Genomic DNA, 88,242 nt, shown 5'->3' on the forward strand with positions numbered 1-88,242 from the left:
AGGACGTCGGTGTATAGAATTTCACCCCGGCCTCGACCATCAGGTTGGCCAGACGGCGGTAGAATTCACGCTGGACTTTCCACTTCATCATCGGAGCGGTTTTGATCGCTCCTACCAGTACAGCGCCGTTGCTGTCCGTCTTATCCACGCCAAGGTCTGCATAATCCGAGAAGATCATGTGGCTGAAGGCGTCTTCCGTGCGCATCTGGGCGACAACGCTGGCCATCAGCTTGGCGACTTTGACGGAGTCTTCGCTCAGATCCAGCACCTGTTTGACGATAATCTGGTTGAAGCCACGGCCTGTGTTGGCAATGGATGTCACGGAAGAAAACGGGATGATGTGCAGGTCACCATCAATGGAGCGCACACGCAGGGTACGGATGGACAGATGTTCCACCGTGCCGGAAACGCCCCCGGTGGTCACCCAGTCACCTACCTGAATGGCATCTTCCGCCAGCATGAAGAAGCCGGTGATCACGTCCTTCACCAGACTCTGGGAACCGAAGGACAGACCCACACCCATGATTCCCGCACCCGTCAGCAACGGCGTAACGTTAATGCCAATCTGCGAGAGGGTGGTGACCGAAACCACGATGATGATGATGGCCAGCAGCACGGTACGGATAATAGGCAGCACCGTGCGCAGACGTGTGGCGCGGGATGCCTGAGAGGACGATGTGTAGCGGTCGATCTGCTTGTTCAGCAGGCCATTGATGACTTCCCACGCCAGAGCAGCAATGGTTGCTCCGATGGCCAGACTGAGAGCCGCCCCGACCAGACGTGAGCCCAGAGGGGAATGGAAGAAGAACTGGAAGCTCGGCAGCCCCCAGCTCTGCGCGATGATCACGCAGGTCATGAACACAATGACAATGGTCAGCACACGGCGCACGAACGGGTAGTAATAGTCCGCCCGTTTCTGCAGGCCGGGATATTCTGCCTCAACCGTATCACTAATCCGGAACAGACGGTCCTGCATGCCATAGGCCAGCACAGCCACCAGACGGGACAGCACCAGAAAGGCAAAGGTCAGGCCCGTGCCGCGCAGAATCCATTGATACCCACCCTTGAGGTGCGCTGCCCAGACGAACCACAGTGCAATATCCAGAAACAGGACCGGAATCCACCAGAAGCGCGCGATGGTGCCAACAAAGGCCCAGAAGGCTTTCTTGCGCATGTTGTCGGAGGGTTGCAGCGCATTGGCAACAATATGGCGAACCCGCCAGATGAACGCGGCAATAATCAGATGCTGGATCAGTACCACTGCACGGAGCATCGCTTCCGTGCCACGAGGGGCCAGATTGAACTCGCTTCCCAGTGTGGACAGACAGATGACCAGCGAGGGTGCTGCCACCAGTACGTTCCACCAGCGGGTGAGCATCCGCGCCGTATCATCTTTGGCCGGAGCCAGACGAATAGCCGGGGAACGGGGAGCCAGAGCTGTTTCAACCAGCAGATACAGGCAGCGGGCTACCACATAGGCGTTGGTCAGCGTGATGGTGACGGTGCTGGCCTGCTGGGTGGTGGTCAGGAATTCCGCTCCAAGATAGCCCAGACCAAGGAAAACCGCGACGGGCAGCAGCTTGAGCAGGAAATGCAGCACATTGTACGGAACACGGATGAGGTAACGCATCACCTCATTACGGCGGCGCTGGTCATCGGCGCGGGTTTTGGTGTTGTCACCATCCGGGGTGGAGGTGGCAGCCTGCACATTTTCCACCGCAACGGCGGCTTCCTGCTTCCGCTCACGCGTTTCGGCATGCTCAGTCACAGAGTTCAGTGGCTTTTTGAGAAGCAGGCTTGTTGCCCGTTCCAGAGCAAGAGCCACCAGCATGATGATCAGGGCGCGGCTGAACGCATCAATCAGGGTCTGACGAGACTGCGGATTGCTGATTTGCTGATGGAACCACGTGCCGACTGACCGCAGATCCTTGAACAGTGCCGTAAAGTTCTGCGTGTAACCCCGCATGGCAGCCGTCAGACCGTCCAGTTCGGAGTTGACGTCACTGTCAATCACAGCGGTGGGATTGTCTTTTTTGGCGGCAGGCGCTGCGGCGGGCTGGGCAACAGGCAGGCCTTTGGCCATGAGCGTCAGGGTATTGGTGAAATCCTGCCGCTTTTTGGGATCATTCAGAACGCTGAGAAGCTGTTCTGCATCCTGACGGCTGAGGTTCCCTGTGGAGGCTGTTGCTGCCGGAGCTGCGGCAGGAGCCGTATCAGCTGCCAGAGCCTGGCTGCTCAGCCGGGGCGCAATTCCGAAAACCAGAAGGCAGACAAAGCAGAGCCCGAGGGCAAATCTGGCTAGAGAAAAAGGTGGAGAAGCCGTGAGGGCTCGGGTCGTGCTCTGGTGCAGGCTCTCTGCCGCCATAACGTGCCGTATCCTTGTTTGAAACTATCGATCAGGAAAGGGGCACATTACGGCCCCGTGCGTAAAGAGAGGGTAAGGGGCAAATCTGGCGGTAACAAGGTGCTCAGCTGAAGGCCTGATGTGCCGCCAGATGGAGGAATTACATCCGGCGGTCGAATGTGACGATCTGGCTGTTTTCAGCCCGGAGGACCAGTGTCCCGGCAATCAGATCATGCAGCCCCTGCTTCTGGCGCGTGAAGGCGACCATCAGCACCCCAATGTGGAAGAAGGGGAAGGAGATAAACGCTTTGATCAGGAACCGCACTGTGGCCCGGGCAATGGAAATGCGCTCGCCCTGCAGGGTCGTCACTTCCAGCTGACACAGGCGCTTGCCCGGTGTGGCGCGGAAGCGGGAGGATTCAAACAGAATGAAATACAGGGCAGGCAGAAGAGCCATAAAGAGCCATGCCAGATGCCAGCTGCCGATCTGAACGTGCGGGATGAACACGGAAATGGTGTCGGGCTGCACCCGCTGCGCAATATCCACCACATCGACGGTCTGGCCGGAACTGTCGGGGATGGGCAATTCTTCCCACTGAACCTTGAAGTCCGGTAGGATGAAGTATCCCAGCACGGCATCAAGCGTGGTGAGAATGATGCTGTCGATGAGAAATGCCCAGACACGCCACCAGAACCCGGCATAAATCCAGACAGGCTGGCGACCGTTCCCTTGAGGGAAGCCAGCCCCGTTTTGTGCGCCAGACGGTTGCCCCCAGCCGGGAGGAAAAGCGGAAGAAGACATCAGGCCTGTTCCTTAAAGCGCGATAAAGCGCGGTCAGCTCCGGTAGGATCCGTTGATATCAATATAGCCGTGGGTCAGGTCACAGCTCCAGGCGCGGGCTTTGCCATCGCCAAGGCCGAGATCCACGTCAATGTCGATTTCATGGCCCTTCATATGGGCCACAACGGGCGTCTCATCATAACCGGGCACAACCGTGCCTTCACGCGCGATGCAGACACCGCCGATGGAGACGGACAGCGTATCGCGGTCTGCGGGTTCCCCACATTTACCAACGGCCATCACAACGCGGCCCCAGTTGGCGTCTTCCCCGGCGACGGCGGTTTTCACCAGCGGAGAATTGCCAATGGCCATAGCGACGCGCCAGGCGGAGTCATCAGAAACGGCACCGGTTACGGTGATAGTCATGAGCTTGGTCGCTCCCTCGCCATCACGAATGACGAGCTGGGCCAGATCATGCAGCACAGCCTGCAGGGCTTCCCGGAAGTCCGTCAGGGCAGCAGCGTTGGCTTGTGTGCTGGCGGAAAGCTCATCATTGCCAGCAGCACCCGTGGCAAACAGCAGCACCATGTCGGAGGTGGAAGTATCCGAATCAACCGTGATGCAGTTGAAGGTCGTTTTGACACCTTCGGACAGCAGGGCCTGCAGAACAGGGGCAGGGAGAGCGGCATCAGTAGCGACAAAGGCCAGCATGGTGGCCATATCGGGCGCAACCATGCCGCTGCCTTTGGCGATGCCCTGAATAATGACGTCTGTGCCGTTCAGTTTTGCTGTGCGCACAGCAGCCTTGGGGAAGGTATCCGTGGTCATGATGCCACGGGCGGCGGCTTCCCATCCTGTTTCAGCAAGCGCGTCATGCAGAGCCGGGAGGGCGGCTGTCATGCGGTCGTGCGGCAGAATTTCGCCAATAACGCCGGTGGAGGCCAGATACACAGCCTGCGGCGTGCAGCCGGCAAGCTGGGCGGCGGCCTCAGCCGTGGCCTTACAGGTTTCACGGCCAGCGCGGCCGGTAAAGACATTGGCGTTCCCCGCATTGACCACGAGGGCGCGGGCTTCCCCTGTGGGGAGGATGTCGCGGCACCAGTCAACCGGTGCGCCGGGGCATTTGGAACGGGTAAAGACACCGGCCACCGTAGTGCCCGGTGCAAATTCGGCCAGAACAAGATCTGTCCGGCCTTTGTAACGAATGCCAGCTTCAGCTGCGCCAAGGCGCACCCCGCGCACCTCCTTCAGTTCCGGGAGAGGCCGAGCGAGGGGGGAGACGGGGAGAGCGTGCGCCATAACGCGAAGTCCTTGGAAGCGGCAAACCCCGCCAGCAGGCTGGCGGGGCAGGTCAGTCTGGAGTGAAAATTATTTTTTTGCAGGAGCGGCGGCAGGAGCCGGAGCATCCGGCAGCGGCTTGCCTGTGGTGGGGTCAAAACGCACGATCTTGACGCCTGCTGTTGCTTTGGCGACGGCTTCACGCACGTATTTCTGAATCAGAGCCTGACGGATCTTGCCCTTGACGGAATCCAGAGACGGGATCGGGTCCGTACGGGTGTCGAGCACCTGAATGACGTGGAAGCCATACTGGCTCTTGACCGGGGTGCTGCTGATCTCGCCCTTCTTCATGGCGAAAGCGGCATCGGAGAACGCCGGGATCATGTCTTCTTTCTTGAACCAGCCGAGGTCGCCGCCATTCTGCTTGGCGCTGCCCGTATCGGTGGATACCTGAGCTGCCAGCTTGGCGAAGTCTTCGCCCGCCTTCAGCTTCTTGATGACGTCCTGCGCTTCGGCTTCCGTCTTCACCAGAATATGGCGGGCATGCACTTCCTGCTCCGGCGGCTTGCCAGCGTAGTTCTGCTGGTAGTTGGCCTGAATTTCAGCATCGGTCAGGTGCGGCATGACTTCGCGGGAGAGCCAGGCGTTCTGCAGTGCGTTGGCGGCAGCGGCATCCATCATCTTTTTGACTTCAGCAGATTTGTCCAGGCCATCCTTGTGGGCAGCAATCTGAATGGCTTTCTGGTCTGCCAGCTGGTTGATCAGCATCGGGTAGATCACATTGGGGGGCAGCTGGCGCATCTGGTCGGGCATGTTGCCCACGGCGTCCTGCACGTCCGCAATCGTAATTTTCTCACCGTTGACTGTCGCGACAACCGCTTTGGGATCTGCCGGGGGTGCTGCGGGAGCTGATGCCTGCGGAGCAGGCGCTGCTGCCGGAGCCGGAGCAGCAAAGGAGGGTGCAGAAAGAACGGCTGAGGCAATCAGGGCCGTGGCTGCAAGAGCTGAGGCCTTGGTGGAAAAACGCATGAGGACAAACCTTAAACAAAGGAAAATTGCTCAATCATCTATGAAGGAGGCTATTCTGCCCTGCAAGCCCTCAGACCCTCCCCGAGGGAAGAAACAAGGCTGATTGGTTGACCGGAGCGGGTCCGGGTCCTATTTTGCAGCCGAGCCACTCCATGCTGATGTTCTCCTCATGTTTTCGCCGGTCTGGTTCCGGATGGAAAACAGGAGAAATCGCGCATTGTCCCGGAAAGGTTTTCATGCTCGCAAGCTTCGTCCGCGCCCTGTTCGGCACTGCCAATGACCGGACGCTCAAGATGTTCCAGCGCCGCGTGCCGGAAATCAACGCCCTGGAACCCCAAATGCAGGCGCTGGACGACGCTGCTTTGGCCGCCAAAACCGGAGAATTCCGGGAGCGGCTGGCCAAAGGGGCGACTCTGGATAACCTTCTGCCAGAAGCCTTTGCTGTCACGCGGGAGGCGTCCCGCCGTGTGCTGGGCATGCGCCACTTTGATGTGCAGCTGATTGGCGGCATGGTGATGCATGCTGGCAAGATTGCCGAAATGCGTACCGGTGAGGGCAAGACCCTTGTCGCCACGCTGGCCGTTTACCTCAGCGCACTGGCCGGTAAAGGCGTGCATGTGGTGACGGTGAACGACTATCTTGCCGCGCGTGACGCCGCCGAGATGGGGCGGCTGTATAATTTTCTTGGCCTGACCACGGGCACCATTGTGCCCAACATGCCGGATGAAGCGCGTCGGGAAGCCTACGCTGCTGATATTACCTACGGCACCAACAACGAATTCGGCTTCGACTACCTGCGCGATAACATGAAATATCGCCTGGAAGAGATGGTCCAGCGCCCCTTCTACCACGCCATTGTGGATGAGGTGGACTCCATCCTGATTGACGAAGCGCGGACCCCGCTGATCATCTCCGGCCCGGCTGAAGACAGTTCCGACCTCTACCGGTCTGTGGATGAAGTGGTCGCGCAGCTGGTGCAGGACCCTGAGACCTTTGATAAGGACGAGAAATTCCGCAGTGTTGTGCTGACGGATGCCGGGTCCGACAAGGTTGAAGAACTGCTCCGTAACGCCGGCGTGCTGGATGAAGGCGGGTTGTATGACCTGCATCATGTGGCTGTGGTGCACCACGTGCAGCAGTCTCTGCGGGCCCATACGCTGTTCTCACGGGATGTGGACTATATCGTGCGGGGCGGGAAAGTCGTCATTATTGACGAATTCACCGGCCGTATGATGGAAGGCCGCCGCTATTCCGATGGCCTGCATCAGGCGCTGGAAGCCAAGGAGCATGTGGAGGTTCAGCAGGAGAACCAGACGCTCGCTTCCATCACCTTCCAGAACTTCTTCCGCCTTTACCCCAAGCTCTCCGGCATGACCGGCACGGCCATGACCGAGGCCGACGAGTTTGCAGAAATCTACAAGCTGGATGTGGTGGAAATTCCCACCAACCGTCCGGTGGCCCGTAAGGATGAAGACGACGAGATCTATCTGACGGAAGCCGAAAAATTCGGGGCTGTCGTCAAGCTGATCAACACGGTGCATGAGCGTGGCCAGCCTATTCTGGTCGGCACCACGTCCATTGAGAAAAGTGAGGCGCTGTCTGAACTGCTGAAGCAGGAAGGCATTCCCCACAACGTGCTGAATGCCCGTTTCCATGAAATGGAAGCGAAGATTGTCGCACAGGCCGGTGCCCCCGGCGCCATTACCATTGCCACCAATATGGCGGGTCGTGGGACGGACATCAAACTGGGTGGCAACGTGGAAATGCTGATCGGCCAGGAGCTGGACGGCATGGAAGAGGGGCCGGAGCGCGACGCCGCAGCACAGGCAATCCGGGAGCGCGTTGCGCGTGACCATGATATTGTCAAAGCAGCGGGCGGTCTGTTTGTGATCGGCACCGAGCGACATGAAAGCCGCCGGATTGATAACCAGCTGCGTGGCCGTGCCGGTCGTCAGGGTGATCCGGGCAACTCACACTTCTTCATCTCCCTGCAAGATGACCTGATGCGGATTTTCGGGTCTGACCGTATGGGCGGCATGTTCCAGAAAATGGGCATGAAGGAAGGGGAAGCCATTGTTCACCCCTGGCTGAGCAAGGCGCTGGAACGGGCGCAGAAAAAGGTCGAAGCCCGCAACTTCGACATGCGCAAAAACACGCTCAAATATGATGACGTGATGAACGACCAGCGTAAGGAAGTTTACGCGCAGCGCCGGGAATACATGGCGACGGAAGATGTCTCTGGTATTGTCAACGAAGCGCGGGAAGATGTGGTGGATGCTATGGTCGCCCGCCACATCCCCGAGAAATCCTTTGCTGAGCAGTGGGATGTGGCTGGCCTGACCAAGGCCGCGCAGGAAACTCTGGCGCTGGACCTGCCGATTGCGGAGTGGGCGAAAGAAGACGGGATGGACGCTGAGGAAGTGGCCAACCGGATCAGCCAGGCCGCGACGCAGGCGCAGGCTGCCCGTGCCGCCAACCTTGGCCCGGATCTGATGCGCTTTATTGAAAAGCAGGTGCTGATGACCACCTATGACGGGGTGTGGAAAGAGCATCTGCATGCGCTTGATCAGCTGCGTCAGGGGATTGGTCTGCGGGCCTATGGCCAGAAAGATCCGCTGAACGAGTACAAGCACGAAGCCTTCCAGCTCTTCACCATCATGCTGGAAGAAATGCGCGAGCGTGTCGTCTCTCTGATGGCGCGGGTCGAAGTGGCGCCGCAGGAAACTGCGGACCCGTTTGCCAATACGGCTGAAATTCACGCCAGCCCGGAAATTCCGGGATTTGCGTCTGAACCCGGCCCCGGTCTTTCCCCCGGAGCCTCACCGGAAATGGCAACGCCCATCGGTGGAAGTGCAATCATGCCGGATGATCCCTCAAGCTGGGGGGAAACACCGCGCAACGCACCGTGCCCGTGCGGGTCAGGGAAGAAATATAAGCATTGCCACGGTCGTCTGGTTTAAGACGCGCCGGGGCCGACGGACAGGGTAAGAGAACATGGCGGGTCATTCCCAATTTAAGAACATTATGCATCGCAAAGGCGCGCAGGACGCCAAGCGGTCCAAGCAGTTTGCCAAGATCATCCGCGAACTGACTGTGGCGACACGCTCCGGCCTGCCTGACCCGGCATCCAACCCGCGCCTGCGGTCCGCTATTACGGCGGCTCGGGATGTCAACATGCCCAAGGACACCATTGACCGCGCCATTAAAAAGGCGTCCGGCGCTGCTGCGGGCGAAGACTATATTGAAGTGCGTTACGAGGGTTACGGCCCGGCTGGCGTCGCTGTGATTGTTGAAGGTCTGACCGACAACCGCAACCGCACAGCGTCTGACGTGCGCGCAGCCTTCTCCAAATACGGCGGCTCTCTGGGGGAAACCAACTCCGTTTCCTTCATGTTCCGTCGTCTGGGTGTGATTACCTATCCGTTGTCCGTCGCGTCTGAAGATGAGATGCTGGAAGCCGCGATTGAAGCGGGTGCGGAAAACGTCGTCTCTTCCGACACGACGCATGAAATCACCTGTGAAGTCGAGGCGTTCTTCACGGTCCGGGATTCTCTGGAAACCCGCTTTGGCGAGCCGGAAAGCGCCAAGCTCGACTGGCGTCCGGAAAACACGGTCAGTCTGGATGAAGAAAAGGCCCGCACGCTGTTCAAGCTGCTGGACGTGCTGGAAGATCATGACGACGTGCAGAACGTCTATGCCAACTTTGATCTGTCCGACGAGCTCGCCGAAAAGCTGTCAGCCTGACGGTGGTACGCCTGCTCGGCATTGACCCCGGCCTGCGCTTTACAGGCTGGGGGGTGATTGATGTCGAGGGTAATCGGTTGCGGCACGTCGAAAATGGCGTGATTGCAACCAACAGTGCGGACAGTGTGCCAGACCGGCTGAAAGTCCTGCACGAAAACCTGACAATCCTGATTGACCGCCTCAACCCGGCAGAAGCCGCGGTGGAAGAGACGTATGTCAACCGCAACGGCACGGCCACGCTTAAGCTGGGCTATGCCCGTGGCGTAGCACTGCTGGCTCCGGCGCTGGCCGGCTTGCATGTAGCGGAATATGGCGCGCTGGCCGTCAAGAAGGCCGTGGTCGGCACGGGCTCTGCGGATAAAGATCAGGTTGAAATGATGGTGCGCCGCCTCCTGCCGGGGGTTAAGGTAGCGCGGGCCGATGCGTCGGATGCACTGGCAATCGCCATTTGCCACGCGCACCATCGGGCCAGCGCCCGCCATATTGCAGCCGGGGTAAGAATGGCATGATTGCATTTCTGAGCGGACTGGTCATTCAGGTGGAACTGGGCAGTTGCGTGATCGACGTGAACGGCGTCGGGTATCTGGTCGCGGCCTCCACCCGTACTCTTGCTGCGTTGCCGAACCCTCCTGAAAAAGCCCGCGTGCTGATTGAAACCGTCGTGCGGGAAGATGCGATTCTGCTCTACGGCTTTGTGGAAAGCGCGGAGCGCGAGTGGTTTCGGCTGCTGACGAGTGTGCAGGGCGTGGGTGCCAAAGTCGCACTGGGTATGCTCTCCACTCTGTCTCCGGGTGAGCTGGTGGCGGCCCTTACAACATCGGACAAAGCCTCTCTGACCCGCGCCCCCGGCGTGGGTGGTCGTCTGGCTGAACGGATTCTGACGGAACTGCGGGATCGTGCGGCAAAAATGCCCGGTGGAGGCGGGGGCATTGTAGTGCCTGCCAGCGCCACGCCCGGTGGCGGAATTGAGGCTGATGCGTTGCTGGCACTGGCCGGGCTTGGGTTCCGTCGGTCGGAAGCCGCTCCGGTTATTAAGCGACTGATGGAGGAACAGGGGGCTGCGGCCTCTCTGGACACCGTGCTGCGGGATAGCCTGAAAGCTCTGGCCCGATGAGCGGCACGGAGTTCACCCCTGAGCGGGAGATTGATCCCTCCCGCCGGGATGAGGATGTGGGTGAGGCCTCTCTTCGCCCGCAAACGCTGGCCGATTTTACCGGCCAGAAAGCCAGCCGCGAAAATCTGTCCATTTTTATTGCCGCCGCCCGCCAGCGTGGCGAGGCGCTGGACCATGTGTTGCTGCACGGGCCGCCGGGGCTGGGTAAAACCACACTGGCGCAGATTGTCTCACGGGAACTCGGGGTGGGCTTTCGAGCCACATCCGGGCCGGTGATCCAGCGGGCGGGAGATCTGGCGGCTATTCTCACCAATCTTCAGCCGCGTGACGTGCTGTTTATTGACGAAATCCACCGCCTTCAGCCAGCCATTGAGGAAATTCTTTATCCCGCGATGGAGGATTTCCAGCTCGATCTGATTATCGGGGAAGGCCCGGCAGCCCGCTCTGTGCGGATTGATCTGCCGCCTTTCACGCTTGTTGCGGCCACCACCCGCGCAGGATTGCTGGCAACGCCGCTGCGGGATCGGTTTGGCATCCCGCTGCGACTGGTCTTCTACACCCCGGACGAACTGCGGGCCATTGTGGCGCGGGGTGCGGAAAAGCTCGGCTTTAATCTGACAGAGGCCGGGGCGGAAGAAATTGCCCGACGCTCTCGTGGCACACCGCGTATCGCGGGGCGTCTGCTGCGCCGCGTGCGCGATTTTGCTGCCGTGATCGCCCCCGGCGGTGCGCCAGTCAGCCGGGAGGTGGCGGATGCCGCGCTCAGTCGGCTGGAAGTGGATGCGCTGGGGCTGGACGCCATGGACAGGCGTTACCTGCGCCGCATAGCAGAGTATCACCACGGTGGGCCGGTTGGGGTGGAAACACTCGCAGCAGCTCTGGCGGAAGCACGGGATACGCTGGAAGATGTCATTGAACCGTATCTGATTCAGGAAGGGCTGGTTCTGCGCACCAGCCGGGGGCGTGTGCTGGGGGAGCGTGGCTGGCGTCACCTTGGCCTGACACCGCCTGCGCAACCGGATGAACCGCGTTCTGCCCAGATGGATCTTTTGCCTGACGAAGAGGACGGCGCATGACCACACATGCAATCGATTTCCGCATTTATTATGAGGACACGGATGCCGGGGGCATCGTCTATCACGCCCGCTATCTGGCGTTTGCCGAACGAGCGCGGACGGAAGCCATCCGCAGCCTCGGGATGCCTGCCGCCTCCCTGCTGAGTGACTACGGGCTGGTGTTTGTGGTGCATGATGCCACCATCAACTACCGCGTGCCGCTCAAGCTGGATGATGTGGCAACCATCACCACACGCCTGCTGGAAGAAGGGGCGGCAAGCTGCCGGCTGGAGCAGGTCTTTACCCGTGACGGCGTTTTTTGCGCCCGCGTGGATGTAAGGCTGGCCTGCGTGCGTGCAGAAGATGGTCGTCCTGCCCGATTCCCGCCATTATGGCGTGATCTTTTGCGAGGACTTGCGGCTGAGGTCTAGTCGGCCTCTTCTGCTTTTGCGCGGAAGACAGTAAAAACAGCACGACCGGGACGCGTGGAGCCAAGCCCGAGTCGCAGACAGGTTGCCCGGGACGGGCGCTAGAGGCAGGAGGCGTTTTTGGATCGTGCGGTTGACGCGGCAAATCTCGGCGTAGCAGCGGCGGGAGACCTGTCGGTGTGGGGGCTGTTTATGAATGCCTCCCTGATGGTCAAACTGGTCATGCTGGGACTGGTGTTCTGTAGCGTGATGGTCTGGGCCATTATTTTCGATAAAATTGTAACGCTGCGGCGGATCAACAAACAGGCAACCGCCTTTGAGGACCGCTTCTGGTCCGGTGGCAGCCTGGATGATCTGTATGAAAGCGATGGCGCCAAGCCCGTGCATCCGCTGGCTGCCGTTTTTGGTGCTGCAATGGGTGAATGGCGGCGTTCTGCGCGCATCCCCGGTGTGGACCTTGTGCGTGGTGGCGTGAAGGAACGTGTGGACCGTGCCATTGGCATTACGGTCACGCGGGAAATGGATCGTCTGCGTCGCTGGGTTGTTTTTCTGGCAACGGTTGGCCCGGTGGCCCCGTTTGTCGGGCTGTTTGGCACCGTGTGGGGGATCATGCATTCCTTCAGCGCCATTGCCGCCATGCACAACACCAATCTGAGCGTTGTGGCCCCCGGTATTTCTGAAGCCCTGTTTGCGACGGCCATTGGCCTGCTGACTGCCGTGCCGTCCTACGTGGCGTATAACGTCATCAGCAACAGTCTGGACCTGTTCCAGGACCGGCTGGAGGGCTTTGGCACCGAGTTTGCGGCCATTCTGTCCCGCCAGTCCGAAGAAAGGGCCTGAGCCATGGGCATGCCGTCAGGAGGGAGCGGGCGCCGTCGCAGGCGTCCGATGGCTGAAATCAACGTGACGCCGATGGTCGACGTCATGCTGGTCCTGCTGATTATCTTCATGGTCACATCCCCCATGCTGACCAGCGGCGTGAATGTGGATCTGCCCAAGACAGACGCAAAGCCCGTCAATTCCGATACCAAGCCCATTACCGTGTCCATTCGCGCGGATGGCAGCCTGTATCTGGGGGATTCCGAAGTGTCGCCCGAGCAGCTGGTTGCCCAGCTGAAGGCTGCTTCCAACAATGACCCGTCACACCGCATCTTTGTGCGCGGTGATGCCCATATTGATTATGGCCGTGTGATGCAGGTTATGGGGCAGGTGACAGAAGGCGGCTTTACTCATGTGGCTCTGCTGGCGCAACAACCCGCCAGCAGCGGCCACTAACTCACTCTCCTGCGCAGAGAGGCGGAGAAATTTCATGGTGCGGCCACGCCGTTCCGAACAGACTGTGCTGAGGCGCTGTCTCTATCTGTCCGGCGGAGCGCATATTGCGTTCCTGCTGGCCCTGCTGGTTTCTCTGCCGCCCCCTAAGCCAGAGGAAGAACCTCCTCCGGTCGTGGAAATGCAGTTTGAGGCCCCGACGGATGACGGCGGCTCTCCTGCCAAGGCCAGCCAGCCGTCTTCCAAGCCCACACCGCCAGCCCCTGTGCCGAATGATGCGCCGCCCACGCCGGAGCCCCCGAAGGAAGCTCCGAACGAGGAAGCGCCGCCTCCGCCACCACCGCCGCAGCCGGTGCCCCCTCCGCCTGTGCCGGAGTCAGAAAAGCTGCCGGACACGCCCGTGCCGCCCAAAGCGGACGAGCCGTCTCCTGATGTGGTGAAAACGCCGCCGTCTCCGCCGTCTCCGCCCAAGACGACGCCGAGTGTCGCACCCCCGTCTCCGGTTACGGAGCCGACGGATACGCTGCCGGATACGCCCACGCCGTCTCACATCACACAGCCCAACAAGGCGAAGAAAACGCAGGAAGACTCGCATTCTCTGCTGGAAACGCTGGATTCTTTCCGGTCCGATACCAAGCAGACGCATGCGCCCAAGGCAAAAGCTAACCCTGCGCAGGGTGGTGCGCCTGATGGGGGCGGTTCGCCCAACGGGGATATTACCCGCAGCCTGTCTGCCGGTGAGCAGAAGGCGATCGGCGGTGCCGTACGTCGTTGCTATACAGAAGATACGGCTGCCAAAAATTATGCCACTTTTGTCGCGCACCTGATTGTGACGGTGGATGCCACGGGTGAGGCTCGTATTGTGCAGTTTGCTCCGCAGACGCAGGCGCAGATGAATGCTGACTCCTCATACCGGGCGCTGGCGGAACGGGCGCGGGCGGCTGTGCTGAGCCCCACCTGTTCCAAGCTGCCTATCCCCAAAAACCTTCTGGGCCAGACCCGGCAGTTGAAATTTGTGTTCAGGCCTTGATCAGGCCACCTGGAGGAAAACAGATGCTTACGAGTACACGACCGCTTATTTCTGATCAGGAAGCCGACACACTGGTTTCGGCCCTGGGCCGCCGTACGCTGATGGGAGCCAGTGTGGCGGCTGGTGGTCTGCTGATGACCCCGCTGCCCGGTATGGCCGCCACGGCTGCCCCTGAGGCAGAAATTACGGTTGATCAGGCGCGCACGGCCCCGATCCCCATTATCCTCCCCAACTTTGGCGGAGGCCTTGGCGCGCAGATTGCGGAAGTGCTGACAAACGATCTGACCAACACCGGGCTGTTCAAGGTCATTCCCGGTGGGGCTGGTTCTGGCACGCCGGATTTTGCCAGTGCGAAGTCCATGGGCGCGCGCGCACTGGTGACGGGCAGCGTAACCGGTAGCGGCTCCGTACGCGTGGAAATGCGCCTGTGGGATGTGCTGACCCATCAGCAGATTCAGGGCACGGCCTATACCACCACCTCAGCCAACTGGCGGCGCATTGCGCATATTGTGGGTGACGTCATTTACGAGCGCATGCTGGGCGAAAAAGGCTACTTTGATACCCGGATTGCCTTCATTTCCCGCTCCGGTGCGCGTGCGCATCAGGCCACGCGTCTGGCGATCATGGATCAGGACGGGGCCAACAGCCGTATGCTGACGGCTGGCAAGTGGCTGACCCTTACACCGCGTTTCAGCCCGGTGAAGGATCAGGTGGCGTTTATGTCCTACGCCAACAACCGTCCGCGCGTGTATCTGTTTGATCTGGGCAGTGGCCGCCAGCAGATTCTGGGTGAGTTTGCAGGCATTTCCTTCGCACCGCGGTTCTCTCCGGACGGGCGTTCTGTTGTGCTGTCCGTCACGCGCAATGGTGGGTCTGACCTGTTTGTGGTGGATCTGGCGTCCGGCTCTCGCCGTCAGATTACGTCTTCCGGCGCGATTGATACCAGCCCGTGTTACAGCCCGGATGGTTCACAGATTGTGTTCAACTCCGACCGTGGGGGCAGCCCGCAGCTCTATATCATGAGTGCCTCAGGTGGTGGTGCGAAGCGCATCTCCTATGGCCATGGCACATATGGTTCTCCGGTCTGGTCTCCGCGCGGGGATCTGATCGCCTTTACCCGTATTGCCAATGGCAGCTTCTCGCTGGGGGTTATGAATCCTGATGGCACGGGTGAACGCATCATGACCGAAGGCTTCACGGTAGAAAGCCCGAGCTTCTGCCCTAATGGTCGCGTGCTGGCCTATTGCCGTCAGAGCCGCGCTGGCGCAGGCGGCGCAGGCTTCAGTTCCTCCATCGGTATGGTGGACATCACCGGGTTTAATGACCGCGTTCTGCCCACGCCGGGGCAGGCCTCTGACCCGGCCTGGTCTCCGCTGAACGGATAAGTCTGTTTTGTCATAAAACAGCGCAAAGCCCCGGGTGAAAGTCCGGGGCTTTTTTTGTGGTTTCAGGAATACTTACGTTTGATTTTTTGAGGGAAGCTTAAGGGCATCGCGCTGGTCAGATGTTGTTCTGCGTTAAAAGCGGCCTCAGTTTTTTTCTTTGAGGCCGTCCCCTCATGGCATGTGGAGCATGTGTGCAACCATTGGGAATTCTTCGCCCGAAAGGGAATGAGAAAAAGAGCGTTTTGCCGAGTCGGTCAGCCTGACAGGCTGGGAAAGAAGAATTTCAGTCTTCGTCTTTATGGTTTTTTGAGGGACATTCTTTCTGCCTGATAACAAAAAAGGGTGATTGAAGTTCTCTGCATATAAGTGTGTCTGGTCGTTTTTCTTAGTAAACAAGAAGTATCCCGAAAGAATAAAAACGAGCGCAAATGCGTCGCAGAAGCATTGGAAGCTGGTTTCCGTTAATTTTTCGATAAAGTCTGATCTGTTGTAAAAATCCGGGTGCGGGCAAGGTCCTGTGTCTATTCAGCATCGGTTTCGCAAGGTCAGCTATGCCAAAAACAGATCCCGCTTGACCGCAGGAATGAGCTATGGCTTAGGGCAAGGTGGTCTCCACAGTTCGTCGGCTCTTCGATGGTTTTCGGAGGGGAGCAGAGGAATGCGCGGGGATACAGGCATTAAGCTGTTTTTTCTCTCCGAATAGTTCCTGTTGGGAACTAATTCTCAGGATCCGACACATGAGACTGAAATATATTGCTGCGCTTAGCATGGTTGCCCTTCTCTCTGCCTGTGCGCACGAGAAGGCAAACACCGGTGACTCCAATGGCGCAGCGACCACCGCTGTCCAGCCGAGCGGCCCTGTCCCCGGCAGCGAAGAAGATCTGGTTGCCACCGCGGGTGACCGCGTGCTGTTCGCTCTGAACAAAAGCGGCCTGACCTCCGATGCGCAGGCAACACTGGACAAGCAGGCTTCCTGGCTGGCTCAGTATCCGCAGGTCAACGTTGAAATCGCCGGTAACTGCGATGACCGTGGCACGGAAGAATACAACATTGCTCTGGGCCAGCGCCGCGCCAATGCAGCCCGTGATTATCTGGTTGCCAAAGGCGTTGCGTCTTCCCGCATCTCCACCATCTCCTACGGTAAGGATCGTCCGACCCAGGAAGGTGATGATGAAAGCGCATGGGCCCAGAACCGTAACGCCATTACCGCCGTTCACTAAGGTCTGGCGTTTTTCGCGTTTGAGTCGACAGGGCAGGTCGGGTGAGTTTCACCCGGCCTGTTTTCGTATTTCCTGTCTTGTTTTCCGGGGAGGAATGATGAAATCCTTGCCCGCTTTTAAGGAAAGGGTGAGGTCTTGATGAAAAACGGGTTGATGACGTCCGTTGCTGCGCCGTGGCGTGTTCTGGCCTTGTGTCTGCCTGTTGCTGCTGTGCTGGTGGCTTCTGCCCCGGCAGGCTATGCGCAGGAGGTGACCAGCCGTGAAGGGCTCGCGCTGCAAAATCAGATTATGGCGCTCAGGCAGTCCATGAGCCAGATGCAGTCCTCAGGCAGCACGCTGGCGCCGCCGTCTGCCACACCGGCTCCTGCTTCTTCCGGCAATGGGGATCTGACAGCCCAGCTGCTGGACCGCGTCAACACGCTGGAACAGCAGCAGCGCGATATGCGCGGTGAGATTGACCAGCTGACCAACGAGTTGCAGCAGAAGTCCGCCGCGCTCTCCAAACAGATTGCCGATAACCAGTTTGCGGCCCAGAACGGCGGAGGCGGTGCTGCCGCACCTGCTGCTGCCGCTGCGGCAGGGGCTACTGGTGCAGCCGCAGCTTCCTCAGCATCGCATCCCGCAGCCACGACGCCGGATGCGCTGCTGGCCAGTGGTAAGGCCGCGTTGCAGAAGCGCGATTACGCGACGGCACATGAGAATGCGGAAGAGGCCCTCAAGAACGCCAAAGGGAGCTTCAAGGTTGATGCGCAGTTCCTGCTGGCTCAGTCTCTGGCGGGTGAAAAGCAGTATCGTCAGTCTGCCGTGGCCTATTACGACGCCTACCGGCAGTCCCCCAAAAGCACCCGCGCGCCGGATGCTCTGCTGGGGGTGAGTGCTTCCCTGCTGGCTCTGGGTGACAAAAAGGCGGCCTGTCAGGCGCTTGGTAAGCTGAAGACCGAGTTCCCATCTCCTACGCAGCGCGTGTCTCATGCGGCGGAAATTTACTCAGGGCGGGGCGGCTGTCAGTAATCTTGACGCAGTTTTCCGGCAGGGCGATCGGGGCTGAGGTAAAGCCTTGCTCTGCTCTGCCGGATGATCCCTTTTCTGAAGCCCCGCTTTCTCCCGGCGCGTTTGTTGCGCGCATAGAACAGCTGGGGCCCTGGCTGCCGGATGATCCGGCTTTGCCACCCGTGGGGCTGGCCGTTTCCGGTGGAGGCGATAGTCTGTGTCTGGCCTGGCTGGCCCGGCACTGGCGGAAAAATCTTCTCGCTTTTGTGGTGGATCACGGATTGCGGTCCGAGTCCGCAGAGGAAGCGCGGCTGACTGTGCAGCGGCTGACCGCCATAGGTGTGCCTGCCCGCCTTTTAACCCTTACAACACTGACCAAAGGGCCCGGTATTGCGGAACGTGCCCGGCAGGCGCGTTATGCCGCGCTGGCGCAGGCCTGCCGGGAAGCGGGTTGCCTTGACCTTTTGCTTGGCCATCAGGCGGACGATCAGGTGGAAACCATATGCATGCGTCAGGAGGCAGGCAGCGGCCCGGATGGTCTGGCCGGAATGGGCTGGGTGACGGCACTGCCTGATGTGCGGCTTGTGCGGCCTCTTCTGGGTGTCTCACGGCAGGCTTTACGCAACACTTTGCGGCAGACCGGTCTGGCGTGGGTGGATGATCCGTCTAATCAGGACATGCGGGCCGAGCGGGTGCGGGTAAGGCACAGCTTGCAGACGCAGGATACGCGCCACACGTTATGGCAGCAGGGGGTCGAAGCGGGTGCCGCGCGCATGCAGCGGGAAGCGGAGCGGGCGGCCTCTCTGGCCAGACAGGTTACGCTCAGGCCGGAAGGCTGGGCTTGTCTGGGGGCAGATCTGCCGGAACCGGAAATCCTGTCTGGCCTTATTCGCTGTGTCGGCGGGATGATGTATCCCCCCCCTCCTGCTGCCCTGGCTCGGTTACAGGCCGCAGGGCAGGAGGCCACGCTGGCTGGCGTGCAACTGGTGCGAGGGCAAAACGGGTGGTTTCTGGTGCGGGAAGCTGCCGCCATGGCGGGTTCTGTTCCGGCAATGGCCGGGGCGCGGTGGGATAACCGGTTTGAACTCTGGTTTCCTCCCGCCGTTGATAGTGAGGGACTAAGGATTGGTCCGGCAGGACTGGGGCTTGAGCGAAAGGACCGGAGCGGCTGGCCTGCACGTTTCTGCGCCACGCTGCCCGCTTTGTGGCGAGGGGACCATCGGGTAGCCGTGCCGCATCTTGGCTGGTGGGCGGAAGAGGCGCTCAAACAGGCCCGCTTTCTGTTCCAGCCGCCGGTTTCCGTAACGGGCAGCGGCGTGTATGGCTGGCCAGAGGCGAGAGCAGAACAGCATCACACCTGATAATAAATGTCATGTGTGGGGTGGGAATATCGGCTCAGCATCCCATTTGTAATGGGAGAGGTTGCATTTTCCGGCGTCTGCCGCTCAGATTGGGGCACTCCGGCGCTCCCGCACGATAAGTATGGAAACACAGGCAAGATGAACAATTTAGGCCGCAACTTGGCGCTTTGGGTCAGCATCATCGTGATGCTGCTGTTGCTTGTAGATGTTTTCCAGCCGGGGAACACGCAGCACGCAGCACAACAGCTGGCTTATTCTGACTTCATTACCGATGTTGATACCGGACGTGTCCGGTCCGTGGTGATGCAGAACCAGAATGTCTCCGGCACGCTGACGGATGGCACGGCTTTTGAAACTTTTGCGCCGCAGGATCCCTCCCTTGTCTCCCGTCTGACGGGCAAGGGCGTTGAGGTTGTGGCCAAACCGCTCGATCAGGAAGGTAGCCCGCTGCTGCGCTACTTCCTGAATGCGCTGCCGATCATCCTGATGGTGGGCATCTGGCTGTTCATGATGCGCCAGATGCAGGGCGGCGGTGGCCGGGGTGCCATGGGCTTTGGTAAGTCCCGCGCCAAGATGCTGACGGAAAAGCAGGGCCGTGTAACCTTTGAAGACGTTGCGGGCATTGATGAAGCCAAGAGCGAGCTTCAGGAAATTGTCGACTTCCTGAAAGACCCGCAGAAATTCACCCGTCTGGGCGGCAAGATCCCCAAGGGCGTGCTGCTGGTTGGGCCTCCCGGCACGGGTAAGACTCTGCTGGCGCGTGCCATTGCCGGTGAGGCCAATGTGCCGTTCTTCACCATTTCCGGTTCTGACTTTGTGGAAATGTTCGTGGGTGTCGGTGCGTCCCGCGTGCGTGACATGTTCGAGCAGGGCAAGAAAGCTGCACCGTGCATCATCTTCATTGATGAAATCGACGCCGTCGGTCGCCATCGTGGCGCTGGCCTTGGCGGCGGGAATGATGAGCGTGAGCAGACCCTGAACCAGATGCTGGTCGAGATGGACGGGTTTGAAAGCAATGAGGGCGTGATCCTGATTGCTGCCACCAACCGTCCCGACGTGCTGGACCCGGCTCTGCTGCGCCCCGGTCGTTTTGACCGTCAGGTTGTGGTGCCGAACCCGGATGTGGCTGGTCGTGAGAAAATCCTGCGTGTGCACATGCGCAAGGTGCCGCTGGCGTCTGACGTGGACCCGCGCATTATTGCCCGTGGCACGCCCGGCTTCTCAGGCGCTGACCTCGCCAATCTGGTGAACGAGGCCGCTCTGGCCGCTGCCCGTCTGGGCAAGCGCACTGTGTCGATGCGTGATTTTGAAGACGCCAAGGATAAGGTGCTGATGGGCGCTGAGCGTCGCTCTCTCGTCATGAGTGACGAAGAGAAGAAGCGCACCGCGTATCATGAGGCCGGCCATGCCATTACGGCGGTGCTGGTGCCGGAAAGTGAGCCGATCCATAAGGCCACCATCATTCCGCGTGGTCGCGCTCTGGGGATGGTCATGCGTCTGCCCGAAGGTGACCGCCTGTCCATGAGCAAGAAGAACTGCATTGCGCATCTTGTTGTCGCCATGGGTGGTCGCGTTGCGGAGGAAGTCATCTACGGGAAAGATAATATCTGCAATGGCGCCATGGGTGACATTCAGATGGCAACCCGTGTGGCCCGCAGCATGGTGACCGAATGGGGCATGAGTGACCGGGTTGGTATGATTGCCTACGCCAATGATGATCAGGGCGGTGGCGGCATGTTCTTTGGTGGTGCGGCCAAGAACTTCTCTGAGCACACAGCCAAGGAAATCGATTCCGAAATCAAGCGTCTGATTGATGAGGCGTATGATCAGGCTCGCAACTACATGCACGACCATGTGGATGAACTGCACCGTCTGGCCGAAGCGCTGCTGGAATATGAAACTCTGAGTGGGGAAGATATCCGTCAGATCATGCGTGGCCAGCCGATCGAACGGGTGGAAACGGATGACACCACGCCGGTCAATCGTCGCTCTTCCGTGCCGCAGGTCTCTGGTCCGGAAATCGTCGAGCCGACTGATAAACCGGATGGTGGTGAAGGTGGTGGGGTGAACCCGGTGCCGCAGCCGAGCTAACGGGTCACACCGCAGAAATATAAAGAGATCAGGAGAGGCGGCAGTTATGCCGCCTCTTTTGCGTTTGATGGGAGGAAGGCTGAGGATGGATTTTCGGCGTCTGGCAGAGCCTGCGGGCTTACTCTACGGCACAGCGGCACAAGATGCCGTAAAACGCGGCTTTGCTCTTCCTCTGGCAGGTGGTCCGGCGGCTTTTAGCTGTGTGGATCTGATAGAAGACCGGACCCATAGCGGCTTTATGCCGGTGGGGAATGTACCTGCAGGCTGGCAGGATGTGCTGGCCCGGCTTGTTGCCAAACCTCCTGCTGCCGGAATGCCGGAGGGGCCGCAGGTGATGGGGATTCTGAACATCACGCCTGATAGCTTCAGTGATGGTGGGCGACATCACGAGGCCCTGCGTGCTGTGCAGGCAGGGCAGGCGCAGGTCTTCGCCGGGGCCAGTGTGCTGGATATTGGGGGGGAAAGCACGCGGCCCGGTGCGGCGGTTGTTACCCCTGAGCAGGAATGGGAGCGCATAGGCCCGGTGGTGCAGGGGCTGAAACAGCAGGTGCCGGAGGCGGTGTTGTCCATTGATACGCGCAATAGCGCCGTGATGGCGCAGGCGCTGGCAGCGGGCGCAGATGTGATTAACGATGTTTCGGCCCTCACGCATGATCCGGAAGCTCTACCGCTTCTGGCCGGAAAACAATGCGGTGTGGTGCTGATGCACATGCGCGGCACTCCGGCCACCATGACGCAGCATGCGGTGTATGAGGATGTTGCCTGTGATGTGGTGCGGGAACTGGGCGCACGGCTGACTACGGCGATAGAGGGCGGCATTGCGCCGGAGCGGCTGAGTGTGGACCCGGGTTTAGGCTTTGCAAAAAATACCGCGCAGGGTGTCACCTTACTCTGTCGCCTGCCGCTTCTGGCCAATCTGGGGTGTCGGGTGGTGCTGGGCATATCTCGTAAACGGATGATTGGTGAACTGACAGGTGTGCAGGACCCGGCAGGGCGGGATGCGGGCACGCAGGCAGCGTCGCTGGAAGGGGTGCCGCTGGGCCAGACTGTGCTGCGTGTGCATGCGGTGGAAGGCATGGTGCAGGCACTCCGTGTCTGGCAGCGCGTCCATACAGTCTGAAAAAAGACGTTTGTTTTCCAGCCTTACGGTTCCTTCTCGTCAAAAAGCGTTTTAGGGAAGAGGAAACAAAGATGCGTCCGCACGGTCATGACGGAAGAGTCAGGCCACCTGTCTGGGCGCAGACGCCACAAAACGAGATTGGACGAGGCAGATGAGACGTCTTTTTGGGACAGATGGCATTCGCGGGACCGCAAACATCGCGCCTATGACAGTCGATATTGCTCAGAAACTGGGGCAGGCGGCGGGCCTGCATTTTACTCGCGGAGAACACCGGCACAGTGTTCTGCTGGGCAAGGATACCCGGCTTTCCGGCTATATGATTGAAAGCGCTCTTGTGGCTGGCTTTCTCTCCGCGGGGATGGATGTCACGCTGGTTGGTCCGCTGCCGACTCCCGCTATTGCCATGCTGACGCGCTCTCTGCGCGCTGATCTGGGCGTCATGATTTCCGCTTCGCATAACCCGTTTGGCGATAATGGTATCAAACTGTTTGGCCCGGATGGGTTCAAGCTGTCTGACCAGAACGAAATCGACATTGAAAATCTGATGATGGCGGACCTTACGGGCCGCCTTGCCACCCCGCGTGAAATTGGCCGGGCCTCCCGCCTGAACGATGCCGCGGGCCGGTATGTGGAAAGTGCCAAAGCCTCCTTCCCGCGCAAGTTGCGGCTGGATGGCATGAAAATTGTGATCGACTGCGCCAATGGCTCCGCCTATCGCGTGGCTCCTACGGCTCTGTGGGAACTGGGTGCGGAGGTGATCCGCATTGGCTGCACGCCGGATGGTGTCAATATTAATGAGAAATGTGGGTCCACCCACCCCGAGGCCTTGTGTCAGGCCGTTGTGCAGCACGGTGCCCACCTTGGGATTGCGCTGGATGGTGATGCAGACCGCGTTCTAATTGCAGATGAAACCGGACGCCTGATTGACGGAGACCAGATTCTGGCCCTCATCGCGCAGTCCTGGGCGCGGGAAGGGCGGCTGGTCGGCCAGTCTGTGGTGGCGACCGTGATGTCCAACATGGGTCTGGAACGCTTCCTGAACACACTGGATGTCGGGCTGGAGCGCACGGCTGTGGGTGACCGCTACGTGGTGGAACGGATGCGGGAGCTTGGCAGTAATGTCGGCGGTGAGCAGTCTGGCCATATGGTGCTGACAGATTTTGCCACGACGGGAGATGGCCTGATTGCAGCCCTGCAGATTCTGGCGGTGCTGGTTGAAGATGGTCGTCCGGCCAGTGAAGTGTGTCGCCTTTTCAAACCCTTCCCGCAAAAGCTGAAAAACGTGCGCTTTAGCGGCACATGTCCGCTGGATGCGGATGTAGTGCAGGCAAGGCAGAAAGATGTGGAGACGATGCTTGCTGGTCGTGGTCGCCTTGTGTTGCGCAAAAGCGGTACGGAGCCGCTGGTGCGTGTGATGGCAGAAGCTGAAGATGCGGCTCTGGTTGATGATGTTGTTAACCAGATGTGCGAAGCCCTTGAGGCCGTAAACGTCCCTGCGTAACGCGTTGGAGCGTCTGATGAAACCTGACCAGAAAAACCCTGCGCGTATTCTTGCGATTGCCGGAAGTGATTCTGGTGGCGGTGCTGGAATTCAGGCCGATATCAAGACGATAACGGCGCTGGGTGGATACGCCATGACAGCCCTGACGGCTCTGACGGCACAAAATACGGAGGGGGTGCAGGCTATTTTGCCAGTGCCCCCGGAATTTTTGCGGCAGCAGATTCGCAGTGTGCTGGATGATCTGGGTGCTGATGCCATCAAGACCGGTATGCTGGGAGGCGCTGCGGAAATTCAGTGTGTCTGTAAAGAAATTTCCCTCTATCGCAACACGGTTTCTAATCTGCCTGTGGTGGTAGATCCTGTGATGGTTGCAAAAGGGGGTGCCAGTCTTCTGGCTGATGAGGCTTTGTCCTGCCTGAAAACACAGCTTTTCCCGCTGGCAACGGTTCTGACGCCAAATTTGCCGGAGGCCGAGAAGCTGACGGGCATGGAGCTTTCGTCGGTAGAAGACATGCGCCGAGCTGCGCAGATTTTGCGGGAGATGAATGGGGCTGCCGTGCTGGTTAAAGGCGGCCATCTGGCAGGCGATCTGCTGATTGATGTTTTGCTTGATGAGTGTGGGTTCACAGAATTTAGCGATACACGTATCGACACGCGGCACACGCATGGTACGGGGTGCACGCTGGCCAGCGCACTGGCCACCGGGCTGGCGCAAAAACTCCCGCTGCGCCGGGCGGTTGAGCTGGCCCGTCTTTATGTGCGGCAAGCGATCCTGACAGCACCGGGGTTCGGAGCTGGGGCGGGGCCACTTTGGCATGCGCACAGATGGTATAAAACAACCTGATATTTTAGAGTGATTTAAAAAAATTAGTCCCCGGCAGCCTGAAACTGTTGCTCTGGGATGGGGGCACGCATTGGGATTTCTGGCCTGGCAGGAAGGGAAAGAATTTTAGCCTCAGGGTCATTAAGGATATATCCTTTTCCCCAAACAGTAGAGATCAGGTGATCTGATGCCCCGGCAGCCTGAAGTTTTTTGCGAAGTTTACAGACAAAAACATCAATAATCTTCATATCTGGTTCATCACGACCTCCGTACAGGTGGTTCAGGAACGTTTCCTTGGTCTGAGCCACGCCTTTGCGCAGGACAAGAAGTTCAAGGATGGAAAATTCTTTGCATGTCAGATGTACTGGCTGGTCGTGAACCATCACAGTATGGCTGTTCAGATCCAGTTTGAGTTCAGCGACCTGAATGACTGGATGGGCAAACCCGCTGGAGCGGCGGAGGATGGCCTGAATCCGTGCGACAAGCTCTGCCGGGTCAAATGGTTTGGTCAGGTAATCATCTGCGCCCATGGAAAAAGCCCGGATTTTTGCTTCGGGCTGATCGAGTGACGAAAGAATGATGACGGGTGTTGAAATTTTCAATAACCGCAGAGAATTAACAACATTATAGCCATCCATGTCCGGCAGATGCAGATCAATTACCGCGATGCCGTAATCATAGTTTCGCAGCATCTCAATCGTATTCCGGCCAGAACGAGCCAGGTCTACTGAAAGACCTGCTTTCTTGAGGGTTGGTAAGAGCAGACGGGCTGACGTGGCTTTGTCTTCAGCAAACAGGATACGCATTGGGTTCCCCTCACACAGAGCGCGGTACACCTTAAGGTTGTATTAATTATCAATGAATCTATTTTTACGTGTTTTTTTTAGAAAGATAAACAGAGATTCATCTTATTTTGACTGGTTAGAGGTAAGGTATGCAACTGGAGCATGTTTTAGACACCATCCCATAAAAACAATCATAGGTTGAGGTGACTAAGATGATTTCCTATTTTCTTACTCTGAAAGGGTAAATTTTTTATGAACATAAAACAAAAAGTGATTTACTCAGAGAATTAACATAATTATTTCGTGTTTATTAAATAAATATTATAAACAAAAATAAGAAAATAAACGGGTTGTTTAAAGTGATGGAATAAATCAATTTTATTAAATTTGGTGAAAGATATGTATTTTATAAGTATAATATGAATTAAAAAATGCATCCCTGACGTATAGAGTATACGTCTGCTCACGTTCCCCTGTTAGCGGCCTTTTCGCGTTCGTCGTAATATGTGAGGAGGAGAAAAGCAGTTCGTGCTGGGGGCGGGATGACAGACACACAGATGGTTCTGAAAAATGAGCAGGCAACAGAGCAACTGGCCCGTGCGCTGGCCGCTTTGGCGCAACCGGGGGACGCGCTTTTGCTGACAGGCCCACTAGGCGCCGGAAAAAGCGTTTTTGCCCGCGCTTTCCTGCGCTGTTTTTGTGGGGATGACGCTCTGGAAGTGCCAAGTCCTACTTATACACTTGTACAAACCTATCAGGCGCCGGCCTGTGCCGTCTCGCATTTTGACCTCTGGCGTCTGGGAGGCCCGGATGAGTTGGAAGAGCTGGGCTGGGAGGATGCGCGGGAAGGCGTGGTTCTGGTGGAATGGCCTGAGCGTCTGGAAGATTTAACGCCGACAGAGGCCCTGCATGTTGGGTTTACAGTTGGGCCTGATGGGGTGCGCACGGTACACCTGCATGGTTGGAGCGACAGGGTGAATGGCGTCGCTCTCTCTGCCAGCCTTCCGGCCTGAAGGGTTTGACCATGAGTCTTGCGACAATCCCGGCGCATCTGCCGTTTCTCGATCAACTTGCTGCGCGCTGGCTTCAGGCTGCGGGGCATGACCCGGAGGCCGTGGGAGAAGGGACGATTATTCTGCCCGGTCGACGTGCGGCTCGTGGTCTGACAGAAGCATTCCTGCGGCAGATGGATGGCCGCGCCATGTTGCTGCCGCGTATTTTGCCCATCAGCGCGCTGGATGAAGCTGAACTGGGTCTGTCTTCCGGCCTGGGAGGAACCGCCGGGTTTGACCTGCCTCCTGCCGTGGCTGGTATGACGCGCCTTGCGGTACTGACGCGCCTAGTGTTGCAGGCGGAAGGGGCATTTGGCACCCGGCCAACGCTGGATCAGGCCTGGCCTTTGGCCAAAGCGCTGGCTGATCTGATGGATGAGGCAGAATGGGCGGATGTCGATCTGGCTACACGTTTGCCGGAAGCCGTTCAGGAAAATTTTGCGGAACACTGGCAGGTTATCCTGAAGTTTCTGGAAATCGTGACGCGCGCCTGGCCAGAATGGCTGGCGAGTCAGCAAGTGATGAATCCGGTCGCTCGTCAGGTCACGCTGCTCCGTGCGCAGGCGGGACTTTGGCAGGAACAGGCGACGCAGGGAGATAAAACACCAGTCTGGGCAGCTGGGTTTACAAATATCATGCCAGCAACGGCGGAAGCTTTGTGGGCAGTGATGGCCTGTCCGGGTGGTCGTGTGATTCTGCCCGGTCTGGATCTGGAGATGCCGGAAGAGACGTTTGTGCAGTTGCCGGATAGTCATCCGCAGGCAGGGTTAAGTCATCTTCTGGCCGCGCTGGATGTCGTGCGGGCCGATGTTGCACTCTGGGATGCTGAAGGAGGCTTCCCGGAACGGGCGCAGGTGCTCTCCCGTGCATTGCTGCCGGCATCGGCTTTGGAGGACTGGGCGAAGTCTGGCCCGGTCAATCTGGCGCATGTTACCCGGCTTGACGCAGCGGACCAGCAGGAAGAAGCTGTGGCTATTGCCATGATTTTGCGCAATGTGGTGGAAACACCCGGTAAGCGGGTAGCGCTTGTCACGCCGGATCGCGCCCTTGCTGCTCGCGTTGCGACGGAACTGTCCCGCTGGGGCGTGCTGGCGGATGATAGTGCTGGTGCTTCTTTAATTGAAACACCCGGTGCGGTGCTGCTGCGGCTTGTGGCGCAGATGATCGAGAACCGGTTTTCTCCGGTTTCTGTTTTATCTGTTTTGAAACATCCTTTGGTGGCGTGTGGTCTTTCCATGGGGGTGTGCCGTGCTTCAGCGCGTCTGTTGGAACGGATCGTGTTGCGCGGGCCGGCTCCTCCGCCCGGGTTTGCAGCTTTGCGGGCCGCAGTGACGGCTGTTTTGAAAGAGCACGAAAAGGATGAGCGCGCCTCAGCGCGCGCAGAGGGCGGGGCAGAAGCAGACCGGCCTTACGGGCCGGAGCCTCTGGAAACCTTTATGGACCGTCTGGCTTTTTGTCTGGAGCCAATTTTACCGTGGGATGGCTGGACTGCTAGTGTAAGCGACGGAGTGCCGGCGGATGATCCGGGGCTGGAAGCGTATGCAGACCCGGAAGAGAGGACGACTGAGGCGCAGACAGGGCCAGAGGGCGAGACGCCAGATTTCAGCCACCGGGGACCCGTGCCAGATTTATTGGCCTCCCTGATTGAGGCTGTTGAGCGGCTTGTCAAAACTGAAGAGGAGGACGCGGCAAAACGGCTATGGAGCGGGGAAGAAGGGAACGCGCTGGCGGGGCGTCTGACTGAATTGATGATGGCGTCTGATGTTCTTCCCCCTCAGCCGCCTGCAGTGTTGGACGGACTGTTAAGCGCTGTGCTGGCGGAAGACCGTGTGGCCGTGCGGCGTGGCGTGGAGCATGCCGCCTTGCATCCGCGTGTGTTAATCTGGGGTTTGTTCGAGGCTCGCTTGCAGACGGCGGATGTGGTTGTGCTGGGTGGACTTGCCGAAAATATCTGGCCCCCGGCGGCAGATGCCGGACCGTGGATGAGCCGCCCGATGCGCCAGCGTGTTGGTCTGCCCTCGCCAGAACAGGGAGTAGGGCAGGCTGCGCATGACTTTTTTGCCAGCGCGGCTGCGGCAGGGGAGGTAGTGTTGTCCTGCCCGCGTCGGCGGGACGGCGCACCCGTGGTGCCTGCCCGCTGGATTTCCCGGCTGGATGCGTTTTTATCCGGGCGTGGCCTGACGGTTCCGCCTCATTCGGCGCTGGAATGGTTGCAGGTGTTGGATCGGCCAGATGGCCCCGCGCAGCCTGTTGCTCCGCCTCGTCCTACGCCGCCTGTTGCTTTGCGTCCTCGCCGCTTAAGTGTGACTGAAATCGAAACATGGATGCGTGATCCATACGCCATTTATGCGCGCCATGTTTTGAAGCTTCAGCCGTTACCGGAACTGGAAGAAGCAGCTGATGCCTCGGATTATGGGATGATTGTGCATGAGGCGCTGGAGGACTGGTTCCGCACGCATGGCACAACATGGCCCCCGCAGGCGGAAGCTGGGTTGCAGGAGGCTTTCCGGAAAGCCTTAATCAAACACACGTTGCGTCCGGCGTTGCAGGCATGGTGGGAGCCACGGCTGATGCGCATTGCCTCATGGGTCGCGCATGCTGAATCCGCTTTGCGGGAGGAGACGGGAACGCCTGCGGTCATACGCACGGAGTCTCGTGGGCAAGTGGATATTCTGGATGCGCCGCAGGGCGCGTTCCGGCTGGTCGGGCGGGCCGACCGGATTGATTATGATGCGGAAGGCCGCGTAATTGTGCGGGATTACAAAACCGGTACGCTGCCGTCTGTGCGGGATGTCCGGTCCGGCTGGAGTCCTCAATTGCCCCTGGAAGCGGCAATGATTTTGCGAGGTGGCTTTTCCGGTTTGCCCGGGACAGCGGATATTGCCGGGCTGGTGTACTGGCGACTGACCGGGGGCGCTGACCCTGGCGAGGAAGTCGCGATCAAGCCGGAAGGGGACGTGTCTCTCACCGCCCTGGCGGAGCAGACATGGCAAAGCCTGCGGGAGCGCATCTGTGCGTATGACACCCCGGACCAGCCCTATCTCTCGCATCCGCATCCTGGTCGGGAACCGCGTTTTGCGGATTATGCGCGTCTGGCCCGTGTGCCGGAATGGAACACGGCACGGGTGGAGGATGAGGCATGAGTAGTATTAAAACCATGATAAAAAATCCTGCGTTTTCTGAAGCGATTGATCAGGCCAACCGCCAGCAGGCTCTGGCGTCTGACCCGACAGCGTCTGTATTTGTCTCGGCTTCTGCAGGGAGTGGTAAAACCAAACTGCTGATTGACCGCCTGCTGCGGCTGATGCTTCCTCGTCTTAATCCCGCAGGCGGAGATGTGCTTCCGGGCAGTCCTCCGGCCCGGATTTTGTGTCTGACCTTTACCAAGGCGGCTGCGGCGGAAATGGCAATCCGGCTCCAGACGCGCCTTGGCCGCTGGGTGACGTTGCCGGATGACGCACTGAACAAGGAATTGCAGGGGTTATCTGTTCCTTGCACTGTAGAAACCCGCAAGCGGGCTCGGGCTTTGTTTGCAGAAGTGCTGGATCTGCCGGGAGGGATGCGCATCGGCACTATTCACGCCTTTTGTCAGTCACTGCTGCGGCGCTTCCCGCTGGAAGCGGCCATGAACCCGCATTTTACCGTGATGGAAGAAACCGATGCCACACTGGCCTTGCAGGGCTGTGTGGAAACGGTGTTGGGCAATAGCCCGACAGAGAGTATCGCGCCTCTGGCCGGACAGATCAGCCTTGGGGATTTTGTTAATCTGGTCGGCGCCCTCCGGCATGATTCACGGGCGGAAGCTATTCGGGAGCGCGTGCTTAAACTGCCAGCTTTGCTGCCAACTCTTCTCTGCCGCGTGCTAGGGCTGCCGCAAGGGGCGTTAAAGGGGAGTGATGCCGCGCAAATTCGTGACGCCTGCACGGATTTTCCGGGTGAGGAGCGTTTGCGTGCGCATATTCCCACATTGGTGGAAAAAGGCACAGAGGCCGTTAAAGCAACGGCCTATCGTCTTTTGGACTGGCTGGCGTTACCGCCGCCAGAACGGGCTGCGCAATGGGATGAGTGGCGGAACGCTCTGCTCACAAAGGATGGAAAACCGCGCAAACGGGGTTTGATTACCACAAAACTTGCGAATGATTATGCCGATCTGGCGACGGCTCTTGAGCGCGAAGCCGCACGGATTCTGGAGGTGGAAGAAGCCTTACGGGCCAGACGGCTGGCACGGCTTGGTCTGGCGCTGCTGAAAACGGCGGCTCCGGTTGCGGCTTTGTATGACATCCGCAAAAGTCAGCGTGGCCTTGTGGAGTATGATGATCTTATCCGCCGGACACTCGGCCTTTTGCAACAACCGGGTGCGGCTTGGGTGCTGTATAAACTGGATGGCGGGATTGACCACCTGCTGCTGGATGAGGTGCAGGATACGTCACGCGAACAATGGCGCATTGCGGGTGACCTGACGGCAGAGTTTTTTGCTGGAGAAGGTACGCATACGCAGGAGCAAGGCCCACGTACCGTCTTTGCTGTGGGCGATTATAAACAGTCTATCTACGGTTTTCAGGGGGCTGATCCGGAATCTTTTCGTCTGTGGCGTCGGGAATTCAAAAACCGCGCGGCTTTTGCCTCTCTGCCGTGGCAGGAACCGGACCTGACCGTGTCTTTCCGCTCTACTGCTCCCGTTCTGGCGCTGGTCGATGCGGTATTTTCCGTGCCGGATGCCGCGCGAGGTGTGGCGGAAGAAGATGGCCGGGCTATGCGACACCTTACGGCCCGTCCGGGTGAAGGGGGGCGCGTGGAACTGTGGCCTCTGGCGGAGGCGCAAACGAATGAGGAAGACGCCCTCAGCCCGTGGGAGCCTCCCACGGCCAACACCACGCGCCAGAACCCGCAGCAGAAATTAGCTGATACACTCGCACGTTTTATCGCGCGGCAAATCAGCACACCGCCGGAAGAGGGCGTAGCGCCGTTAACGCCGGGAGATGTGCTGGTGCTGGTGCCGCGTCGGTCCTCGTTTGTCACGGCGCTAATTCGCGCTCTGAAAACAGAAAATGTGCCGGTGGCGACTCTGGTGCGTACAGGGCTGGCCGATCAGCTTGCTGTGCAGGACCTCATGGCGTTGTGCGGCGCGCTGCTGCTGCCGCAGGATGATCTGACATTGGCCTGTGTGCTGACGTCGCCTCTGGGTGGTCTCTCGGATGAGAGCCTGATGGTGCTGGCGACCGGGCGTGGCAAGGCAGAGCCGCTCTGGTCCGCCTTGCGGGAGCATCATGCGGAGCGTCCAGACTGGACGGTGGCCTGGCAGATGCTGGATGGCCTGTTCCGGCGGGTCGACTACCTGACGCCGCATGAGCTGTTGTCCGAGGCTCTGGGCCGGTCTGGTGGTCGCGCGCGGCTGCGGGCGCGTCTGGGGCCGGAGGCTGCCGAGTCGATTGATGAACTGCTTTCAGCGGCTTTGCGCTATCAGGATATGCATCCGCCCTCTCTGCAGGGCTTTCTGCACTGGTTGCGTAATTCCGAAGAAACAGTGAAGCGCGAGGCCGAAGCCGGAGGCGATGCGGTGCGCGTCATGACCGCGCATGGGGCCAAGGGGTTGCAGGCCCGTCTGGTCATTCTGCCCGACACGGTGGGGACACCCCGGTTCGAGGATCGTCTTTTCTGGGTGAAGGACGAGCCAACCGGGCTGGACGTGCCGCTTTATGTGCCACGCGGTGCGCTGGCCGTGAGTGTGACGCAAAAACTGCGGGCGGCCATGCAGGCCAGCGCGATCGAGGAATATAATCGTCTGCTCTATGTGGCGCTGACCCGGGCTGCGGAGCGTCTGGTCGTCTGCGGCTGGAAGCCGGGGCGCGTGGTGCCACCGGAAAGCTGGTATGAGCGGTGCCGGAAGGGGTTTGAAGTCGTTGGCGCAGTCCCGCAGGAGTGGGATGCTGGTGGCTGGACGGGCGAAATGCTGGTGCTGGAGGAAAAGCGCCAGCGGCATGGTCCGCAAGAAGGCCAGAAAGATCAGTCGGCCAGTTCGCGACCTGTTGCAGTCGCTCCACCTGCTCTGCCCGCATGGCTGGGGCATGCCCCGACATGGCAGGGCAGGCCGCCGGTGCCGGATGCGCCGCTGGCCCGGCCTCTCGCGCCCAGCCGCCCGGATGATGCCATGCTGGGGCCGCTGCCCCCGGTGCGTTCCCCGCTGGATGTGGCCACGGTCACGCCCGCTGCGGCGCGTGAGGCGGCCTTCCGGCGCGGCACACTGGTCCATGCGCTCTTGCAATATCTGCCAGCCTACCCGCAGGCCCAGCAGGCCGGGATGGCTCATGCCTGGCTGAGTCGGCCAGCCAGCGGACTGAAGCCTGAGGAGGCCGCAGCCTTGGCGGAACAGGTGCTGGGTGTGCTGGCCTTGCCGGATCTGGCGCCTTTGTTCTCCCCACAAGCGCGGGCCGAGCAGCGTCTGGCCGGTGTGGCTGGTGGCCAGGTGATTGTGGGGCAGGTGGACCGCATGATGCTGCTGCCGGACAAGGTGCTGGTGTGTGACTTCAAAACCGGGCGGCATACGCCGCGCACGGTGCAGGCTACGCCGGTGCTCTATCTGCGCCAGATGTCGGCCTACCGCGCTTTGTTGCAGGGGCTGTACCCCGATAAACCCGTGCGGTGCGTGCTGGTCTGGACGGAAGGGCCACGCGCGGATGTGCTGCCGGATGCCTTGCTGGACCTGCATGCGCCGGGGGGGGGCTCATACAGCGCATCTTGACCGGATGCGCTGGCCCCTTAAGTGTAGAGGGATACAGAAGTGGATGGGGAACCGTTTGCACGCAGCTGGGTTTGGCCCTGCACGACGCACCTGCGTGATCCGTCCCTTAAACCAAGGAAGAGACAATCCATGAGTGAACATACACGTGCTGTTACAGATTCCAGCTTTGATGCCGATGTGCTCAAGGCCTCTGGTCTGGTGCTGGTTGATTTCTGGGCAGAATGGTGCGGCCCGTGCAAGATGATCGGCCCGGCGCTGGAAGAACTCGGCAAGGACTTTGCTGGCAAGCTGACGGTCGCCAAGATCAATATCGATGATAACCCGGTCTCTCCCAACACGTACGGCGTGCGCAGCATCCCGACCCTGATGCTGGTGCGTGATGGTCAGGTGCTGGACACCAAGGTGGGTGCGCTGCCCAAAAGCCAGCTGAAAGCCTGGGTTGAAGGCGCTCTGTAAGGCGCGTCTCCCAGTCTGACGCTTCGTCCTGCCGGGCCATAATGCTTGGCAGGACGGCGCAAGCAGCGTAAGGCACGCTGCAACAGGGCTATGTTCCCATTTTTTGATTTATCGCAGTTGCAGGGTTCAAAATGAGCTGGATCACCGAATACGTCCGTCCCAAAATTCGCGGCCTGCTGCGTCGTGACGTGCCGGATAATCTGTGGACCAACTGCGAGTCCTGTAGTCAGATGGTTCTGACCAAGGAACTGCACCGCAACCTGAATGTGTGCCCCCATTGTGGACACCACATGAAAGCGCCGGTAGCCGACCGTCTGGCGTGGACGTTTGATAACGGGGAATGCACCCGGATCGAACTGCCCCCCGCCCCGGTGGACCCGCTGGGCTTCCGTGATCAGAAAAAATATACCGACCGCCTGAAAGACGCTCGCGCCAAGAGCCATCTGGATGAATCCCTGATTGTCGCGCACGGCACCATAGGTGGCCACCCGAGCGTTGTAGGTGTCATGGCGTTTGAGTTCATGGCAGGCACCATGGGCGCGGCGTTTGGCGAGCGCTTTGTGGCTGCTGCCCGTCTGGCGGTTCTGCAAAAATCTCCGCTGGTCATTTTCACGGCGTCGGGCGGCGCGCGTATGCAGGAAGGTGCGATCAGCCTGATGCAGATGCCTCGCACCACCATTGGTGTGCAGATGCTCAAAGAAGCGGGTCTGCCTTATATTGTGGTGTTTACGAACCCGACCACGGGCGGCGTAACGGCTTCCTTCGCCATGCTGGGTGATGTGCAGATTGCTGAGCCCAACGCCCTGATTGGCTTTGCGGGTCCGCGTGTGATTGAAGATACCGTGCGTGAAAAGCTGCCTGAAGGCTTCCAGCGGTCTGAATATCTGCTGGACCACGGCATGCTGGACATGGTGGTCAAACGCAAGGATATGCGGGAAACGCTGGCCCGTCTTATTGGCCTGCTGATGCGCGCGCCCGTGACGCCGGAAGGCGATAAGGTTGCGCCCACACCTGCCGCTACGGTTATACCGGATGCCGCTCCTGCGGCCCCCGCTGCCTGAGCGTCTGACGCGTGACATCCTCTTCTGGCGGCTCTGCGCTGACAACTGAGTTTTCTGGCCGCACCGGAGAAGTGCTGGAACGGCTGAACAGCCTTTACCCGGCGTTGATCGATCTCTCGCTGGGGCGGCTGGAAACCCTGCTGGGCAAGCTGGGCCACCCGGAAGACAAATTGCCGCCCGTTATCCATGTGGCGGGTACCAACGGCAAAGGCAGCACCTGTGCCACGCTGCGCGCCATTGGCGAGGCAGCAGGCTGGCGCGTGCATGTGATGACCTCACCGCATCTGGTGGATGTGACGGAGCGTTTCCGCATTGCTGGCAAGCTGGTGAGCGAGGCAGAACTGGTCGCGACACTGGAAGAGATTGAGACGGTGAATGCAGGCGCGCCTATCACCGTGTTTGAGGTGCTGACGGCAGCTGGCTTCCTGCTGTTCTCGCGCCACCCGGCGGAACTGGCCATTATCGAGGTTGGTCTGGGTGGCCGGTGTGATGCCACCAATGTGCTGAAGCACCCGGCAGCCTGCATCGTCACCTCTGTTTCTATGGATCATGAAGCGTTTCTGGGGAACACGCTGGAAGCGATTGCTGCGGAAAAAGCCGGTATTTTCAAACCCGGTGTGCCTGCTGTAACCGGCGCGCAGCCGGATGCCGTGCGGCGTGTGCTGGAAGCGGAGGCCCGCAAGGTGGGCGCGCCGCTCGCCTGCCGTGGTGAGGCCTGGCAGATTGCCCCGGCATCTTCTGCTGGTGTGTCTGCGCCGGATGGCAGCCTGATTTTTACCGATTCACGGGGCACACTGACGCTGCCAGCCCCCGCTCTGACGGGCCCATGGCAGATGGAAAATGCCGGTCTGGCTGTGGAGGCTCTGCGTGTTTCTGGTCTGAGCGTGCCGGACGCTGGCTGGCAGGGCGTGGGTAAAGTCTCATGGCCTGCACGCATGCAGCGCCTGCACGGCAAACTGGCGGAAAGCCTGCCCGCAGGTTGGGAACTATGGCTGGACGGTGGGCACAATCCCGGCGCGGGCCATGCGCTTGCGCAGGAATTGCAGAAGTGGGGCGATGAACCCCTGCACCTGCTCGTGGGCATGAAACAGACTAAGGATGCCACGGGCTTTCTGAACCCGGTTTTGCCTTATGCCACTACCCTGTGGGCCATTAGTGAGCCCACGCAGCATCTGGCTCTGCCGGTAGAAGCGATTGTCGAGGCTTCCGCAGGCAAGGCGCAGGTTGGCCCCACGCTGGTCAAAGCTTTGGAGGGTCTCAAGGCCCAGTCAGACGGTAAACCCGCCCGCGTGCTGATTTGCGGCAGCCTGTATCTGGCTGGTGTAGCGCTGACGCAGGATGGCTGGACGCCGGGCGTTTAAGCACTGGCCTATCGGCTGATAGATATTGTGATGGATATTTTTTAGTCTGATCTTATTTTCCCTGCCAGATCTCTGACTGATATTATGGTATCCTTGTTGCACACAAATGTATTTAAGGATCCATCGTTGCTTGTGGAAAATTATGTTATAAATCTGAAGTCCAGACCAGACCGGCTGGAAGTTTTCAAACAAAAAAATTTCAAGAACTTTGATAGAATAAAAATATTTGAAGCTTATGACGGAAAAGAAGTTTCTCGCACAGCATTGGTTGAAGAGAATTTTATTTTAGAAGAAAATACCTATCAAGAAACGGCATTAGCTGTGGCTTTATCGCATGTGCATTTATGGAAAATGTGCGTTGAAACTAATCAAATAATAACAGTAATTGAAGATGATGTGGTTTTAGAAGATGATTTTTTTAAGATACAGGAGGATTTAATAAGAATAAATTCTGATTTTGATATTATGCTTTTTGGCTTTAATGCTGATTGGCCTCTGGAAGTTTCTTTCGGAAATGGTCTCCCAAAATCAACAATATTGTTTGAAGCACAGCCAGAGGAGTTTTTTAAAACTAAAACGTACTCTACACCAAAGTTGGAGGCGTTTGCTGGTTGCTGTTGTTATGCGATTACGCCAAGGGGCGCAAAAATATTTTTAGAGACCATACTGCCGCTCGGAGGGGGCTATTATCCGTTACGAGTGTTTAAAGCACCTTATGGAGGCGATTTTACGAAGGCAGAATGGTGCAACTCAGGCGTCGATGTTGCCATGAGTATGTGTCTGCAAAATATGATAGCTAAGGTCTGCTTGCCGCCCATCGCAATTCCGGCAAATAACTGGGCCGATTCCTCCTTTGAGAGAAAAGGGCATTCAGTGTACTGATCGGATGAAAATTCCTATCAGAATGCGCACGGGAGTATCGCGTAAAGCATCCGGAAGGATGGCTGAAGAGCCTGCTAAATTATGGGAAAAAATGGTGCCCCCATTCAGATTTGAACTGAAGACCTACCGCTTACAAGGCGGTTGCTCTACCACTGAGCTATAAGGGCACAGCACGTTACGTGCAGGGGAGGATTAAAACTGTAAAACATGCGGCGCGTCAAGATCCGGTTTTCGATCTTCCGGCAGTTTTTTGGTTGTGCGGATATTGCATCGAACCACACGCTGGCGCATCTAGTCGCTTATGTCGCACTCTGCCTCAGCATCTTTGCCAGCACTCTCTCTGCACGATAGTCAGCGCCGCGCGACCGTGCCGTTCACGCCGCTCGATCCGCAGCACGTGAAAGTCTATTATTGTGGGCCTACGGTCTATGATCTGGCCCATATCGGTAACCTGCGCGCCATGCTGACGGCAGACGTGCTGGTGCGGTTCCTGCGCCATGCCTATCCGCGTGTGACCTTTGTGCGCAACATCACGGATGTGGATGACAAGATCACCGCCCGCGCCCGCGCCAACGGGGAAGATATTGGCTCCCTGACGCAGCGCACCACGGAAGAATTTCATCAGGATCTGGCCGCCATGAACGTGCTGCCGCCGGATATTGAACCGCGCGCTACGCATAATATTGGCGAGATGCAGGCCCTGATTGCCCGCTTGATTGAAAATGGCCACGCCTATGAGGCTGATGGCCACGTGCTGTTCTCGGTCGCGTCTTTTCCGTCCTACGGTGCGCTGTCTGGCCGGGACCCGGAAGATCTGGTGGCCGGTGCCCGTGTGGAAGTGGCGGGTTACAAGAAGGACCCGGGTGACTTCGTGCTCTGGAAACCCTCCGATGCCGACCAGCCGGGCTGGGAAAGCCCGTGGGGCCGGGGGCGTCCGGGCTGGCATATTGAATGCTCGGCCATGTCGCACCGTTATCTGGGGGAAAGCTTTGACATTCACGGTGGTGGGTCGGATCTGCTCTTTCCCCACCATGAGAATGAGCGCGCCCAGAGCCTGTGCTGCTTCCCGCAGGGCAAGTTCGCCAATTACTGGGTGCATAATGCCATGCTTCTCGTTGAAGGCGAGAAGATGTCCAAATCACTCGGCAACTTCCTGACGATTCGGGATGTGTTGAAACAGGCTTCGGCGGAGGCCCTGCGTCTGCTGCTGCTGGGGGCGCACTATCGCTCTACATTGAATTATACGCAGGCTGGCTTGCAGGAATCCCGTAAGGTGCTGGACCGCTTCTACCGTGCTTTAGCCGCAGGCCCTGTGCCGGAGGTTGCTCCGTCAGAAGCGGTCATGAAGGCGCTGGCGGAAGATCTGAATACGCCGATGGCGATTGCTGAACTGCATGCTCTGGCCGGTCAGGCCCTGGCGGGTGACAGACAGGCCGCCGGGGCTCTGAAGGCTGGTGCTGGCATGCTGGGGCTTTTGCAGGAAGACCCGGAAAAATGGTTCAAGGGCGACAGTTCTGATGAGGACGCCGAAATTGACGCCCTGATTGCCGAGCGCGCAGCCGCCAAGAAGGCCCGTGATTTTGCAAAGGCAGATGCCTTGCGTGACCAGCTACAGGGGCAGGGCATTGTGCTTGAAGATACGAAAGACGGCACCATTTGGAGGCGCGCATGACCGGGCGTGACGGCGGGGCACCGCTGGAGCCTGTTGGCAACACGCCGGTTGTGATTCTGGTCCGTCCGCAGCTTGCGGAAAATATTGGCACCACGGCCCGCGCCATGGCCAATGGCGGACTGTTTCATCTCCGGCTTGTCAGCCCGCGCGATGGCTGGCCGCAAGACCGGGCCTGGCGCACAGCTTCTGGCGCGGACCGGATTCTGGAAGCCGCCACAGTTCATGAGACCGTGGATGACGCCATTGCTGACCTGCACCACGTTTTCGCCACCTGTCCGCGTCCGCGCCATATCGTCAAAACAGTGATGACGGCGCGGGGTGGGGCAGCGGAATTACGCGCTGCCACCAATCGGGGGCTGAAAGTCGGTCTGCTGTTCGGGCCGGAACGCGCCGGGCTGGATAATGAGGACATGGCGCGGGCCGATGCGCTTATTCGCTATCCGCTAAACCCGGCCTTCATGTCGCTCAATCTGGCACAAGCCGTCATGATCATGGCGTATGAATGGTGGATGGCGGAAGATCAGACCGCGCCGCGCGAACTGATGACCAACGAGACCCACGTCGCCACCAAAGGCGAATTGGAAAACTTCATGGGGCATCTGATCCGCGAGCTGGATGAGTGCGGTTTTCTGCATAACGAGCAGAAACGCCCCGGCATGGTTCGCAATCTGCGGCACTTTTTTACACGTGGGGAAGTGACGGAGCAGGAGCTGCGCACACTGCATGGCGTGGTGCGGGAACTAGCGCACCCGCGCAGAAAATAACGCACGGCGGGAAAGCTCTTTAATCCTTCAGACCGCTATATACCCGTCTTAGTGCGGTCTGGCAGGTGCGGGGCAGACCTGCGGTCAATCTGCCCCGGCACAAGGAAATCAGTCAGCAGCCAGCGGCATGTTGCGGTGCGCCATGGCTGTCGTCACGTGGTCTTCCAGAGCAGCCGTCACTTTGTCCGCCTGTTTGGCAAAGATATGGTCTGCATCGGGGAACACGCGGTAATCCACCGTTACACCCTTCTGGGTGTTTAGCTTGTCCACCAGTTTATGGATGGCGGGTTCCGGAGCCATGTCATCCTTGCCGCCTGCAATCATCAGGCCGCCACAGGGGCACGGTGCCAGAAAGCCAAAATCATAATAGGTGGCCGGGGGTGCAACGCTGATCCAGCCGGTAATTTCCGGGCGGCGCATCAGCAACTGCATGCCCACAAAAGCCCCGAAGGAGTAGCCGGCAATCCACAGACCGCTGGCATTCGGGTTGACCATCTGCATCCAGTCCAGAGCGGCGGCGGCATCGGAAATTTCACCAATCCCGCCGTCATACCGGCCCTGAGACCGCCCGACACCACGGGAATTGTAACGCATGACCGAAAAGCCCATTTTTTCAAAGGACCGGTACATAGCGTAGGTAATGCGGTTGTTCATTGTGCCGCCGTGCAGCGGGTGCGGGTGCAGCACCAGCGCCAGGGGAGCATTGGGCTGGTTGGAATGGTGGTAACGCCCTTCAAGACGCCCGTCCGGGCCGGCAAACATAACCTCAGGCATTCGGGTTCCGCATGGTTTTGAAATGCGTCCGTGGGCATGACGCATCCCGGTTTGGCAGATGCTCCGGCAAGCGGCGATGCCACGCTACAAGCCGGTGCGGGCGGGGCAGAGGGCCCGCAAAACTTTTAAAAACAGGCCACCCACCGCCGCAGGCTGGAAAGATGCGGCTGAGAAAGGTCTGTTATGGACATGGTATCATGCAGGAGGCAGGAAAAGGGGTGAGACGCAAAATCCAGGATTGACCTTGCTGCTGGCAGGGGCATACTGCTCCTGTGTTGTCTTGTGGCCACCAAAGACACCGGAAAACAGACGCTCCATGCTGGCCCCACCTTGCTGCACTGTATGGTATTAACCATGTGCCCTTCTATAAGGGGTGTGCAGTCATAATTTCCACATAAATCGTTCTAATGGCTGTTTTGTGCCCCTTGCAGGGGAAAGCACGGACAATTGAAAAGAAATGGGCAGCAGGAAAAACGTGGTGGGACGGTCGCAGGGGCTGGCCGGAAAGAGGAGCTGGGTATGAGTCTCTGGGCGCGCAGCGCGGGTGAGACGCCGCGCATAATTTATCTGGACGCAAACGCCACGGAACCGCTGCGGCCAGAAGCGCGGGAGGCCATGCTTGCAGCGGCTGATCTGACGGGCAATCCGTCCTCCGTGCATCGGGCCGGGCGTATGGCGCGGGCTATGCTGGAAGAGGTGCGGGATCAGGTTGCAAAAACCCTCGGTGTTGCGCCGCTAAATTGTATTTTTACGTCCGGCGGCACGGAGGCCAATGTGCTGGCCATGCACGGGCTGGGGCAGGGCAGGCGTTTTCTGGTGGGGCAGACGGAGCATGATGCTGTGCGCAAGGGCGTACCAGCAGGCGCACCGCTGACGTGGTTGCCGGTTGAGGGTAGCGGTCAGGTGCGGCTGGATGTGCTGGAAGCCGAACTAGCGCAGGATGGTCCACCCGCTTTTGTCTGCCTGATGCTGGCGAATAACGAGACCGGTGTTCTGCACCCCATGGCGGAGGTTGTGCGCCTTTGTCAGGCGTATGGCGCGCATTTGCATGTGGATGCCGTGCAGGCGGCAGGGCGTATGGCGCTGTGTGTTGAAGAGATGGGCATGGATAGCCTCGCCTTGTCTGGCCACAAAATGGGTGGGCCGAAAGGGGCAGGGGCACTGCTGCTACGTGGTCCGGCTCCCGCGCGTCTGGAGCCGTTGTTTGAGGGCGGCGGCCAGGAACAGGGCCGCCGGGGCGGTACACCACCTTTGCCGGCACTCGCCGGTCTTGCGGCTGCTTTGCAGGCGTCTCTGGCCCAGCCAGCTCAGCCGCTGGCGGTGTTGCGGGACAAGCTGGAACAGGCGGCGGTTGCCGCAGGTGCAGTGGTGAGTGGTGGCACGGCACCCCGGCTGGCAAACACCACCAATCTGTCTTTGCCGGGGCGCAGAGCGCAGGGGCAGCTGATGCGGCTGGATCTGGATGGCGTGTGTGTGTCCGCCGGGTCGGCCTGCTCATCGGGTAAGGTTGCGGTCTCTCATGTGCTGGACGCTATGGGGCTGGGGGATCTGGCAGGGCAGGCTATTCGTGTGTCGCTGCCCTGGAATGTGACGGAAAGCGATATAGATCAGTTTATCCGGACTTACAGGGCCATGGCGCAAAGTGCTGTGCCCACTATTGCGGGCTAACCAAAAAGGGGAGGACATGGACGAGCTTTATTTCGATCATGCGGCGACCACCCCGTGTGACCCGCGCGTGCGGGCTGTGATGCTGACCGCTCTTGAAGAAGAGAACGGGAATCCGCACAGCAGCACCCATGAGTCGGGCCGTAAAGCTGCGGCGCTGGTGGAAACGGCGCGGGCAGAAGTTGCAGCGCTCATTGGGGCCGACCCACGTGAGGTTATTTTCACGTCCGGCGCGACTGAAGCCAATAATCTGGCCATCAAGGGGGCAGCCCGCCATCTGGCCGCACTGGGCAGCCCGCGCCGTCGGGTGATTACCGTTGCGACCGAACATAAATGCGTTCTGGAAAGCGTGCGGGATCTGGCTCAGGAAGGATTCGAGCCGGTTATTCTGCCAGTAGACGCCAATGGGCTGCTGGACCCGGCTGTTTTGCACAAGGCGCTGGAGGTGCCGACCGCGCTGGTCTCCATTATGGCAGCCAATAACGAGACAGGCGTGTTGCAGGATTTTGCAACGCTTGCCCCGCTGGTGGAGCAGGCTGGGGCTTTCCTGCATTCTGACCTTGCGCAGGCTGCGGGGAAAATTCCCGTGGATGTGCGGCGCATGGGTCTGGCTCTGGGGTCCATTTCCTCACACAAGCTCTATGGACCCAAAGGGGCCGGGGCGTTGTTTGTCCGCCGTCGCCCACGGGTGCGGCTGCAACCCCTGTTTTCTGGTGGTGGGCAGGAACGTGGGCTGCGGTCTGGCACATTGCCGGGCTTTCTGCTGGCCGGATTCGGGGAGGCGTGCCGGATTGCGCAGGCAGAACAGGAGATAGACGCTGAACATCTCGCGCATCTGCGGAACGTGTTTCTGGCGTGCGTGAAACAGAGGCTGCCGGGGGTTGTGGTCAATGCCGCAAGCGCGCCACGTCTGCCGGGTTTGTTTAGTCTGCGTCTGCCGGAAGGCCTGAAGGCGCTGGACGTGATTGCCGCCATGCCGGGGCTCGCGGTGTCTCTGGGCTCGGCCTGTTCTTCAGCGGAAATCGCCCCATCTTATGTGCTGGAGGCGATGGGGCTAGGGCGTGATGAGGCCGGAAGAAGCTTGCGTCTGTCCCCCGGACGTTTTACCTCAGCCGCCGAGGCGGAGCGCGCGGCGGAGAGGCTGGTGCAGGCCGCCATGACAAAGACAGCCTTGGCAGGATAAAAAACGAATGCCCCAGATGACGTTTGTTGAACAGGACGGAACCGAACGCACGGTTGATGCACCGCTCGGCCTTTCTGTGCTTGAAATTGCCCACAAGCATGGCATTGATCTTGAGGGAGCCTGTGAAGGTTCTCTGGCCTGCGCGACCTGCCATGTGGTTGTAGACCCGTCCTGGGCACCTAAGCTGGCTGCCGCCACGGATGATGAAGAAGATATGCTGGATCTGGCCTTTGGTCTGGAAAAGACCTCCCGCCTTGGGTGCCAGATTGTCATGACCGAAGCACTGGATGGTCTGGTTGTGCGCCTGCCGCGCACGGCCTGAACACTATTTACAGAGAATAAAGGGGACGCGCCGATGCGCATTCTTGTGGCCATGTCCGGGGGGGTGGACAGTTCCGTGGTTGCCGCCCGCCTTCAGGCAGAAGGGCACGAGGTAATCGGGGCGACCCTTCAGCTTTATGATTCCCGCGGTGCGGCCAAAAAAGGCGCCTGCTGTGCCGGGCAGGACATCCGTGATGCCCGTGCCGTGGCCGACCGTCTGGGTTTCCCGCATTACGTGATTGATGCGGAACGCCGATTTAAGGACAGTGTGATCGAGCGGTTTGCCGATGCTTATGCGGCAGGCGAGACGCCGGTGCCCTGTGTGGCCTGCAATCAGGGCGTGAAATTTACTGACCTCTTGGGGCTGGCGAAGGAAATCGGGGCTGATGCCATGGCCACCGGGCACTATGTGCGCCGTGTGGAAGGCCCGAACGGACCTGAGCTGCATCGCCCGGTTGATGAGGCGCGGGACCAGTCATGGTTCCTGTTCGCCACCACGCGGGAGCAGCTGGACTTTTTGCGCTTCCCGCTGGGCGATATGCCGGACAAGGCCGCCGTGCGTGAGGAAGCTGAACGGTTTGGGCTGGTTGTGGCGGGTAAGCCCGACAGTCAGGATCTCTGCTTTGTCAGCGATGGGTCCTACGTGGATCTCGTGGAAAAAATGCACCCCGAGATGGCTGGTCCTGGCGAGATTGTGGATGGTTCCGGTCGCGTTGTCGGCCAGCATGAAGGCGTGATGCGCTTTACCGTCGGGCAGAGCAAACGGCTGGGCAACGCGGCCCGGCTGGATGGTGAGCGCCAGATGGTGGTGGGCGTGGAACCGGGTCGCAAGCGTGTGGTGATTGGCCCGCGTGAGGGCTCTTATGTCAGCACCCTTTCCGTGCGGGATGTGAACTGGCTGGTGGATGCCCCGCCGGAAGGTCTGGTCTGCCGTGTGCAGATGCGTGCGCGGGAAGAACCTCGCCCGGCTCGTGTTGTGCCGACTGCGGAGGGCGCGACTGTTCTGCTGGAAGAACCGGCCATGCCTGCCCCCGGTCAGGCCTGTGTGTTTTATGATGGCAGCCGCATTCTGGGCGGCGGCTTTATCCGCCGGGCGGAGGCAACGTCGGCGGCCTGAAGGAGAGAAAAGATGGCAGACGGACGGCTCGTTATTGGAACGCAGCGCTATTCTTCATGGTCTCTGCGGGGCTGGCTCTCGGTCCGGCTGGCCGGGCTGAATGTCGATATTGATGTCATCCCTCTGGCCGGTGGCGGCAAGACGACAGCACTCAAAACCCTCTCCCCCAACGGCTGTGTGCCGTATCTGGAACATCATGGCGCTGTGATATGGGACTCGCTCTCTATTGCAGAATATTGTGCGGAACAGGACCCCGACCTGTGGCCTGCTGACCGCTGCGCCCGTGCTGTGGCCCGCTCCATTTCTGCGGAAATGCATTCCGGTTTCCGCGCTGTGCGCGCCGCTCTCTCCATGAATCTGGGCCGCGATAAACGTCCGCCTGCGGCCGGGTTTGATGAAGACGTGTTGAAAGATATTGCCCGCATTGATGCCCTCTGGACCGATGCGCGTACCCGTTTTGGGCAGGACGGCGCGTTTCTCTTTGGGGCGGACTTTGGCAATGCTGATGCCATGTATGCTCCTATCGTGGCACGCTTCCTGTCCTACGATGTGTCCGGCCTTTCTGACGTTTCCCGCGACTATATGGAGGCTGTGCGCCAGCATCCGCTGATGCAGGAATGGTATGATCAGGCCGCGCAGGAACCCAAAGACTGGTATCTGGACGTTTATGAATCTCTGGCCTGATCGGGGTCGTTTTTCCGTGCAGTGCTTCCAGATATGATGGCGCTTCCCGGCGAAGGCCAGCCTGCGGCTCCCACACCGAAGGAAGCCGCCGGGGGAAGAGGCGCGCAAGGCCCACAGTCAGCGTTACGCGTTCTGACGGTGCTGACCCCCAGAGAACGCTTTGCCCCCGGTGAGGCCGGAGCCATTGCGCTGCTAGTGCGGCGCATGGCGAGCAGTGCGGAAACCGTCGTGGGCCTTGCACCCACCGGCCAGCCATTCGCTGGCGTGCGGTTTGTGCCTGTGGTGCCAGTCTTTCGCCCTTTCAGCCGTATTCAGCGTTATGCCGCAGGCGTTGCGCGCGTAGCCCGGTCTGTCCGGCCTGATCTGATTGAAGTTCATAACCGGCCCGATGTTGCGTTGGCCTTGCGCAAAGCCTGCCCCGGCCTGCCAATTGTGCTGGTGTTGCATAATGACCCCTGCGGCATGCGGCGTGCCCGCACGGCAGCGGAGCGTGAGCATCTGGGGCAGGCTGTGGCCGTAGTCGCTGTGTCAGAATGGGTGCGCGGCCGTTTTATCAGTCAGGGCGTGACGTCCTGCGTGCGGGTGCTGCCCAATAGTCTGGATCTTTCTGCTTTGCCGCCACCTGCGGAGCAGCGTGACCCGGTGCTGCTGTTTGCCGGACGCATTGTGGCGGATAAAGGGGCGGATGCCTTTGTGGCGGCCTGTGCGCGTGTGTTGCCTCGCCATACAGGCTGGCGTGCCGAGATGATTGGCGCAGATCGCTTCGGTCCCGACTCGCCTGACACACCATTTCTCAACGCTTTACGTCCGCAAGCGGAACAGGCCGGTGTGGTGCTGCGCGGCTATCAGCCGCATGAGGCCGTGATACAGACCATGAGTCGGGCCGCAGTCGTGGCGGTACCCAGCCGCTGGCCGGAACCGTTTGGGATGGCCGCTCTGGAAGCCATGGGATGTGGTGCGGCCGTTGTGGCCTCACATCGGGGGGGCTTGCCGGATGTGGTGGGAGAGGCCGGGTTATATGCTGATCCGGATGAGCCAGACGATCTGGCCAATATTCTGGAACGCCTCATGACCTCGCCTGCTTTGCGAGCGGAAGCCGGACAGGCAGGCCGCGCCCGCGCCAGACTGTTTGATGCCGTCCCGATGCGGGAAAAACGCCGCCTCCTGCATGAAGACATTGTGCGGGAATGGCGTTGGAAAGGCTTGTTCCGGGCCTGATGGCCACCCTTTCAGAAACATTCTTCGCTTAGAAGACTGTTTTTTCAGACCTTAGATGCCCTGCCAGCCGCAACTCTGGAGTGCTGCCCTCATGCCTTCGCGGGGAGGCGCTGTGGCGGAAACCGGCGGCGTAAGTGGCAGCGTCAGGCTACGGGCCAGCAGATGCAGCCCTTCCGGGTGAGGGTGCCCGTAGAGCGTATCCCCCAGAATCGGCCAGCCCATAGCGGCGCAATGCACACGGGCCTGATGCGTGCGCCCGGTGTGCAAAGAGAGTTCCAGCCAGCACAACCCTTCGCCACGCCCCAGCACACGCCAGTCGGTGCGGGAGGGAGCGCCGTCCGGCGCAGTGACCATACGCCAGCCAGACGGAGCTGTTTTTTTGGCCAGAGGCAGGGAGATTTCACCCCGGTCTGCGTCCGGCCCCCCTTCCACAACGGCCCAGTAGGTTTTGCGGGCAGTCTTATCGGCAAAGGCTTTTTGCATGGCCAGAAGCGGCTGCTTGCGCAGGGCAATGGCCAGACAGCCGGAGGTTTCCGCATCCAGCCGATGCGCCAGCCAGGGGCCGTCTTTGCGCCGGGAGAGGAGGGGAAAGCAGTCTTCCACACATGGGCCACCCTTCGGCCCGGCATGCACAGGCACACCGGCTGGCTTATCCAGAATCACCACATGCTGGTCCTGATACAGCATGGTGAGCGGGAAAGGGCAGGGGAGGGGTTTGCTCATTCCTCGCGGTTGGGGCCAGCCAGCACTTTACGGCGGCCCACATGGTCGGCGCGGCTGATAATGCCTTCGCGTTCCATCTGCTCAATCAGCTTGGCGGCCCGGTTGTAACCAATGGACAGGTGTCGCTGCACGAAGGAGGTGGAAGCCTTGCCTTCCCGCGTCACAATGGCCACGGCTTCATCATACATGTCGGATTCGCCGTTATCGCCACCGCCGCCAGATTTGCCGCTGCTGGCCGGGGCTTCTTCCACCGGTTCGGACAGAACGTCATCATCATAAATCGGCTCGCCCTGTTCCTTCAGGAAGTTGACGACCTGCTCCACCTCATTATCCGCCACAAACGGACCATGCACGCGGGTAATGCGGCCGCCACCCTGCATGAACAGCATATCACCCTGTCCCAGCAGCTGTTCAGCGCCCTGTTCACCCAGAATGGTGCGGCTGTCGAACTTGCTGATCACCTGGAAGGAAATACGGGTCGGGAAGTTGGCTTTAATGGTGCCGGTAATCACGTCCACGGAGGGGCGCTGCGTGGCCATGACCACATGAATGCCCGCTGCACGAGCCTTCTGGGCCAGACGCTGCACACAGGCGTCGATTTCTTTACCGGCGGTCATCATCAGGTCGGCCACCTCGTCGATAATCACGACGATATAGGGCATCGGGTCCAGAGTGACGGACTGTTCCTCAAACACCGGGTTACCGGTTTCCGGGTCAAACCCTGTCTGCACACGGCGGACAACCACCTCCCCATCCGCGCGGGCTTCTGCCGCACGGGCGTTGTAGCCTGCAATGTTACGCACCTGCAGATGCGCCATGGTGCGGTAGCGGCGGTCCATTTCCCGCACCACCCATTTCAGGGCGTTCACGGCCTTGGGCGGTTCTGTCACAACCGGGGTCAGCAGATGCGGAATACCATCGTAAATGGAGAGTTCCAGCACCTTGGGGTCGATCATGATCAGGCGGCACTCATCCGGGGAAAGCCGGTAGAGCAACGAGAGAATCATGGCGTTCACGCCAACCGATTTACCAGACCCGGTGGTGCCGGCCACCAGCAGATGCGGCATGCGGGCCAGATCACTAAAGACGGGTTCGCCCTCAATATCCTTGCCAAGCGCCAGAGAGAGATGGGCCGGGTCTTCGCGCCAGTCCGGCTGGTTGAGCAGCTCGGACAGATAAACCGTTTCCCGCTTTTTGTTCGGCACTTCAATACCGATCACATTGCGGCCGGGAACGGTGGCAATACGGACACTCAGCACGGAAAGAGAGCGCGCGACGTCATCCGCCAGACCAATCACGCGGGCAGACCGGATACCTGCGGCCGGTTCCAGCTCATACAGCGTGACGACCGGACCGGCACTCATACCAACAATCGTGCCCTGCACGCCGTAATCACACAGCACTTGTTCCAGCTGGCGGGCTGTTTTGGTCAGATCTTCTTCCGAGGGGCCATGTTGTGTGCGGGCCGGAGCGGGTTTTAGCAGATCCAGAGGCGGCAGTTCCCATCCACCTTTCCGGGTTGGGGAAGAGGACGCTTTTGCTGCTTTGGCAGGGCTGCCGGAGGTTGCGGCATCTTTGCCGGTAAACAACCGGCCCAGAAGACCATTCCGGCCCTGTGCAGGGGCGGGAGAGGGGGCAGGCTCCAGCGTCAGGCCAGAGGCACCAGCAGGTTCTTCCCGCACTGGGGTGGTGGTCTGAGCAGGAGCATGTTCCTCCGGTTCTGGGGCATAGGCGGCAGAGGTTGCACTTCCTGCTCGGGTTGAGACCGGGAGATCTTCCTCCTCTTCATCATCCTGAAACAGGCTGTGTGCGGACCCGCTGCTGCTCCTGGCGTAGGATGTTTCTTCGCTGGTCGCATAGCCTCCCTGCGGACCAGCGACTTCGGCTGTCTGGGGTTTGCGGCTGGCGTAATAGCGCACAAAGCGCATGCCAAGCTGACCGGGCAGGCGAACAAGCACCAGCATACCGCGCCAGAGTGTCAGCCATTCTTCACGCCGCAGACCTGTGCAGAGGGCTGTTAGCAGAATGGCGAGCAGTCCTCCGAGAATCCAGATCACCATGCCGCCAGCCGGGCCGATGGCCGCCGTGCCCGCGGAGAGGGATGTCTGGGCAATGGAAAATCCAATGCCCCCGCCAATGCCAGCCTGTGTCGGCCAGTGGATGGGGGGTAGGGCGGTAAACAGGAGCGGGATAGCCGCAAGCAACGCCCCGGCAACCGGCAGCAGGCAGATCAGCGCCACAACCCGCAGGGCAAACACCATTGGTGCTTCATGCCCTAACAGACGATGGCTCAGAAAACGCCAGCCCCACGCCATCAGAATCAACGATGGCAGAACAGCAGCCAGTCCGATTCCCTGTAGCAGCGTGTCAGACAGCACTGCCCCGGTCATGCCCAGCAGATTGGTGGGCGGCTGGCCGGTTGCGGTGTTGAAGGAGGGATCGTTCGGGTTGTACGTAACCAGTGCGACCAGCAAGACGCAGGCGAGCAAGCACAGCAGAATTCCTCCCCCTTCTTCAAGACGCAGACGAAACGCGCTTTTGTAAGGGGAGGGGACGTAATCGGAAGATCTTGAGTGGCTCACGCGCGCCAAGGGCCTGGATCCTGACTCCAAAGGGCCGCCCGCACCCTCCTCTTGTTGGAAAAGGGAAACTGGCGACGGATAGTTGATGATGCTGTTTCGGGCTGAAACAGTCCGTAACCTAGCCTGAACTGGTGGCGTAAAGAAGGTTGGGAAGCGAGTCTTTGCGCAAAACGCGGGAACAAAAGCTTATCCCAGCAAAAACCACACCCGGAAAACCAGTTGTTCGAGCTTTTTATGCCGCCTGAGCTGCTTTAGCTGGTGCATGAGGGAGACTCGGGAAAGAGCTCCCCGCAGGCCGGGTTTCTGCGTTTTGCGGAGCAGACGCAAAGCGTTAACCGCGTCCGGCGTAAGCAGGCTTTGCCGGTTGAGCAGATAGAGCGTATTGGCCCTAAAAATATTCATAAATGCCGTCGGCCCACGTTTGAGGGCCGCCAGTGCGCGGTGCAGGAACTGGCTGCGCGCGCCTACGGCGTTTTTTCCGTGCTGACGATAGAACAGAGACGGCTGATTATCCGTAAGAATGCGTCCGCCTGCGCCACTTACCATCAGGTAAGCCCACCAGTCATGCAGCAGAAATGTGGGGGCGGGCATGGCTTTGCGGAGCAAAGCACAGGCGGCAGGAGACAGCATCAGAGTACAGCCTGTCGCAATATTCTGCGTCATGGCGGGCAAAAAGCTGGTTGTGTCCGGCAGCTCGGGAGACAAGCCGGTAGGGCGCAGGTTTTTGTCCGTCAGGGTCTGGCGTGTGCAGTAGAGTGCCGGGGTATGCTCTGCCACCGTCGCCAGAGCGCGCAGACCGCGTTCCAGCTTATCAGAGAACCAGACGTCATCCTGATCACAAAACGCGACAGAAAGATTGGGGGGTGTGTGGTCCAGGAGGGTGGCGTAAGAGCCGGTGACGCCCAGATGCTCACCATTGCGCGGCATCACTTCTACGCAGCGCTCTTTGCCAACCTGCTGGGTAAATTTGTGCATGACGGCGAGGCTGGCATCTGTAGAGCCGTCATCCCGCCAATATAAAGTCCAGTCAGGGCGGCTTTGATGCAGGAGCGAGTTCAGCTGCTGCTGTAAATAGGGGACACCGTTATAAAGAGACAGCAGAATGGCAACAGAAGAGCCACCGTCCAAAGAAGTAGTCTGGCGGTTTATAAGAGTGTGCTGGCTGGTCTCCTGCACCTGTGATGCTCTTCCTTCAGATCCTGCGGAATACGAAACGCCTCCCGCTTAAGCGTGCCGCAAAGCTGGCCGAAAAATCTGTCAAATTTCAGACCTTTCCGAACAGCTTTGCAGGGTCTTTTACGCAGTCTGTGCAAAAATCTGATCAACCGTTTTCCGCACACTGTCCTGCCATGCAGGCATTGTAACGCCGAAAACGCGCGTCAGTTTGGTGTTATCCATGCGAGAATCAGCCGGGCGCTTTGCCGGTGTCGGCCAGTCTTCCGTGCGAATGGCCGTGACTTCTGGCATTTTCTGGCCGTGGGTTGCTGCATCCTGTAACGCAGCGACCGCCAGACCGTGCCAGGTTGTCTCTCCCGTGCCGCAGGCGTGGTAAATGCCAGCGAACTCATCTTTCCAGCCGTCTTTTTCCAGAACCGCAAGAATGGAGAGGATTGCCTCCGCCAGATCATCCGAGCTGGTCGGGTTACCTTTCTGGTCTCCAACCACTTTCAGAGCCGGGTTTTTAGCGCCGGCATTAAGCATGGTGCGCACAAAGTTTTTCCCGTGTGCGGAATAAACCCATGATGTGCGCAGCACGATGGTTTTGGGGTTAGCTGTCAGCGTCTTGCTCTCGCCCTCAGCCTTGGTGCGGCCATAGACAGTCTCGGGAGAAACCGGGTCTGTCTCCACATACGGTGCACCCTTGTCCCCGGAGAACACATAGTCCGTGGAAACCTGGATCAGCGGAATGCCGCGCAGGGCACACAGGCGGGCCAGCTCTTCCGGGCCCGTGGCATTGGCGCGGGCGGCACCTTCGGGCTCACTTTCTGCAAGGTCGACAGCGGTCCATGCCGCAGCATTTACCACGGCAACCGGCTTGATGGCGTCCAGGGTGGCGGCAAGGGTTTCCGGCTTGTCGAAGTCGAAGTCCGGACGGCCCACGCAGCGGATGCGCGGGCCGCCGAGATTGACCAGAGAGGTCGCCAGCTGGCCTTTGCCACCCGTAACCAGAATGGGACCACCGTTCTGTGCAAGACTAGTCATAGGTCTGCTCCTGATTACAGATGAAACCAGCCTTTGGCGGCAGAAAATTCCGGGGCTTCCAGATCTTTTTCAGAAAGAACGGCCTCTTCTGCCTTGATGGGCCAGTCAATGGCCAGCTCTTTGCTGTTCCAGATCACCGCGCGTTCAGAGGCCTTGTTATACAGGCCCGTGCATTTGTACTGCACTTCCGCATCTTCGGTCAGAGTGCAGAAGCCATGCAGGAAACCCGGCGGAATCCAAAGCTGTGACCAGTTTTCTTCAGACAGTTCGGCCGCAACCCATTTGCCGTAAGTCGGGGAGCCGGTCCGGGCATCTACAGCCACATCCCAGATCGCACCTTTGGTGCAGCGCACCAGCTTGCCCTGAGCGTAGGGTGCCAGCTGGCAGTGCAGGCCGCGGATCACGCCTTTCTGGCGGGAAAGGCTCTGGTTATCCTGCACGAAGGGTTCGGTAATGCCTGCGTCCCGCATCCGGTCGATATTGTAGGTTTCAGAGAAAAACCCACGATTGTCCTGAAAACGCGGCGGCGTGACCAGAATCACGTCCTCAATGGCAAGGCGTTCGACTTTCATGAAAGGAAAGCTCCTGTCTGCAAATGGTAAGAAAGAGAAAAGGGAGGTTCAGCCTGCGGGCTGAACCGTATTGGCAACCTGCATCAGGAGCCGTCCCAGTTCTGTTTTTCCCATGCGGGAGGCATGTGCGCGGAGCTGGTCCGCATCAATAAAGCCGAGCCGGAAGGCGACTTCCGCGGGAGAGCCAACCAGCATGCCCTGACGCGCCTGAATGGTGTGCACAAACTGACCAGCTTCCATCAGGCTGTCGGGAATACCGGCATCCAGCCAGGCACAGCCACGGCCCAGACGGTCCACATGCAGGCTGCCTTCTTCCAGATAGAAGCGGTTGAGATCTGTAATTTCCAGCTCGCCGCGTGCGGAGGGCTTGACGCGCTTGGCAAAGTCTAGGACGCGGTTGTCATAGAAATACAGACCGGTCACCGCCCAGTTGGAAACAGGTTCTTTCGGTTTTTCGACAATGCTCAGGGCACGGCCGGTTTCATCAAAGGACACCACGCCATAGCGTTCCGGGTCACGCACCTGATACGCAAACACGGTAGCGCCTGTGGGGCGCACGGCAGCGGACTGCAGGGCGGCACTCAGATGATCGGCAAAAATCAGGTTGTCACCCAGTGCGAGCGCACAGGGGGAGTTGTCTAGCCAGTCTTCTGCAATCAGGAAGGCCTGCGGAATGCCATCCGGGGAAGGCTGGGCGCGATATTCGAACGTGACGCCAAACTGAGAGCCATCGCCCAGCAGACGTTTGAACTGCGGGAGATCGGCTGGGGTGGAGATGATCATGATATCCCGAATGCCCGCCAGCATCAGCGTGGAGAGGGGATAATAGACCATCGGTTTATCATAGACCGGCAGCAGCTGTTTGCTGGCGGCCAGCGTCATGGGGTACAGGCGCGTGCCGGAGCCACCGGCCAGCAGAATACCCTTCATTTTTGTCTGAATTGCAGGCTTCTGTGTCATTCTACGGTGCTTCCCAGTCGGTTGCCTGTGTAACGGCGGGCGCGGATGCCTTCCCACCAGTCGCGGTTGTCCAGATACCACTGAACAGTGCGGCGAATGCCGGTCTCAAATGTATGTTTGGCTTTCCAGTCCAGCGCCTTTTCAGCGTGGGACGGGTCAATTTCATAGCGGAAATCGTGGCCGGGGCGGTCTGTCACAAAACGGATCAGGCGGCTGCGCGGGCCTGCCGGGTCGGGCACCAGTTCGTCCAGCACATTACAGATGGTTTCCACCACCTGCAGGTTGGTGCGCGGCTGGCGGGCACCGATCGCGTAAGTCTCCCCCGGCACACCGGTTTCAACAGCCTTGACCAGAGCTTCGGCGTGGTCTTCCACAAACAGCCAGTCACGCACGTTCTTGCCATCGCCATATACGGGCAGATCCTTGCCTTCGATGGCGTTGATGGTGATGAGTGGGATCAGCTTTTCCGGGAAATGCCAGATGCCGTAATTGTTGGTCGTGTTGGTGACAAACGTGGGCAGACCATAAGTATGATACCAGGCGCGGACCAGATGGTCGGACGAAGCCTTGCTGGCAGAATACGGGCTGCGCGGGTCATAGGGTGTTGTTTCGGTAAAGGGCGGGTCGTTTGGCTCCAGCGCTCCGAAGACTTCATCCGTAGAAATATGATGGAAGCGGAAGGCAGCGCGTTCGGCCTTGTCCAGCGTCAGCCAGTATTTACGAGCGGCTTCCAGCAGGGAATAGGTGCCGACCACGTTGGTCTGGATGAACACACCCGGGCCATCAATGGAGCGGTCCACATGGCTTTCTGCAGCCAGATGCATGACGGCCTGCGGGCGGAATGTTTCAAACAGACGGCTGAGTTCGCTGCCATTGACGATATTGGCACGAGCAAATTCATAGCGCCCGCTGGCAGCAGCATCTTCCACGGTTTCTTCAGACGCCGCATACGTCATGCAATCAACATTCAGGACAGAATGATTTGTGTCCCGAATAATATGGCGGATCACTGCAGATCCGATAAACCCGCACCCGCCTGTCAATAAGATACGCATTGGTATTCCGTTTTTGTGGACCGAAACAAACGATTAAAATCACTAGTCTTTGGGCATAGCTCAGAAGTACAGTCTTCGCCAGCAATCTTGGCAGATTTGCGATTTTCTTACGCTTGGCTGTATGAAAAACAAGCATATAGGCAGCCAGAGAGCATGGTTCGTCAGGGAGTTGAAAGCGGAAAAATGTTTGCCAGAAACCTGACGGAAACCTTGCTGCATGTGCTGGATCGCCCGGAGCTGCGCCTGCTGGCAACACAATGCCGGATCATGCTGGACCCGGCAGTGGCCCATCCTTTTCATGTTCGTCCTGCGGGGCAGATTGTGCTGGGAGCACCCTGCCTTGGGGAGCGTCGGGTGGTGGCGTTCCATTTGCGCCATGCGCTGGAACTGGCCGTTTTGTCCGATGCGCAGGAGCCGGATCGGCTTCAGGCGCTTAAGATTTCCTTCTCTGCTGCCAGAACAGCAGCCCGGTTCTGGATGCTGGATGCGCCGGCTGATCTGCCTGCCCCGGAGGCATGGGTCCGGGCGTTTGCCAGCCCCCGGCTTCCCGGCAGAGAAGATCTGCCTCAGCTTTTTGCGGCCCTGCGTCCCCTTGTCAGTCTTCCGGGTAAGGAAGCAAACTATAGTGCTGTGCTTTGGGATAAGCTTCACGCATGGCTTGTGCTGGCCTGGCCGCTGATTGGCCCGGTTGAAGCCCTGATGGCGGAAGGGGGCGATGCCCGCCTCAATATTGATGTGCGGACCGGCCTCAATCATTACGGCTGTTCGCACCGTCCGCGCCCATGGGCTGTGACCTTTGCCTCCTCCACCGCGTCGTCCCTCTCGGAGCGAGGCTTTACAGGGGGAGAACTGGCGCGGGTGAAGCTGGCCCGCGCTGTTCTTGAAGGTGCTGCGGCGGAGGCGTTGCATGCCCTGGCTCTGGGTGTCCGGCATTTTCTGGCAGGCTGGTTCGGCTTGCCGGGGCAGGACCACGTCGTGCTGGCTTCTTCCGGGACGGATGCGGCGCTGGCTGTGCTGGCGCTGTCCACTTTGCCCGGGCAGCCGGTTACAACCGTTCTGACCGCGCCGGAAGAGACGGGCAGCGGGGTGCCGCTGGCGTCCCACGGGCGGCATTTTGCGCAGGAAACAGCGCTCGGCGCATCCGTCTGCAAAGGGGATCTGGTGGCCGGATTCCCGGATGATACGATCTGTGTGGATCTGCCTTTACGGGATGCCGAAGGTCAGTTGCGACCCGAGGCCGAAGTGACGGCTGCATGCCAGAAAGATATTACAGACCAACTGGCTCAGGGGCGGCGTGTGCTGCTGCATGTGCTGGATCTGTCCAAAACCGGTCTGCTGGCGCCTGATCTGAAAGCTCTGGAAGCGCTGTGTGACCAGTATCCGGGCCAGTTGGATGTGGTGGTGGATGCCTGTCAGGCCCGGTTGATGCCTGAGCGTGTTCAGGCCTATCTGGCCCGCGGTTGGGCCGTGATGGTGACGGGGTCCAAATTTTTTACCGGACCGCCATTCTGCGGGGCCCTTCTGCTGCCGGATTGCTGGAAAGCCCGGCTCGATCAGGGGCTCTTGCCTGAAGGTCTCTCGGCTTACGCTAACCGGTGTGAGTGGCCCGCCAGCCCGGCCTGCCGTGGTCTGGCGTCTGGCTTTAATCATGGATTGCTGCTGCGCTGGCGAGCGGCACAGGCTGAAATGGCAGCTCTCGGGGCGATTCCCTCATCAGTGGTGGCGGAACGATTGCAAGGTTTTCTTGGGGCCGTCACGCAAGGAATTGAAGCAAACGCTGACCTGGAGTTTCTGCCACAGCCAGCACCGCGGCGGGAGGCGCTGCCTCATGACTGGGACCGTCAGCAGACAATTCTGTCCTTTCTGGTGCGTGCGCCTGAGGGGGTAAAAGGGGCGATACCGTTAGATCTGTCGCGATGTCGGAAGCTCTATCAGTGGCTGAACGCGGATCTTTCGTCTTATGTCCCGGAAAAGCAGAAGGCGCTTGCCGCGCTGCTGTGCCATATCGGTCAGCCTGTCCCCATTCCGCACGCGCAGGCCGCTGGCGGGCTGGTCGGGGCGTTGAGACTCTCAGCCGGGGCACGCCTTGTGTCCGGGGAGCCTTCTCATGAAGGTCTGGATGCGACCGCGCGTATGACGCGGGAAATTCAGGATGCGCTCCGGGTTCTGGAAAAAATCAGTCTGATTCTGACGCATTGGGACGCCATTGCGCAGGCGGACCCGCTGCCGTCCTATGCTCCGCACTGGGAGCCGGAAGGCTCAACGGACGAGTCTCACTGGTCAGAACGCTCCGTGAAAGAGAGCGTGACTGACAAGCAGAAAGCAGACGCAATGCGGCGTTCCATTTCTGCTCTTGCCTTGGGCGGTTCCTGACAGCACAACAGTCCCATGACTGTCAGCCTCACTCGCCCCGCCACCCAGCAGACCAATCAGGGTAATTTTCTCGATACGCCGCAGCTTGCACCCGGCATTACGCGGTTCTGGCTGATCCGCCATGCGCTGGTGGAGCAAAACGCGCGCCTTCGGCTTTACGGGGCGCTCGATGTTCCGCTCTGTCCGGATAGCCTGATTGCACAACGCCCGATGTATGAGGCTCTGGCCGCACGCCTGCCGCGTGAGGCGCACTGGCTTGTCAGCCCCCTTTCCCGCACACGGCGCACGGCTGAGGCGATTCAGGAGGCCGGTTATGACCCGGTGCCGATGGATGTGGAACCCGCTCTGATCGAGCAGAATCTCGGCGAGTGGCACAACATGCCGCATCAGGAACTGCCGCAGCATCTGCGTCTGGCCCCGCATCCCTTCTGGTCGATTTCGGCCACAGAATGCCCGCCGGGTGGTGAGAGTATGCTGGATGTCTGCGGGCGCGTGGGTGTGACGCTGGACCGGCTGGCCGAAGCCTATGAAGGGCAGGATATCGTCGCTGTCAGCCACGGCGGGGCTATTCGCGCAGCTCTGGCTCATGCGCTGCGGATTCACCCCGAGACCGCGCTGCACTTCTCCATTCAGAACCTTTCCCTGACTATTCTGGAAAGGCTGAATGAGGGCTGGCGTGTTGTCACCGTGAACGAACTGCCCGGTATCTGAGGATTTAGGCAGTTTCGTCCCACCAGAAGGTCATCTCTGGCCTTCAGGTGATGTTTTCAACAAGACGTGCTTTACGGCCCCGGCGCAGGCGTTTTTGAGTCTGGTGCTGGTGCTGGTGCTGGCGGACTGGTCGGTTGCGGGCTTTGGGTTGGACTGAGTTGCGGAACAACCGGAGCCGGTTCCTCCTTCCCTGCCGGTTTGTTGTCCTGCGTCTGGCCCGGTGTGGGCGGCTCTGCGTGATCATCCGGTTTTCCAGGAACCTGCCCGGATGACGACTGCCCAGAGGGTGGCGCAGCAGGCTGGGTTTGCGGTGATGCAGGCGCAGGCGTGCCGGATGGTGAGTCATTTTCCTGTGCCGGATGCTCGGCTTTCAGGGTGGACACCGGTACACCTTTCAGCGGTGAGCGTTCCGTAACCGGGATTTCCGGCCCTTTGGCATCCCATGCATCGACGGGCGGCAGAGGCAGCTGAGAGGGCTGGTCAGCCAGCGGGTTATTATCCAGCACTTTGCGGGTGTTCTGCGGGTAGCGGTTCATCAGCCCCAGCAGGGTACCGTTGGTCCAGCCAAAGCCGATCTGCATGGGGTATTCGCCGCCGCCCTTGCCGCCTGTGGCGCTGATCTCGGGCGAGACGACATCATATTTTTCCAGCAGAACGCCGCTTTTTTCATAAGTGCCAATGACGCGGGCCATCCATCGCCGCCCAATGTCGGCCGCCAGATCATCATGCCCGTACTGTTCCAGCCCTTTGATGGCCATCCATTCTTCCGGTGCCCAGCCGTTGGGATAATCCCACTGCTGCCCGGTCTCACGGTCGGTTACGGTCAGGCCACCCACATGCAGAAGGCGCGCCTTGACGGTGCGGGCGACTGTATCGGCTTTATCCTGCGGGGCAACGTGCAGGAAGAGTGGCACAACGGTCGCGGTGGAGAGCACGTCTCTAAGCTGCCCGGTCCGCCAGTTATAATCGAAATATGCGCCCTCTTTTTCACTCCACAGATAGTGGTTGATGGCGTTTTTCAACTGCGTGGCCTGCTGCGCATAAAATGCAGCTTTCTCTTTCTCCCCGTTCAGGGCGTAGGCGTGGGAGAGCGTTTGCTCCAGATGCACCATCAGACAGTTATATTCGACGGTAATCAGGGAGGTTGTGTTGATGGTGTCCAGCGTCTTGTCATCCGCCAGCCAGCGGGAGGAGTAATCCCACCCGGTTTCTGCCCCGGCCCGGAGGTCACGCCAGAGTTCGGGGGAAGGGCGATGGGAGCGTTTTGCTGTTGCCAGATCCTGCGGAAAACTCTCATCGCGCGGGGAATCCATGTCATCCCACGGGCGGAACATCAGGGTGCCATCAGGCAGGCGGACGACATGCTGCCAGGCCGCATCCGGTTTGAGGGCGTCGGCTCCATGCGTCCAGTAGTCATACTCACGCTGCAATTCCGGCAGGAAGGACGTGTAGACCACCTGACCGTCATGGCTGGCGAGCAGGTCCAGCATCACGGAGAAAAACGGGGGTTGTGAGCGGCTGAGGTAATAGGTGCGGTTGCCGTTGGGCATATGGCCGTACCGGTCCATCAGCGAGGCAATGTTGCGCACCACGTTGCGTAGCAGGTCAATGCGCCCGTCTTCATACAGACCGATCATGGTGAAGTAGCTGTCCCAGTAATAAAACTCTGAGAACCGGCCTCCGGGCACAATATAAGTCTCAGGCAACGGTAACAGGGAAGACCAGGGCACCGCCATATCGGCTTCACGCGTCAGCACATCCCACATGCCGGAAATGTAATCACGCACATTCTCGCCCGGCTTGCGGTTATAGGCCGCTGAGCGCAGTACCGGGATGGTGAAGTGCTCGGAGACGAAACGCTTAAGATTGAAATCAGGCAGGTCTTTTTCCTGGCGCCATTCCGCGACCAGATCCGTTGGAGCCTGATCCGGGATGGCATCTGCCACGGCCTTGGCATCGGTAAAGATACGTGCCGCATGAATGGCGGAAAACAGCTCCCCCAGAGCAATAGAGGGCGGGCGAAGGTCCTGCGGTACAAAATCTGGCGCGGCATGTTCGCCCGCATGGGTTGCAGGCTGCACATCGAACAGTTTGACCTGCACAGGTGGCGCGGAATTTTCCTCATCCAGCGTTGACTGAGCCGGTTCCGTGCTTGCTGAAGGCCAGGGTTCCAGCACCTTTTCAGGAGCAGGAGCAGGAGCAGGAGCAGGAGCAGGAGCAGGAGCAGGAGCAGGAGCAGGAGCAGGAGCAGCGCTCGGTGGTGTGCTGGTGTGCTGGTGTGCCGGGCTGGTTACAGGTCGCTGTGCATCTGGCGTGGTGAGGGTATCAGCGTGCGGTGCCTGGGGTGTGTCAGGTTGGGGCGTCGTGCCGTGCGTCATCACAGGAACGGACACGCTTGGGAGATGCTGTGCCGGGGCGGCTGTTTGCGCCAGTGCCGCAGCGGGATTGGCTGCCAGAAAACAGATCAGAGCAAGGTGCAGCATGGAACAGGAGGAGACGTGCTTGCCAGAAGCGGGCAGTATGGGCGTGGGAAGGCCGGAACGTGTCCTGTCCTGATGTGCACTCATAAGTGTCTTTCCTCTGGCTGCGGCGGAACGCCGGGGCACCGAGAGGAGGGCCGCAGCGGTCAGTCTGGCAAGGGTCCTGAAAAAGCGTCAGGACTCGTATCTGGTCATCAAACAGAAACGATGAAACCCCTTGCGGGTTTTGCGGCAGCACTTAACTGTTTATGCTTGCGCCGCTCTGCCGGGAGAACCCGCTACCCGGAGCCTTAGTCCTGTCAGGAGTTTCGTCCATGTCATCCATTCCTTCAAGCCCTGGCGCTCTGGCGGTTACAGACCAGATGTTTTTTGACAGACCCGGAGCCTTGCTGGACCGTGCCGATGCGGAAGCCATGACCCGCAAGGCGCTGGAGGGGATGGATGATGGAGAACTGTTTCTGGAATATCGGGAAAGCGAGGGCATAGCGCTGGATGATGGCGTTATCCGCTCAGCGTCTTTTGATACCAGCAGCGGTTTTGGCCTGCGGGCGGTACTGGGGGAAGAAACAGGCTTTGCCCATTCTGATGACCTGAGTCGTTCCGCTCTGGCGCGCGCCGGAGAGGCGGTTAGCGCTGTGCGGGGCGGTCGTTCCGGCACTATGTCGGACGCGCCTCGCTCCACCAATCGTCGCCTTTACACGGATGCCAATCCGCTGGGCGAGACGGATTTTGCGGCCCGTTCCGGCCTTCTGACCCAGATTGATGCCTATGCTCGCGGCAAAGATAGTCGCGTGGTGCAGGTTATGGCCTCTCTCTCTGGCGAATGGCAGGCTGTGCAGATTATCCGGGCCGATGGCGCACGGGTGGCGGATCTGCGCCCACTGGTGCGGCTGAACGTCTCTGTGGTGGTGGAGCAGGACGGCAAGCGTGAAAGCGGCAGCCACGGTCTGGGTGGCCGGTATGAAATTAACCGCCTGCTGGAAGCCGAAACATGGCAGGGCGCTGTGCATGAAGCACTGCGGCAGGCGCTGATCGCCCTTGAGGCCCGGCCGGCTCCGGCAGGTGAGATGGAAGTTGTGCTCGGCGCAGGCTGGCCCGGTATTTTGCTGCATGAAGCCGTCGGGCACGGGCTGGAGGGTGACTTCAACCGCAAGGGCACATCCGTGTTTGCCGGGCGTATGGGGACGCGCGTTGCGGCTCCCGGTGTCACGGTCATTGATGACGGCTCTCTGCCCGACCGTCGCGGAAGCCTGACTATTGATGATGAAGGTACCCCGACAGGCCGGACGACGCTGATTGAGGATGGGATCCTCAAAGGCTATCTGCAGGACCGTCTGAACGCCCGTCTGATGGGGGTGGCCCCGACGGGCAATGGCCGCCGCCAGTCCTACGCGCATATGCCCCTGCCGCGCATGACCAATACGCTGATGCTGCCCGGTCAGGCTTCCACGGAAGACATGATCAGCTCCATGAAGCGCGGCCTGTATGCCGTGCATTTTGGCGGTGGTCAGGTGGATATTACATCCGGCAAATTCGTGTTCTCGGCCTCCGAGGCTTATCTGGTGGAAGACGGCAAGATCACGGCCCCCGTTAAAGGGGCGACGCTGATCGGGAATGGCGCTGACGCCATGACGCATGTTTCCATGATCGGCAAAGACATGGAACTGGACCCCGGTATTGGCACCTGCGGCAAAGCCGGGCAGGGCGTGCCGGTTGGGGTCGGGCAGCCGACCCTGAAAATGACGGGCCTGACGGTTGGCGGCACGGCCTGACGGCCGCCGCACTGAGAGAATAAGCATACAGAAAGTTCACTCCGGCTGTCGGCAGGAGAGGCGGTGGCCGGAGATCTGAAGCGGGAAGAGGTTCTGCCGGACTGGCGCTCATGCTAGAGCGTGGGCCGGATGACCCTGCCCCGACGGCAGGCTGAGGCGTAAACAGGAATTAAAGAGAATGGTCGAAAACGGGTTTCAGAGTTCCTTCATGCAGGAGGCCGCTGCGCGTGGCTTCATTTTTCAGTGCACGGACCCCGCTGCGCTGGATGAGGCAATGGCGAAGGGCTCTGTTGCGGCCTATATCGGCTTTGACCCGACGGCGGACAGCCTGCATGTGGGCAGCCTGATCCAGATCATGATGCTGCGTTTGCTGCAAAAGCACGGGCATCGTCCTGTGGCTCTGGTAGGCGGCGGCACGGCCCGAATTGGCGATCCGTCCTTCCGTGAAGAAGCCCGCAGGCTGATGACGGAAGAGACCATCGGCACCAATCTGGCAGGGATCGAAGGCTGTCTGCGCCAGTTCCTCACCTTTGGCGGCGGCGCGTCAGAAGCCATTCTGGTCAACAATGCCGACTGGCTGGACAAGCTGGCCTATATCGACCTGCTGCGCGATGTCGGGGTGCATTTCTCCATCAACCGCATGCTGTCCTTCGATTCCGTCAAGAACCGTCTGGACCGTGAGCAGGGCCTGACCTTTCTGGAATTCAACTACTCCATCCTTCAGTCCTATGACTTCCGGGAGCTGAATCGCCGCCACGGTGTGACGCTTCAGCTGGGCGGCTCTGACCAGTGGGGCAATATTGTCTCCGGTGTGGATCTGGTGCGCCGCACGGACCAGAAAAGCGTAATGGGTCTGACCACTCCGCTGCTGACGACCTCTTCCGGCGTCAAAATGGGCAAGACGGCTAACGGCGCTGTCTGGCTGTCTGAAAAGCGCCTGCCGGTGTTTGATTACTGGCAGTTCTGGCGGAATACGGAAGATGCTGACGTGGGGCGTTTCCTGCGTCTGTTTACCGATCTGCCGCTGGATGAATGTGCGCGTCTGGAAGCCCTGCAAGGCGCAGAGATTAACGAAGCCAAGAAAATTCTGGCGACCGAAGCGACTGCTCTGTGCCACGGGCGCGAGGCGGCCCAGGCCGCTGCGGAAGCAGCACGCCAGACGTTTGAAGAAGGCAAAGTGGCAGCCGCAGACCTGCCCGTGCATATCGTGCCGCAGACCATGCTGGCGGAAGGTGTGCCGGTGTTCCGTCTGTTTGTGGAGGCCGGACTGGCCAAAACCAATGGTGAAGCCCGTCGACTGGTGCGTGGCGGCGGGGCGCGTGTGAATAATGCCGTGGTGCAGGATGAAAACGGCGTGATTGCAGAAAAAGACATGGTGGACGGCGCCATTCGGTTGTCTTCTGGCAAAAAGCACCATGTTCTGGTCAAAGTTGCGTAGTTAGTGCTCCCAATGGAACCACGGCGACAGGAGTGAGCCGCATGAAACGTACCCCTCTGATTATAGGCTGTCTGGGGCTGATGCTGGTCGGCACGCTCTCTGGCTGCGCGGGCCCGATATATGGCGGAGGGTATGACTATTACGGCTATAGCCCCGCCGGCGGTTATGACGAGTATTACGGTTATGGAAACGGCCCGCGCTGGGGCTATGCCGACCGGCGCGCACGCCCGTTCCCCGGTGGCAGCCGCCCCGGTATGGCGCCGCGTCCCGGTGGCCGACCGGGCGGCGGCGGTATGCCTCGCCCGCCCGGTCCGGGTGGTGGCGGGCGTCCCGGCGGTGGGGGGCACGGCCCCGGAGGCGGTGGTGGTCCCGGTGGGGGCGGTCATGGTGGCCCCGGCGGCGGTGGAAAACCCGGTGGTCCGGGCCACTGAGACCGGATTCACTCTGATCAGACGGGTGGAAGAGGGAGCTGTTTATTCAGCTCCCTTTTTTATCACCTGCTCACAACGGATGTATGCGTAGGGTGCCTGAGGCTTATCGAACCTCATTGAGGCGCAGTGAACTCCGGTTTTCTCTGCGGATAAGTGAGAAATCCAGTTAATTATCCACAGCCTCTGGAGTCGCTTTTCACTGGTTTTCTGAGTCGTGCACCGAGGTTGCACCCGTTATCCACAGGTTTACCCACGGGGAGGCAGAAGGCCACATGCCAGATCAATCCCGCAGCCACTAACGGGGCTGAAGGGCGGGCTGTCTTGCAATTTTAAAAAAGAAGAAGGCTGGTGCTGCTGGACAGGATTGAACTGTCGACCTCTCCCTTACCAAGGGAGTGCTCTACCACTGAGCTACAGCAGCCCGCTGGCGGCGTTCTAGCTGTTCACGCCGAACGCCGCAAGTCTGTTTCCGCTTAAAAAGCGGAATTAATCGTCACGATGGGTTTTTTCCATGCGTTCATGCTGTTCCTGCGCCTCAATGGACAGGGTCGCAATCGGGCGGGCTTCCAGACGACGCAGGGTGATGGGTTCACCCGTTTCCTCGCAATAGCCGTAGGAGCCGTTCTCAATGCGCTGGAGGGCAAGGTTGATCTTGCCGATCAGCTTACGGGCACGGTCACGGGTGCGCAGCTCCAGCGCACGGTCCGTCTCCACACTGGCACGGTCTGTAATGTCGGCTTCATGAATGCCGCCTTCAGAAAGGCTGGCAAGTGTATCCCCGGCCTCTTTCAGGAGTTCAGCACGCCACTTCAGGAGTTTTTGTCTGAAATATTCCGTCTGAAGAGGGTTCATGAACTCTTCATTGTCGGACGGGCGATAGTCTGGCGGTAGAGTAATCATGTCAGTTGTCAGCCTTTGCAATGACAGGACACCTGCCTTGAAAGAATGACGCGGCTTATAGCGGTGTGCACCCCGAACGCCAAGAACATTATGAGATTTTAGCGGAAGAAAAAGGACAGCATAGGCATGCAGGCCGCTGGATATGCCCAAGAAATAGTATGTGGGCAGGCCGCTAATAAAAGGAAATATTTAGATTTTCTTAAAAACTGATGGAGCGGCGCTGCTCTGTTGGGAAGCGCCGCTCTGCTCCGATGCGGCCAGAAGCCAGCCGGCAAACAGGAAAAACCACCCGGCAGTGGGAAAGGAGAACAGGGCGCTGGTAGAGGCTACCGGCCAGATCAGTACACAGCACATGACAAATAGCATGGCCTGTTGCGGGTTCCGGACCGGGGAGAGTGCACGCAGGCCGGTGCGCAACCAGCAGAAGAGCATCCATGCAAACGCCGCCAGTCCCGGCAAGCCTGCCGTGGTGGCAATTTGCAGATAATAATTATGCGGATGGATGTTGCAGCCCTGTGCCGTGTCACTGTCCAGAGGAGGCAGGCCGATGGCTGCCACAGCATCGGTATGGAACGGGGTGTGGCAGAAATTTCTGAACCCATCCATGCCAAGCCCTAGCCAGGGGTGCGCAACAATCATCGTTACAGCCGTGCGGTACAGTTTGCCGTAATCGCTCTGGGTAAAATGATGCAGTTGGTTGGAGAATTTAAGCACCAGCTTGGCATACGTCCGTGGGGAGATATCGGGCAGGCTGGCAACCAGCCCCGCCCCACCGACCAGCACGAGGGCAAACGGCACGCGAAAGCGGGGGATCATCAGGGCTGTCAGCATCAGGCCGAACAGGAGCAGCACATTACTCATGCGCTGGCCAATCAGCACCATGGTGGTCACGCTGAGCACCAGCAACGCCACGCCGCCAGCCCAGGGGCGCAGACGTTTGGTATAAAACGCGCGCAGAACAACGGGCATCAGGGCCGGGAAAAAGAGCATGAGCAGCGTAAACCCGGCGCGTGGCTTTACAAACGGGCCGGTGAGGGCGCCATCATCCGCAGGCGGAAAGCCCAGCAGGTTGGTGCCCGTCAGATGCTGCTTCCAGCACTGGCCAATCAGCCAGAGGGCCAGCACGAACAAAATTGCGGCCAGTGTTCTGCGGCGCGAGGCCGGCACCAGAATCCAGCTTTCCATGGCGGCGGTCAGCAGCATCAGGCGGGGCAGACACAACGCCTGAACCCACGCGCCTTTCTGGCCGACATATAAAGAGGAGATCAGGCAGAGCCCGCAGAACAGGGCTGCCGGACGTAGCCAGTCCTTCCGTATCCACTGCCAGTCTTTCTGCAGGCCGGAGTAGAGCAGGAACAGGCAGCCAATAAGCGTCGCCGCCACATCGCTCAGCGCACGACTATAAAAAAAGAGGAGGGGGAGAAGAAAGGTGCACCCTGTTCCACACAGCGTCAGCGCCGCAGCAAGGCGGTCAGAGGAGCGGGGAACAGAAGATGCAGGTGTCATTACGGAAAATTCCCGTTGAGACAGACCGCATCACCCCGGCAAAGGGCCGGGGGAGGGACTGTCAGACCCATAGGTCGCTGATTAGAACGGGATTTCGTCGTCCAGATCACTGTTGCCGGGGGCGTCCCAGCCGCCAGCACTGCCGCCGCCCGGACCTCGGGCCGGAGCATTCTGGCGCGGTGCGGAAGAGCCGCCAAAGTCGCCGCCCTGATTGCCCCCACCATAGCCACCGCCGCTTCCGCCGCCGTAACCACCTCCGCTATTTCCGCCGCCGTAGCTGCTGCTTCCGCCGCCATAGCCGCCGGAGTCTTCACCATCACCGCCGCTGCGGCTGTCGAGCAGAACCAGTTCCCCACGGAACCGCTCAACAATCACTTCCGTCGTATAGCGTTCCTGCCCGGACTGGTCGGTCCATTTGCGGGTCTGCAAAGCGCCTTCCAGATAGACCTTGCGGCCTTTACGCAGGAAGCGTTCTGCCACGTCTGCCAGTCGGTCATTGAAAATGACCACACGGTGCCATTCCGTCCGTTCCCGGCGTTCGCCAGAGGCGCGGTCATTCCATGTGTCACTGGTGGCGACAGAAAAAGAGACAATTTTCATGCCGTTCTGGCTGGTGCGGACTTCCGGGTCTTTGCCCAGATTGCCCACCAGAATAACCTTGTTGACGCTGCCAGCCATCAATGACCCCGTTTTCTAAAGCAATAAAGAGTATCCAGTTCGTGTAGCGCACTCCTGCGCTGCCCGCCAGTTCTCCGTTAGTTCTAATCTGTAAAATGGCTTCTGCCCGCGCTTACAGCTGCCAGACAGTAAGACGCGCTGCCCCATGCCGTCGTTCCGCCAGCAATGTGCCAGCATAGGCCGGGAGAGGCGGTGCCTCTTCATCATCGCCAACTGGCTGTACCTCCGGCAGAATTGTCGTGCCGTCCGCATTTTTTTGCAGCAGCGGCAGTGGTTCCTGCGCGGCGGTTTCAATCACTGCAATGGCGCCGGGGGCAATCCATCCCTGTGCATGCAGGGCGGCCAGCGTGCGGGCAGGCAGATCCTGACGGTAGGGCGGGTCCAGAAACAGCAGAGAGCAGGGTGCCGGAGCGCGCGTGGGTTTGGTGACATCCCGGGGGATGACCTTGCTCCGGTCCTCCCACTTGCAGCCGGCAATATTGGTGCGCAGGGCGGAGAGGGCCGCGCGGTCATTCTCAAAAAACGTGGCGTGCTCTGCTCCGCGGGAGAGCGCTTCCAGCCCGAGCGCGCCGGTACCCGCAAACACATCCAGCACGCGGGCATTGGTCAGCAGGTCCGGGCCGCCCCATGGGGCATGCAACAGGATGTCGAAGAGTGCCTGCCGCACCCGGTCCGCCGTCGGGCGGGTTGTGGTGCCGGATGGCGCGGCCAGCATCTGGCCTTTGCGAGCCCCTGCAATAATCCGCATGGTTAGCGGGCCTTCTTGCCAGCAGTTTTTTCCGGGGCTCTGGGCATCTGCTCACGCAGGATCTTGCCGGGCACTTCTTCCAGCTCGCCCCGTTGCAGGGTGCCCAGCTGGAAGGGGCCGTAGCTGGTGCGAATCAGGCGGCTGACATGCAAGTTCAGCCCCATCATCACCTTACGGATTTCGCGATTCTTGCCTTCACGCAGAGAGACAGTGAGCCAGGCGTTATCGCCCTTGCGGGAATCGAGACCGGCTTCAATCGGTCCATAGCGCACGCCTTCAAATACACTGCCGTTGGCGAGGGAGGCCAGACGGGCCTCATCCACCACACCAAACACGCGCACGCGGTAGCGCCGCAGCCAGCCGTTGGTCGGCAGTTCCAGCCGGCGGGCCAGTTCGCCATCGTTGGTCAGCAGCAGCAGACCTTCACTGTTCAGATCCAGCCGACCGACGCTGATGACGCGCGGCATGCCTTCCGGCAGCGAGGCAAAAACAGTCGGGCGGCCTTCCGGGTCCTTATGCGTCGTCACCAGTCCGTCCGGCTTGTGGTAGCGCCACAGGCGGGTGCGCTGGGGCTGGTCCACAATTTTGCCGTCCACCTGCACAATGTCGTCGGAAGTGACAAACGTGGCGGGATGCGTAACGGGCTGGTTATTCAGCTTCACCCGTCCTTCTTCAATCATCCGCTCGGCATCACGCCGGCTGGCAACACCCGTCCGGCCCAGCCATTTGGCGATGCGTTCTCCACGCGTTTCCTGCGTCACTCTTGTTCTCCTGCTGCCTGTACAAAGGCGCTAAAAATGCTCCGGTCACCCGGGTCTATGCCAAATTCCGGATGCCATTGCACCCCAAGGCAAAACGGAAGGGTAGGGTCTTCCACCCCCTCAATCAGTCCATCTTCTGCCACGGCATTGATAATCCCGCGTCCGGGTGTGCGCACGGCCTGATGATGGGAGGAATTAACGGCCATCCGGTGTCGCCCTACGCAGCGGGACAGCAGCGTATCCGGCTCCAGATGCACAGCATGGCTGGCTTCATCACGTGGATTAGGTTGCTCGTGCGGGAGGGCTGTGGGGCAGGCGTCTGGGATATGCTGGATCAGCGTGCCGCCAAGGGCTACCGCCAGCAGCTGCATGCCGCCACAAATGCCCAGAACCGGCATTTTGCATTGCATGGCGCCAGCCAGATAAGCCTGCTCGGCTTGTGTACGGACCGGGCGGAGGGTCACGCTGCTATGGCGGTCGGCCTCGCCGTACAGGGCGGGATCAATATCAAACGCGCCGCCGGTAATCAGCAGCCCGTCAATGTGGTCGAGATACTCCGGGGCAAGCTGCGGGAAAAGAGGCAGAGCCACCGGCAAGCCACCTGCCGTTGCAACGGCGGACATATAGTTTTCCCGCAGCGCATACCAGGGGAATCGGGAATAGCGGTCTGGTCCGCCCGCCTCATGGTCAAGCGTAATGCCGATAACGGGGCGGCGTGCAGTCATGAACTCGGGTGTCTTTTTTCAGAAAAAGCCGGATGAAGCGTATCAGGTGCCACACCCGGCGACGGTTTGCACGGGGATAAACACAAACGTCTTCTGAAAACGGCAGAAAGACCGCAGACATCAACCCGGAAGCAGAGAAACCCGCTGGACGTGGGAGGCTGCTGCTGTGGGTTCATTTCCCGTCCGGTCTACAACGGCAAGGCCGAGGCCGATCGCAGCGGCGGCGAGGATGAGAGACAGACTGTGCATTGTACTAATCCTTTCCGCTATCTGGGTTAGGGCAGACTTCCCTGACAACAATGGTGTGAGCCAGCGGTCTGTTACAGAACAGATCATGGCATCTATAAGGCATGATGACAGAGAAGATCGCGCTTTTGCAAGGAAAAACGACTGTTTGAAATAAGGCAAAAAGACGGATTTTGCCGCAAGGCGAGTGAGGCTTGAAATATTTGGTGAGTTTCTCCTTTTAGCAGAGAGACTAAGCCGGTTTGCGGCACGGCCAACAGGGGCGGAAAGAGGCACACACCGATGAAAAACGGGATGGAACTGGCGCTGTGCGAGGCGCACAACGCAGCGCAGAGAGGGGAAGTTCCTGTCGGCGCTGTTCTGCTGGGGCCGGATGGCGCTGTGCTGGCGCAGGCGGGTAACCGTGTGGAAGAACTGCATGACCCCTCAGCCCATGCGGAGATGCTGGTTATGCGTGCGGCAACCGCAGCGCGGGGTGGCCAAAGGCTGGCGGATTGCACGCTGGTGGTCACACTGGAGCCGTGCCCCATGTGTGCGGCGGCGCTGGCGCATTTCCGCGTCGGGCGGGTGCTGTTTGGGGCGTATGACCCGAAAGGGGGCGGTGTGGAGCACGGGCCGCGTCTGCCGTTTCGGGCGGAGGCGTTACATCGGCCCGAAATTATCGGCGGGGTGCGGGAGCGCGACTCCGCTGCGTTGCTCAAAACCTTTTTTCAGACGTTGCGGGAGCGGGAAGGCGAGGTGTCTTCTGCGTCCTGAAGCATATGACAAGTGTAAGATAAGTGAGGGTGTTGTGACCCGCTGACCTTTTGTTTTTGTGATCAAGGAACCATGTTAACCGCAGAAGCGTATGATATCTGGCCTGATGGTCTGAACCATGCGCCCCGGCGGGGATTGACCCTGTTGGCAAGAGTTTAAGGGAACAGTCGGAATCGTGATGTCGGAAAAATCTGTATCCAAGTTTTTCGGGCGGACTAGCCGCAAGACACTTCTGGCCCTTCTGGCTGGTGCAGCCTTTGTAGGGACGATGGGCACAGGACCGGTGGGCTTCCACGCCGCCTATGCTGAGGATGCCGGGGCCATCAAACCGAGCAGCCCGGTCCAGACGCTTCCAAACTTTGTGAATCTGGTCAAACAGGTCAAACCTGCCGTTGTCTCCATTACCTCTATGATCAAGGCTGATGCTGTTGAGGGTGAAGGCGGTGGCATGGGCGGAATGGGTGGTATGGGCGGCATGCCCTTTCCTTTCCCCTTCCCGTTCCAGATGGCTCCCCAGCAGTCCCGCCAGCAGATTGAAGCCCGCGGGTCTGGCTTTCTGATCTCTGCCGATGGCTACGTGGTGACCAACAACCATGTGGTGAAAGGCGCCACCAAGGTCACTGTCACGCTGGATGATGGCACCACGCTGCCTGCCAAGATTATCGGCCGTGATGGCAAGACCGATCTGGCGCTCCTGAAAGTTACATCGTCCCAGAAGCTGCCCTTTATTGAACTGGGTGAATCTGATGATGTGCAGCCCGGTGAATGGGTTGTGGCCGTGGGTAACCCGTATGGTCTGGGTGGTACTGTGACCGCCGGCATCGTCTCCGCCCGTGGGCGTGACATTAATGAAGGGCCGTACGACAACTTCATCCAGATTGATGCCCCCATCAATCGCGGTAACTCCGGTGGGCCGCTGTTCACGCAGGATGGCAAGGTGGTGGGGGTCAATACCGCCATTCTCTCGCCCTCCGGCGGCGGGTCTATCGGGATCGGCTTCGCTATTCCGTCTGACACGGTACGCAGCGTGACAGATCAGCTCCGCAAGACTGGTCATGTGGTCCGCGGGTATCTGGGCGTGAATGCTCAGGTGATTTCCCCGGCTATGGCCAAAGCTCTGAACATGCCGGTTCCTGCTCCGGGTGCGCCGCCCGCCGGTGCGCTGGTGGCCAGCACCAGCCCGGACAGCCCGGCAGAAAAGGCTGGCCTGAAGGCGGAAGACGTTGTGACCGATTTTAATGGTCAGAAAGTCGCTTCTCCGCATGATCTGGCGGTACGGGTTGCGTCTGTAGCTCCGGGCACGGACGCCAAAATTGGCTATCTGCGCGGCGGCAAGCCGCAGACGCTGACGGTCAAAATTGGCAACCTTGCCAAAGCCTCCAACGATGGTGGGATTGAGGGCAGCGCGTCCTCTGGCCAGCATCTGGGTGTGTCGCTCACGCCGCTGAGTGGCGATATCCGTCGCCAGCTCGGTCTGGGCAGTGATGTGCACGGCGTGGTCGTGAATGATGTGCAGCCCGGTTCTCCGGCGGATCAGGCCGGTATTCGCCCTGGCGATGTGATCCAGTCCGTCAGCAATCAGAATGTGGATTCGCCGCGTGCTGCGGTGACGGCTGTGCGTGGAGCGCTGGCCGCTAAAAAGCCCGTTCTGCTCCGGGTGCTGCGGGATGGGCAGTCTCTGTTCATCGCCATTTCCCCGGATGGTACGGGGGATGGGTACGATTCCTCTTCTTCTAACGGTGGGGATGATGACGACCAGTAAGATGGTTTTATTCATCTAAGACCGGGCATCAGGCTCCGTCTCGTAAAAAGCTGGCTCTGCAAAGGGCCAGCTTTTTTTGTTTTTCACGATGATATTACTTCTAAAAAATCCAAAAACGTCCTTTGAAGAGCGCTGAAAGCCAAGAAGCATTGTAAAATTTTTATTAAATTCAATGTGTTGCAGGTGAAATTTTTAGATAAATCGGCTTAATACCTCAAATGCAATAAAGCTATGCTCCAGACTCGGGGCTTGTTTGCTTTGGTCCTGAGCGGGTATCTCCTGCGTATTCATAAAGTGGGAGCGATCCGCCCGATGACACTCACTCATTTTTCTGATCTGCCGTGCAGGGTTGCGTAATGCGAGCCGGACAGGGGTTGCGTATGCGCGTGCGTGCGGGTCGGGGCGTCTTTGGCCTTCTTTGTGCTCTCCTGTGTCTGGCGAATGCTTCGGCATGGGCGGAGAAAACACCGCTGCTTGTGGGGCAGGATGGGAGCCTGAGCGTGCCGGAAGGCTCTCCGTTACGGAAACGGCTGGAGGTTGAGGCCGTCAAGGTTGTTGTCCCGAAGGATACCCTTTCTGTTCCCGGTGCCATTGTGACGGAGCCGGCCCGGCAGGTGCCAATTCTGGCTCCTGTTACCGGGCGCATCATGGCGCTGAGCGTCGTGCCCGGTCAGCATGTCAGGCACGGTCAGCCGCTGGCGACGCTCCTTGCTGGAGATATGGCGCAGGCCACGACGGATGAGGAAAAGGCACGCGCCGGACTGGTGCTGGCGCAGGCTGCCATGGCGCGGGCCCAGCAGGTCAAGCAGGCTGGTGGAGCCGCCACGCGGGATGTTGAGGCCGCACGGGCTGCGCTGGTGCAGGCGCAGGCGGAGGAGCGCCGGGCGCAGGACCGTCTGGCATCTTTTGATGATGCTGCCGCGGCTGGTGGCAAGCTTGTCCTGCGCTCTCCGGTGGATGGCGTGGTGTCTGCTGTCAGCATGGCACCCGGCCAGAATGTGACGGACATCACAGCGCCCCTGCTGAGTGTGGAAGACCTTTCGGAAATCTGGGCGGTGGCCGATGTGCCGGAAGCCGATGTGGACCAGATTCATATCGGTCAGTCCGTTTCCCTCACGCTGCCCGCGCGGGACGGAGTTGTGTTGTATGGGGAAATCGCCACCGTTGAGCCGGATCTGCGGCCCGAAACGCGCCGCCTGCGCGCCATGATTCCACTGCCCAACCCGGATGAAGATTTGCATCCCAACATGTTCGCAACGGTCAATATTCAGCTCAAGCAGCCGCCCGGGCTGATGGTGCCGCAGTCGGCCCTGTTGATGAATAATGACAACGTGACCGTGTTTGTGGAAACCGCGCCCTGGACATTCAAGCGGCGCAAGGTCGGTATTTCCTACGACGAAGGCGAAGATACACGAGTTCTGAGCGGCCTGAGCGCCGGAGACCGCATCGTGACGCGCGGTGGGGTTTTGCTGAACGATGATTGAACGGATTATTGCGGCCTGCCTGCGGGAGCGCCGGATTGTTTTTGTGGCTATGGCTGTACTGGCCCTGTGGGGCGGCTGGGCGTGGAAAGATCTTCCGGTTGAGGCCTATCCCGACCTTGGGGCTGTGTCCGTTCAGGTCACAACTCAAAGTTCCGGGCTGGCGGCGGAGGAAGTCGAACAGCAGATCACCATTCCGCTGGAACGCCAGCTTGCGGCCACGCCGGGGCTGGCTAACAGCCGTTCCAGCAGCACGTTTGGCCTCTCGCTTATCAATCTGATTTTCCGTGATGGCGTGAATGTTTATGCGGCCCGCCAGCGCGTGACGGAACAGCTGGCGCAGGTCACGCTGCCGCCGGGGGTGACGGCCAGCCTTGGGCCTGTCACCAGCCCGTCGGGGGAAATCTATCGCTACACGCTGGAATCAGACCGCCAGAATCTGATGCAGTTGTCTGAAATTCAGCGCTGGATTGTCGTGCCCGCTCTGACCAAGGTGCAGGGTGTGGCTGCCATCAACAACTTTGGCGGCTTTACGCGGGAATATCAGCTGTTGCTGGACCCGGCAGCACTCTATCGCTTTCATGTCGGCGTGAATGATGTGCTGACGGCCATTACCAACAGCAGCGTGAACGCTGGTGGTGGCCGTGTGGCGCGGGGTGAGCAGTCCTACATTGTGCGTGGCGTGGGTATGATCCACTCGCTGAATGAGATGGGCGATATTCCCGTAACCCAGCATGACGGCACGCCAGTCTTCCTGCGGGAACTGGGGCGCATGCAACTGGGGCATCAGGTGCGGGAAGGTATTCTGGGGAAAAACGGAAACCCGGATACCATTGAGGGCATTGTTAGCATGGTTTCGGGCGAGAACGCCTCGAAGGTGCTGAATCTGCTGCATGCCCGCGTAGCGGAGCTGCAAAAGCAGCTGGAGCCGCAGGGTGTGCGGATTGTGCCCTATATCGACCGCGATGTTCTGGTGAATGCCACTACGGAGAAAGTCACACACACGGTTCTGGAAGGTGTGGGGCTGGTTTTTGTCATCCTCATTCTTTTCCTCGGCAGCCCGCGCAGTGCGATGGTGGCGGCAGTGACCATTCCGCTGGCACTGGCGACGGTCTTTCTCATCATGAGTTTGCTGGGCATGCCCGCCAACCTGTTCTCCCTCGGCGCGATTGACTTCGGGGTGATTGTGGATGGCGCGATTGTGGTGACGGAATCCATTCTGCGCCTGCGGGAAGCCGAGCCCGGCCACACTATGACGCTTGATGATGTGGAAGGGCTGACCAAACATGTTGGCCGCGCGATCGTATTTTCCACGCTGGTGATTATTGTCGCCTATAGCCCGCTTTTTGCGTTTGAAGGGGCGGAGGGGCGGCTGTTCCGGCCTATGGCCTTTACCGTCAGCTTTGCGCTGCTGGGGGCGCTGCTCAGCGCCATTGTGCTCACGCCCTCGCTGGCCTTTCTGGCCATGCGCAAGCCGCACAAGATCTTCCATAATAAGCCGCTGGAAAAACTGCATCACCTGTACCATGACGGTCTGGCTCATGCCATGCGTCGCCCGCTTCTGGCCTATATCGGCGCAGCTATTGCCTTCGTGCTGGTGGTGGTGCTGGGTATGAATACCGGGCGGGAATTCCTGCCGGAAATGGATGAAGGGGCCTTGTGGCTTCAGGTTCAGCTGCCCTCGGGTCTTTCACTGGAAAAAGCCGGGGCGATGGCCGATGAGGTGCGCCACGCGATCTATACGTTCCCGGAAACCTCTTACGCCGTAACGCAGCTGGGCCGGAACGATTCCGGCACGGACCCGTGGACACCCTCACACATTGAAGTGCCGGTGGGCCTCAAGCCTTACAACACCTGGCCGCATGGTGAGACAAAGGCGCAGTTCGTCGCCAAACTGCATGAGCGTCTGGCCAAAATTCCGGGTATTGATTTTGGCATCAGCCAGCCAATTGCCGATGGCATGAACGATCAGGTTGGCGGTGCACATTCTGCGCTGGTCCTGCGTGTTTACGGCAATGACGCGCGGGAAATTCGCCGGATTGGCAATCAGATTGTCGATGTTCTGAAAACCGTAAAGGGCACGACTGAAGCCTCGGTTTTTCAGGAGCCGGAAATCCCGGAGCTGAATATTGTTGCAAACCGGGCTGCCGCAGCTCGTTACGGCATTTCTGTTGCGGACATCATGGCCGTGGTGGGCAACGCGATTGGTGATGGCCCGGTTTCTCAGATCTATATTGCAGACCGCACTTACAACATGACGGTGCGGGTGCCCCCGGCCACGGTCAGCAATCTGCGCTCTCTGGCGCATCTCCCGCTGACGGCGGCCAATGGCGCGCAGATCCCGCTGGAAATGGTGGCGCAGATCAGCCTGAAAACGGGCGAAGGCACAATCTCGCATGAAATGACGGAACGGCAGATCACGTTGCGGGTGGATAACGGCAAGCGGCCACTGTCCGAGTATATGGCGGAAGCACAGAAGAAAATTGCTGCACAGGTGCATTTCGACTCCAGCCTGTATCGTCTGCAATGGGCTGGCGCGTTTGAGCAGCAGCAGCGTGCGCAGGCGCGTCTGGGTGTGGCGCTCGGTATCATGCTGGTCGTCATGCTGGTTCTGCTGTTTGCGGAATTCCGTGTTTTGCGGCAGGCCGTGCTGATTCTGGCTGTGGTGCCGCTGGCTCTGCTGGGTGGGCTGGTCGCGCTCCAGGTCCGGGGAGAAACCCTGAACGTAGCGACCGCTGTTGGCTTTATCGCGCTGTTTGGCGTGGCCGTGCAGAACGGGATTATCATGATCTCCAACATCAACCGGCATCGGTCACAGGGCGTGCCGCTGTATAATGCCGTGCTGGAAGGGGCGGGTGAGCGATTCCGCCCTGTGCTGATGACGGCGACTGTCGCCAGTATGGGTATGCTGCCGGCGGCTATGGCAACCGGTATTGGCACGGACGTGCAGCGCGGTCTGGCGACCGTGGTGGTGGGTGGTCTGGGGATTGCGACGATTCTGACGCTGTTTATCCTGCCGACATTCTATTACGAGCTGGAAGCGTGGTGTGAGCGCCGGGCAGCTGCACGGGAGCCTGCACCATGATGACAAAAAAGCTGATGCTCTGGGCCGCCACTGCTCTGGCTCTGAGCGGCTGTGCGGTGGGGCCGGACTTTAAAAAGCCTGCGCCGCCAGCTCCCACCGAGTATGGGCAGGCGGGGAAAGGCAACAGCACGCAAGCCGTGGCAGGCTCCGCCGAAGCCGCGGCCGCTGGCCCGCAGAGCGTGGTTCAGGTTTTTAAGCCGGGGCAGGATATTCCGGCGCAGTGGTGGGCTTTGTTCCACTCGCCAGAACTGGACAGGCTGGTGCGGCGTGCGCTGGACCAGAATCCGTCTCTGGAATCCGCGCGGGATGCGCTGGCAGCAGCCAATGAAAACCGTCTGGCCCAGCAGAGCGCGCTGTATCCGTCCATTTCCGGGAGCTTTAACCCGACACGGAACAAGACCTCCCGCACATACTCGCCTGTGCCAAACAGCAACGCGTGGCTTTACACTGTGCATACGGCACAGCTGAATATTTCCTATGTGCCGGATTTATGGGGCGGCGTGCGCCGTGGGGTGGAAGCTGCAAAAGCCCTGCGCGATGCCCAGCGTGACCAGCTGGAAGCGGTTTATCTGACACTGACCTCCTCCGTCGTGCAGGCAGCGATTGATTACGCGGCACTCAATGCTCAACTGGAGGCGACGCAGGCTCAGGTAGCCGTGCAGCGGACCTTGCTCGCCTCGGCAGAGCGGCAGGAGCAGGTTGGGCAGTTTTCCCGCAATGATGTGGCGATGCAGCGCGCCTCTCTGGCGCAGAACGAAGCCACTCTGGCCCCGTTGCAAAAACAGATTGAGCAGCAGCGGCACCTGATTGCGGCTCTGGTGGGTGATCCGCCAGATGCGCCGGAGCCCGCATTTACGCTGGATAGCCTCACTCTGCCTGTTGAGTTGCCGGTCAGCCTGCCTGCTCGCCTGATTGAACAGCGCCCGGATATCCGCACGGCACAGGCCAACTGGCATGCCGCCTGTGCGCAGGTCGGCGTGGCTGTGGCGAATCGTCTGCCTAACGTGCAGCTTGGGGCAACGCCGGGTTTTGCGGCGGCATCCATCGCGCAGATGGCCTCCCCGGGGTTCGGGCAGTGGGAAATTGCTGCCATGATTACCCAGCCGCTGTTTGATGGTGGCCTGCTGCGGCATCAGGAACATGCCGCCCGTGCCCAGTATGATCAGGCTGCTGCGGATTATCGGACCACCATTATCGCGGCCTTGCAGGATGTGGCAGATACGCTGACCGCCATTCGCTCTGACGCCACGGCATTAGGTGCCAATGCCTCCGCGGCGACGGCCGCCGCCGAGAGCTGGCATATAGCGCAGGCGCAGTATCGGCTTGGGGATGTGAGTGAGGTCGCCATGCTTCAGGCGCAGCAGACGCAGCTTCAGGCCCAGCTGGCTCTGGCGCAGGCCAGAGCAGACAGACTGTCCGATACTGTGGCGCTGTTTCAGGCTTTGGGTGGGGGCTGGTGGAACAGCAAGGAGCCGGATGCGCCGCGCACACCGTCATGGCACCCGGATAAAGGGTTAGCGACTATCCTGCCCTGAGGCGAGGTCCCGAAGGCGGTTGACGGCCAGAACCCGGATGCCGTGATTATCGGTGCCGGTAATGGTCTGTTCGCGCCGGAGTGCGCTGATGGTCCGGCTGACGGTTTCAATGGTCAGGCCCAGATAATCGGCAATATCCACCCGTGTCATGGGCAGAGAAACCAGACAACCTTCGGTTTTGGTCTGCCCGGAGGGGGCTGGTGGCATCATGCGGTTAAGCAGAAAGCTGGCAACGCGTTCGCGCGCAGTTTTGCGGCCCAGCAGCAACATCTGTTCCTGTGCTTCCGCCAGATCATCAGTCACTTCATCCAGAAGCCGGCGTTCAAACTGGGGATAGTCCGTCAGCAGGGTTTCAAGCTGCGGGCGCAGAAAGCGGCAGACCTGCACCGTATCCACGGTCTCGGCCCCAAAAGAATAGGTCTTGGCTGTGGTGAGGCCAAGGAAATGGCCGACATCAGCAAAGCCGGTAATCTGGCGGCGTCCATCCGGAAGGGATTTGAACAGTTTGACGGTTCCAGCTGTCACATTGAAGAAGGATAGCGCAGGCGTGCCTTCTTCAATCATTGCTGTGCCGGGCGGCAATGTCAGCCGTTTTGAAGCCTGAGCAAGAATGGCCAGTTCAGAATCATCAATGCCGTTGCACACGCTGTGTTCGCGAATTTCACAGACAAGACAACGATGAAGGTCAGTCCGGGCTTCAGGCGTAAACCTGCGCCTGAGAGGCATGGACTGTGTCCGTGAAAGAGAAGCAGGCGGCATGAAGGTATGGGTCCGGCAAAGCCGACTCTTGCGGATGCAGGGATTATCCGGAAAAGCCTGTGTCAGGGAAATCTTTCGTAAATATTAGGTTATTGTTGATATAAATCAACGACAGCTCTCAAAAATCTCTGGCCGCGAGGATGTTTTAAACGAATGTCTGGGTTGTGTTTTGTGCTGTGGTTTAAATAACACACTCTTCGGCTCATCATGGTGCGTGTTTGATCTAAATCATGGTGACGGGCCTCTGCGCGTGATTTCTCCCCACTCATAAACTTTACAGCGCAGTTGGAAGAGTAACAGGTATGGTCAAGCTTCGTTCCTTATTTACAGCCCTTGCGGCGGGTGTGGCTGCGATTTCCGGCACGGCCGCTGCTCAGGCACAGGTTGTTGCTCCGGCATCCCCGAACGCCACCTATGTGAATGCTCCGGTCATGAGCAAAATTCCGTCTGCTCCCCGTCCGGGCGGTGGCCATTGCGGAATTTTTGAAACCTGCGCCAGCACCAAGATCGGTCTGGGCAAGGGTGACTTCATGATCCGCCTGTCCGGCGTGGGCGTTCTGCCGCAGGACCGTGATAGCAACGTGGCTCTGCATGCCGGTGGCACGACCATCCCCATGCGCAACACGCACCTGTCCACCACCAATCAGGCCATGCCTGAGCTGACGCTGGAATACTTCCTGACGGACAACATCTCTGTTGACCTGATTGCCACCAGCACCCGTCACGAAGTGGCTGCTCTGGGTAGCGATGTCCCGTCTCTGGGTGGGCCGCGCAAGCTGGACGTCGGGAGCGCCTGGGTGCTGCCGCCGACGCTGACCTTCGCCTGGCATTTCCGTCCGCATAAGCGCTTCAACCCATATGTGGGTGTGGGTGTTACGGCAATGTGGTTCCATAACATGAAGGGCAACGCTGGCAGCCCGCTGGGTCTGACCAAGCTGAACTCCGGCTTCACCGGTGGTCCGTCCGTCAATGCCGGCTTTGACTATCAGCTGGTTGGTAACTGGTTCTTCAACGCAGACGTCAAGCAGATGTTTGTCCGTATGCACGCATGGGTTCAGAACCCCGCAGAAACGCTGCGTGTCCGTGCGCACGAATCTCTGGACCCGACCGTGGTTTCCGCTGGTATCGCATACCGGTTCTAATGGTATGAGCGCGGTATCCTTATCTGATCTGGTTCTCCGTTACGGCGGAAACCTGCCGCGCTACACCAGCTATCCGACCGCAGCCAGCTTTACGGATGCGGTCGGGCCTGCGCAGGCCGAACAATGGCTGCGCGCCCTCCCGGCAGATGAGCCGGTTTCTCTTTATTTCCATGTTCCGTTTTGTGATGAACTGTGCCGCTTTTGCGGGTGCAATACATCCGTCATGCGCCATGAAAACGGGCGTATGGCCTACGGAGATCTGCTGCGTGAGGAGCTGCGCCGCGTTGTAGCGCTGGTGGGTCCGCAGCGGTCTGTCAAACATCTTCAGTTTGGGGGTGGAACACCCTCCACGCTGCCTGCGGCCTCGCTCCGGCAGGTGTTGCGCAGTGTACGTCAGTTTTTCAGGATTGAGCCGGGCGCCGAGTTGGCAATGGAGCTGGACCCCCGGCATGTGCCGGCAGGGTACCCGGAACTGCTGGGTGACCTCGGTTTTACGCGCATCAGCCTTGGTGTGCAGGATCTGGAGGAAAAGGTGCAGGAAGCCTGCGGGCGGCACCAGTCTTTTGCCCAGACCGAAGCCTGCATCAACGCCGTGCGTGCTGCCGGTGTGTCCGGCGTGAATGTCGATCTGATTTATGGCCTGCCGTATCAGACAGAAGAAAGCGTTGCCGCGACGGCGCGTAAAATTGCGTCCCTGCGGCCCAGTCGTCTGGCGGTGTTTGGCTATGCGCATGTGCCTTGGAAGCAGAAGCGCCAGCGCCTGATCCCCGAAGACGCCTTGCCGCCGCCCGTCGAGCGGCTGCGTCAGCGTGCCCGTATTGAAGAGGTTTTGTGTGCCGAAGGGTACATGCCTATCGGGCTGGATCATTACGCTCTGCCGGACGATACGCTGGTTCAGGCCGCGCAGGCGGGGACGCTCCACCGGAATTTTCAGGGATATACGACCGATTCGTCCACCGTGCTGCTGGGAATGGGTGCGTCCGCTATTTCCATGTTGCCAGACGGTTACACCCAGAACATTACGGCAGTTGCTCCCTATGTCCGCGCTCTGGCGGATCAGGATGGGTTGCCGGTGGCCCGTGGCGTGGCCCGCACGGCGGAAGACAAACTGCGTGGCCGTCTGATTGAAGACCTGATGTGCACCATGCAGGTGGACCTTCAGGCAGGTCCGGCTGCCGGGCATGATTTCTCAATAGAATATGCTGCTCTGAAGCCATTTGTGCAGGATGGATTCGTGCAGCTGGACGGCAGTTGCGTGCGGGTGACGGAAGCCGGACGGCCTTTCCTGCGGAATGTGGCCGCCGTGTTTGATACGCACCGCAAGATCCTGTCTTCAGCCGTGCCCGGAGCCGCTCCTCAGCCCCGTTTTGCCACGGCGCTCTGAACCTTCACGGGCTTTGCTCGTTCAGGCATCAGTTGATCGTGCGCGTGTTTTGGCGCATGGAGAGAGAACTTTCCCCGCCCGAATGCCATAAAAAAGAACGGTATTCTCGTTAAGGGCAGGAACCCGCATCACAGCTGAAGGACAGAACAGATGCGTTCTGACGCCCCCGCTTTGACAGAAAAGCTGGCTACCATGCAGCCTGCACAGGTCCCGTTTACGCACTGGATGCTGGAGTCCGTTCTGGAACCAGACGCCTGCGATGCCTTGCTGGAATGGGAGCCGGGTGAAGACGCGCGGGCCGGTGATGTCGGCGGCCGCCGTGAGACCCGTAACAAGTTCCGTGTGTTTGTGGACCCCGCAACCCGCGCGAAGGATGCACGGCTGGACCGGATGGCGCACCTGCTGGATAGCGAGGCTGCGCGCAAAGTGTTCAAGGACGTCTGTGGTGCAGAACTGGAAGACTCCGCCCTGCGGCTGGAGTTGTGTCTGGACACGGATGGTTTCTGGCTGGAGCCGCATACTGATATCGGGGCGAAAAGACTCACCCTGCTGATCTCGCTGTCCACAAACGATAAAGAGCATGCATGGGGCACGGACCTTATGTCGCCGGACGGCAAGTCCGTCACGCGGGCCTCTGGGGCGTTCAATTCCGGCGTGCTGTTCATTCCGTCAGACAAGACATGGCATGGGTTTGTTAAGCGGCCCATCGAAGGCACCCGCCGGACATTGATCGTCAATTTTGTCGACCCAGCATGGCGTGCAGTGCATGAGCTGGCCTTTGGACCCCGCGTGGCAGCGCCTGCGGCCTGAAACAGAGCAGAAAATACGGCCCCAGACACGGATTTTCAGGCAGAATCCGGGGTCTGCTGCGGCTGTTTTTTTGCAATTCCGCGTTAAATCGGCTTTAGGAAGGCCTCGCCGAGATCTCAACGGGGGCTGTGAACGGGAATGAGTGAATCTGTGCGTGAGTCGATGGAGTTTGATGTCGTCATAGTTGGCGGCGGGCCGGCCGGATTGGCTGCGGCTATTCGCCTGCGCCAGCTTTCACCGGAAACGAGCGTCTGTCTGATTGAAAAAGGCAGCGAAATCGGGGCGCATATCGTCTCCGGTGCTGTCATTGAGCCACGGGCTCTGGCAGAGCTTCTGCCGGACTGGCAGGACCGTGGTGCACCGCTGAACACACCGGTGACGTCAGAAGATATGCTCTATCTGACCGAAACCCGCAGCCTGCGCGTGCCCATGCTGGACCGGCTGATGCCGCACATGGCCAATCACGGGAATTATATTGTCAGTCTGGGTGAAGTCTGCCGCTGGCTGGCCACGCAGGCGGAAGAGCTGGGTGTGGAAATCTACCCCGGCTTTGCTGGCGCTGAAGTCCTGATTGAGAACAACCGTGTGGTTGGTGTGGCCACCGGGGATATGGGCATCACCAAAGACGGCGCAGAAGGCCCCAATTACCAGCCGGGTATGGAACTGCGCGGGCGTTACACGCTGTTTGCAGAAGGCTGCCGTGGCTCCCTGACCAAGCAGGTCATGGCGCATTATGACCTGCGCAAGGGCGTGGACCCGCAGACCTACGGGCTGGGTATCAAGGAAGTCTGGGAAATTCCGGCGGAAAACCACCGCCCCGGTCTTGTTCAGCACAGCTTTGGCTGGCCGCTGGATGACAATACGTATGGTGGCGCGTGGCTGTATCACTTTGGTGAAAACCTGGTGTCTTATGGCTTTGTGGTCGGGCTGGACTATCCCAACACATGGCTTTCTCCGTTTGAGGAAATGCAGCGCCTTAAACTGCATCCGGCATTCCGTAAGCATCTGGAAGGCGGCCGTCGCGTCAGCTACGGCGCACGTGCCCTTTCAGAAGGCGGTCTGCAGGCCATCCCGCGTCTGACCTTCCCCGGTGGCGCACTGATCGGCGATTCCGCGGGTTTCCTGAACATGCCCAAAATCAAGGGCACGCATACGGCCATGAAGTCCGGCATGCTGGCGGCGGAAGCTGTTGTTGAGGCCATTCAGACGGATCGGGTTGAACCCGGCTCCTTCACGCAGCGCGTTAAAGACAGCTGGCTGTGGGAAGAGCTGCGCACAGCACGCAATGTCCGTCCGGCTTTTGCACATTTCGGCATGAAGGGCGGGGCAGTCTATGCCGCGCTGGACGCCATGCTTCTGCGTGGCCGTGCGCCGTGGACACTGCATTTCAAGCATCAGGACAACGAAACTTTGAAAGCCGCAGCCCTGTGTGAAAAGCCGAACTACCCCAAACCGGACGGCACGTTGACGTTTGACCGCTTGTCTTCCGTCTTCCTCTCCGCGACCAACCATGAGGAAGATCAGCCGGTGCATCTGCGCCTGCGCAATCCGTCCCTGTGGAAAACGATTAACTGGGATGTGTTCCGTGCACCGGAAGCCCGTTATTGCCCGGCTGGCGTGTACGAAGTGGTCGATGAAGCCACAGCACCTGCTCTGCAAATTAACGCGCAGAACTGCGTGCATTGCAAAACCTGTGACATCAAGGATCCGACCCAGAATATCGACTGGACCGTGCCCGAAGGCGGCGGCGGTCCTAATTATCCTGCTGGTATGTGATTTTGTTGCAAAGTACGGTAAGCAACGTTTGAACGATCCTGCGTCTGCAAGCGAAAGAAGCCATGAAGATTGTAGTACCTGTAAAGCGGGTTGTTGATTACAACATCAAACCGCGTGTTAAGGCGGACGGCAGCGGTGTTGAAACCACTGGCGTCAAGATGTCGATGAACCCCTTTGATGAGATCGCTGTGGAAGAAGCAGTGCGTCTCAAGGAAAAGGGCGTTGCGTCTGAAGTTGTCGTTGTCTCCATCGGGGTGCAGCAGGCACAGGACACGCTGCGGACCGCCATGGCCATGGGCGCAGACCGCGCCATTCTGGTTCTGTCTGAAGAAAGCCCGGAACCTCTGGCAGTCGCCAAGGTGCTGAAGGCCATTAACGAGAAAGAGCAGCCGGGTCTGTTCATTCTTGGCAAGCAGGCCATTGATGATGACATGAACGCAACCGGCCAGATGCTGGCTGGTCTGCTCGGCTGGGGTCAGGGCACGTTTGCCGGTAAGGTCGAAGTTGCAGATGGCCGCGTGAAGGTCAGCCGTGAAATCGACGGCGGCACGGAAGATGTTTCTCTGGCTCTGCCGGCTGTTGTCACGGCCGATCTGCGCCTGAACGAACCGCGCTATGCCTCTCTGCCCAACATCATGAAGGCTCGCAAAAAGCCGACAGAAACGCTGAAGGCCGAAGACCTTGGCGTGGACATGACCCGCCGTCTCACTGTGGTGTCCGTAGCAGAACCGCAGCAGCGTCAGGCTGGCGTGAAAGTTGGCTCCGTGGGTGAGCTGGTTGAAAAACTGCGTAACGAAGCAAAGGTGATCTGATCATGACCGCTCTTGTTCTTCTCGATCATGAAGAGGGCCGGATCAGAAAGTCTGCCCTTTCTGCTGTAACGGCTGCCTCTCAGCTGGGTGACGTGCATGTGCTGGTAGCGGGTGATGCCGCCGTAGCGCAGGCCGCAGCCGCTATTCCGGGTGTTGCCAAAGTTCTGCATGCTGCCGATGCACAGTATGCGCATGAACTGGCTGAGCCTCTGGCCGCTCTGATTGTCTCGCTTGCTGGCGGGTATGACCAGATTGTTGCTGCGGCCAGCGCCGTTGGTAAAAACGTGCTGCCGCGTGCAGCCGCACTGCTGGATGTGCAGCCGATCCCGGAAGTGGTCAGCATTGTCGACGCCGAAACCTTCGTGCGTCCGATTTATGCAGGGAACGCACTGGCGACCGTACGCTCGTCCGATGCCAAAAAGGTTCTGACGGTGCGAGGCTCTGCGTTTGATGCCGCTCCGGCAGAAGGCGGTTCCGCTCCAATCGAAACGGTGGCACCTGCAACCAACCCGAATGTTTCGGAATTTGTGGCGGTTCACCTGTCCGATTCCGAGCGGCCGGAACTGGAATCTGCCCGCGTGGTGGTCTCTGGTGGTCGTGGCCTTCAGAGCGAAGAAAAGTTCCACATTCTGGAGCCGCTGGCCGACAAGCTGGGTGCTGCTATCGGCGCATCCCGTGCGGCTGTGGATTCGGGCTTTGTGCCGAACGAATTCCAGGTCGGGCAGACCGGCAAGATCGTGGCGCCGGAGCTCTATCTGGCGTTCGGTATTTCCGGCGCGATCCAGCATCTGGCCGGCATGAAAGACAGCCGCGTAATTGTGGCCGTCAACAAAGACCCGGAAGCGCCGATCTTCCAGGTGGCCGATTACGGCATTGTGGGGGATCTGTTCGAGATTGTGCCCGCTCTGACCGAGGCACTGAACTAAATTCTCGTTTCTGCAGCCCGGATTTCCGGGCCGCTACAGCGCAAAGCCTGTGTGCTCTGACCCCGGAGTGCACAGGCTTTTTGTTTTTTGAAATGCGGTAAGACTGATCAGTCTGCTGCTGGAGCGTCGGAAGCCTTGACGCCATAGGCAGCCAGAAACATGCGGACTGCGGCGTGAATCACCTTTTCTTCGTCTTCAGCTTCATTTTCAAACGGCATGTTGAAGCGCTTCCGGTGCGCAATACGCGTCTGGCAAAGTGAGAAGAACTGTTCCGCTGCAAAAACAGGGTCATCCACCTTCAGTGTTCCCTGAGCCACCTGTCCTTCAATCCAGCCCGACAGGGTTTCAATCGCCCTTTTGGGGCCACTCTGCCAGAAGGTCGTGGCCAGATGCGGGAAATGCGGCGCTTCGGAGACAATAATCCGATAGAGCATCAGGCTTTCAGGTGAGATAATCAGCCGGATAATCTCACGGGCCAGAGTTGTCAGAGTCTTTTCTGGAGACTGGCTTAATTGCTGCACCGGGGCCAGAACTTCGAGTTTTTCCCGGCAGTTCTTTTCTACAAAGGCAGCAAACAGATCGCACTTGTTGGCAAAATAATTATACAGCGTGCCCTTGGAGACGCCTGCCTCACGCGCAATGGCGGACATACTGGCCCCTTCAAAGCCATGAGCGGCAAAAATGGCTTTTGCTCCGGTCAGAATCTGCTGGCGCTTGGCCTCAGATTCTCCGGTGCAGAGGTGGGTCACCATCACAGGCTTGGAGGGGGAGACAGACATTGTGTGGTGTTATTCCCAAGTATGATGATTGACGCAACATTGAAAAACGATAGTTTGGCATGCTGACCGAACCGGTCGGTCAGTGCAAGAACCGGGTAGTACGAATACGGACTTTCGTTAGGAGCGATCAGGTGGCGAAACGGTATGTGTCGGGGGCAGGCACCATAGTTCTGGCTTTAGCGCTGGGTGGGTGCATGGTAGGCCCGGATTACAAAAAGCCAGCCACATGGACTCCGGCAGAATGGCAGCATGCCAAGCTGGAAGGGGCTTCCCGCGTTCTGAGTGTGCCTAGCACACAAGCGCCTGACCCGGAATGGTGGTCAGTTTTTCAGGACCCGGAACTGACGTCTCTTGAAAAACGTCTGGCCTCAGAAAACCTTGATGTCCTGCAGGCGACGGAACAGCTTGCCGTCAGCCGCGGGCAACTCCTGATTGCCGGTGCTGAGCGTTTCCCGGATCTTGCCGCATCAGGCTCTTATAAGCGCGCACAGTATAGCAGTAAGCAGCTCAGCCGTATTGTGGAGCGTATTGGGCAGAATGCACCGGAAGGGATGGGCGCACTCCTGTCTTCCCAGTCCGCCAATGTCTCCATTCCTTTGCTCAACCAGTGGCAGGATGGGCTTCAGGCAAGCTGGGAGGTTGATCTCTGGGGGCGTGTCCGTCGGCAGTATGAGGCCGCCAAGGCTTATCTGACGGCCTCTATGGAAGAACGTCGCGGTATTCTGATCGCCCGGCAGGCTGAACTGGCGCGGGACTACATGGAACTGCGCGGCCTTCAGGAGCAGCTACGGATTACTATCGCCAACCGCGATGCCGCGACCCAGATGCTCAAGCTTAGCAGTGCCCGTTACAAGAGCGGACTGGTGAGTGAACTGGATGTCGAGAGTGCTCGTTCACAGGTGGAAAGTACCAATTCCAGCATTCCGCAGTATGAGCAGCGGATTGCTATGCAGATTAATGCCATCAATCTGTTGATGGGTGCGCCGCCGGGTGGCCTGAATGCAGAACTGACGCAGACGGCTTCTATTCCTCTGGTTCCGGCAGCAGTTCCGGTGGGCCTGCCGTCTGAGCTGGCGCGCAGACGCCCTGATATTCGGGAAGCCGATGCTGAACTGCATGCGGCAACGGCGGAAGTCGGTCAGGCCGAAGCGGATTTCTATCCTAAAGTAACTATTGATGCCGGGTTTGGCTTCCAGTCCTTCTCGTTCCGGGACCTCGGGTTCTGGAGTGCCCGGACATGGAATGTCGGGCCGTCTATCTCTCTACCTATCTTTCAGGGTGGTCGTCTGACCGGTCAGCTTGAAATGAAGAAAGCCTCTCAGAAAACCGCAGCGCTCCGGTACCGGAAGACTGTGCTTAAGGCATGGAGTGAGGTGGATAATGCTCTGACAGCCTATGAGGCCGAGCAGAAGCGCAATCTCAGCCTCAAGGCACAGGTGGCGGCAGACCAGCGGTCCTGGCAGCTGGCACAGGAGCAGTATCGTCACGGTATGCAGAGCTTCCTGCAGGTGCTGGATACAGAGCGTCGTCTGCTATCGTCTCAGACGCAGCTTGCGGACAGCACGGCGGTTATCTCGGATAATCTGGTGCGTCTCTATAATGCGCTGGGCGGTGGGTGGGAGACGACCTATCCCGAGGCCAGCAAAACCACACCTAAGGCAACACAGCATAGCTAAAAGCTTACTGTCTCAGTCTGCTTCAAAACCCCCGGCGTCGCAGACGCCGGGGGTTTTGCATTTGTAAGGCGGAGATCAGACGGGGAATGGGGCTTGGAAACAGGTCTCTCTTTAGGGGGAGGGGCGTTATCCCTTTCAGTCAGGCATTCTTATCCTGCGAGCCCACTCTCAAAAACGATTCCATGCGGGTTTAGGTGGGATTCGGTAGCAGGATAAATCGCCTATCCCGTTGAAAACTGGCGGAAATCTGGGGTTTTGGTGCGGTCTAAAAATTAAGACGTACTTTTTTGAAGTTTTTATGTCGGATGGTGTTGACGGGTGGTCGGTGATCCCTTAGAAACCGCTTCACCGGACGAGATGACGGTTGGCAGCGGCCTCTGGTTCTGCTAGATTGTT

Annotated in this window: 72 protein-coding genes and 2 tRNA genes (1 of these 74 only partly in view); 49 read left to right on the forward strand and 25 right to left on the reverse strand. The window is 59.4% G+C overall.

The window, feature by feature from the left end; genetic code table 11:
• The 4 genes from HK23_RS08615 to HK23_RS08630 all read right to left on the reverse strand — a co-directional run.
• Positions 1–2,365 carry the 5' portion of a mechanosensitive ion channel domain-containing protein gene (locus HK23_RS08615; RefSeq protein WP_086653638.1) on the reverse strand. 242 nt of this gene lie to the left of the window's left edge, so the window shows 2,365 of its 2,607 coding nt (coding positions 1–2,365); its start codon is at positions 2,363–2,365; its stop codon lies off the left edge, out of view.
• A 139-nt stretch (positions 2,366–2,504) separates the two neighbouring features.
• Complete coding sequence (locus tag HK23_RS08620) at positions 2,505–3,146, reverse strand: RDD family protein (protein WP_086653639.1); 642 nt, start codon at positions 3,144–3,146, stop codon at positions 2,505–2,507.
• Between the two features lie 33 nt (positions 3,147–3,179).
• Positions 3,180–4,424: a bifunctional glutamate N-acetyltransferase/amino-acid acetyltransferase ArgJ gene (gene argJ, locus HK23_RS08625; RefSeq protein ID WP_086653640.1), complete on the reverse strand. Its 1,245-nt coding sequence runs from the start codon at positions 4,422–4,424 to the stop codon at positions 3,180–3,182.
• 69 nt (positions 4,425–4,493) lie between these two features.
• Positions 4,494–5,432 (reverse strand): peptidylprolyl isomerase, encoded by a 939-nt coding sequence (locus HK23_RS08630; protein WP_086653641.1) that lies wholly within the window; start codon positions 5,430–5,432, stop codon positions 4,494–4,496.
• A gap of 236 nt (positions 5,433–5,668) precedes the next feature.
• Between HK23_RS08630 and secA the strand changes: the two genes are divergently transcribed.
• The 17 genes from secA (at position 5,669) to thiD (ending at position 24,587) form a co-directional block, all read left to right on the forward strand.
• The gene (secA, locus tag HK23_RS08635) at positions 5,669–8,392 is read left to right on the forward strand and encodes a preprotein translocase subunit SecA (RefSeq protein ID WP_086653642.1); all 2,724 of its coding nucleotides are present in this window, start codon (positions 5,669–5,671) and stop codon (positions 8,390–8,392) included.
• A 34-nt stretch (positions 8,393–8,426) separates the two neighbouring features.
• A complete protein-coding gene (locus tag HK23_RS08640) occupies positions 8,427–9,176 on the forward strand; it encodes a YebC/PmpR family DNA-binding transcriptional regulator (RefSeq protein WP_086653643.1) in 750 nt (249 codons plus the stop codon).
• Positions 9,177–9,178: 2 nt separating this feature from the next.
• Positions 9,179–9,685 (forward strand): crossover junction endodeoxyribonuclease RuvC, encoded by a 507-nt coding sequence (ruvC, locus tag HK23_RS08645; protein ID WP_048836267.1) that lies wholly within the window; start codon positions 9,179–9,181, stop codon positions 9,683–9,685.
• Positions 9,682–10,290: a Holliday junction branch migration protein RuvA gene (gene ruvA, locus HK23_RS08650; RefSeq protein ID WP_063907253.1), complete on the forward strand. Its 609-nt coding sequence runs from the start codon at positions 9,682–9,684 to the stop codon at positions 10,288–10,290. Before ruvC ends, ruvA begins: the two co-directional genes overlap by 4 nt.
• The gene (gene ruvB, locus HK23_RS08655) at positions 10,287–11,366 is read left to right on the forward strand and encodes a Holliday junction branch migration DNA helicase RuvB (RefSeq protein WP_063907252.1); all 1,080 of its coding nucleotides are present in this window, start codon (positions 10,287–10,289) and stop codon (positions 11,364–11,366) included. The genes ruvA and ruvB overlap by 4 nt, the downstream gene beginning before the upstream one ends.
• Complete coding sequence (locus tag HK23_RS08660; protein ID WP_043550321.1) at positions 11,363–11,776, forward strand: YbgC/FadM family acyl-CoA thioesterase; 414 nt, start codon at positions 11,363–11,365, stop codon at positions 11,774–11,776. Before ruvB ends, HK23_RS08660 begins: the two co-directional genes overlap by 4 nt.
• 117 nt (positions 11,777–11,893) lie before the next feature.
• The gene (gene tolQ / locus HK23_RS08665) at positions 11,894–12,613 is read left to right on the forward strand and encodes a protein TolQ (RefSeq protein WP_062272313.1); all 720 of its coding nucleotides are present in this window, start codon (positions 11,894–11,896) and stop codon (positions 12,611–12,613) included.
• A 3-nt stretch (positions 12,614–12,616) separates the two neighbouring features.
• The gene (gene tolR / locus HK23_RS08670) at positions 12,617–13,048 is read left to right on the forward strand and encodes a protein TolR (protein WP_025827084.1); all 432 of its coding nucleotides are present in this window, start codon (positions 12,617–12,619) and stop codon (positions 13,046–13,048) included.
• A gap of 34 nt (positions 13,049–13,082) precedes the next feature.
• Positions 13,083–14,075: an energy transducer TonB gene (locus HK23_RS08675; protein ID WP_086653644.1), complete on the forward strand. Its 993-nt coding sequence runs from the start codon at positions 13,083–13,085 to the stop codon at positions 14,073–14,075.
• Positions 14,076–14,098: 23 nt separating this feature from the next.
• Positions 14,099–15,460 (forward strand): Tol-Pal system beta propeller repeat protein TolB, encoded by a 1,362-nt coding sequence (tolB, locus tag HK23_RS08680; RefSeq protein ID WP_063907250.1) that lies wholly within the window; start codon positions 14,099–14,101, stop codon positions 15,458–15,460.
• A gap of 737 nt (positions 15,461–16,197) precedes the next feature.
• A complete protein-coding gene (gene pal, locus HK23_RS08685) occupies positions 16,198–16,680 on the forward strand; it encodes a peptidoglycan-associated lipoprotein Pal (protein WP_063907249.1) in 483 nt (160 codons plus the stop codon).
• A 138-nt stretch (positions 16,681–16,818) separates the two neighbouring features.
• Positions 16,819–17,691 (forward strand): tol-pal system YbgF family protein, encoded by an 873-nt coding sequence (locus HK23_RS08690; RefSeq protein ID WP_179193853.1) that lies wholly within the window; start codon positions 16,819–16,821, stop codon positions 17,689–17,691.
• A gap of 2 nt (positions 17,692–17,693) precedes the next feature.
• Positions 17,694–19,031, forward strand: coding sequence for a tRNA lysidine(34) synthetase TilS (gene tilS, locus HK23_RS08695; RefSeq protein ID WP_256940121.1), 1,338 nt, complete (start codon positions 17,694–17,696; stop codon positions 19,029–19,031).
• Between the two features lie 138 nt (positions 19,032–19,169).
• Positions 19,170–21,122, forward strand: coding sequence for an ATP-dependent zinc metalloprotease FtsH (ftsH, locus tag HK23_RS08700; RefSeq protein ID WP_086653687.1), 1,953 nt, complete (start codon positions 19,170–19,172; stop codon positions 21,120–21,122).
• Positions 21,123–21,207: 85 nt separating this feature from the next.
• Positions 21,208–22,242 carry a dihydropteroate synthase gene (folP, locus tag HK23_RS08705; protein ID WP_086653645.1) on the forward strand — a complete coding sequence of 345 codons (1,035 nt, stop codon included), beginning with the start codon at positions 21,208–21,210 and terminating at the stop codon, positions 22,240–22,242.
• Between the two features lie 151 nt (positions 22,243–22,393).
• A complete protein-coding gene (glmM, locus tag HK23_RS08710) occupies positions 22,394–23,743 on the forward strand; it encodes a phosphoglucosamine mutase (RefSeq protein WP_063907246.1) in 1,350 nt (449 codons plus the stop codon).
• 16 nt (positions 23,744–23,759) lie between these two features.
• On the forward strand, positions 23,760–24,587 hold the full coding sequence (thiD, locus tag HK23_RS08715) for a bifunctional hydroxymethylpyrimidine kinase/phosphomethylpyrimidine kinase (protein WP_086653688.1): 828 nt from the start codon (positions 23,760–23,762) through the stop codon (positions 24,585–24,587).
• A 23-nt stretch (positions 24,588–24,610) separates the two neighbouring features.
• Here thiD and HK23_RS08720 read toward each other — a convergent pair whose 3' ends face one another.
• The gene (locus tag HK23_RS08720; protein ID WP_086653646.1) at positions 24,611–25,372 is read right to left on the reverse strand and encodes a response regulator transcription factor; all 762 of its coding nucleotides are present in this window, start codon (positions 25,370–25,372) and stop codon (positions 24,611–24,613) included.
• Positions 25,373–25,893: 521 nt separating this feature from the next.
• On the opposite strand from HK23_RS08720, the gene tsaE reads away from it, so the two are divergent.
• From tsaE to HK23_RS08755, 7 genes are all read left to right on the forward strand, one after another.
• Positions 25,894–26,364, forward strand: a complete 471-nt coding sequence (gene tsaE / locus HK23_RS08725; RefSeq protein WP_256940122.1) for a tRNA (adenosine(37)-N6)-threonylcarbamoyltransferase complex ATPase subunit type 1 TsaE — start codon at positions 25,894–25,896, stop codon at positions 26,362–26,364.
• Positions 26,365–26,375: 11 nt separating this feature from the next.
• Positions 26,376–29,546: a double-strand break repair protein AddB gene (gene addB / locus HK23_RS08730; RefSeq protein WP_086653647.1), complete on the forward strand. Its 3,171-nt coding sequence runs from the start codon at positions 26,376–26,378 to the stop codon at positions 29,544–29,546.
• On the forward strand, positions 29,543–33,142 hold the full coding sequence (gene addA, locus HK23_RS08735; protein WP_256940123.1) for a double-strand break repair helicase AddA: 3,600 nt from the start codon (positions 29,543–29,545) through the stop codon (positions 33,140–33,142). The genes addB and addA overlap by 4 nt, the downstream gene beginning before the upstream one ends.
• A 129-nt stretch (positions 33,143–33,271) precedes the next feature.
• Positions 33,272–33,598 carry a thioredoxin TrxA gene (trxA, locus tag HK23_RS08740; protein WP_043549901.1) on the forward strand — a complete coding sequence of 109 codons (327 nt, stop codon included), beginning with the start codon at positions 33,272–33,274 and terminating at the stop codon, positions 33,596–33,598.
• A 131-nt stretch (positions 33,599–33,729) separates the two neighbouring features.
• Complete coding sequence (accD, locus tag HK23_RS08745; protein WP_256940124.1) at positions 33,730–34,659, forward strand: acetyl-CoA carboxylase, carboxyltransferase subunit beta; 930 nt, start codon at positions 33,730–33,732, stop codon at positions 34,657–34,659.
• 11 nt (positions 34,660–34,670) lie between these two features.
• The gene (locus HK23_RS08750) at positions 34,671–36,020 is read left to right on the forward strand and encodes a bifunctional folylpolyglutamate synthase/dihydrofolate synthase (protein ID WP_086653648.1); all 1,350 of its coding nucleotides are present in this window, start codon (positions 34,671–34,673) and stop codon (positions 36,018–36,020) included.
• A gap of 132 nt (positions 36,021–36,152) precedes the next feature.
• Positions 36,153–36,902 (forward strand): glycosyltransferase family 25 protein, encoded by a 750-nt coding sequence (locus HK23_RS08755; protein ID WP_179193854.1) that lies wholly within the window; start codon positions 36,153–36,155, stop codon positions 36,900–36,902.
• Positions 36,903–36,994: 92 nt separating this feature from the next.
• Here HK23_RS08755 and HK23_RS08760 read toward each other — a convergent pair.
• Positions 36,995–37,069, reverse strand: a tRNA-Thr gene (locus HK23_RS08760).
• A 134-nt stretch (positions 37,070–37,203) separates the two neighbouring features.
• On the opposite strand from HK23_RS08760, the gene cysS reads away from it, so the two are divergent.
• Entirely contained in the window at positions 37,204–38,574 is a 1,371-nt protein-coding gene (gene cysS, locus HK23_RS08765; protein WP_179193855.1) for a cysteine--tRNA ligase, read from the forward strand.
• Positions 38,571–39,338, forward strand: a complete 768-nt coding sequence (locus HK23_RS08770; RefSeq protein WP_082881613.1) for an RNA methyltransferase — start codon at positions 38,571–38,573, stop codon at positions 39,336–39,338. The genes cysS and HK23_RS08770 overlap by 4 nt, the downstream gene beginning before the upstream one ends.
• A gap of 108 nt (positions 39,339–39,446) precedes the next feature.
• Here the strand turns inward: HK23_RS08770 and HK23_RS08775 are convergent, their stop codons facing one another.
• A complete protein-coding gene (locus tag HK23_RS08775) occupies positions 39,447–40,112 on the reverse strand; it encodes an alpha/beta hydrolase (RefSeq protein WP_025828379.1) in 666 nt (221 codons plus the stop codon).
• A 519-nt stretch (positions 40,113–40,631) separates the two neighbouring features.
• On the opposite strand from HK23_RS08775, the gene HK23_RS08780 reads away from it, so the two are divergent.
• The 6 genes from HK23_RS08780 to HK23_RS08805 are packed head-to-tail and all read left to right on the forward strand — an operon-like array spanning position 40,632 to position 46,300.
• The gene (locus HK23_RS08780; RefSeq protein ID WP_086653691.1) at positions 40,632–41,780 is read left to right on the forward strand and encodes a cysteine desulfurase family protein; all 1,149 of its coding nucleotides are present in this window, start codon (positions 40,632–40,634) and stop codon (positions 41,778–41,780) included.
• A gap of 16 nt (positions 41,781–41,796) precedes the next feature.
• A complete protein-coding gene (locus tag HK23_RS08785) occupies positions 41,797–42,960 on the forward strand; it encodes a cysteine desulfurase family protein (protein ID WP_086653651.1) in 1,164 nt (387 codons plus the stop codon).
• Between the two features lie 7 nt (positions 42,961–42,967).
• Positions 42,968–43,282 (forward strand): ferredoxin family 2Fe-2S iron-sulfur cluster binding protein, encoded by a 315-nt coding sequence (locus tag HK23_RS08790; RefSeq protein WP_043549910.1) that lies wholly within the window; start codon positions 42,968–42,970, stop codon positions 43,280–43,282.
• A 33-nt stretch (positions 43,283–43,315) separates the two neighbouring features.
• The gene (mnmA, locus tag HK23_RS08795; protein ID WP_086653652.1) at positions 43,316–44,398 is read left to right on the forward strand and encodes a tRNA 2-thiouridine(34) synthase MnmA; all 1,083 of its coding nucleotides are present in this window, start codon (positions 43,316–43,318) and stop codon (positions 44,396–44,398) included.
• A 12-nt stretch (positions 44,399–44,410) separates the two neighbouring features.
• Complete coding sequence (locus tag HK23_RS08800; RefSeq protein ID WP_086653653.1) at positions 44,411–45,082, forward strand: glutathione S-transferase; 672 nt, start codon at positions 44,411–44,413, stop codon at positions 45,080–45,082.
• 33 nt (positions 45,083–45,115) lie between these two features.
• Complete coding sequence (locus tag HK23_RS08805) at positions 45,116–46,300, forward strand: glycosyltransferase family 4 protein (RefSeq protein WP_256940125.1); 1,185 nt, start codon at positions 45,116–45,118, stop codon at positions 46,298–46,300.
• A 51-nt stretch (positions 46,301–46,351) separates the two neighbouring features.
• Here the strand turns inward: HK23_RS08805 and HK23_RS08810 are convergent, their stop codons facing one another.
• From HK23_RS08810 to rfbB, 7 genes are all read right to left on the reverse strand, one after another.
• A complete protein-coding gene (locus HK23_RS08810; protein WP_086653654.1) occupies positions 46,352–47,023 on the reverse strand; it encodes an RluA family pseudouridine synthase in 672 nt (223 codons plus the stop codon).
• Positions 47,020–49,605 (reverse strand): DNA translocase FtsK 4TM domain-containing protein, encoded by a 2,586-nt coding sequence (locus HK23_RS08815; protein ID WP_373270317.1) that lies wholly within the window; start codon positions 49,603–49,605, stop codon positions 47,020–47,022. The genes HK23_RS08810 and HK23_RS08815 overlap by 4 nt, the downstream gene beginning before the upstream one ends.
• 186 nt (positions 49,606–49,791) lie before the next feature.
• A complete protein-coding gene (locus HK23_RS08820; RefSeq protein ID WP_256940126.1) occupies positions 49,792–50,781 on the reverse strand; it encodes a glycosyltransferase family 2 protein in 990 nt (329 codons plus the stop codon).
• Positions 50,782–50,901: 120 nt separating this feature from the next.
• Entirely contained in the window at positions 50,902–51,807 is a 906-nt protein-coding gene (gene rfbD, locus HK23_RS08825; RefSeq protein WP_086653656.1) for a dTDP-4-dehydrorhamnose reductase, read from the reverse strand.
• A gap of 14 nt (positions 51,808–51,821) precedes the next feature.
• Positions 51,822–52,379, reverse strand: coding sequence for a dTDP-4-dehydrorhamnose 3,5-epimerase (rfbC, locus tag HK23_RS08830; protein WP_063907103.1), 558 nt, complete (start codon positions 52,377–52,379; stop codon positions 51,822–51,824).
• A gap of 48 nt (positions 52,380–52,427) precedes the next feature.
• A complete protein-coding gene (gene rfbA, locus HK23_RS08835; RefSeq protein WP_063907104.1) occupies positions 52,428–53,339 on the reverse strand; it encodes a glucose-1-phosphate thymidylyltransferase RfbA in 912 nt (303 codons plus the stop codon).
• Complete coding sequence (gene rfbB / locus HK23_RS08840; RefSeq protein WP_086653657.1) at positions 53,336–54,394, reverse strand: dTDP-glucose 4,6-dehydratase; 1,059 nt, start codon at positions 54,392–54,394, stop codon at positions 53,336–53,338. Before rfbB ends, rfbA begins: the two co-directional genes overlap by 4 nt.
• A 153-nt stretch (positions 54,395–54,547) precedes the next feature.
• Between rfbB and HK23_RS08845 the strand changes: the two genes are divergently transcribed.
• Together HK23_RS08845 and HK23_RS08850 are read left to right on the forward strand one after the other, a co-directional pair.
• Positions 54,548–56,767, forward strand: coding sequence for a hypothetical protein (locus HK23_RS08845; RefSeq protein WP_256940127.1), 2,220 nt, complete (start codon positions 54,548–54,550; stop codon positions 56,765–56,767).
• Positions 56,768–56,782: 15 nt separating this feature from the next.
• On the forward strand, positions 56,783–57,478 hold the full coding sequence (locus HK23_RS08850) for a histidine phosphatase family protein (RefSeq protein WP_086653658.1): 696 nt from the start codon (positions 56,783–56,785) through the stop codon (positions 57,476–57,478).
• A gap of 71 nt (positions 57,479–57,549) precedes the next feature.
• Here HK23_RS08850 and treF read toward each other — a convergent pair whose 3' ends face one another.
• Positions 57,550–60,045: an alpha,alpha-trehalase TreF gene (gene treF / locus HK23_RS08855; protein WP_256940128.1), complete on the reverse strand. Its 2,496-nt coding sequence runs from the start codon at positions 60,043–60,045 to the stop codon at positions 57,550–57,552.
• A 227-nt stretch (positions 60,046–60,272) separates the two neighbouring features.
• Between treF and tldD the strand changes: the two genes are divergently transcribed.
• The 3 genes from tldD (at position 60,273) to HK23_RS14555 (ending at position 63,599) form a co-directional block, all read left to right on the forward strand.
• Positions 60,273–61,730, forward strand: coding sequence for a metalloprotease TldD (gene tldD / locus HK23_RS08865; RefSeq protein WP_086653659.1), 1,458 nt, complete (start codon positions 60,273–60,275; stop codon positions 61,728–61,730).
• Between the two features lie 178 nt (positions 61,731–61,908).
• On the forward strand, positions 61,909–63,168 hold the full coding sequence (gene tyrS, locus HK23_RS08870) for a tyrosine--tRNA ligase (protein ID WP_063907108.1): 1,260 nt from the start codon (positions 61,909–61,911) through the stop codon (positions 63,166–63,168).
• A 41-nt stretch (positions 63,169–63,209) separates the two neighbouring features.
• Positions 63,210–63,599: a hypothetical protein gene (locus tag HK23_RS14555; protein WP_179193856.1), complete on the forward strand. Its 390-nt coding sequence runs from the start codon at positions 63,210–63,212 to the stop codon at positions 63,597–63,599.
• A 346-nt stretch (positions 63,600–63,945) separates the two neighbouring features.
• On the opposite strand, the gene HK23_RS08880 is transcribed toward HK23_RS14555, so the two are convergent.
• The 8 genes from HK23_RS08880 to HK23_RS14765 form a co-directional block, all read right to left on the reverse strand.
• Positions 63,946–64,020 (reverse strand) — tRNA-Thr (locus HK23_RS08880).
• A 65-nt stretch (positions 64,021–64,085) separates the two neighbouring features.
• Positions 64,086–64,499: an RNA polymerase-binding protein DksA gene (dksA, locus tag HK23_RS08885; RefSeq protein WP_043549927.1), complete on the reverse strand. Its 414-nt coding sequence runs from the start codon at positions 64,497–64,499 to the stop codon at positions 64,086–64,088.
• 189 nt (positions 64,500–64,688) lie between these two features.
• Positions 64,689–66,005 carry an O-antigen ligase family protein gene (locus tag HK23_RS08890; RefSeq protein WP_086653660.1) on the reverse strand — a complete coding sequence of 439 codons (1,317 nt, stop codon included), beginning with the start codon at positions 66,003–66,005 and terminating at the stop codon, positions 64,689–64,691.
• A gap of 81 nt (positions 66,006–66,086) precedes the next feature.
• Positions 66,087–66,683, reverse strand: a complete 597-nt coding sequence (ssb, locus tag HK23_RS08895; RefSeq protein WP_063907111.1) for a single-stranded DNA-binding protein — start codon at positions 66,681–66,683, stop codon at positions 66,087–66,089.
• A 112-nt stretch (positions 66,684–66,795) separates the two neighbouring features.
• Positions 66,796–67,431, reverse strand: a complete 636-nt coding sequence (gene rsmD, locus HK23_RS08900; protein ID WP_086653661.1) for a 16S rRNA (guanine(966)-N(2))-methyltransferase RsmD — start codon at positions 67,429–67,431, stop codon at positions 66,796–66,798.
• Positions 67,432–67,433: 2 nt separating this feature from the next.
• On the reverse strand, positions 67,434–68,192 hold the full coding sequence (locus HK23_RS08905) for a pseudouridine synthase (protein WP_063907113.1): 759 nt from the start codon (positions 68,190–68,192) through the stop codon (positions 67,434–67,436).
• Positions 68,189–68,917, reverse strand: a complete 729-nt coding sequence (locus HK23_RS08910; protein WP_086653662.1) for a gamma-glutamyl-gamma-aminobutyrate hydrolase family protein — start codon at positions 68,915–68,917, stop codon at positions 68,189–68,191. Before HK23_RS08910 ends, HK23_RS08905 begins: the two co-directional genes overlap by 4 nt.
• Positions 68,918–69,037: 120 nt before the next feature.
• Positions 69,038–69,166, reverse strand: coding sequence for a hypothetical protein (locus HK23_RS14765; protein WP_256940129.1), 129 nt, complete (start codon positions 69,164–69,166; stop codon positions 69,038–69,040).
• A gap of 279 nt (positions 69,167–69,445) precedes the next feature.
• On the opposite strand from HK23_RS14765, the gene HK23_RS08915 reads away from it, so the two are divergent.
• The 5 genes from HK23_RS08915 to HK23_RS08935 all read left to right on the forward strand — a co-directional run bounded on the left by HK23_RS08915 (position 69,446) and on the right by HK23_RS08935 (position 77,782).
• Positions 69,446–69,919, forward strand: a complete 474-nt coding sequence (locus tag HK23_RS08915) for a nucleoside deaminase (RefSeq protein WP_086653663.1) — start codon at positions 69,446–69,448, stop codon at positions 69,917–69,919.
• 178 nt (positions 69,920–70,097) lie between these two features.
• A complete protein-coding gene (locus HK23_RS08920) occupies positions 70,098–71,681 on the forward strand; it encodes a Do family serine endopeptidase (protein WP_086653664.1) in 1,584 nt (527 codons plus the stop codon).
• 356 nt (positions 71,682–72,037) lie between these two features.
• Positions 72,038–73,165: an efflux RND transporter periplasmic adaptor subunit gene (locus tag HK23_RS08925; protein WP_063907116.1), complete on the forward strand. Its 1,128-nt coding sequence runs from the start codon at positions 72,038–72,040 to the stop codon at positions 73,163–73,165.
• Complete coding sequence (locus HK23_RS08930) at positions 73,158–76,247, forward strand: efflux RND transporter permease subunit (RefSeq protein ID WP_063907117.1); 3,090 nt, start codon at positions 73,158–73,160, stop codon at positions 76,245–76,247. The genes HK23_RS08925 and HK23_RS08930 overlap by 8 nt, the downstream gene beginning before the upstream one ends.
• Positions 76,244–77,782, forward strand: a complete 1,539-nt coding sequence (locus HK23_RS08935) for an efflux transporter outer membrane subunit (RefSeq protein ID WP_086653665.1) — start codon at positions 76,244–76,246, stop codon at positions 77,780–77,782. The genes HK23_RS08930 and HK23_RS08935 overlap by 4 nt, the downstream gene beginning before the upstream one ends.
• On the opposite strand, the gene HK23_RS08940 is transcribed toward HK23_RS08935, so the two are convergent.
• Positions 77,762–78,508 (reverse strand): Crp/Fnr family transcriptional regulator, encoded by a 747-nt coding sequence (locus HK23_RS08940; protein WP_063909133.1) that lies wholly within the window; start codon positions 78,506–78,508, stop codon positions 77,762–77,764. The two genes, HK23_RS08935 and HK23_RS08940, sit on opposite strands and share 21 nt — an antisense overlap.
• 335 nt (positions 78,509–78,843) lie before the next feature.
• On the opposite strand from HK23_RS08940, the gene HK23_RS08945 reads away from it, so the two are divergent.
• The 6 genes from HK23_RS08945 (at position 78,844) to HK23_RS08970 (ending at position 85,391) form a co-directional block, all read left to right on the forward strand.
• On the forward strand, positions 78,844–79,683 hold the full coding sequence (locus tag HK23_RS08945; RefSeq protein ID WP_143217527.1) for an OmpW/AlkL family protein: 840 nt from the start codon (positions 78,844–78,846) through the stop codon (positions 79,681–79,683).
• 4 nt (positions 79,684–79,687) lie between these two features.
• A complete protein-coding gene (gene hemN, locus HK23_RS08950; protein ID WP_086653666.1) occupies positions 79,688–81,067 on the forward strand; it encodes an oxygen-independent coproporphyrinogen III oxidase in 1,380 nt (459 codons plus the stop codon).
• Positions 81,068–81,217: 150 nt separating this feature from the next.
• A complete protein-coding gene (locus HK23_RS08955; RefSeq protein WP_086653667.1) occupies positions 81,218–81,877 on the forward strand; it encodes a 2OG-Fe(II) oxygenase in 660 nt (219 codons plus the stop codon).
• A 138-nt stretch (positions 81,878–82,015) separates the two neighbouring features.
• Complete coding sequence (locus tag HK23_RS08960) at positions 82,016–83,653, forward strand: electron transfer flavoprotein-ubiquinone oxidoreductase (RefSeq protein WP_086653668.1); 1,638 nt, start codon at positions 82,016–82,018, stop codon at positions 83,651–83,653.
• 62 nt (positions 83,654–83,715) lie between these two features.
• Positions 83,716–84,465 carry an electron transfer flavoprotein subunit beta/FixA family protein gene (locus tag HK23_RS08965; protein ID WP_062141284.1) on the forward strand — a complete coding sequence of 250 codons (750 nt, stop codon included), beginning with the start codon at positions 83,716–83,718 and terminating at the stop codon, positions 84,463–84,465.
• A gap of 2 nt (positions 84,466–84,467) precedes the next feature.
• On the forward strand, positions 84,468–85,391 hold the full coding sequence (locus HK23_RS08970; protein ID WP_063907122.1) for an electron transfer flavoprotein subunit alpha/FixB family protein: 924 nt from the start codon (positions 84,468–84,470) through the stop codon (positions 85,389–85,391).
• 107 nt (positions 85,392–85,498) lie between these two features.
• Here the strand turns inward: HK23_RS08970 and HK23_RS08975 are convergent, their stop codons facing one another.
• Positions 85,499–86,170 (reverse strand): TetR/AcrR family transcriptional regulator, encoded by a 672-nt coding sequence (locus HK23_RS08975; RefSeq protein ID WP_256940130.1) that lies wholly within the window; start codon positions 86,168–86,170, stop codon positions 85,499–85,501.
• A gap of 59 nt (positions 86,171–86,229) precedes the next feature.
• Between HK23_RS08975 and HK23_RS08980 the strand changes: the two genes are divergently transcribed.
• Positions 86,230–87,846, forward strand: a complete 1,617-nt coding sequence (locus HK23_RS08980) for an efflux transporter outer membrane subunit (protein ID WP_086653669.1) — start codon at positions 86,230–86,232, stop codon at positions 87,844–87,846.
• Positions 87,847–88,242 lie beyond the last annotated feature (396 nt).

It is taken from the genome of Acetobacter malorum, from assembly GCF_002153605.1.
Lineage (GTDB): Bacteria > Pseudomonadota > Alphaproteobacteria > Acetobacterales > Acetobacteraceae > Acetobacter > Acetobacter malorum_A.

What these genes read in the sequence shown, in the direction of transcription:
- pal (WP_063907249.1), top strand. Translation starts at nt 16,198, where the DNA reads ATGAGACTGAAATATATTGCTGCGCTTAGCATGGTTGCCCTTCTCTCT.
- HK23_RS08775 (WP_025828379.1), bottom strand. Translation starts at nt 40,112, where the DNA reads ATGCCTGAGGTTATGTTTGCCGGCCCGGACGGGCGTCTTGAAGGGCGT.
- addB (WP_086653647.1), top strand. Translation starts at nt 26,376, where the DNA reads ATGAGTCTTGCGACAATCCCGGCGCATCTGCCGTTTCTCGATCAACTT.
- HK23_RS08965 (WP_062141284.1), top strand. Translation starts at nt 83,716, where the DNA reads ATGAAGATTGTAGTACCTGTAAAGCGGGTTGTTGATTACAACATCAAA.
- trxA (WP_043549901.1), top strand. Translation starts at nt 33,272, where the DNA reads ATGAGTGAACATACACGTGCTGTTACAGATTCCAGCTTTGATGCCGAT.
- tolB (WP_063907250.1), top strand. Translation starts at nt 14,099, where the DNA reads ATGCTTACGAGTACACGACCGCTTATTTCTGATCAGGAAGCCGACACA.
- HK23_RS08925 (WP_063907116.1), top strand. Translation starts at nt 72,038, where the DNA reads ATGCGAGCCGGACAGGGGTTGCGTATGCGCGTGCGTGCGGGTCGGGGC.
- HK23_RS08845 (WP_256940127.1), top strand. Translation starts at nt 54,548, where the DNA reads ATGGTTCGTCAGGGAGTTGAAAGCGGAAAAATGTTTGCCAGAAACCTG.
- HK23_RS08810 (WP_086653654.1), bottom strand. Translation starts at nt 47,023, where the DNA reads ATGAGCAAACCCCTCCCCTGCCCTTTCCCGCTCACCATGCTGTATCAG.
- HK23_RS08675 (WP_086653644.1), top strand. Translation starts at nt 13,083, where the DNA reads ATGGTGCGGCCACGCCGTTCCGAACAGACTGTGCTGAGGCGCTGTCTC.
- HK23_RS08955 (WP_086653667.1), top strand. Translation starts at nt 81,218, where the DNA reads ATGCGTTCTGACGCCCCCGCTTTGACAGAAAAGCTGGCTACCATGCAG.
- HK23_RS08930 (WP_063907117.1), top strand. Translation starts at nt 73,158, where the DNA reads ATGATTGAACGGATTATTGCGGCCTGCCTGCGGGAGCGCCGGATTGTT.
- HK23_RS08800 (WP_086653653.1), top strand. Translation starts at nt 44,411, where the DNA reads ATGGCAGACGGACGGCTCGTTATTGGAACGCAGCGCTATTCTTCATGG.
- HK23_RS08915 (WP_086653663.1), top strand. Translation starts at nt 69,446, where the DNA reads ATGAAAAACGGGATGGAACTGGCGCTGTGCGAGGCGCACAACGCAGCG.
- HK23_RS08790 (WP_043549910.1), top strand. Translation starts at nt 42,968, where the DNA reads ATGCCCCAGATGACGTTTGTTGAACAGGACGGAACCGAACGCACGGTT.
- HK23_RS08935 (WP_086653665.1), top strand. Translation starts at nt 76,244, where the DNA reads ATGATGACAAAAAAGCTGATGCTCTGGGCCGCCACTGCTCTGGCTCTG.
- tyrS (WP_063907108.1), top strand. Translation starts at nt 61,909, where the DNA reads ATGGTCGAAAACGGGTTTCAGAGTTCCTTCATGCAGGAGGCCGCTGCG.
- HK23_RS08720 (WP_086653646.1), bottom strand. Translation starts at nt 25,372, where the DNA reads ATGCGTATCCTGTTTGCTGAAGACAAAGCCACGTCAGCCCGTCTGCTC.
- HK23_RS14555 (WP_179193856.1), top strand. Translation starts at nt 63,210, where the DNA reads ATGAAACGTACCCCTCTGATTATAGGCTGTCTGGGGCTGATGCTGGTC.
- argJ (WP_086653640.1), bottom strand. Translation starts at nt 4,424, where the DNA reads ATGGCGCACGCTCTCCCCGTCTCCCCCCTCGCTCGGCCTCTCCCGGAA.
- HK23_RS08780 (WP_086653691.1), top strand. Translation starts at nt 40,632, where the DNA reads ATGAGTCTCTGGGCGCGCAGCGCGGGTGAGACGCCGCGCATAATTTAT.
- rfbB (WP_086653657.1), bottom strand. Translation starts at nt 54,394, where the DNA reads ATGCGTATCTTATTGACAGGCGGGTGCGGGTTTATCGGATCTGCAGTG.
- ftsH (WP_086653687.1), top strand. Translation starts at nt 19,170, where the DNA reads ATGAACAATTTAGGCCGCAACTTGGCGCTTTGGGTCAGCATCATCGTG.
- HK23_RS08805 (WP_256940125.1), top strand. Translation starts at nt 45,116, where the DNA reads ATGATGGCGCTTCCCGGCGAAGGCCAGCCTGCGGCTCCCACACCGAAG.
- rfbA (WP_063907104.1), bottom strand. Translation starts at nt 53,339, where the DNA reads ATGACACAGAAGCCTGCAATTCAGACAAAAATGAAGGGTATTCTGCTG.
- ruvB (WP_063907252.1), top strand. Translation starts at nt 10,287, where the DNA reads ATGAGCGGCACGGAGTTCACCCCTGAGCGGGAGATTGATCCCTCCCGC.
- HK23_RS08940 (WP_063909133.1), bottom strand. Translation starts at nt 78,508, where the DNA reads ATGCCTCTCAGGCGCAGGTTTACGCCTGAAGCCCGGACTGACCTTCAT.
- addA (WP_256940123.1), top strand. Translation starts at nt 29,543, where the DNA reads ATGAGTAGTATTAAAACCATGATAAAAAATCCTGCGTTTTCTGAAGCG.
- tldD (WP_086653659.1), top strand. Translation starts at nt 60,273, where the DNA reads ATGTCATCCATTCCTTCAAGCCCTGGCGCTCTGGCGGTTACAGACCAG.
- rsmD (WP_086653661.1), bottom strand. Translation starts at nt 67,431, where the DNA reads ATGCGGATTATTGCAGGGGCTCGCAAAGGCCAGATGCTGGCCGCGCCA.
- ssb (WP_063907111.1), bottom strand. Translation starts at nt 66,683, where the DNA reads ATGGCTGGCAGCGTCAACAAGGTTATTCTGGTGGGCAATCTGGGCAAA.
- dksA (WP_043549927.1), bottom strand. Translation starts at nt 64,499, where the DNA reads ATGATTACTCTACCGCCAGACTATCGCCCGTCCGACAATGAAGAGTTC.
- HK23_RS08975 (WP_256940130.1), bottom strand. Translation starts at nt 86,170, where the DNA reads ATGTCTGTCTCCCCCTCCAAGCCTGTGATGGTGACCCACCTCTGCACC.
- HK23_RS08850 (WP_086653658.1), top strand. Translation starts at nt 56,783, where the DNA reads ATGACTGTCAGCCTCACTCGCCCCGCCACCCAGCAGACCAATCAGGGT.
- thiD (WP_086653688.1), top strand. Translation starts at nt 23,760, where the DNA reads ATGAAACCTGACCAGAAAAACCCTGCGCGTATTCTTGCGATTGCCGGA.
- HK23_RS08910 (WP_086653662.1), bottom strand. Translation starts at nt 68,917, where the DNA reads ATGACTGCACGCCGCCCCGTTATCGGCATTACGCTTGACCATGAGGCG.
- HK23_RS08980 (WP_086653669.1), top strand. Translation starts at nt 86,230, where the DNA reads ATGCTGACCGAACCGGTCGGTCAGTGCAAGAACCGGGTAGTACGAATA.
- HK23_RS08970 (WP_063907122.1), top strand. Translation starts at nt 84,468, where the DNA reads ATGACCGCTCTTGTTCTTCTCGATCATGAAGAGGGCCGGATCAGAAAG.
- HK23_RS08785 (WP_086653651.1), top strand. Translation starts at nt 41,797, where the DNA reads ATGGACGAGCTTTATTTCGATCATGCGGCGACCACCCCGTGTGACCCG.
- HK23_RS08920 (WP_086653664.1), top strand. Translation starts at nt 70,098, where the DNA reads ATGTCGGAAAAATCTGTATCCAAGTTTTTCGGGCGGACTAGCCGCAAG.
- HK23_RS08960 (WP_086653668.1), top strand. Translation starts at nt 82,016, where the DNA reads ATGAGTGAATCTGTGCGTGAGTCGATGGAGTTTGATGTCGTCATAGTT.
- secA (WP_086653642.1), top strand. Translation starts at nt 5,669, where the DNA reads ATGCTCGCAAGCTTCGTCCGCGCCCTGTTCGGCACTGCCAATGACCGG.
- HK23_RS08690 (WP_179193853.1), top strand. Translation starts at nt 16,819, where the DNA reads ATGAAAAACGGGTTGATGACGTCCGTTGCTGCGCCGTGGCGTGTTCTG.
- mnmA (WP_086653652.1), top strand. Translation starts at nt 43,316, where the DNA reads ATGCGCATTCTTGTGGCCATGTCCGGGGGGGTGGACAGTTCCGTGGTT.
- rfbC (WP_063907103.1), bottom strand. Translation starts at nt 52,379, where the DNA reads ATGAAAGTCGAACGCCTTGCCATTGAGGACGTGATTCTGGTCACGCCG.
- cysS (WP_179193855.1), top strand. Translation starts at nt 37,204, where the DNA reads ATGTCGCACTCTGCCTCAGCATCTTTGCCAGCACTCTCTCTGCACGAT.
- glmM (WP_063907246.1), top strand. Translation starts at nt 22,394, where the DNA reads ATGAGACGTCTTTTTGGGACAGATGGCATTCGCGGGACCGCAAACATC.
- HK23_RS08945 (WP_143217527.1), top strand. Translation starts at nt 78,844, where the DNA reads ATGGTCAAGCTTCGTTCCTTATTTACAGCCCTTGCGGCGGGTGTGGCT.
- ruvA (WP_063907253.1), top strand. Translation starts at nt 9,682, where the DNA reads ATGATTGCATTTCTGAGCGGACTGGTCATTCAGGTGGAACTGGGCAGT.
- tsaE (WP_256940122.1), top strand. Translation starts at nt 25,894, where the DNA reads ATGACAGACACACAGATGGTTCTGAAAAATGAGCAGGCAACAGAGCAA.
- HK23_RS08620 (WP_086653639.1), bottom strand. Translation starts at nt 3,146, where the DNA reads ATGTCTTCTTCCGCTTTTCCTCCCGGCTGGGGGCAACCGTCTGGCGCA.
- folP (WP_086653645.1), top strand. Translation starts at nt 21,208, where the DNA reads ATGGATTTTCGGCGTCTGGCAGAGCCTGCGGGCTTACTCTACGGCACA.
- treF (WP_256940128.1), bottom strand. Translation starts at nt 60,045, where the DNA reads ATGAGTGCACATCAGGACAGGACACGTTCCGGCCTTCCCACGCCCATA.
- HK23_RS08770 (WP_082881613.1), top strand. Translation starts at nt 38,571, where the DNA reads ATGACCGGGCGTGACGGCGGGGCACCGCTGGAGCCTGTTGGCAACACG.
- accD (WP_256940124.1), top strand. Translation starts at nt 33,730, where the DNA reads ATGAGCTGGATCACCGAATACGTCCGTCCCAAAATTCGCGGCCTGCTG.
- HK23_RS08660 (WP_043550321.1), top strand. Translation starts at nt 11,363, where the DNA reads ATGACCACACATGCAATCGATTTCCGCATTTATTATGAGGACACGGAT.
- hemN (WP_086653666.1), top strand. Translation starts at nt 79,688, where the DNA reads ATGAGCGCGGTATCCTTATCTGATCTGGTTCTCCGTTACGGCGGAAAC.
- HK23_RS14765 (WP_256940129.1), bottom strand. Translation starts at nt 69,166, where the DNA reads ATGCACAGTCTGTCTCTCATCCTCGCCGCCGCTGCGATCGGCCTCGGC.
- HK23_RS08890 (WP_086653660.1), bottom strand. Translation starts at nt 66,005, where the DNA reads ATGACACCTGCATCTTCTGTTCCCCGCTCCTCTGACCGCCTTGCTGCG.
- HK23_RS08640 (WP_086653643.1), top strand. Translation starts at nt 8,427, where the DNA reads ATGGCGGGTCATTCCCAATTTAAGAACATTATGCATCGCAAAGGCGCG.
- rfbD (WP_086653656.1), bottom strand. Translation starts at nt 51,807, where the DNA reads ATGACTAGTCTTGCACAGAACGGTGGTCCCATTCTGGTTACGGGTGGC.
- HK23_RS08630 (WP_086653641.1), bottom strand. Translation starts at nt 5,432, where the DNA reads ATGCGTTTTTCCACCAAGGCCTCAGCTCTTGCAGCCACGGCCCTGATT.
- tolR (WP_025827084.1), top strand. Translation starts at nt 12,617, where the DNA reads ATGGGCATGCCGTCAGGAGGGAGCGGGCGCCGTCGCAGGCGTCCGATG.